This window comes from Microterricola viridarii (assembly GCF_900104895.1).
GTDB lineage: Bacteria > Actinomycetota > Actinomycetes > Actinomycetales > Microbacteriaceae > Microterricola > Microterricola viridarii.
Genome location: NZ_LT629742.1, coordinates 283,125 through 395,673 on the forward strand (window position 1 = coordinate 283,125; position 112,549 = coordinate 395,673).

The 112,549-nt window shown below is 70.0% G+C and carries 112 protein-coding genes and 1 tRNA gene (2 of these 113 only partly in view); 69 read left to right on the forward strand and 44 right to left on the reverse strand.

Translation table 11 applies throughout. The features are described from left to right. Positions 1-923: the 5' portion of a chromosomal replication initiator protein DnaA gene (dnaA, locus tag BLT62_RS01275; protein WP_083362433.1), read on the reverse strand. It extends 562 nt beyond the left edge of the window; only the first 923 of its 1,485 coding nucleotides appear in the window; the start codon lies at positions 921-923; its stop codon lies off the left edge, out of view. Between the two features lie 426 nt (positions 924-1,349). Between dnaA and rpmH the strand changes: the two genes are divergently transcribed. The 8 genes from rpmH (at position 1,350) to BLT62_RS01315 (ending at position 6,884) form a co-directional block, all read left to right on the forward strand. Continuing rightward, positions 1,350-1,487, forward strand: a complete 138-nt coding sequence (rpmH, locus tag BLT62_RS01280; RefSeq protein WP_047408363.1) for a 50S ribosomal protein L34 — start codon at positions 1,350-1,352, stop codon at positions 1,485-1,487. Positions 1,488-1,511: 24 nt separating this feature from the next. Next, positions 1,512-1,895 (forward strand): ribonuclease P protein component, encoded by a 384-nt coding sequence (rnpA, locus tag BLT62_RS01285; RefSeq protein ID WP_083362434.1) that lies wholly within the window; start codon positions 1,512-1,514, stop codon positions 1,893-1,895. After that, complete coding sequence (gene yidD, locus BLT62_RS01290) at positions 1,892-2,200, forward strand: membrane protein insertion efficiency factor YidD (RefSeq protein WP_083362435.1); 309 nt, start codon at positions 1,892-1,894, stop codon at positions 2,198-2,200. The genes rnpA and yidD overlap by 4 nt, the downstream gene beginning before the upstream one ends. A gap of 8 nt (positions 2,201-2,208) precedes the next feature. Then, the gene (yidC, locus tag BLT62_RS01295) at positions 2,209-3,192 is read left to right on the forward strand and encodes a membrane protein insertase YidC (protein WP_083362436.1); all 984 of its coding nucleotides are present in this window, start codon (positions 2,209-2,211) and stop codon (positions 3,190-3,192) included. 7 nt (positions 3,193-3,199) lie between these two features. After that, the gene (locus BLT62_RS01300) at positions 3,200-3,778 is read left to right on the forward strand and encodes a Jag family protein (protein ID WP_083362437.1); all 579 of its coding nucleotides are present in this window, start codon (positions 3,200-3,202) and stop codon (positions 3,776-3,778) included. Positions 3,779-3,792: 14 nt separating this feature from the next. Continuing rightward, positions 3,793-4,422 carry a 16S rRNA (guanine(527)-N(7))-methyltransferase RsmG gene (rsmG, locus tag BLT62_RS01305; protein WP_083362438.1) on the forward strand — a complete coding sequence of 210 codons (630 nt, stop codon included), beginning with the start codon at positions 3,793-3,795 and terminating at the stop codon, positions 4,420-4,422. 561 nt (positions 4,423-4,983) lie between these two features. After that, a complete protein-coding gene (locus BLT62_RS01310; protein WP_083365240.1) occupies positions 4,984-5,925 on the forward strand; it encodes a ParA family protein in 942 nt (313 codons plus the stop codon). Between the two features lie 2 nt (positions 5,926-5,927). Then, a complete protein-coding gene (locus BLT62_RS01315; RefSeq protein ID WP_083362439.1) occupies positions 5,928-6,884 on the forward strand; it encodes a ParB/RepB/Spo0J family partition protein in 957 nt (318 codons plus the stop codon). A 3,255-nt stretch (positions 6,885-10,139) separates the two neighbouring features. Here BLT62_RS01315 and BLT62_RS01320 read toward each other — a convergent pair. The 7 genes from BLT62_RS01320 to BLT62_RS01350 form a co-directional block, all read right to left on the reverse strand. After that, positions 10,140-11,138, reverse strand: coding sequence for a D-alanine--D-alanine ligase family protein (locus tag BLT62_RS01320; protein WP_083362440.1), 999 nt, complete (start codon positions 11,136-11,138; stop codon positions 10,140-10,142). Between the two features lie 73 nt (positions 11,139-11,211). Beyond that, complete coding sequence (locus tag BLT62_RS01325) at positions 11,212-12,525, reverse strand: aminotransferase-like domain-containing protein (protein ID WP_083362441.1); 1,314 nt, start codon at positions 12,523-12,525, stop codon at positions 11,212-11,214. 116 nt (positions 12,526-12,641) lie between these two features. Continuing rightward, positions 12,642-12,965, reverse strand: coding sequence for a thioredoxin (gene trxA, locus BLT62_RS01330; protein ID WP_047408337.1), 324 nt, complete (start codon positions 12,963-12,965; stop codon positions 12,642-12,644). Between the two features lie 78 nt (positions 12,966-13,043). Continuing rightward, positions 13,044-14,015 (reverse strand): thioredoxin-disulfide reductase, encoded by a 972-nt coding sequence (gene trxB / locus BLT62_RS01335; RefSeq protein ID WP_083362443.1) that lies wholly within the window; start codon positions 14,013-14,015, stop codon positions 13,044-13,046. A gap of 166 nt (positions 14,016-14,181) precedes the next feature. Further along, positions 14,182-14,697, reverse strand: a complete 516-nt coding sequence (locus BLT62_RS01340; RefSeq protein ID WP_083362444.1) for a hypothetical protein — start codon at positions 14,695-14,697, stop codon at positions 14,182-14,184. Positions 14,698-14,798: 101 nt separating this feature from the next. Then, complete coding sequence (gene murJ, locus BLT62_RS01345; protein ID WP_231919298.1) at positions 14,799-16,421, reverse strand: murein biosynthesis integral membrane protein MurJ; 1,623 nt, start codon at positions 16,419-16,421, stop codon at positions 14,799-14,801. Next, complete coding sequence (locus tag BLT62_RS01350) at positions 16,414-18,828, reverse strand: DUF6049 family protein (protein ID WP_083362446.1); 2,415 nt, start codon at positions 18,826-18,828, stop codon at positions 16,414-16,416. The genes murJ and BLT62_RS01350 overlap by 8 nt, the downstream gene beginning before the upstream one ends. A gap of 68 nt (positions 18,829-18,896) precedes the next feature. Here BLT62_RS01350 and BLT62_RS01355 point away from each other — a divergent pair, with 68 nt between their 5' ends. The 7 genes from BLT62_RS01355 to dnaB all read left to right on the forward strand — a co-directional run bounded on the left by BLT62_RS01355 (position 18,897) and on the right by dnaB (position 25,487). After that, positions 18,897-20,324, forward strand: coding sequence for a CCA tRNA nucleotidyltransferase (locus BLT62_RS01355; protein ID WP_083365241.1), 1,428 nt, complete (start codon positions 18,897-18,899; stop codon positions 20,322-20,324). 98 nt (positions 20,325-20,422) lie between these two features. Next, positions 20,423-21,769, forward strand: a complete 1,347-nt coding sequence (locus BLT62_RS01360) for an ABC transporter substrate-binding protein (protein ID WP_156786211.1) — start codon at positions 20,423-20,425, stop codon at positions 21,767-21,769. A gap of 155 nt (positions 21,770-21,924) precedes the next feature. After that, the gene (gene rpsF / locus BLT62_RS01365) at positions 21,925-22,302 is read left to right on the forward strand and encodes a 30S ribosomal protein S6 (RefSeq protein WP_083362447.1); all 378 of its coding nucleotides are present in this window, start codon (positions 21,925-21,927) and stop codon (positions 22,300-22,302) included. A gap of 5 nt (positions 22,303-22,307) precedes the next feature. After that, positions 22,308-22,820: a single-stranded DNA-binding protein gene (locus BLT62_RS01370; RefSeq protein ID WP_055841345.1), complete on the forward strand. Its 513-nt coding sequence runs from the start codon at positions 22,308-22,310 to the stop codon at positions 22,818-22,820. Between the two features lie 73 nt (positions 22,821-22,893). Next, complete coding sequence (rpsR, locus tag BLT62_RS01375) at positions 22,894-23,157, forward strand: 30S ribosomal protein S18 (RefSeq protein WP_012039648.1); 264 nt, start codon at positions 22,894-22,896, stop codon at positions 23,155-23,157. Positions 23,158-23,168: 11 nt separating this feature from the next. Next, positions 23,169-23,618, forward strand: coding sequence for a 50S ribosomal protein L9 (gene rplI / locus BLT62_RS01380; protein ID WP_083362448.1), 450 nt, complete (start codon positions 23,169-23,171; stop codon positions 23,616-23,618). Positions 23,619-24,113: 495 nt separating this feature from the next. Next, positions 24,114-25,487, forward strand: coding sequence for a replicative DNA helicase (gene dnaB, locus BLT62_RS01385; protein ID WP_083362449.1), 1,374 nt, complete (start codon positions 24,114-24,116; stop codon positions 25,485-25,487). A gap of 82 nt (positions 25,488-25,569) precedes the next feature. On the opposite strand, the gene hrpB is transcribed toward dnaB, so the two are convergent. Then, positions 25,570-28,170: an ATP-dependent helicase HrpB gene (hrpB, locus tag BLT62_RS01390; RefSeq protein ID WP_083362450.1), complete on the reverse strand. Its 2,601-nt coding sequence runs from the start codon at positions 28,168-28,170 to the stop codon at positions 25,570-25,572. A gap of 253 nt (positions 28,171-28,423) precedes the next feature. On the opposite strand from hrpB, the gene BLT62_RS01395 reads away from it, so the two are divergent. Continuing rightward, entirely contained in the window at positions 28,424-28,816 is a 393-nt protein-coding gene (locus tag BLT62_RS01395) for a dihydrofolate reductase family protein (protein WP_197675155.1), read from the forward strand. A gap of 20 nt (positions 28,817-28,836) precedes the next feature. On the opposite strand, the gene BLT62_RS01400 is transcribed toward BLT62_RS01395, so the two are convergent. Continuing rightward, a complete protein-coding gene (locus tag BLT62_RS01400; protein ID WP_231919299.1) occupies positions 28,837-29,211 on the reverse strand; it encodes a winged helix-turn-helix transcriptional regulator in 375 nt (124 codons plus the stop codon). Between the two features lie 92 nt (positions 29,212-29,303). Here BLT62_RS01400 and BLT62_RS01405 point away from each other — a divergent pair, with 92 nt between their 5' ends. The 8 genes from BLT62_RS01405 (at position 29,304) to BLT62_RS01440 (ending at position 36,375) form a co-directional block, all read left to right on the forward strand. Then, positions 29,304-30,362, forward strand: a complete 1,059-nt coding sequence (locus tag BLT62_RS01405) for an LLM class flavin-dependent oxidoreductase (protein ID WP_083362451.1) — start codon at positions 29,304-29,306, stop codon at positions 30,360-30,362. A 2-nt stretch (positions 30,363-30,364) separates the two neighbouring features. After that, on the forward strand, positions 30,365-31,015 hold the full coding sequence (locus tag BLT62_RS01410; protein WP_083362452.1) for an NADPH-dependent F420 reductase: 651 nt from the start codon (positions 30,365-30,367) through the stop codon (positions 31,013-31,015). 162 nt (positions 31,016-31,177) lie between these two features. Beyond that, positions 31,178-32,110 (forward strand): threonine/serine dehydratase, encoded by a 933-nt coding sequence (locus tag BLT62_RS01415; protein ID WP_083365244.1) that lies wholly within the window; start codon positions 31,178-31,180, stop codon positions 32,108-32,110. 210 nt (positions 32,111-32,320) lie between these two features. Continuing rightward, a complete protein-coding gene (locus BLT62_RS01420) occupies positions 32,321-33,523 on the forward strand; it encodes a Re/Si-specific NAD(P)(+) transhydrogenase subunit alpha (RefSeq protein ID WP_083362453.1) in 1,203 nt (400 codons plus the stop codon). After that, positions 33,523-33,837: an NAD(P) transhydrogenase subunit alpha gene (locus BLT62_RS01425; RefSeq protein WP_083362454.1), complete on the forward strand. Its 315-nt coding sequence runs from the start codon at positions 33,523-33,525 to the stop codon at positions 33,835-33,837. Before BLT62_RS01420 ends, BLT62_RS01425 begins: the two co-directional genes overlap by 1 nt. Then, complete coding sequence (locus BLT62_RS01430) at positions 33,834-35,207, forward strand: NAD(P)(+) transhydrogenase (Re/Si-specific) subunit beta (protein WP_083362455.1); 1,374 nt, start codon at positions 33,834-33,836, stop codon at positions 35,205-35,207. Before BLT62_RS01425 ends, BLT62_RS01430 begins: the two co-directional genes overlap by 4 nt. Before the next feature lie 224 nt (positions 35,208-35,431). Next, on the forward strand, positions 35,432-36,082 hold the full coding sequence (locus BLT62_RS01435; RefSeq protein WP_083362456.1) for a hypothetical protein: 651 nt from the start codon (positions 35,432-35,434) through the stop codon (positions 36,080-36,082). Continuing rightward, positions 36,079-36,375: a hypothetical protein gene (locus tag BLT62_RS01440; protein WP_083362457.1), complete on the forward strand. Its 297-nt coding sequence runs from the start codon at positions 36,079-36,081 to the stop codon at positions 36,373-36,375. The genes BLT62_RS01435 and BLT62_RS01440 overlap by 4 nt, the downstream gene beginning before the upstream one ends. Positions 36,376-36,469: 94 nt before the next feature. On the opposite strand, the gene purB is transcribed toward BLT62_RS01440, so the two are convergent. Continuing rightward, a complete protein-coding gene (gene purB, locus BLT62_RS01445) occupies positions 36,470-37,858 on the reverse strand; it encodes an adenylosuccinate lyase (protein ID WP_083362458.1) in 1,389 nt (462 codons plus the stop codon). Then, positions 37,855-38,382: a low molecular weight protein-tyrosine-phosphatase gene (locus BLT62_RS01450; protein WP_083362459.1), complete on the reverse strand. Its 528-nt coding sequence runs from the start codon at positions 38,380-38,382 to the stop codon at positions 37,855-37,857. The genes purB and BLT62_RS01450 overlap by 4 nt, the downstream gene beginning before the upstream one ends. Before the next feature lie 182 nt (positions 38,383-38,564). On the opposite strand from BLT62_RS01450, the gene BLT62_RS01455 reads away from it, so the two are divergent. Then, positions 38,565-38,951: a hypothetical protein gene (locus BLT62_RS01455; RefSeq protein WP_083362460.1), complete on the forward strand. Its 387-nt coding sequence runs from the start codon at positions 38,565-38,567 to the stop codon at positions 38,949-38,951. Then, positions 38,944-40,479, forward strand: coding sequence for an alpha/beta hydrolase family protein (locus BLT62_RS01460; protein WP_083362461.1), 1,536 nt, complete (start codon positions 38,944-38,946; stop codon positions 40,477-40,479). The genes BLT62_RS01455 and BLT62_RS01460 overlap by 8 nt, the downstream gene beginning before the upstream one ends. A gap of 20 nt (positions 40,480-40,499) precedes the next feature. Here BLT62_RS01460 and BLT62_RS01465 read toward each other — a convergent pair whose 3' ends face one another. Further along, positions 40,500-40,895, reverse strand: coding sequence for a phage holin family protein (locus BLT62_RS01465; protein ID WP_083362462.1), 396 nt, complete (start codon positions 40,893-40,895; stop codon positions 40,500-40,502). 93 nt (positions 40,896-40,988) lie between these two features. Between BLT62_RS01465 and BLT62_RS01470 the strand changes: the two genes are divergently transcribed. From BLT62_RS01470 to BLT62_RS01500, 7 genes are all read left to right on the forward strand, one after another. Beyond that, the gene (locus tag BLT62_RS01470) at positions 40,989-42,161 is read left to right on the forward strand and encodes a histidinol-phosphate transaminase (RefSeq protein WP_083362463.1); all 1,173 of its coding nucleotides are present in this window, start codon (positions 40,989-40,991) and stop codon (positions 42,159-42,161) included. Between the two features lie 98 nt (positions 42,162-42,259). Next, positions 42,260-43,360: a thiamine pyrophosphate-dependent dehydrogenase E1 component subunit alpha gene (locus tag BLT62_RS01475; RefSeq protein WP_083365245.1), complete on the forward strand. Its 1,101-nt coding sequence runs from the start codon at positions 42,260-42,262 to the stop codon at positions 43,358-43,360. A 20-nt stretch (positions 43,361-43,380) separates the two neighbouring features. Further along, entirely contained in the window at positions 43,381-44,388 is a 1,008-nt protein-coding gene (locus BLT62_RS01480; RefSeq protein WP_083362464.1) for an alpha-ketoacid dehydrogenase subunit beta, read from the forward strand. Positions 44,389-44,448: 60 nt separating this feature from the next. Further along, positions 44,449-45,876 carry a dihydrolipoamide acetyltransferase family protein gene (locus BLT62_RS01485; protein ID WP_083362465.1) on the forward strand — a complete coding sequence of 476 codons (1,428 nt, stop codon included), beginning with the start codon at positions 44,449-44,451 and terminating at the stop codon, positions 45,874-45,876. Positions 45,877-46,409: 533 nt separating this feature from the next. Continuing rightward, positions 46,410-47,750: a quaternary amine ABC transporter ATP-binding protein gene (locus BLT62_RS01490; RefSeq protein ID WP_231919300.1), complete on the forward strand. Its 1,341-nt coding sequence runs from the start codon at positions 46,410-46,412 to the stop codon at positions 47,748-47,750. Further along, a complete protein-coding gene (locus BLT62_RS01495; protein WP_083362466.1) occupies positions 47,747-48,682 on the forward strand; it encodes an ABC transporter permease in 936 nt (311 codons plus the stop codon). The genes BLT62_RS01490 and BLT62_RS01495 overlap by 4 nt, the downstream gene beginning before the upstream one ends. Before the next feature lie 71 nt (positions 48,683-48,753). Continuing rightward, positions 48,754-49,647: a glycine betaine ABC transporter substrate-binding protein gene (locus BLT62_RS01500; RefSeq protein ID WP_083362467.1), complete on the forward strand. Its 894-nt coding sequence runs from the start codon at positions 48,754-48,756 to the stop codon at positions 49,645-49,647. A gap of 226 nt (positions 49,648-49,873) precedes the next feature. On the opposite strand, the gene BLT62_RS01505 is transcribed toward BLT62_RS01500, so the two are convergent. Beyond that, positions 49,874-50,368: a GNAT family N-acetyltransferase gene (locus tag BLT62_RS01505; RefSeq protein WP_172829601.1), complete on the reverse strand. Its 495-nt coding sequence runs from the start codon at positions 50,366-50,368 to the stop codon at positions 49,874-49,876. A 97-nt stretch (positions 50,369-50,465) separates the two neighbouring features. On the opposite strand from BLT62_RS01505, the gene BLT62_RS01510 reads away from it, so the two are divergent. The 9 genes from BLT62_RS01510 (at position 50,466) to BLT62_RS01550 (ending at position 57,237) form a co-directional block, all read left to right on the forward strand. After that, the gene (locus BLT62_RS01510; RefSeq protein WP_083362469.1) at positions 50,466-51,485 is read left to right on the forward strand and encodes a metal ABC transporter solute-binding protein, Zn/Mn family; all 1,020 of its coding nucleotides are present in this window, start codon (positions 50,466-50,468) and stop codon (positions 51,483-51,485) included. Next, the gene (locus BLT62_RS01515; protein WP_083362470.1) at positions 51,482-52,285 is read left to right on the forward strand and encodes a metal ABC transporter ATP-binding protein; all 804 of its coding nucleotides are present in this window, start codon (positions 51,482-51,484) and stop codon (positions 52,283-52,285) included. The genes BLT62_RS01510 and BLT62_RS01515 overlap by 4 nt, the downstream gene beginning before the upstream one ends. A gap of 53 nt (positions 52,286-52,338) precedes the next feature. Next, positions 52,339-53,184, forward strand: a complete 846-nt coding sequence (locus tag BLT62_RS01520) for a metal ABC transporter permease (RefSeq protein ID WP_231919467.1) — start codon at positions 52,339-52,341, stop codon at positions 53,182-53,184. Positions 53,185-53,208: 24 nt separating this feature from the next. Beyond that, positions 53,209-53,613 (forward strand): Fur family transcriptional regulator, encoded by a 405-nt coding sequence (locus tag BLT62_RS01525; protein WP_083365247.1) that lies wholly within the window; start codon positions 53,209-53,211, stop codon positions 53,611-53,613. A 198-nt stretch (positions 53,614-53,811) separates the two neighbouring features. Then, the gene (gene rpmB, locus BLT62_RS01530) at positions 53,812-54,048 is read left to right on the forward strand and encodes a 50S ribosomal protein L28 (protein ID WP_055841436.1); all 237 of its coding nucleotides are present in this window, start codon (positions 53,812-53,814) and stop codon (positions 54,046-54,048) included. Continuing rightward, entirely contained in the window at positions 54,048-54,215 is a 168-nt protein-coding gene (gene rpmG, locus BLT62_RS01535) for a 50S ribosomal protein L33 (RefSeq protein ID WP_011187086.1), read from the forward strand. The genes rpmB and rpmG overlap by 1 nt, the downstream gene beginning before the upstream one ends. A gap of 2 nt (positions 54,216-54,217) precedes the next feature. Beyond that, on the forward strand, positions 54,218-54,523 hold the full coding sequence (gene rpsN / locus BLT62_RS01540; RefSeq protein ID WP_047408199.1) for a 30S ribosomal protein S14: 306 nt from the start codon (positions 54,218-54,220) through the stop codon (positions 54,521-54,523). 311 nt (positions 54,524-54,834) lie between these two features. Beyond that, positions 54,835-55,125 (forward strand): HU family DNA-binding protein, encoded by a 291-nt coding sequence (locus BLT62_RS01545; protein WP_083362472.1) that lies wholly within the window; start codon positions 54,835-54,837, stop codon positions 55,123-55,125. Between the two features lie 135 nt (positions 55,126-55,260). Beyond that, positions 55,261-57,237, forward strand: coding sequence for a cytochrome c oxidase assembly protein (locus BLT62_RS01550; RefSeq protein WP_083365248.1), 1,977 nt, complete (start codon positions 55,261-55,263; stop codon positions 57,235-57,237). A 371-nt stretch (positions 57,238-57,608) separates the two neighbouring features. Here BLT62_RS01550 and BLT62_RS01555 read toward each other — a convergent pair whose 3' ends face one another. Further along, a complete protein-coding gene (locus BLT62_RS01555) occupies positions 57,609-58,871 on the reverse strand; it encodes a hypothetical protein (protein ID WP_083362473.1) in 1,263 nt (420 codons plus the stop codon). Between the two features lie 133 nt (positions 58,872-59,004). Here BLT62_RS01555 and BLT62_RS01560 point away from each other — a divergent pair, with 133 nt between their 5' ends. Both BLT62_RS01560 and BLT62_RS01565 read left to right on the forward strand, forming a co-directional pair. Further along, positions 59,005-60,312, forward strand: a complete 1,308-nt coding sequence (locus BLT62_RS01560) for an ATP-dependent DNA helicase (RefSeq protein ID WP_083362474.1) — start codon at positions 59,005-59,007, stop codon at positions 60,310-60,312. A 280-nt stretch (positions 60,313-60,592) separates the two neighbouring features. Continuing rightward, positions 60,593-61,753 (forward strand): serine hydrolase domain-containing protein, encoded by a 1,161-nt coding sequence (locus BLT62_RS01565; protein ID WP_156786212.1) that lies wholly within the window; start codon positions 60,593-60,595, stop codon positions 61,751-61,753. A 93-nt stretch (positions 61,754-61,846) separates the two neighbouring features. Here the strand turns inward: BLT62_RS01565 and BLT62_RS01570 are convergent, their stop codons facing one another. After that, a complete protein-coding gene (locus tag BLT62_RS01570; protein WP_172829602.1) occupies positions 61,847-63,697 on the reverse strand; it encodes a flotillin family protein in 1,851 nt (616 codons plus the stop codon). Positions 63,698-63,874: 177 nt separating this feature from the next. Between BLT62_RS01570 and BLT62_RS17575 the strand changes: the two genes are divergently transcribed. Continuing rightward, a complete protein-coding gene (locus BLT62_RS17575) occupies positions 63,875-64,087 on the forward strand; it encodes a hypothetical protein (RefSeq protein ID WP_172829603.1) in 213 nt (70 codons plus the stop codon). Positions 64,088-64,140: 53 nt separating this feature from the next. Beyond that, positions 64,141-64,482 carry a DUF7882 family protein gene (locus tag BLT62_RS01575; RefSeq protein WP_083362477.1) on the forward strand — a complete coding sequence of 114 codons (342 nt, stop codon included), beginning with the start codon at positions 64,141-64,143 and terminating at the stop codon, positions 64,480-64,482. 9 nt (positions 64,483-64,491) lie between these two features. Here BLT62_RS01575 and BLT62_RS01580 read toward each other — a convergent pair whose 3' ends face one another. The 3 genes from BLT62_RS01580 to BLT62_RS01590 form a co-directional block, all read right to left on the reverse strand. After that, positions 64,492-64,830 (reverse strand): DUF7882 family protein, encoded by a 339-nt coding sequence (locus BLT62_RS01580; protein ID WP_083362478.1) that lies wholly within the window; start codon positions 64,828-64,830, stop codon positions 64,492-64,494. Between the two features lie 108 nt (positions 64,831-64,938). Beyond that, positions 64,939-65,202, reverse strand: coding sequence for a hypothetical protein (locus BLT62_RS01585; protein ID WP_083362479.1), 264 nt, complete (start codon positions 65,200-65,202; stop codon positions 64,939-64,941). Between the two features lie 288 nt (positions 65,203-65,490). Beyond that, the gene (locus tag BLT62_RS01590; protein WP_231919302.1) at positions 65,491-66,216 is read right to left on the reverse strand and encodes a GNAT family N-acetyltransferase; all 726 of its coding nucleotides are present in this window, start codon (positions 66,214-66,216) and stop codon (positions 65,491-65,493) included. 140 nt (positions 66,217-66,356) lie between these two features. Here BLT62_RS01590 and BLT62_RS01595 point away from each other — a divergent pair, with 140 nt between their 5' ends. Both BLT62_RS01595 and BLT62_RS01600 read left to right on the forward strand, forming a co-directional pair. Further along, the gene (locus BLT62_RS01595) at positions 66,357-67,109 is read left to right on the forward strand and encodes a response regulator transcription factor (RefSeq protein ID WP_083362481.1); all 753 of its coding nucleotides are present in this window, start codon (positions 66,357-66,359) and stop codon (positions 67,107-67,109) included. Next, complete coding sequence (locus tag BLT62_RS01600; protein WP_083362482.1) at positions 67,106-68,620, forward strand: sensor histidine kinase; 1,515 nt, start codon at positions 67,106-67,108, stop codon at positions 68,618-68,620. Before BLT62_RS01595 ends, BLT62_RS01600 begins: the two co-directional genes overlap by 4 nt. Here BLT62_RS01600 and BLT62_RS01605 read toward each other — a convergent pair. From BLT62_RS01605 to BLT62_RS01625, 5 genes are all read right to left on the reverse strand, one after another. Next, the gene (locus BLT62_RS01605; RefSeq protein WP_083362483.1) at positions 68,617-68,997 is read right to left on the reverse strand and encodes a YtxH domain-containing protein; all 381 of its coding nucleotides are present in this window, start codon (positions 68,995-68,997) and stop codon (positions 68,617-68,619) included. The genes BLT62_RS01600 and BLT62_RS01605 overlap by 4 nt on opposite strands. Positions 68,998-69,099: 102 nt before the next feature. Then, complete coding sequence (locus tag BLT62_RS01610; RefSeq protein WP_083362484.1) at positions 69,100-69,396, reverse strand: Dabb family protein; 297 nt, start codon at positions 69,394-69,396, stop codon at positions 69,100-69,102. A 153-nt stretch (positions 69,397-69,549) separates the two neighbouring features. Then, complete coding sequence (locus tag BLT62_RS01615; RefSeq protein ID WP_083362485.1) at positions 69,550-70,218, reverse strand: GAP family protein; 669 nt, start codon at positions 70,216-70,218, stop codon at positions 69,550-69,552. 9 nt (positions 70,219-70,227) lie between these two features. Continuing rightward, positions 70,228-71,349, reverse strand: coding sequence for a glycerate kinase (locus tag BLT62_RS01620; RefSeq protein ID WP_083362486.1), 1,122 nt, complete (start codon positions 71,347-71,349; stop codon positions 70,228-70,230). A 23-nt stretch (positions 71,350-71,372) separates the two neighbouring features. Beyond that, positions 71,373-72,209, reverse strand: coding sequence for a siderophore-interacting protein (locus tag BLT62_RS01625; RefSeq protein ID WP_083362487.1), 837 nt, complete (start codon positions 72,207-72,209; stop codon positions 71,373-71,375). A 252-nt stretch (positions 72,210-72,461) separates the two neighbouring features. Between BLT62_RS01625 and BLT62_RS01630 the strand changes: the two genes are divergently transcribed. Then, positions 72,462-73,946, forward strand: coding sequence for an MFS transporter (locus BLT62_RS01630; RefSeq protein WP_231919303.1), 1,485 nt, complete (start codon positions 72,462-72,464; stop codon positions 73,944-73,946). Here the strand turns inward: BLT62_RS01630 and BLT62_RS01635 are convergent. The 7 genes from BLT62_RS01635 to BLT62_RS01665 all read right to left on the reverse strand — a co-directional run bounded on the left by BLT62_RS01635 (position 73,943) and on the right by BLT62_RS01665 (position 81,133). Next, positions 73,943-74,386 carry a DUF2871 domain-containing protein gene (locus tag BLT62_RS01635; protein ID WP_083362489.1) on the reverse strand — a complete coding sequence of 148 codons (444 nt, stop codon included), beginning with the start codon at positions 74,384-74,386 and terminating at the stop codon, positions 73,943-73,945. The two genes, BLT62_RS01630 and BLT62_RS01635, sit on opposite strands and share 4 nt — an antisense overlap. Positions 74,387-74,430: 44 nt before the next feature. Continuing rightward, complete coding sequence (locus BLT62_RS01640; RefSeq protein WP_083362490.1) at positions 74,431-75,051, reverse strand: response regulator; 621 nt, start codon at positions 75,049-75,051, stop codon at positions 74,431-74,433. Between the two features lie 2 nt (positions 75,052-75,053). Then, on the reverse strand, positions 75,054-76,349 hold the full coding sequence (locus tag BLT62_RS01645) for a sensor histidine kinase (protein ID WP_083362491.1): 1,296 nt from the start codon (positions 76,347-76,349) through the stop codon (positions 75,054-75,056). Further along, positions 76,312-78,495: an MMPL family transporter gene (locus BLT62_RS01650; RefSeq protein ID WP_083362492.1), complete on the reverse strand. Its 2,184-nt coding sequence runs from the start codon at positions 78,493-78,495 to the stop codon at positions 76,312-76,314. The genes BLT62_RS01645 and BLT62_RS01650 overlap by 38 nt, the downstream gene beginning before the upstream one ends. Before the next feature lie 182 nt (positions 78,496-78,677). Then, a complete protein-coding gene (locus BLT62_RS01655) occupies positions 78,678-79,169 on the reverse strand; it encodes a 2'-5' RNA ligase family protein (protein ID WP_083362493.1) in 492 nt (163 codons plus the stop codon). Between the two features lie 9 nt (positions 79,170-79,178). Continuing rightward, positions 79,179-80,054 carry an aldo/keto reductase gene (locus BLT62_RS01660; protein WP_083362494.1) on the reverse strand — a complete coding sequence of 292 codons (876 nt, stop codon included), beginning with the start codon at positions 80,052-80,054 and terminating at the stop codon, positions 79,179-79,181. Next, on the reverse strand, positions 80,051-81,133 hold the full coding sequence (locus BLT62_RS01665; RefSeq protein WP_083362495.1) for a LacI family DNA-binding transcriptional regulator: 1,083 nt from the start codon (positions 81,131-81,133) through the stop codon (positions 80,051-80,053). Before BLT62_RS01665 ends, BLT62_RS01660 begins: the two co-directional genes overlap by 4 nt. A 180-nt stretch (positions 81,134-81,313) precedes the next feature. Here BLT62_RS01665 and BLT62_RS01670 point away from each other — a divergent pair, with 180 nt between their 5' ends. From BLT62_RS01670 to BLT62_RS01685, 4 genes are all read left to right on the forward strand, one after another. Then, a complete protein-coding gene (locus BLT62_RS01670; protein WP_083362496.1) occupies positions 81,314-82,618 on the forward strand; it encodes an ABC transporter substrate-binding protein in 1,305 nt (434 codons plus the stop codon). Positions 82,619-82,703: 85 nt separating this feature from the next. Further along, positions 82,704-83,588 carry a carbohydrate ABC transporter permease gene (locus tag BLT62_RS01675; protein ID WP_083362497.1) on the forward strand — a complete coding sequence of 295 codons (885 nt, stop codon included), beginning with the start codon at positions 82,704-82,706 and terminating at the stop codon, positions 83,586-83,588. A 4-nt stretch (positions 83,589-83,592) separates the two neighbouring features. Continuing rightward, the gene (locus BLT62_RS01680) at positions 83,593-84,531 is read left to right on the forward strand and encodes a carbohydrate ABC transporter permease (RefSeq protein WP_083362498.1); all 939 of its coding nucleotides are present in this window, start codon (positions 83,593-83,595) and stop codon (positions 84,529-84,531) included. A gap of 76 nt (positions 84,532-84,607) precedes the next feature. After that, a complete protein-coding gene (locus tag BLT62_RS01685; RefSeq protein ID WP_083362499.1) occupies positions 84,608-87,259 on the forward strand; it encodes an alpha-L-rhamnosidase in 2,652 nt (883 codons plus the stop codon). Between the two features lie 190 nt (positions 87,260-87,449). Here BLT62_RS01685 and BLT62_RS01690 read toward each other — a convergent pair whose 3' ends face one another. Beyond that, a complete protein-coding gene (locus BLT62_RS01690; RefSeq protein ID WP_083362500.1) occupies positions 87,450-87,866 on the reverse strand; it encodes an arsenate reductase ArsC in 417 nt (138 codons plus the stop codon). Between the two features lie 100 nt (positions 87,867-87,966). On the opposite strand from BLT62_RS01690, the gene BLT62_RS01695 reads away from it, so the two are divergent. Then, positions 87,967-88,317, forward strand: coding sequence for an ArsR/SmtB family transcription factor (locus BLT62_RS01695; protein WP_083362501.1), 351 nt, complete (start codon positions 87,967-87,969; stop codon positions 88,315-88,317). A 43-nt stretch (positions 88,318-88,360) separates the two neighbouring features. Continuing rightward, positions 88,361-89,743 carry an FAD-dependent oxidoreductase gene (locus BLT62_RS01700; RefSeq protein WP_083362502.1) on the forward strand — a complete coding sequence of 461 codons (1,383 nt, stop codon included), beginning with the start codon at positions 88,361-88,363 and terminating at the stop codon, positions 89,741-89,743. An 84-nt stretch (positions 89,744-89,827) separates the two neighbouring features. On the opposite strand, the gene BLT62_RS01705 is transcribed toward BLT62_RS01700, so the two are convergent. Further along, positions 89,828-90,613, reverse strand: coding sequence for an SDR family NAD(P)-dependent oxidoreductase (locus tag BLT62_RS01705; RefSeq protein ID WP_083362503.1), 786 nt, complete (start codon positions 90,611-90,613; stop codon positions 89,828-89,830). A 112-nt stretch (positions 90,614-90,725) separates the two neighbouring features. Here BLT62_RS01705 and BLT62_RS01710 point away from each other — a divergent pair, with 112 nt between their 5' ends. The 3 genes from BLT62_RS01710 (at position 90,726) to BLT62_RS01720 (ending at position 92,784) form a co-directional block, all read left to right on the forward strand. Continuing rightward, positions 90,726-91,367, forward strand: coding sequence for a TetR family transcriptional regulator (locus tag BLT62_RS01710; protein WP_083362504.1), 642 nt, complete (start codon positions 90,726-90,728; stop codon positions 91,365-91,367). Positions 91,368-91,477: 110 nt separating this feature from the next. After that, on the forward strand, positions 91,478-92,572 hold the full coding sequence (locus tag BLT62_RS01715) for an iron-containing redox enzyme family protein (RefSeq protein WP_083362505.1): 1,095 nt from the start codon (positions 91,478-91,480) through the stop codon (positions 92,570-92,572). Further along, positions 92,569-92,784, forward strand: a complete 216-nt coding sequence (locus BLT62_RS01720; protein WP_083362506.1) for a CDGSH iron-sulfur domain-containing protein — start codon at positions 92,569-92,571, stop codon at positions 92,782-92,784. The genes BLT62_RS01715 and BLT62_RS01720 overlap by 4 nt, the downstream gene beginning before the upstream one ends. Before the next feature lie 27 nt (positions 92,785-92,811). On the opposite strand, the gene BLT62_RS01725 is transcribed toward BLT62_RS01720, so the two are convergent. Further along, positions 92,812-93,924 carry a carboxylate-amine ligase gene (locus BLT62_RS01725; RefSeq protein ID WP_172829604.1) on the reverse strand — a complete coding sequence of 371 codons (1,113 nt, stop codon included), beginning with the start codon at positions 93,922-93,924 and terminating at the stop codon, positions 92,812-92,814. Between the two features lie 214 nt (positions 93,925-94,138). On the opposite strand from BLT62_RS01725, the gene BLT62_RS01730 reads away from it, so the two are divergent. Both BLT62_RS01730 and BLT62_RS01735 read left to right on the forward strand, forming a co-directional pair. Further along, complete coding sequence (locus tag BLT62_RS01730) at positions 94,139-94,603, forward strand: MarR family winged helix-turn-helix transcriptional regulator (protein ID WP_172829605.1); 465 nt, start codon at positions 94,139-94,141, stop codon at positions 94,601-94,603. Between the two features lie 80 nt (positions 94,604-94,683). Continuing rightward, positions 94,684-95,949 (forward strand): flavin-dependent oxidoreductase, encoded by a 1,266-nt coding sequence (locus BLT62_RS01735; RefSeq protein WP_083362509.1) that lies wholly within the window; start codon positions 94,684-94,686, stop codon positions 95,947-95,949. Positions 95,950-96,021: 72 nt separating this feature from the next. Here BLT62_RS01735 and BLT62_RS01740 read toward each other — a convergent pair whose 3' ends face one another. Genes BLT62_RS01740 through BLT62_RS01755 form a run of 4 tightly spaced genes read right to left on the reverse strand, consistent with a single transcriptional unit; the run spans position 96,022 to position 98,395 of the window. Further along, the gene (locus BLT62_RS01740) at positions 96,022-96,786 is read right to left on the reverse strand and encodes an ABC transporter permease (RefSeq protein ID WP_083362510.1); all 765 of its coding nucleotides are present in this window, start codon (positions 96,784-96,786) and stop codon (positions 96,022-96,024) included. Continuing rightward, a complete protein-coding gene (locus BLT62_RS01745) occupies positions 96,786-97,646 on the reverse strand; it encodes an ABC transporter ATP-binding protein (RefSeq protein WP_083362511.1) in 861 nt (286 codons plus the stop codon). The genes BLT62_RS01740 and BLT62_RS01745 overlap by 1 nt, the downstream gene beginning before the upstream one ends. A 24-nt stretch (positions 97,647-97,670) precedes the next feature. Then, a complete protein-coding gene (locus BLT62_RS01750; protein WP_083362512.1) occupies positions 97,671-98,036 on the reverse strand; it encodes a DUF1048 domain-containing protein in 366 nt (121 codons plus the stop codon). A gap of 2 nt (positions 98,037-98,038) precedes the next feature. Continuing rightward, entirely contained in the window at positions 98,039-98,395 is a 357-nt protein-coding gene (locus BLT62_RS01755) for a PadR family transcriptional regulator (protein WP_083362513.1), read from the reverse strand. A 181-nt stretch (positions 98,396-98,576) separates the two neighbouring features. Between BLT62_RS01755 and BLT62_RS01760 the strand changes: the two genes are divergently transcribed. After that, the gene (locus tag BLT62_RS01760; protein ID WP_083362514.1) at positions 98,577-99,014 is read left to right on the forward strand and encodes an SRPBCC family protein; all 438 of its coding nucleotides are present in this window, start codon (positions 98,577-98,579) and stop codon (positions 99,012-99,014) included. Between the two features lie 43 nt (positions 99,015-99,057). On the opposite strand, the gene BLT62_RS01765 is transcribed toward BLT62_RS01760, so the two are convergent. Further along, the gene (locus tag BLT62_RS01765) at positions 99,058-101,952 is read right to left on the reverse strand and encodes an HAD-IC family P-type ATPase (protein WP_231919304.1); all 2,895 of its coding nucleotides are present in this window, start codon (positions 101,950-101,952) and stop codon (positions 99,058-99,060) included. A 165-nt stretch (positions 101,953-102,117) separates the two neighbouring features. On the opposite strand from BLT62_RS01765, the gene cmtR reads away from it, so the two are divergent. Both cmtR and BLT62_RS01775 read left to right on the forward strand, forming a co-directional pair. Then, a complete protein-coding gene (gene cmtR / locus BLT62_RS01770; protein WP_083365250.1) occupies positions 102,118-102,471 on the forward strand; it encodes a Cd(II)/Pb(II)-sensing metalloregulatory transcriptional regulator CmtR in 354 nt (117 codons plus the stop codon). Beyond that, the gene (locus tag BLT62_RS01775) at positions 102,468-103,145 is read left to right on the forward strand and encodes a cation diffusion facilitator family transporter (RefSeq protein ID WP_083362515.1); all 678 of its coding nucleotides are present in this window, start codon (positions 102,468-102,470) and stop codon (positions 103,143-103,145) included. Before cmtR ends, BLT62_RS01775 begins: the two co-directional genes overlap by 4 nt. Positions 103,146-103,189: 44 nt before the next feature. Here the strand turns inward: BLT62_RS01775 and BLT62_RS01780 are convergent. Continuing rightward, a tRNA-Gly gene (locus BLT62_RS01780) sits at positions 103,190-103,263 on the reverse strand. A 182-nt stretch (positions 103,264-103,445) separates the two neighbouring features. Here BLT62_RS01780 and BLT62_RS01785 point away from each other — a divergent pair. From BLT62_RS01785 to dcd, 3 genes are all read left to right on the forward strand, one after another. Then, on the forward strand, positions 103,446-104,828 hold the full coding sequence (locus BLT62_RS01785; protein ID WP_083362516.1) for a glutamate decarboxylase: 1,383 nt from the start codon (positions 103,446-103,448) through the stop codon (positions 104,826-104,828). Between the two features lie 70 nt (positions 104,829-104,898). Further along, positions 104,899-105,468, forward strand: coding sequence for a hypothetical protein (locus tag BLT62_RS01790; protein ID WP_231919305.1), 570 nt, complete (start codon positions 104,899-104,901; stop codon positions 105,466-105,468). Positions 105,469-105,477: 9 nt separating this feature from the next. Next, positions 105,478-106,083, forward strand: a complete 606-nt coding sequence (gene dcd, locus BLT62_RS01795) for a dCTP deaminase (RefSeq protein ID WP_083362517.1) — start codon at positions 105,478-105,480, stop codon at positions 106,081-106,083. Positions 106,084-106,286: 203 nt separating this feature from the next. Here dcd and BLT62_RS01800 read toward each other — a convergent pair whose 3' ends face one another. Further along, positions 106,287-107,039 (reverse strand): SDR family NAD(P)-dependent oxidoreductase, encoded by a 753-nt coding sequence (locus BLT62_RS01800; protein ID WP_083362518.1) that lies wholly within the window; start codon positions 107,037-107,039, stop codon positions 106,287-106,289. Then, positions 107,039-107,899 (reverse strand): fumarylacetoacetate hydrolase family protein, encoded by an 861-nt coding sequence (locus tag BLT62_RS01805; protein WP_083362519.1) that lies wholly within the window; start codon positions 107,897-107,899, stop codon positions 107,039-107,041. The genes BLT62_RS01800 and BLT62_RS01805 overlap by 1 nt, the downstream gene beginning before the upstream one ends. 189 nt (positions 107,900-108,088) lie before the next feature. On the opposite strand from BLT62_RS01805, the gene BLT62_RS01810 reads away from it, so the two are divergent. After that, entirely contained in the window at positions 108,089-108,412 is a 324-nt protein-coding gene (locus BLT62_RS01810) for an L-rhamnose mutarotase (RefSeq protein ID WP_083362520.1), read from the forward strand. A gap of 38 nt (positions 108,413-108,450) precedes the next feature. Next, positions 108,451-109,434, forward strand: coding sequence for an aldo/keto reductase (locus BLT62_RS01815; RefSeq protein WP_083365252.1), 984 nt, complete (start codon positions 108,451-108,453; stop codon positions 109,432-109,434). Positions 109,435-109,505: 71 nt separating this feature from the next. Here the strand turns inward: BLT62_RS01815 and BLT62_RS01820 are convergent, their stop codons facing one another. Further along, positions 109,506-110,279 carry a GntR family transcriptional regulator gene (locus tag BLT62_RS01820; RefSeq protein ID WP_083362521.1) on the reverse strand — a complete coding sequence of 258 codons (774 nt, stop codon included), beginning with the start codon at positions 110,277-110,279 and terminating at the stop codon, positions 109,506-109,508. Positions 110,280-110,380: 101 nt separating this feature from the next. On the opposite strand from BLT62_RS01820, the gene BLT62_RS01825 reads away from it, so the two are divergent. Beyond that, a complete protein-coding gene (locus BLT62_RS01825) occupies positions 110,381-111,244 on the forward strand; it encodes an amidohydrolase family protein (protein WP_083362522.1) in 864 nt (287 codons plus the stop codon). Between the two features lie 121 nt (positions 111,245-111,365). On the opposite strand, the gene BLT62_RS01830 is transcribed toward BLT62_RS01825, so the two are convergent. Continuing rightward, on the reverse strand, positions 111,366-112,549 hold the 3' portion of the coding sequence (locus tag BLT62_RS01830; RefSeq protein ID WP_083362523.1) for an MFS transporter. Its footprint extends 229 nt past the window's final position; 1,184 of the gene's 1,413 nt are visible here — the last part of the coding sequence; its start codon lies beyond the right edge, outside the window; it ends in the stop codon at positions 111,366-111,368.

A 112,549-nucleotide genomic window follows, 5' to 3' on the forward strand; every position in this document is an offset into this window, starting at 1 on the left:
TCGAAGCGGCTGCGCATGCGGTCCTCGAAGCCGGTGAGCGCCTTGGGCGGCAGGTCGCTGGTGATGACCACCTGCTTGTTGTGGTCGTGCAGTGTGTTGAAGGTGTGGAAGAAGGCCTCCTGGGTCTCGGCCTTCCCCTGCAGGAACTGGATGTCGTCGATCAGCAGGATGTCGATGTTGCGGTAGCGGGACTGGAAGACGGCGCCGCGGTTGTTGGCGATCGAGTTGATGAAGTCGTTCGTGAACTCCTCGGAGCTGACGTAGCGCACGCGCACACCCGGGTACAGGCTCATCGCGTAGTGGCCGATGGCGTGCAGGAGGTGGGTCTTGCCCAGCCCGGAGTCCCCATAGATGAAGAGCGGGTTGTACGCCTTCGCGGGAGCCTCGGCGACGGCGACGGCCGCGGCGTGGGCGAAACGGTTGGACTGCCCGATGACGAAGTTGTCGAAGCTGTACTTCGGGTTCAGCCGGGTGTCATTGGACTGCTCCGGCGAGCTGTGTTCGAACACGGACTGCGGCGCCGCCGGCGTCTCGACGACATTCGCCTGCGGCTGCACCAGCGGAGGTGCGGCCAGGTGGGCCGGCATCGCGGCCGCGGCGAGGGTTCCTGCCTCCTGCGTCTCGAAAGCCTGCTGGGTAGCCACCTCGCTCTCGAGCTCGGGGTTGACGACCACGTAGAAGTTGGCGATCGCCGGCGTGCCGATGGCGCTCATCGCGGCGAGCAACGAGGTGCGCATGCGCTGGTTCAGCATGCTCGCGGTGAAGTCGTTGGGCACCTCCAGATAGAAGGTGCCCGCGGCGATGCCCTTGGGCTCGACCAGATTGAGGAATCCGTAGAGCATGGGCGTGATTGTGCTGTCGGCGGAGAGACCCGCGAGTACCGCGGCCCAGGTGTTCTCGATCGGCTGTTCGACGTCGGCCATTGTTTCTCCACACTTGCTCGGTGACTCTTCGGCGCTAGATGCCCCTCTCGGTGTCGCAGTGCAGTGGTGCACTGCGGGATGCCGCAGGCGGCGCATCCGAGAAAGTGAAAAGTACTCACAGAGTTATCCACCCCTGTGTGTAACCCCGACAAAACTACCGGAATTACGCGCATCTTGTTGGGGATAACTCGGTGCTTTACGCTAATCTCTTGGACGACTTGCTCCAAATCGTCCACCGAGCGGCGCTCCCAGGCGCTCCCGCAAGCTGGGAATACCGTAGAGAATCCGGCGTCGGACGGGCTTCCGGTTTGACCACAGCCTGCGCAGGCCGTAGTTTTAATAGGTTGACCCCAGCCTTCTGGCTGCCCAAATTTCTTTCCCGGCCACTCCAAGGCTCGTGGAGATCCAACACGTGGAGTACACACAATGAGCAAGAGAACGTTCCAGCCGAACAACCGTCGTCGCGCCAAGGTGCACGGTTTCCGCCTGCGCATGCGTACCCGCGCCGGCCGCGCCATCCTGGGCGCTCGTCGCCGCAAGGGTCGCGTCGAGCTTTCCGCTTAAGCACCCAGGCTTCATTCAAGCCCAGTGCTTGCCAAGGCGAACCGCATCACAACGGCCGACGACTATAAAGGCGTCGTTCGGAGGGGGCGGAGATACGTCACACCTCATCTTGTGACGTACGTGCGTTCCGGCTCCGAAGTGCAGACTTCTGGCGCCCGGGGCGCTCGTTTTGGCTTTATCGTCGCCAAGACAGTCGGCGGGGCCGTGCAGCGTAACCGCGTGCGGCGCCGACTGAAGGCGGCGAGCTTTGAGCTGCTTGACCAGGTTCACCCAGGCATCGACGTCGTCATTCGCGCCCTGCCTGGGAGTTCCGACGCTTCCTGGGAGACCATGAGAAGCGAACTTGCCACCTCGCTGGCGCGTTCGGCGAACCCTGGCGCCGCGCGGCGCCGAGAAAACGTATCGTGAACAGATTTCTGGCCACGATCCTTCTCGTCCCGCGCAACATCGCATTTTTGTTGCTGCGCGGCTATCGCGCGGTGATTTCTCCGCTGTACGGGGATGTCTGTCGCTATTACCCCTCGTGTTCGCACTACGCGCTCACGGCGGTGCAGGATCGCGGCGTCATCGTGGGCGGGGCCCTTGCGGTCAGACGCCTGGTGCGTTGCCACCCCTGGGCAGAGGGCGGGATCGATGATGTTCCCCTCAAGCGCGTTCAGCGTTATCGCGTGAATGCATTCGGCTTTGTCGTTGCAGGCCAAGGAAAGGGCTAACCCCAACAATGGACTTGATCTCGATCATTCTCTGGCCTCTGAAGTGGGCCGTTGAGCTCCTTCTGGTCGGCTGGCACTGGGTGTTGGGCGTCGCCGGAATGGACCCGGCAGCCGGTCTCACCTGGGTGCTCTCCATCGTGGGCCTCGTGCTCGTCGTGCGCGCCGCCCTGATCCCGATCTTCGTCAAGCAGATCAAGAACCAGCGCCGCATGCTGGAGGTTGCCCCGCAGCTGAAGAAGATCCAGGAGAAGTACAAGGGCAAGAAGGACCAGTTCTCTCGCGAGGCGATGTCTCGCGAGACGATGGAGCTCTACAAGAAGACGGGCACCAACCCGCTGAGCTCGTGCCTGCCGCTGCTGCTGCAGATGCCGATCTTCTTCGCCCTGTTCTCCGTGCTCAACGACGCACAGCACGGCAAGTCCGGCGTCGGCCCTCTCAACGAGACGCTCGCGAAGCAGTTCGGTGACGCCTCGCTCTTCGGCGTCGCCCCGCTGCACAGCTCGTTCGCCTCGCAGTGGACCCTCATGATCGCCGGCCAGCCGTTCGACGCGGCCGTCATGGTCATCGCAGCCATCATGGTCATCCTGATGACCGCCTCGCAGTTCATCACGCAACTCCAGATCGTCTCCAAGAACATGTCGCCGGAGACCAAGGCGAGCCCGATGTTCAAGCAGCAGCGCATCATGCTCTACCTGCTCCCCCTGGTGTTCGCCTTCTCCGGTGTCGCGTTCCCGCTCGGCGTCATGTTCTACTGGCTCACCTCGAACGTCTGGACGATGGTCCAGCAGTTCATCGTCATCCGGAACATGCCCACCCCCGGCAGCGAGGCCGCCAAGGCCCGCGAGGAGCGTCTCGCCCGCAAGGGAAAGCTCATCGCCACCGACGGAACCGTTATCGTCGTAGACGAAGAAGCGGCCAAGAAGACCCAGCGGCAGCAGCCGATCAGCAAGAACCGGGCCAAGAAGCAAATCAAGCCCGGCGAACAGAAGTAGGACGAAGATGACCGACGTTCAGAACATCCCGACCGCTGATGACGCGGTCGTCGAGGCACCGGCCACCGCAGCATTCGACGCCGGCTTCGAGTCGGCCGCTCCGGAGCGCTCGGCTGCGCCCTCCCAGGCCCAGCTCGAGCAGGAGGGCGACATCGCCGCGGACTACATCGAGGAGTTCCTCGACATCTGCGATCTCGATGGCGACATCGACATCGATGCCCGCAACGGCCGCGCCTACCTCTCGGTGAACGCCGGCGAGGGCGCGAACATCTCGGTGCTCTCCCGCCCCGACACCGTGAACGCCCTGCAGGAGCTGACCCGCCTGGCCGTGCAGAGCAAGACCGGCGTGTTCTCCCGCCTGATCCTCGACATCGGGGGCTCGCGTGAGGCCCGTGAGGAAGAGCTCACCGCCCTCGTCACCCGCGCCATCGAGCGCATCGAGGCCGGCGCCTCGTCCGCGGCACTTCCCGCCATGTCGTCCTACGAGCGCAAGCTCGTGCACGACATCGTGGGCGAGCGCGGCTACACCTCGGAATCCGACGGTGAGGGCCGCGACCGCCACACCGTGATCAGCCGCCGCGCCTAGTTTCACGTGAAACGATGATCGACACGCTCGAAGAAGAACCCTCGGCCGCCGCAACGGTGTTCGGGGAGCAGCTGGAACTGGGCCGCGCGTTCACCACCAACCTGGCGACACACGGCGAGGAGCTCGGCCTGATCGGGCCGCTGGAACTCCCCCGGCTGTGGACCAGGCACGTGTTGAACTGCGCGATCGTCGCCCCGCTGCTCCGCCCCGGGCTCGTCGGCGATGTGGGCAGCGGTGCTGGCCTGCCCGGACTGGTGCTCGCCATCGCCCGTCCCGACGTCAACTTCGTGTTGATCGAGCCGATGGAGCGACGCGTCGCCTGGCTGAACTCCCAGGTGCAGGAGCTCGGCCTGCAGAACGTCGAGGTTCTGCGCTCGCGCGCCGAGGAGACTAAGCGTGAGGGCTCCTTCGACCAGGTGACGGCCCGTGCGGTGAGCGCCCTGCGCACGCTGTTGCCGTTGACCGCTCCCCTGCTCAAGCAGGGCGGCGAGCTCGTGCTCATGAAGGGCGCAGGCGCCCCGGCCGAGATCGGCGCGGCCGAGAAGGCCATTCGCAAGTACAAGCTCAGCTCCGTGGAGGTTCTTGTACTTGGCGAGGGCATCCTGAGCGAAGAAACTCGCGTCATTCGGGCTACAGTGGGTTAGTCGCCGTCTCGGCTTTTCATCTCGTGGTCGGCGTATGCTGTGCTGCTCGCTCAGTACTGGGCGGGCTCGCATCGGCAAATTCTGAAGACGCCGACCGCAGGGAATGGATTACAGATGGCGAGTGCCGCGAGCCGTGGATGGTTCCACAAGAAGGGACGTGAGGATTCCGTCTCGGATCCAGCGGTCGGCACCCCTGCGGAGCAGGAATCCCACTCCCCCAGCGTTTCCCTCGCCGCATTCGACGCGATTGTCGATGCGCAGCTGAACTCAAGTGCACCGGAGGATCCCTCCCACAGCACTGAAAATGACCCACCCACAACGACGCCGAGCGTTGACGAGACCGACGACCTCGGTTTCACTGACGCTGACTCGGGCGACGACCAGGAAGAAGCACCGTTTCACGTGAAACAATCCATCGAGAATCCCGTTCCTGCGGACGCTCACGGCCCCGAGTCCGCGCCCGCCGCGCCCGAGGCCACCTCCCCCGCCCGCGCCTCGGCCCGCGTCTCGGTGCCCGCCGTCAGCGCCGCCATCGATTGGGATGCCGCCACGCACGCGGCCATGGCCGAGGATGCGGCGTCCGCCACGGTGGGCGCCCCCTCCCCCAGCGCCAAGGCACCGCTCGCCGAGGAGGTCGCGAGCCTCACCCGCCGCCGGCAGGCAATCGCCGAGCTCGTGCTGCCGCTCCCCGAGAAGACGCGCGTCCTGACGATCTCGAACCAGAAGGGCGGCGTCGGAAAGACGACCACCGCCGTGAACCTCGCCGCCGCTCTCGCGCGCCTCGGCGCCAAGGTGCTCGTCATCGACCTCGACCCGCAGGGCAACGCCTCGACCGCGTTGGGCGTGGAGCACCGCGCAGACGTTCCGAGCATCTACAACGTCATCATCGAGGACCTCCCGCTCGAATCGGTGGTTCAGAAGAGCCCCGAAGAGGGCGAGCTGTACTGCGTTCCTGCAAATATTCACCTGGCTGGAGCGGAAATCGAGCTGGTTTCCCTTGTTGCCCGTGAGCAGCGCCTGCGGCGAGCACTCGACGTGCACCTCGGTGAGATGGACGAGCCGTACCACTACGTGTTCATTGACTGCCCTCCTTCCCTCGGCCTCCTGACGATCAACGCCTTCGTCGCGGCCAGCGAGGTGCTCATCCCCATCCAGTGCGAGTACTACGCGCTCGAGGGGCTCAGCCAGCTGCTGAAGAACATCGAGATGATCGAGAAGCACCTCAACCCCGTGCTGAGGGTCTCGACCATTCTGCTCACGATGTACGACGCCCGGACCAACCTGGCCAACCAGGTGGCACAGGACGTTCGGGACCACTTCCCCCAGCAGGTTTTGAGCACGATCATCCCCCGCTCCGTGCGCGTCTCCGAGGCGCCCAGCTACGGCCAGAGCGTGGTGAGCTACGACACGAACTCGTCGGGATCGCTGTCGTACCAAGAAGCGGCCGCCGAGATGGCGCGTCGTGGAGCACCTCAGGTTTCAGCACGCACTGGAGGGAAGTAAGTATGGCAAAGCGAACCGGCCTCGGCCGCGGTATCGGCGCACTCATCCCCATGGTTGACGAGGTGAGAGAGCGTCCCGTCGACGTCTTCTTCCCCGACACCGTCGGCGCGGCGAGGACGGTCGAGGTGAGCCGCGAGGAGCTGGTCGTCGTTCCGGGTGCGCGTCTGGCGCATCTGAACCCCGCCGACATCGTGCCCAACGCCGTGCAGCCCCGCACGGTCTTCAACGAGCAGGACCTCGCTGAGCTCGTGCACAGCGTCCGCGAGATTGGCGTACTGCAGCCAATCGTCGTCCGCCCGCACGCGACGCTGCCCGGCAAGTATGAACTCGTCATGGGCGAGCGCCGTCTGCGCGCGACGCGTGAGGTCGGCCTGGACACGATCCCGGCCGTCATCCGTGACACAGCCGACAACGACATGCTGCGCGACGCCCTGCTCGAGAACCTGCACCGCTCGGAGCTCAACCCGCTCGAGGAGGCCTCGGCCTACCAGCAGCTGCTCAGCGACTTCGGGATCACCCAGGAGGAGCTCGGAAACCGCATCGGCCGTTCGCGTCCGCAGATCAGCAACACGCTCCGCCTCCTGAAGCTCCCCTCCCCCGTGCAGATGCGCGTGGCTGCCGGCGTGCTCTCTGCCGGTCACGCGCGAGCCATCCTCTCGATGGGCGAGCCCGAGGCCATGCAGCGCCTCGCAGACAAGATCGTCAACGAAGACCTTTCAGTGCGGAGCGCCGAGGCTGTCGCCAGCAAGGCACCGAAGCCCGCCCCGGCGGTCAAGCCCAACGCCGGAAAGAAGCAGGCCCACCTCGATGAGATCGCCGAGCGCCTGGGTGACCGTCTGAACACCCGAGTGAAGATGCACCTGGGTGCCCGCAAGGGTCAGATCACGATCGACTTCGCGACGGTTGGCGACCTCAACCGCATCCTCGGCGAGATCGGCGAGCCGGGCTTCACCAAGTAACGCCAGTGCCTTCTCGAGTGCCCCATGTTTCACGTGAAACATGGGGCACTCGCGTTTGCACGCGTCGCGCACCCGCGCGATGTTTCACGTGAAACATCGCTGGCCTCGGGTGCTCGGCACCCCGTCCCTGCGGTCGGCTCGGCGTCAGGAGGGACCGCTGCCGCCGCGCCCCGCGAGCAGCTCGCCTGCGTGCCCGCTGCCCGTCTCCGGCGTCCGCGCTCGCGCCCTCGCAGGCGCCCCCCTCCCGGTGTCTGGCTCCGCTCTGTCCCGGTGGTTCGAGGGAGCTTGCGACCGAAGCCACCCCGCCCCCGCACGCGCGCAGAACGACACTCGGGCCGCCACGGTTCACTCGGCTGGCACTCCGTACTGGAGGGAGTCTCGAGCGTAGCTCTGTGCGCTCCCTGGAGACCGCGCCCGGTGTCTGGCGCCGCTCCCCTCCCGGTGGCTCGAGGGAGCTTGCGACCGAAGCCACCTCTCCTCCATGGAGCAACTCTCGCCTGGCCCGCCTCCCGCCGCCACGCTGCGTGCAGTCGGCATTCCAACTAGCGCCTCGAGCGCATCTCTCCGCGCGCACTGGACGCTGCGCACGGTGTCTGGCGCCGCCCCCTCCCGTTGACTCAAGGGAGCGTGCAACCGAAGCCGCCTCCCCCGCAGAACGACGCTCCCCCGGCCACCGTCGCGCCTCCACGGCACGCGCCGTCGGCGCCTTCGTCTGCTGCCTCGGGCACAGCCCTCCCCGCTCGTCTGGAGACCGCGCACGGTGTCTGGCGCCGCTCCGTCCCGGTGGCTCGAGGGAGCGTGCGACCGGAGCCGCCTCCCCCGCAGAACGACGCTCCCCCGGCCACCGTCGCGCCTCCACGGCACGCGCCGTCGGCGCCTTCGTCTGCTGCCTCGGGCACAGCCCTCCCCGCTCTGCTGGAGACTGCTCACTGAGTCCGGAGTGACTCCCTCCCGGTGGCTCGAGGGAGCTTGCGACCGAAGCCACAGGTCTACGCCAAGACGACGCTCCTGCCCCCGCCGAGCTTCACTCTGTCAGCGCTCCATCTGGCCGCCTCCAGCGCATCTCTCCGCCCGGCCCGGACACCGCTCACTGTGCCCGGAGTCGCTCCCTCCCGGTGGGCTAGAGGGAACACACGACCGAAGCCACCTCCCCACAGCGCGACGCTCCTGTGGCCATCCCTTGCGCCTCCACGCTGCGTGGAGCGAGTGCTTCGTATGCTGCATCGCACACCGCCTTCGCCGCTCTGCTGGAGACCTGCTCGCTGCGTCTGGCGCCACTCCCCTCCCGGTGGCTTGAGGGAGCTTGCGACCGAAGCCACCTTCCCACAGCGCGACGCTCTCCGGGCCACTGCTGCCGGTCGCGGCCTGCGCGCAGCTCGAAGGCAGCTGGCGCTCTTCGCGGGGCCGCGTCACCCGTCGCGGCCGACCTCCAACCCGCCGTTGAGAGCTGCCCTCATGCTGCTCGACGGGTGCTCTCACCGCTTTGGCCAGTGCTCTTCCCGGTGGCTCGAAGGAGCTTGCGACCGAAGCCACCTCCGCGCCATGGCGACGCTCCCCTCCCCCCTCCGCACCTCCACGCTTCGCGCGGCCGGCGCTCCGTCCCGGTGGCTCGAGGGAGCTTGCGACCGAAGCCACCTCCGCGCCATGGCGACGCTCCCCTCCCCCCTCCGCACCTCCAAGCTTCGCGCAGCCGGTGCTCCGTCCCGGTGGCTCGAGGGAGCTTGCGACCGAAGCCACTACCCCACAGCGGCACTCCAACACAGGCCTTCCCACTGCCCAAAAGAAGGTCCGCGGTGTCCGTCAGATCCGTCTCCCCGCAGTTCGAGGACGCCCGCGGCCGGAGTCGCCTCCGCGGCAGAGCGACGCCCCTGCCGCCATCTCTAGCGCGCGCAGTCGGCACTCCCACTGGCTGCTTTCAGCGCAGCTCTCCGCGCTCCCCGGACACCGCTCACTGCGTCCGGAGTCGCTCCCTCCCGGTGGCTCGAGGGAGCGTGCGACCGAAGCCACCACCCGCGCCAGAACGACGCTCCCCTGGCCACCTCGCGCCTCCAGGTTGCGCGCAGCCGGCAGTCCGCCTGCTGCCACGGATACAGCCTTCCCCTCTCTACTGGCGACCGCTCACTGTGTCCGGAGTTGCTCCCTCCCGGTGGCTCGAGGGAGCATGCGACCAAAGCCACACGCCTGCGCCAACACAAAGCTCTTGCCGCAATCTCTCCCGCCGCCACGCTTCACTCTGCCAGCACTCCAATTGGTTGAGTCGAGCGCAGCTCTCCGTGGTCCCAGGAGATCGCGCACGGTGTCCGGAGTCACTCCCTCCCGGTGGCTCGAGGGAGCGTGCGACGGAAGCCACCTCCCCCACTTCGAGACCTCCTGTGGCCACCCCTCGCGCATCCACGCGTCACACAATCGGCGCCTCCAGCGGGCGCCTCGGGCGCAGCTCTCCACGCACCACGAGACGGCGCACCTGTCTACTGGCGCTCCCTCTCGGTGGCTCGAGGGAGCGTGCGACCGAAGCCACCTCCGTCGCCCAATTGGGTCGCCCGAGCGCTTCTCTCGGGCCACACACCATGTGGGTCGACCGCGACTGGTGCGCCTCGCAAGTGACAACTCATCTCGATGCTGGCGCCCCGCCTACAGCGTTGGGCTGTCCTCCGGATGCCCGATAGTTTCGAGCGAGTTGGGCGAGCGCTGGCCGAGCGTTGGCCGAGCCCGACCCACATCGCGAGCGAGCAACTCGATCACGCTGGATGCCGGGCTTCGGGAGCTGCGCTGCTCCTTCGTCGCGGCGCGGCTCCCTCGAGCCGACGCAGAGTGACGTGGGCAGACGCGGGCAGACTTCGGCTAGATCGGTCTGCTCTCCCCTGCGTGGCGGTGCGCTGGCGCCGCAGACGAAGCCTGCGGGGAGTGAAATGTCTGCCTGCTCGAACCAGACAATGTGGTGATCTCGACAGCCGCAATCAACGGGAGCAATAGCCACTCCCCTGGGTCGCGGCAGGCTCGCTGCCGAAGCCGTCATGGGCGGGGAGCCGCCGCCGCATCACGCAGGCTCGCGCGGCTCGGGAGCCGCATCGCGCCTTCGCCTTGGCGCGGCTCCCTCGAGCCGGCGGGACCGACAAGCTCAGCGCAGCGTGGGGTTCGCCAGGGGCATGCAGCGGGTGGGGCGGCTCGAGCGTTTCACGTGAAACATTTGGGCGGAGACAGCGAAAGGGCGCCCATCGGGCGCCCTTTCGTGTGTGTCCTGTGTCGACTGCGGCGCTAGTGCCGCGCAGCGGCCGCCAGAGCCCCGTAGACGGCTCCAAGCTCCTGGCCCGAGGCCTCGATCGCCTGGGGCAGCAACGACGTCTCTGTGAGGCCGGGGAGGACGTTTGCCTCCAGGAACCAGAGAGTTCCGTCCGCGTCGAGGATGAAGTCGATGCGGGAGACGTGGCGCAGGCCGAGCAGCTCGTGCACGGCGACGGCGGTCTCGGCGACCAACTCGGCGGCCTCCTCCGAGATCCGCGCGGGGGCGAAGAAGGTGGTCTCCCCCGCGTTGTAGCGAGCGTCGAAGCTGTAGACGCCGCTGCTGGCCTGGATCTCGACGGCGGGAAGGGCCTCCGGCCCGTCGCCGGTGTCGATGACGCCGACAGCCAACTCGACGCCACTGACGCGCTGCTCGATGAGGGCGACATCCGAGTAGGTGTACGCCTCGACGACGGCGCGGGGAAGCTCGGCAGCCTCCGAGACGATCGAGACGCCCTGCGCCGATCCCCCGGCGGACGGCTTCACGACGAGGTCGGTGCCGAGGCGCTCGATGACGCGGCTCAGCACGTTGGCGGCGCCGAGGTCGCGGAACGTCTCCTTGGCCAGCGTGATGGAGGCCGGGGTCGCGATGCCCGCGCGGGCGACGAGAGTCTTCGCGGTGGGCTTGGACCAGGCCAGTGCCGCGTCGTCGCCGCGGGACCCGACGAAGGACAGGCCGGCTGCCTCGAGCAGGCTGAGCAGCGCGCCGTCCTCTCCGCTGGCTCCGTGCAGTGCCGGCCAGACGACGTCCGGCTTGTGCGCCGCGAGGGCGTCGAGCAGGCCGGCGTCGGGGTCGAGCACGGTCACGCGGTGCCCGGCACCGGTGAGCGCGTCGGCCACGCGGCGACCCGAGCGCAGCGAAACATCGCGCTCGTGCGAAATTCCACCGGCGAGGACGACGATGTCCAGCGGGGCCACCGTTGTGGCGGCATCCGTGGCTGCAGGCGTGTTCTCTGCTGCAATGTTTTCAGTCATTATCAGGACTTTCTTAGATTTCAGTTGTGCAGAACGCGTTCTCTGATGGGTGTTGGTTCAGAGTGACTGGACACTACGAAACATTGGGCGGCGGCGAGGTGAATTGCGTCGTTCCGAGAGCTGCCCCGAGCTTGCCGGTGCCGGCGAAGGTCTCGAGCAGGTCGAGCTCCCCGTCGATGACGGTTGCGAGCCGGCGGATGCCGAGGCGAATCTGGTCCGGCGTCGGATAGCAGAAAGACAGCCGAATGTTCTGGCGCCCGTTGCCGTCACCGTAGAACGCGGTGCCGGGGGTGTACGCGACGAGCTCCTTGACGGCGCGCGGGAGCATCGCCTTCGAGTCGAGCGGTTCGGGCAGGGTGACCCAGACGTAGAAGCCGCCGTTCGGGTTCGTCCACTCGAGCTGGGGCAGGTGCTCCCCCAGTGCTGAGAGCATCGCCTCTTTGCGCTCCCGGTAGACGCCGCGGAAGGTGTTGATCTGTTCCTTCCAATCGGCGGTCGCCAGGTACTCGGAGATGACCAGCTGGCTGAAGGAACTCGGCGAGAGCACGGCAGCCTCGTTGGCCAGCACGAGCTTCTCGCGGATCGCGTGCGGGGCGAGCGCCCAGCCGGTGCGGAACCCGGGGGCGAGGGTCTTGGAAAAGGTGCCCAGGTAGATGACGCCGTCCTCCTCGACCGAGCGCATGGCATCCGGTGCCGGCTTGTCGAAGTAGAGCAGCCCGTAGGGGTTGTCCTCGAGGACGAGGATGTCGTGCTCCTTGGCGATCGCCAGGATCTCGAGCCGGCGCTCCCAGCTCAGCGTGACGCCGGCCGGGTTGTGGAAGCTCGGGATCGTGTAGAGCAGCTTGATGGTGCGCCCGGCGGCCTTCAGGCGGGTGATGTGCTCGCGCAGCGCCTCGGGGATCATGCCGTGCTCGTCCATCGGCACGTGGTCGACGTCTGCCTGGTAGGAGCGGAAGATCACCATGGCCGTGACGTAGCTCGGGCCCTCGGAGATGACGACATCACCCGGGTCGAGGAAGAGCTTGCTGACCAGCTCAAGGGCGTGCTGGGAGCCGGTCGTGACGACGACGTCGTCGGCGTTGGCCTGGATTCCCTCCAGTGCCATGACCTCGAGAATCTGCTCGCGGAGCGCAGGAACACCCTGACCAGAGCCGTATTGCAGAGCCGTGGGGCCCTGCTTGACCATGACCTGGTCCATGGCGTTGATCACCAGATCCTGCGGCAGGGCCGACACGAATGGCATACCGCCGGCGAGGCTGACCACCTCCGGTCGGGAGGCCACCGCGAACAGCGCGCGCACCTCGGAGGCTCGGAGGCCCGCGGCTCGCTCGGCATAGTGCGAGTACCACGGGTCGAGGTTGTTGCCGGGCTGGTTATTTTCAGTCACTCGTCATCCATTCTCGTGCGCTTCAATGCTATCGAATTGGGGTATCGCGAATTTCGGCCCGTTAATGCACGAAACCCCCGGCCAGAAGGCCGAGGGTTCAGTGGAGGACCGGTCGGCTACGCGAGGTAGGCGGCCAGGTCGGCTTCGAGGGCGGGCTTCGGCTTGGCGCCGATGACGGTCTTGACGACCTCTCCGCCCTGGTACACCTTCATCGCCGGGATGCTGGTGATCTGGTACTTCATCGCCAGCTGCGGGTTCTCGTCGACGTTCACCTTGACGATGTCCAGCTTCTCGGAGTGCTCGGTGGCGATCTGGTCGAGGATGGGGCTGACGGCACGGCAGGGGCCACACCATTCGGCCCAGAAGTCGACCAGAACGGTCTTCTCGTTGTTGAGAACCTCAGCTTCAAAGGTGGCTTCGGTCACTGCACGTGCGGTCATTGCGTTCTCCTTCGGTGAAAGCGGTCTGTGGTGGGGTGCGGATGCCGGCGCTGCCGGCATCCGCGAGCCAGCCGGCCCTTAGACGGACGCCGTGGCGGGCTCACCGGCGGCTGCGGCGGCCAGGTCGGCCGGCAGCGAGGCCAGGTAGTGCTCGGCGTCCAGCGCGGCGACGCAGCCGGAACCGGCGGCCGTGATGGCCTGGCGGTAGCTCGGGTCGATGACGTCGCCCGCGGCGAAGACACCGGTCTGGGACGTCTTGGAGGAGCGGCCGGCGACGGCGATGGTGCCCTCGGAGGTCAGGTCCAGCTGGCCGTGGATGAGGTGGGTGCGCGGGTCGTTGCCGATCGCGATGAACAGGCCGTCGAGGGCGAGCTCAGAGGCCTCACCGGTGACGGTGTCGCGCAGGCTCACGCCGGCCAGGGCGCTCTCGCCGTTGATCGCGGTGACCTCGGAGTTCCAGATGAACTCGATCTTCGGGTCGTTGAACGCGCGCTCCTGCATGATCTTGGAGGCGCGCAGGCTGTCCTTGCGGTGGATGACGTAGACCTTGGAAGCGAAGCGGGTGAGGAAGGTGGCCTCCTCCATGGCGGAGTCGCCACCGCCGACAACGGCGATCGTCTTCTCGCGGAAGAAGAAGCCGTCGCAGGTCGCGCACCAAGAGACGCCGTGGCCGGAGAGCTTCTCCTCGCCCTCGACGCCCAGCTTGCGGTAGGCGGAGCCCGTCGCGAAGATCACGGAGAGGGCCTCGTGGGTCTCACCGGAGCCGAGCGTGACGGTCTTGATGTCGCCGCTGAGGTCGAGGCTGGTGACGTCGTCGTAGACGACCTCGGTGCCGAAGCGCTCGGCCTGCTGCTGCATCTGCGTCATGAGCTCCGGGCCCTGGATGCCCTCGGGGAAGCCGGGGAAGTTCTCGACATCCGTCGTGTTCATCAGCTCGCCGCCGGCCTCGACGGAGCTGGCGATCAGCAGCGGCTGGAGGTTGGCGCGGGCGGCGTAGATGGCAGCGGTGTAGCCCGAGGGGCCGGAGCCGATGATGATGACCTGACGCACGAATACTCCCTGAATGGTGTGGCGGTTGTGGTGCCTGAGTGTTGAGGCCCTGTGGGGCCTGCTCAGTGTGAAACACAGTCTAGGTGAGGAGTATTCCGAGGCAGCTGGGCACGCAGTAACCGGTCAGACAGGTTAGCGCCTCGGGCGGCGCAGCGGAGGCGCCCTCTCACCCGCCGGTCGTGGCGAAGACGTAGATCTCCGAGCCGTTCTCCTCGCAGGCCAGCCGGATCGGCTCGAGGAGCGCGCGGAACTCCGCCGAGTTCGGATCGAACGGGGCGAGCGAGTCGGTCGGCGTCGCCGCGTCGAGGTAGCTCGCGACCGCGTTGATCTCCGATCGGAGCCCGCGCTGGCTGGCCGGAACGACCTGCAGGGACCGATACGTGACGACGACCGAGTCGAGGAGCGCGTTGTGCTGCTCGCTCGTGATGCTGCCGAGTTCGAGGTCGGTTCGAGCGTTGTGCAGCAGTGTGCCGGTGGTCGCGACGGCGGCGCAGCTCGCTGCGATCGCCGCGTCGATGGGGCTGCCCTCGGGTGCGGCCTCCGGCTTCGCTGTGCTTGCCTGGCTCTCCGCGGGGCCGGGCGGTGGCGCAGAGGCCGCCGTGCAGCCGCTCAATGCGACCGCGGCCAGACTGGTCGCGAGCAACGCGGCCCCGAGCCGCCTGATCGCGGCGGGTGAGCCCACTGCTCTGTACCGTCCAGAAACCCTCATGCGTATCCCCCGTCCCAGCCGTGCGCCCCCTGCGCCGCCCTCATTGGCTTGGCCACAGCATAGGGCGCGCGGGGCTAGCGGCGACGGATGCGGGCCACGAACGGGTCGAGCACGACCTTCAGTTCGGGGGTGCGCAGCAGGGCGAGCACGCCGACGTAGGTGAGTGCCATGACGGTGCCGATGATGGCCATCGAGATCATGGCGCTCCACTTGTCCGCAACCGCGAAGCCACCCTCGTCGACGCCGCCCAGCAGCATCAGCACGGCGTATCCCAGCGCGGCTGCCGGGATGACGGCGACCGCGTAGCGCAGCTGGCTCGCCAGTACCCGGAGGCCGTCGATGCGCCCGAGCTTGTGCCGGAGCAGCACGGCCGCGAGGACGGTCTGCGCGATTCCGGCAACTGTGACGATGAGTGCGACAGCCGGGGCGAGCCACTCCAGCGGCACACCGGCGATGGACAGTACGCCAGCGATCACGAGGGACACCTGGAACAGCGTGAAGAAGAAGGGTGTGCGGGTGTCTCCGAGCGCGTAGAAGGTGCGCTGGAGGACGAACAGGATGCAGAACGCGACGAGCCCGAGCGCGTACGCGATGATCACATTGCCGGTGCCCTGGATCTGCACCGGCGAGTCCACGAAGACGGCGGCGAAGGGGTAGGCACAGATGATGAGCACGGCCGTGGCGAGCACGATGAGCAGGGTTGTTCCGCGCATGGCGGATGACGCGTCATCCCGCACCTTGTCGAGGTCGTCGATCGCGGCATGCTCGCTCATCCGGGTGAAGTAGGCCGTGGCGATCGACACGGTGATCACCGAGTGCGGCAGCATGAAGATCAGCCAGGCGGTGTTGAGCACCTGAATGGAGGGGGCGTCATCGCTGCCGGCCGCCTGGGTCACGACCTGCGATTCGACGATGCCGGCGATCGTGGTCAGGAGCAGCATGCCGAATGTCCAGCTGGCCATCCGTCCGGCCGCGCCGAGGCCCACGCCGCGCCAGCGGAAGTCGGGGCGGTAGCGCAGCCCGATTCGGCGCCAGGAGACGAAGAGGATGAGCGCCTGCATGGCGACGCCGAGCGTGGCCGTGCCGGCGAGCACGGCGATCATCGCGGGCGTGAAGTCCGAGGCAACCCGCATGCCGCCGCTCGGGTCCGCCCCGAACTGGGCGGCGAAGAACAGGAGGCCGGCGATGGCGACGACGTTGTTGACCACCGGCGCCCAGGTGAACGGGCCGAAGACCTTGCGGGCGTTCAGCACTTCGCCGAGAACCGTGTACAGGCCGTAGAAGAAGATCTGCGGCAGGCACCAGTAGGCGAAGGCGATGGCGAGGGCCATCGTGTCCGGGTCCAGCTTCGGCCCCCAGATGGGCACGATGAGCGGCGCGAGCAAAGTCGCCGCCACGGTCGAGACGCCCAGGATGACGAGTGCGAGGGTGAGGAGCTTGTTGATGTAGCCCGAGCCGCCGTCGGCGTGCAGTGCGGAGCGGACGATCTGCGGCACGAGTACCGCGCTCAGGACGCCGCCGGCGATGATCACGTAGATGGTGTTCGGCAGCTGGTTGGCCAGCGCGAACGCGTTGGTGCTCTGCCCGAAGAGGCCGATGACCTGGGCGAGGACCCACAGCTTCACGAAGCCGAGGATGCGCGAAACGATGGTGCCGGACGCCAGCAGAGCGCTGGCCCGGCCAATTCCGCTAGCCACGCGGCTGCTCGCCCTCGCCGGCATCCGTCGCCGTAACCTCTTGTTCAGGTTTCACGGTGTCGTCACTCCCCTGTTCAGCGGCGGACCGCTCGCCCTCGGCCCGCTCGCGCCGCCGACGGCGGATGTTGCGGAACACGCCGAAGCCGAAGAATAGCAAGATCGCGCCGCCGAGCAAGGCTGCGCCGAGGCCCTCCCAGTCGGCCTGCACGTTGACCGGGATGGTCACGCTGGTGCCGAGCTGCACGCCGGCCGCCGTGGTGAGGGTGACCGTCACGTTGACCGGTCCGTTGCCGACGTGCGCGCTCACGGGCACCAGCACGGTGCTGCTCGAGCCGGCGTTGATCGTGACCTCGGCGGACTCGTCGACGACGAGGCGGCCGTTGGAGGGAAGCAGGTTGACCCGAAGCGTGACGGGCTCGGTGAAGGCGTTCTGCACCGTCACGGGGAACTGGGCGCTGCCGCCGACCACGAGAACGGACGGGCTCTGCACGACGCTGACGGATTCGAGGATCTGGCTGGTGCGGAGTCGATCCTCGCTGACGGCGTCGCGCCAGGCGCTGTCGTCGGCGATCCAGCCGACGCCGAGGAGGGACATCAGCGTCGCGCGCTCCGGCCCGGTGATGGTGGCCGGGTCCGCGACGGCGGTGCTGAAACCAGTCAAGGCGGTTTCACGTTCGAGCAGGCTGGAGATCGTCTCGAGCCGCTCGGGCGACGACGCGCCCTCGCTGAGTGCGACCTCGCCGGCGGGCGTGGCGCGAAGCGTGCTCAACGGGGTAATCGCGGCGATGGGCATCTGCTCCAGTGCGAGCAGGGTCGCGTTGACGTAGCCGGGGTTGCTGGGCCAGTCGCGGGGAAGTGCGGCCAGCAGGGGGCGGGGCGAGGCCTCCCCCGCGGCGACGGCGACGGCCGCGGCGGCGCGAGCCATGGCTGCCTGCCAGTCGATCTCGCGGTCGGCGGTCAGTGCCTCCTGCAGTGCGGTGTTCAACGCGGTGTCCGCCACCAGCAGCGTGGTGTCCCCGGCGCGGGTGGATGCCGGCGGCTGCACCGAGTCTTCGGAGAGGACGTCGGTGTTCGAGATGTTGGAGCCGCCCACGATCAGAGTGTCGAAGCCGTTGGCCGTGAAGGCAGGAAGCATGGCCGCGTTCGCGGCTCCCGGCGCGGGCCAGGCGATCCCGTCCATCGCGTACGGCCAGGCCAGCAATTGCTCCATGGTGGGAACCCCGGTGCCCGGAACGGCGTCGATGGGCGGCAGCGTGCTGGGCTGGGTGCTCGTGTCGGGGTCGGCGGGCACGACGCCCTCGGCCCCACCCTCGGTCCCGCCCGGGGTGGCCTGGTCGCTGGGGGACTCGGTGGGGCCAGGAGTCTCGGTGGGACCAGGCGTCTCGGTGGAGAAGTTGTTCGCGTCGATCGCGTAGTCGAAGGAGAGCGGCGCCAGGAACGGCTCGACGGCGAGCTGGGCCTGGGCGGCCAGATCGGCGTCGGCGTAGGGCAGTGCGAACACCTCGTTGGGGGCGGCGTCGAGGCGGGTCAGCCAGTCCACCGCGCTGCGCGGCGCACTGGACCCCAGCACTCGGATCGACACAAGGATCTTGGGGTCGAGCGCGATCGCCGCGGTGTGGTCCACGGCGACATCCAGGCTGCGGGTGAGCAAGCCGCCCGGTGCCGTGTACGCGGCGAGGAGGTCGCTCGGGATCAGCCCGAGGGAGTCCACCGGGGCGGTGATCGGCGTGGCGACGCTCAGCGGGCTGCGCGGCACGTCTCCGGCAAGCAACACGGTGGTGCTGCGCGAAGCCGCGATCACCACGTCATCGGCCAGGAGGCTGCCGACGATTCCCTGGGCGCCCCAGTCCGTGCCCTCGAGCTCCAGCGAGGCGGCGGGCACCGTGACCAGGATCGAGGCACTCGCGCCACCGGCAACGGACGGGCCGTCAACCAGGGCGACGAGGTGGCCGTCATCCGGAACGCCCGAGTTCAGCGAATCGGAATCGGCTGCCTCCTCGGCACCGGGCTGGAGCCAGGACGCGAGCTCGGCGGGCTCGCTCAGGGTGTCGTCGCTCAGGCCGATGGCGATCCGGGTCGTGCTGAGCGCCTCCCTGGTGCCGTTGCTCACCGTGACGGAGAGCTGCAGGTCCTCCCCCGGCCGCAGCACGGCGCCATGCGCCGGGGCGACGACGATGTCGACGACGTCGGACTGCGGAACGGCCTGCGTGACCGTGCCGGGCTGCACCGGTGCGGCGGACGCGGCCGAGACGGCGGCTTGACCGAGCAACGCCGGCGCGAGGAGAGCGGCGGCGAGGAGGGCAAGCGGGCGTTTCGGTGATCGTCGACGGGGTGCGCCGCCATGCATGCGGGCGCGGAAACCCTCGAAGAATGCAGGCCGACGCGTGTGCAAAGACTCGGCCACCATCCCCAGATTCTATGCTGGCGCCCTGTGTGGCCGCTGCACCGGGCCGCGCACCCTTTAATATGGTGTTCATGCAGAGTGTCGCGGCGGCCCTTGCCCGGCTGGGCGATCTTGCGGCGACGACCGCAGTTTCACGCCTGGCCTCGGCCTTCGAGAAGGCGGGCCACGAGCTCGCCCTGGTCGGCGGGCCGGTGCGCGACGCCTTCCTGGACCGGGGCACCAACGACCTCGACTTCACCACCAACGCCTCCCCCGACGAGATCCTGGCGATCGTGACGCCGATCAGCGAGGCGCAGTGGGACATCGGCCGCCAGTTCGGCACCATCGCAGCCAAGATCGCCGGTGAGACGGTCGAGATCACCACCTACCGCGCCGACAGCTACGTCGACGGCACCCGCAAGCCGGAGGTCGTCTTCGGAGACTCCCTCGACGACGACCTGCTGCGCCGCGACTTCACGGTCAACTCGATCGCGCTCCGGCTGCCGCAGATGACGCTGGTCGACCCGTCCGGCGGCATCGAGGACATGCTCGACGGCCGGCTGCGCACGCCGGCGGCCCCGGAGCAGTCCTTCGGCGACGACCCGCTGCGCATGATGCGCGCCGCCCGCTTCGCCTCCCAGCTCGGCTTCGACCTCGACGACGCGGCGTTCACGGCGATGAAGGCCGGGGCAGAGAGCATCCGCCGCATCTCGATCGAGCGCGTCAACGACGAGCTCTCCAAGCTGTTGAAGACGGATGCCCCGCGCGCCGGCCTCGAGCTGCTCGTCGATTCCGGCATCGCCGCCATCGTGCTGCCAGAGCTTCCCGCGCTGCGCCTGGAAATCGACGAGCACCATCACCACAAGGACGTCTACCAGCACAGCCTCACGGTGCTGGAGCAGGCCATCGGCTACGAGAAGTCCCGCGGCAATCTGGAGAGCCCCGACCTCGTGCTGCGCCTGGCCGCCCTGCTGCACGACATCGGCAAGCCGGCCACCCGACGGCTCGAGGCCGGCGGCGTGGTCAGCTTCCACCACCACGACCTCGTCGGGGCGAAGCTCGCCAAGAAGCGGCTGCGCGAGCTCCGCTACGACAACGACACGATCGCCGCCGTCGGCAAGCTGATCGAACTGCACCTCCGCTTCTTCGGCTACACCGAGGGCGCCTGGAGCGACTCGGCGGTGCGCCGCTACGCCCGCGACGCCGGCGACCAGCTGGAGCGCCTGCACATCCTCACCCGCGCCGACGTGACGACGCGCAACCGGCGCAAGGCCGACCGCCTGGGATTCGCCTACGACGACATCGAGGAGCGCATCGCCCAGCTGGCCGAGGAGGAGGAGCTGAACGCCGTCAGGCCGGAGCTCGACGGCGAGCAGATCATGCGCCTGCTCGGCATCCGCCCCGGCCGCGAGGTCGGCGAGGCGTACAAGTTCCTGCTCGAGCTGCGGCTGGACGAGGGCAAGATCGGCGAGGAGGCCGCCACCGAGCGGCTGCTCGCCTGGTGGGCCGCCCGCGCCTGAGCTGCACCGATTCGACCCGCGCCATGCCGAAATGCACCCGGATGGGGGCCGGACGCGGGGTGAGCGCCCACTGATAGCGTTCGACGCGGAGGTTTTCAGTGAAGAGTCTGCGCAGCAACACGCTCATGACCGTGGCGCTCGGCGCCCTCGTCACCGTGCTCGCCCTCGGTGGAGGCGTGCTGGCCGCGGGCGCGATCGCAGGCTCCGGCAAGACGATCGTCACCGTGCGCCTCTGGGACGACCGGGTCGCGGCAGCGTACAAATCCTCCTTCGCGGCGTTCGAGGCTGAGAACCCCGGCATCTCCGTCGATGTCACCGTCATCCCGTGGTCGCAGTACTGGGGCCAGCTCGACGCCGACGTGGCCAGCGGCCGGGCCGACGACATCTTCTGGGTGAACAACTCCTACCTCACCGATCTGGCCGACGGCGGCAAGCTGATGGACATCGATGCGGCTCTGGGCACGCGCGCGAAGAACGACTGGGACCGCGCGGTGGTGCGCGAGTTCACCAAGGACGGCACCCTCTGGGGCGTCCCCCAGCTCTCGGATGCCGGCATCGGCGTCTACTACAACAAGGCGATGCTGGCCGCGGCCGGCATTGACCCGGCGGCTCTCGAGGACGTGGCCTGGAGCACGGACCCGGCCGCGGACACCCTGCTGCCGGTGTTGCAGGCGCTGACCAGGGACAGCCGCGGCAAGGCCGTCACCGACCCGGAGTTCGACCGGTCGACGGTGGTCCAGTACGGCTACAACGCCGGAAACGACCTGCAGGCCATCCTGCTGCCGACGATCGGCTCCAACGGCGGGGCTTTCGACACCGATGGCGTCTTCACCTTCGCCGAGGAGTTGGCCGCGCAGGCGATCGGCTACCAGGTCGACCTCATCAACACACACAAGGTCGCGCCCCCCGCCGTCGGCAACACCGACCCCGACTCCGCCCGCGATGCCTTCGTCGAGGGCAAGCTGGCCCTGTTCCAGTCCGGGCTGTACAACCTCCCCTACGTGTTCGACGGCGCCGAGTTCGAGTGGGGCGCCGCCTCGATGCCGGCCGGCCCGGCCGGGCGGGTCTCGGTGACCAACGGCATCGTCGCCGCGGGCAACGCGCGCACCGCGCACCCGGAGGCGACGACGGCCGTGCTCAAGTGGCTCGGCTCGGCAGAGGGCAACCACTTCGTCGGCGCCAGCGGCGCTGCGGTGCCCGGCGTAGTCGCGGCCCAGCAGGCCTACTTCGACTTCTGGGGCGCCAAGGACGTCGACGTCAAGAAGTTCTTCGAGGTGCTCGCGAACGATGCGCCAACCGTGACGCCGCCGACGTCGGTGAACTTCGGCGAGGTCGAGGCCGCCTACTCCCCCATCCTCGACCAGGTGTTCTCCGCAGAGCTGCCCCTCGGCAGCGGCCTGCAGCAGGCACAGGATGCCGCCAACGCCGTGCTGGCGGGCGACTAGCGCCTCCGGTGCTGGCTCGCATTTGCCTCCGGCATCCGTTACAATCGGAAGGTTGCTCACGCGCCGGGATCTCTGGCCTCCGTGTCCAACACATGCACAACCCTCCTGCTGCAGAACGTCTGCAGCCGTTTTAGTCCGAAGGAGGTGGGTTAGTCATGAATCAGTACGAACTGATGGTTATCCTCGATCCCGAGATCGACGAGCGCACCGTAGCTCCCAGCCTTGACAAGTTCCTCAACGTTGTTCGCAACGATGGTGGCACGATCGACAAGGTTGACATCTGGGGTCGCCGCCGTCTCGCATACGAGATCAACAAGAAGACCGAAGGTATCTACGCCGTCGTCGACTTCACCGCAGAGCCCGCAACCACCACGGAGCTTGACCGCCAGCTGAAGCTCAGCGAAGCAGTCATGCGTACCAAGGTGCTGCGCGCAGAAGAGGGAATCGCTCAGGTTGCCGCTGCACAGAAGCTCGCCGAGGAGAAGGCCGCCCGCAAGGCAGCCGCTCCGGCCAAGGCTGCGAAGGACGCTTAGTCCCGATGGCCGGCGAGACCGTAATTACCGTGGTGGGCAACCTCACCTCAGACCCCGAGCTGCGTTACACGCAGAACGGACTGGCGGTTGCCAACTTCACCATTGCCTCCACTCCGCGCACGTTTGACCGCGCGAAGAACGAGTGGATCGATGGCGAAGCACTGTTCCTGCGCGCGAGCGTTTGGCGTGAATTCGCCGAGCACGTTGCCGGTTCACTGACCAAGGGTTCCCGCGTTATCGCTTCCGGGCGTCTCAAGCAGCGTTCCTACGAGACGAAGGAAGGCGAGAAGCGCACCAGCTATGAGCTGGATGTCGACGAGATCGGCCCCTCGCTTCGTTACGCAACTGCGTCTGTCACGCGTGCCCAGTCTTCTGGAGCCCCCCGCGGTGCTGCCCCTCAGGGCGGCAACTTCGGTGGAGCCGTCGAAGAGCCGTGGGCTCCCAGCGCCCCTGCCGCCTCCGGCGGCCAGGACGTCTGGAACACCCCGGGCAGCTACAGCGACGAGACCCCCTTCTAGGCCCTTGGGCCGGCTTCCGGATGCCGCATTGCGCGGCGCCCGGGTGTAAATACTTCAAGACAAAGGAAAGACCATGGCTGGAAAGAGCAGCGGCGACCGCCGCAAGCCACTCCGCGGAGCCAAGGGCGGCAAGAACGCCGCTCCCGCGAAGTCCATCCGCGTTGGTGTCATCGACTACAAGGATGTCGCGACGCTTCGCAAGTTCATCTCTGAGCGCGGAAAGATCCGCGCCCGCCGCATCACAGGCGTTTCCGTGCAGGAGCAGCGTCTGATCGCCCGTGCCGTCAAGAATGCCCGCGAAATGGCCCTGCTGCCATACGCCGGCAGCGGACGCTGAGGAGCAAAGACATGAAACTGATTCTGACGCACGAGGTCACTGGCCTCGGCACCCCCGGCGACGTCGTCGAGGTGAAGAACGGCTACGCCCGTAACTACCTGGTTCCGCAGGGCTTTGCCGTGCAGTGGAGCCGCGGTGGCGAGAAGCAGGTCGAGCAGATCAAGGCCGCTCGCGCGGCTCGTGAGCTCGCCACGCTCGAAGAGGCACAGGCCCTCAAGGCAGCCCTCGAGGCCGCCAAGGTCAAGCTGGTCGTCAAGACCGGCGCCGAAGGCCGCCTCTTCGGTTCGGTGAAGACCACCGATATCGCTGACGCTGTTGCTGCTGCCGGACTCGGCACCATCGACAAGCGCAAGGTCGAGATCCCCAACCCCATCAAGGTCGTTGGCACTCACCAGGTCACCGTTCGTCTCCGCGACGAGCTGTCGGCTGCGATCACCCTCCAGGTGGTCTCCGCCAAGTAGGCGTAAAACTCCGGCTGTCAAAGGCTGCGTTATGGCGGTGGGCTCAGGCCCACCGCCATAACTGTTTTAACTGGTTTCCGAGAACGCAATACCCCCATTCTGTGCACAGGTGAGTGTGGAAACGGACCCGCGTTAGGCGCTGTGGAAAACTACTTTTTTCTCACAGTTGTGAGTAGAAAATACCGCAGGTCAACGCATGTTTATGGGCGAAAGAAAGTTTGTTGTCCACAGGAGTTCCCACAGGCTTTGCACAACACTGGTGGCGTTTCGCGCAGATTATGCACAGCGTTATCCACAGGCTGGGTTGAGTTGCCCTTGTGCTATCCGTATGGTGGCTCCAGCGGTACTCGTCGGCGTGTTCTGGACTGGGTTTTTCCACCCGGCTAGCCGCACTGTCAGAGGTACCAGCTATCACTGGATATGGGTCCAGCTGTTCCCGTCCCACCCCCATTGACCGGCTTCGGCCGGTAGTCCAGTCTGCCGAGGAGGCACCGCGTGTCGATCGCACATCTTGGGCTCTCAGATTCACCAGAGCCCCAGCGCGCCGAGCGCGCCGACCGCACCCCGCCGCACGACCTGCTCGCCGAGCAGAGCGCGCTGGGCGGCATGCTGTTGTCCAAGGACGCCGTCGCCGACGTCGTCGAGACCCTCCGCGGCCCCGACTTCTACATCCCCAAGCACGAGCTGATCTTCGACGCCATCCTCGCGCTCTACTCGCACGGCGAGCCGACCGACGTCATCGCCGTCAGCGATGAGCTGACCAAGCAGGGCGAGCTGGCCCGCGCCGGCGGAGCCGACTACCTGCACTCGCTGACCAGCATGGTGCCGACCGCCGCCAACGCCGGCTACTACGGCTCCATCGTCGCCGAGCGCGCCCTGCTGCGCCGCCTGGTCGAGGCCGGCACCCGCATCGTGCAGATGGGGTACTCCGGTGAGGGCGAGGTGCTCGACCTCGTCAACAACGCCCAGGCCGAGATCTACTCCGTCACCGGCAGCACCGAGACCGAGGACTACGTTCCGCTGACCGACGCCGTCACGGCCGCGATGGACGAGATCGAGGCTGCGTCGCACAAAGACGGTTCGATGACGGGCGTTCCCACCGGTTTCATCGAACTTGACGAACTGACCAACGGTTTTCACCCCGGTCAGATGATCATTGTTGCGGCGCGACCCGCTGTGGGCAAGTCGACCCTCGCGCTGGACTTCGCCCGCTCCGCGGCGATCACCCACAACATGCCGGCCATCTTCTTCTCCCTCGAGATGGGGCGGTCCGAGATCGCCATGCGCTTGCTCTCCGCGGAGGCCGCCGTGCCCCTGCAGAGCATGCGAAAGGGCAAAATCGAATCCCGTGACTGGACAACAATCGCCCAGGTGCGCGGGCGCATCAACGACGCCCCGCTCTACATCGACGACTCCCCCAACATGACCCTCGTCGAGATCCGCGCCAAGTGCCGCCGGCTCAAGCAGCGCGTGGGCCTCAAGATGGTCGTCATCGACTACCTGCAGCTGATGACCTCCGGCAAGCGCGTCGAGAGCCGCCAGCAGGAGGTCTCGGAGTTCTCCCGTGCACTCAAGCTGATGGCCAAGGAGCTCCAGGTTCCGGTCATCGCCCTGTCGCAGCTGAACCGTGGTTCCGAACAGCGTGCGGACAAGATGCCCGCCATCAGCGACCTCCGCGAGTCGGGCTCGATCGAGCAGGATGCCGACATGGTGATCTTGCTGCACCGTGAAGCCGTCTACGACAAGGAGAGCCCGCGCGCCGGCGAGGCCGACCTGATCGTCGCCAAGCACCGCAACGGCCCCACGCGTACCGTTCCCGTGGCCTTCCACGGCCACTTCTCGCGCTTCGCGGACCTCGCCCCGAGCTAAGCCGGCGCCGCGGCATCCGCACCGGAGGCAGACACGAGCAAGGGAGGCCAGAATCTCAGATTCTGGCCTCCCTTGCTCGCTTTCACCTCCCGTGGGGGGCGTCTCCAGGGTGCTGCAGCGCGGCGCGGCGCGTGGTGTGCCGGGTGGGCGCGGTGGACCACGGGTCCTCTGGCCAGGGGTGCTTCGGGTAGCGGCCGCGCATCTCCGCGCGCACCTGCGCATACGGGCCGGCCCAGAACGACGCCAGGTCGTCCGTCACGGCGAGGGGGTGGCCGGCGGGCGACAGCAGGTGGAACAGCACCGGGACCCGCCCGCCGACGAGTCGCGGAGTCTCCGCCCAGCCGAAGCACTCCTGCAGCTTCACCGCCACGACAGGGCGGGCGTCGGTATCGTCGACCGGCGGGTAGCTGAGCCGGACGCGGGAGCCGCTGGGCACCTCGAGGCGTTCGGGGGCCAGGGCATCGAGGCCGGCCGCCTCCGGCCACGGCAGCAAACGCCGCAGCGCCGGGGCCAGGTCGATGCGCGCGGCCGGCGTGCCCGCGGCGAGGTCGGACAGCTCGGGGCCGAGCCAGGAACTGAGGGTGTCGAGCAGCGCGGCATCCGAGACATCGGGCCAGGGGGCGCCGAGCTCGCGGTGCAGCAGGGCGAGGCGCCGGCGCAGGCCATCGGCGGCCTCCGACCACGTGAACACCCCGAGCCCCTGCGCCTCGAGGGCACGCCGGGCGGCATCCCGCCCGCCCTCGTCGGCCCGGACGCGCACCGGCACGGAGGAGCGGGTGATCGCCCCGATCCGCCGCTCGCGGCGCGCGACGACGCGCCCGTCCACGAACTGCGCCTCGACCCGGTCGGTGATCAGGTGGGCCGCCGCCTGCTCGGCGTCACTCTCAGTGATGACCGCGGCGGAGCGGATGATCGCCCCGGTTCCGGCGGCCGCCCGGCCGTGCGACCGGGTGACGTCTGCCACCGCCAGCCAGTCGGCAGCCGCGAGCGGGCCGGTGATCCCGGCCCGGGTGCCGGAGGCGAGGAGGAAGGTCGCGCCCTGCGCCGAGTGGTCGACCCGGCGGGCGATCCACTGCGGGAAGGCGAGCGCGATGACGAGCCCGGTCTGGTCGAGGACTCCCCGTGCCGGGCCCTCCCCGGTCGATCCGGACTGACCGGTGAAACGTTCAAATCGTCGCACCTCCTGCTGCCAGCGCCGGGCATCCGGGCTGCGGCCGCTGCGGAGCGCGGCGAGCGTGCTCGAGGCGTCCCCGTCGGCCACGCGCAGGTCGCCGCCGATCAGGGCGATGACCTCGGCCGCGGTGCGTGCGCCGACGAGGGTGCTGCCGGCGCGCAGCGCGCGAGCGAGGCGGGGATCGGTCGGGATGCGGGCCAGCTGCCGCCCCTCCTCGGTGGCGCGGCCGTCGGCGTCGATCGCGCCGAGTCCGCGCAGCACGGCGAGGGCATCGCCGAGGCTGCCGGCCGGGAGCGGGTCCACGAGCCGGAGCCCGGCGCCGCCGGGCGCACCCCAGCAGGCCAGGAGCAGGGCGGCGTCGGTGAGATCCGCCACGGCGATCTCCGGGGCCGGGTGCGTCGGCGCGGCGGCGAACGTGCGCTCGTCGACGCAGCGGACGACCACGCCCGGCCCCTGCCGGGTGGCGCGGCCGGCGCGCTGGACGGCGGATGCCCGGGGTGTCGGGCCGGTGACGAGGCCGCTCATGCCGCGCATCGCGTCGCGCTGCGGCGCGCGGGACAGGCAGCTGTCGACTACGAGGCGCACGCCGGGGACGGTCAGCGAGGATTCGGCGAGCGATGTCGTGACAATGATCCGCGGCCGACTGTCGGGGCCCCGCCCGCCGATCACGGCATCCTGCTCGGCGGCGGGGACCTGACCGTGCAGCTCGCGGACGTCGAGCTCCCCGGCGAGCCCGCGGATGCGCCTCGCGATCTCGGAGACCTCCCGCGCACCCGGCGCGAAGACGAGGGCGTCGGCGGCCGGATCGGTGCGCGCGAGGTCGCGGTGCGCCGCAACCGCGGTGCTCGCGACGTGGTCGAGGAAGGCCCAGGTCACCCCGCGCTCGTCCAGCCGGGGGGTGGGGCAGGGCGCCCAGCGCACCTCGAGCGGATGGGCGGGGACGGTCTGGGTCACGATCGGAGCCGGGGCGGCATCCGTGCCGAGGATGGCGGCGAACCGCTCGGCGTCGAGGGTGGCGGACATCGCGACGAGGACGAGGTCGTCCCGCAGCTCGCGGACCTCGCCGAGCAGCCCGATCAACAGGTCAGTCTCCAGGGCGCGCTCGTGCACCTCGTCGATGATGACCGCGCCGACGCCGTCGAGGCCGGGGTCGGTGAGCAGGCGGCGCAGGAGCACACCGGCGGTGACGAACTCGATGCGGGTGTCTGGGCTCACCTGGCGTTCGCCGCGGACCGTGAATCCCACCCGGGAGCCGAGGGGCGAACCGTCCAGGTGCGCGAGCCGTCGGGCGGCGGCGCGGGCGGCGACCCGGCGAGGCTGCGTGACGATCACCCGGCCCGCGACGCGGTCGGCGACGATCGGCGGGACCAGCGTGGTCTTGCCCGTTCCGGGTGGCGCGCTGACGACGACGGAGGTGCTGTGGTCGAGTGCGGCGCCCAGATCGGTGATCGCGGCGGCGAACGCGAGTCCGCGACCGAGCTTCGACGGGTCGAACGGCGCAGTGGTCACTCCCCCAGTCTCTCGCGTTCCACGGGGGTGCGCGCACGGCGCCGACTCGCTAGCCTCGAGCCAGCACGCGCCGGCGCCGCTCAGTCGAGGAGGATGCGATGGGACTCGTTTCGTATGGAATGCTCGTCTCGATCGACGGGTACATCGCGGATGCGGACGGGGAGATCACGCTCCCCGTGCCGGGACCGGAGCTGCACCGGCACTTCAACCACCACCAGCGCGAGCTCTCGCTCTCCGTCTACGGCCGCCGGATGTGGCAGATGATGAGCTACTGGGGGAGCCGGATCCGGAGCGCGACGAGGTGGCGGAGGAATTCGCCCGGGAGTGGAGGCGGACGCCGAAGGTCGTCTTCTCGGCCTCGCTGGGCGAGGTGCCCGACGGCGTCTCACTGATCGCCACCGATGCCGTGGCCGCGATGCGCCGGATCAAGGCCGACACCGCGGGTGAGATCGAGGTGAGCGGCGCGAGCCTGGCGGCCTCGCTGGGCGCTGCCGGCCTGATCGACGAGTACCGCCTGTACACGCAGCCGGTCGTGCTCGGCAGCGGGATCCCGTACTTCACGGCCGGCTATCGGCCCACGCTGCGCCTGCTCGGCGCCGAGTCGCTGCCCGACGACGTGGTGCTCACGCGCTACGTGCCGCGCTGAGCCGCGCGCCGCTCAGGACCCTACCCGATGCGCCACTTGGTGCCCCAGCGCACCAGCGGGTGCAGCACGCTGATCAGCTCGCGGCCCGCCTCGCTCAGCCGGTAGCGCACCTGCACCGGCGTGCTCGGGGTGACCTCGCGCAGCATGAGGCCCTCCTGCTCGAGCTCCTTGAGGCGCACGGAGAGCATCCGGTCGGAGATGCCGTCGACGAGCGCGCGGTACTCCGAGAAGCGCTCGGCGCCGCGGGCGCCGGCCAACAGGATCGACGCCGTCCACTTGCGGCCGGCGACCTCGGCCGCCATCTGGAAGCGGCGGCACTCCGCCTCGTCAATGTGCTCGCCGTAGAGCGAGGTCAGTTCATCGGTCTGGGCCGCAGCCGTTCCATCGGAAGTCACTTACTCATCGTAAGTGACTAACCATCACTTCGCCAATTCCGCGGGGACGGACAACGATGGAAGGACAGCGACACCCGCGAAAGGATTTCACGATGGAACTCGGCGTCTACAGCTTCGGCAGCCTCGCCCGCGACCCGCAGAGCGGGGAGCTCGTCAGCAGCGCGCAGGCCACGCGCAACCTGCTCGAGGCGATCCGCGTCGCCGACGAGGTGGGCTTGGACTACTTCGGCATCGGCGAGCACCACACCCCCGAGATGCCGGCCTCGGCCGCCGCCACGATCCTGGCCGCCGCGGCATCCGTCACCGAGAACATCACCCTCGCCAGCGCCGTCACGGTGCTGAGCACCGACGACCCCGTGCGCGTGTTCCAGCAGTTCGCCACGGTCGACGCGCTCAGCAACGGCCGGGCCGAGATCACCGCCGGGCGCGGTTCGTCGACCGAGTCGTTCCCGCTCTTCGGCTACAGCCTGGGCGACTACGACAAGCTCTACGCCGAGAAGCTCGACCTGCTGCTCGCGATCAATGCGAACCAGAACGTCACGTGGAGCGGCAGCACGCGGCCGGCCCTCCAGGACGCCCCTGTCGTTCCCCGGCCGGATGCCGGCAGCCTGCCGATCTGGCTCGGCACCGGCGGCAACCCCTCCTCCTCGGTGCGCGCCGGCCTGCTCGGCCTGCCCGTCTCCTATGGCATCATCGGCGGCGCGCCGGCCCGCTTCGCACCGCTCACCGAGCTCTACCGCAACACCGCCAGGGCCAACGGCATGGCCGAGGCCGACATCAAGGTGTCGGTCGGCAGCCCTGGCTTCATCGGCGAGGTCGGCAAGACGGCGCGCGACGACTTCTGGCCGCACTGGCACAACACGATGGGCGTGATCGGCTCGCAGCGCGGATTCGCCGCCCCGGCCCGGCTCTCCTACGACCGCGACGCCTCCCGCATGGGCGCCCTGTTCGTCGGCTCGCCGGAGGAGATCGCCGAGCGGATCGTCGCCCTGCACGGCGCGCTCGGGCACATGCGGCACTTCTTCCAGATGGACTTCGGCGACATGCCGCAGGCGCAGCTGCTGCGCTCCATCGAGCTGCTCGGCACCCGGGTGAAGCCCCTCGTGGACGAGGCGGTGGCGGAAACGGCCGGCCAGCCGGCGGGAGCGTAGCCGTGGCGACCATCGGGATCATCGGGGCGGGCAAGGTGGGCACGGCGATCGCCCGGCTGGCCATCGCCGCGGGTGACGAGGTGCTGTTGGTGGCCTCGCCCGGCGCCCAGTACTTCGAGCAGATCGTGGCGCTGACGGTGCCGGGGGCCCGGGCGGCGACGCTCGACGAGGTGGCGGATGCCGCCGAGCTCACGATCCTCGCGGTGCCGTTCGGCAAGGTCGACACCGTGCCGATGAATCGATTCAATGGCGCCGTCGTCGTCGACGCCAGCAACCACTGGGAGCCGGTCGACGGCATCCCGGCGATCCTGCACGGCGCGGACGCCGGCCTCTCCAGCAGCGAGCTGGTGCAGCGGCTGCACCCCGGCGTGCGCCTGGTGAAGTCGCTCAACCACCTCGGCTACCACGACATGGACACCGACGGCGCCCCGGCCGGGGCGGCGAACCGCCGTGCCGTGGCCGTCGCGGGCGACCACGCGGCCGCCAACGCCACGGTCGCGGCCTTCCTCGACCGCATCGGGTTCGACGCCGTGGACCTCGGCGCTCTGGCAGCCGGGGCGGTGCTGCAACCGGGCGAGCAGATCTTCGGGCGCTTCGTGCAGCGGGAGGAGCTGGCCGCGTTGGCACTGCAAGAGCACGAGGTCGCCGCCTAGGGCGGCCGCGTCCGGAGCTCGTCGGGAGGCGAACGCGAGATCGGGAGGCCGGAACCGGCCCGAAACCGCCTCCCGATCGCGCGAGTGCCTCCCGATCCGGCGCCGGCTCGCCGCCTAGAGTTGTCTCAGCCCGCGCACAACCGCCGCCGATTGGACCCGCTCATGACGCTCACCAGACTCGACGTCCAGGCCGCCGAGGCGCGCACGCGCGACTATGTGCGGCGCACGCCGACGTTCCGCGCCAGCCCGACCCTCTCCGTCAAGCTGGAGTTCCTGCAGCGCACCGGCACGTTCAAGGCGCGCGGGGCGTTCAACCGACAGCTCGCCGCCCGGGAGCGGGGCGAGCTGGATGCCGGGATCGGCATCGTCGTGGCGTCCGGCGGCAACGCGGGCATCGCGCACGCCTACGCGGCCTCCGTGCTCGGGGTGCCCAGCACGGTGTTCGTGCCGGAGACGGCGCCCGCCGTCAAGGTGGCGCTGCTGCGCACCCTCGGGGCGACCGTGGTGCAGGCCGGCAGCGAGTACGTCGAGGCGTACGCGGCGGCGACCGTGTTCGCCGCCGAGCGCGGCGCGCTGTTCTGCCACGCCTACGACCAGCCGGAGATCGCGGCCGGCGCCGGGGTCCTGGCCACGGAGCTGCTCGAGGACGACCCCGGCATCGACACCATCGTGGTGGCCGTCGGCGGCGCCGGGCTGCTGGCCGGCGTGCTCGCCGCGGTGGACGGCCGCGCCCACGTCGTGGCCGTCGAGCCTGAGGCGGCGCCCACCCTGCACGCCGCGCTGGCGGCCGGCGCCCCGGTCGACGTGCCGGTCGGCGGAGTCGCGGCCGACTCCCTCGGCGCCCGGCGCGTCGGGCAGATCGGCTTCGACCTGGCCCAGCCCGCGCACGCCCGGGGCTCCCTGAGCAGCGTGCTGGTCGCCGACTCCGACATCGTGGCTGCGCGCTCCGCGCTCTGGCGCGACTACCGGATCCCCAGCGAGCACGGCGCGGCCACGGCGGCGGCCGCCCTGGCATCCGATGCCTACAGTCCACGGCCGGGCGAGCGCGTCGCGGTGGTCATCTGCGGGGCGAACACGGACGCCGGCACCTTCTAGCGCCGCCGCTCGCCCGCCGGCGCGTTGGGCATTCCGGCAGAACCGCTCGGAATTGACGCGGAACTAAAGAATCTCGGATCTTCGCGCCACGATCGCTGGATGATCGCCCTGAGCGACCCGTACTGTCAGACTCGTCGTGTGCTGCAGAGTTGCCGCAGCGGTCCTGACCGCAGACCGGCTTGCCGCACCCCTTCGAGACGGGAGTATGGCTTGAGAGTCGGCATTGCGCGAGAGCGCCGAGACGGGGAGAGGCGCGTCGCCGCCACTCCGGACACCGTGCGTCAACTGACGGGGCTGGGCCTCGAGGTCCTCATCGAGAGCGGCGCGGGCATCGCCGCCGGGCACAGCGACCAGAGCTACGCGGATGCCGGCGCGACCGTCGTCCCCGCGCTCGAGCTCGCCGAGCTGGGCGTCTTCGCCCACGTGCGGCCGCTCACCCCGGAGACCGTTGGCCTGCTGCGCCGCGGCGCGGTCACCATCGGCCTCGCCTCCCCGGCCAGCGAGCTGCCCACCGTGCGGGCCCTCGCCGGGGCCGGCATCACGGCGTTCGCGCTCGAGCTGGTGCCGCGCATCTCGCGCGCCCAGTCGATGGACGCCCTCACCTCGCAGGCCCTCATCGCCGGCTACCGCTGCGTGCTGGAGGCAGCCACGCGCCTGCCCCGCTTCTTCCCGCTGTACATGACCGCGGCCGGCACGATCCCGCCCGCCAGCGTGCTGGTGCTCGGCGCCGGCGTCGCCGGACTCCAGGCGATCGGCACGGCCAAGCGGCTCGGCGCCCGGGTCTCGGCGAACGACGTGCGGCCGGCATCCGCCGACGAGGTCGCCTCGATGGGGGCGAAGTTCATCAACCTGGACCTCGAGACCGCCGAGGCCAGCGGCGGCTACGCGAAGGAGCTCGGCGACGACAAGGCGGCCAGGCAGCGCGCGCTGCTGGCCCCGCACGTCGCGGCAGCCGACGTGCTGATCACCACCGCGGCCATCCCCGGGCGCCCCGCGCCGCTGCTCGTCACCCGCGCGATGGTGCAGGCGATGAAGCCCGGCTCGGTCGTGGTCGACCTGGCCGCCGAGAGCGGCGGCAACGTCGAGGGCGCCGTGGCCGGCGCCGACGTGCTCGTGCCCACCGCCGACGGTTCCGGCGAGGTCACCATCGTCGGCATGAAGGATGCCGCATCGGCGATGGCCTCCGACGCCTCCCGGCTCTACGCCAAGAACGTCGCCAACCTGCTCGAGCTGATGACGGCCGACGGCGTCGTCGCCCCCGATTTCGGCGACGAGGTCGTCGCCGGCGCCTGCCTGACCGCCGACGGGGTGGTGCGGCACGCGCCGACCGCTGAGGCGCTCGGGCTGCCGCCGGCCGCCGCTGCGGACGCAGCGGCCCCCGATGCGAAGGCAACCGAAGGAGGAGTGGCCTGATGGACGGAATTGCCCTGTTGACGATCACCGTGCTCGCGGTGTTCGTCGGTTTCGAGGTCGTCTCGAAGGTGTCGAGCACGCTGCACACGCCGCTGATGTCGGGCGCGAACGCGATCCACGGCATCATCCTCGTCGGCGCGATCATCGTCGCGGGCCAGGCGCACGAGCCGCTCGTACTCGCCGTCGCCCTGCTCGCGGTGGTGCTCGCCACCGCCAACCTCGTCGGCGGATTCGTCGTGACCGACCGCATGCTCGAAATGTTCCGCGGGCGCAAGGCGCCGGCATCCGCTGATCAGAAGGAGACCGGCCGATGACGCTGCTCGACCCCACCTGGGCCGCCCTGCTCTACCTCGTCGCCGCCGTCTGCTTCATCCTGGCCCTGCGCGGCCTGGCGGCGCCGAAGACCGCCCGGCGCGGCAACCTGATCGGCGCCTTCGGCGCGCTCGTGGCCGTCGTGACCGTGTTCCTCTCGACGGAGCTCGACAACGTCCCCTGGATCCTCGGGGCCATCGCGGTCGGCGCGCTCGTCGCGGCGCCCGTCTCGCGCCGGGTGAAGATGACCCAGATGCCGCAGCTCGTCGCCGTCTTCAACGGCGTCGGCGGCGGGGCGGCCGCACTGGTCGCCCTGCTCGAGCTCGCCCACAACGACGACCCGTGGGTGCGCCTGGCCATCGTCTTCGCGCTGCTCGTCGGCGCCATCTCCTTCGCCGGCTCGGCGATCACCTTCGCCAAGCTGCAGGAGCTGATGACGACGCGGCCCGTGCTCTTCCCCGGGCTCCCAGTGGTGATGGGGCTCGTCGTCGTGCTGGCGATCGCCGGCGCCGCCGTCACGATTGCAACTGGTTCAACCGGTTACGCCCTCGTGCTGCTCGCGATCGGCCTCGCCGCCGGCGTGCTGCTCGTGCTGCCGGTCGGCGGCGCCGACGTGCCCATCGTGATCTCGCTGTTGAATGCCTTCACCGGCCTGGCCGTCGCGGCATCCGGCCTCGTGCTCGACAACGTGCTGCTCGTCGTGGCCGGCACCCTCGTCGGCGCCAGCGGCACGATCCTCACCCAGGCGATGGCGGCCGCGATGGGGCGCGGCGTCACCGGCATCCTGTTCGGCGCCTTCCGCGGCGGATCGACCGCCGGCTCCACCACGCAGAGCGAGCGCCCGGTGCGCTCCTCCAGCCCCGAGGACGTCGCCGTGCTGCTCGGCTACGCCCAGCGGGTCATCGTGGTTCCCGGCTACGGTCTCGCGGTCGCCCAGGGCCAGCACACCCTGGTCGAGCTGGCCACGACCCTCGAGGCGCGCGGCACCGAGGTCGTCTACGCCATCCACCCGGTGGCCGGGCGCATGCCGGGCCACATGAACGTGCTGCTCGCCGAGGCCAACGTGCCCTACGAGTCGCTCAAGGAGATGGCCGACGTGAACCCCGAGTTCAAGACGACGGATGTCGTGCTCGTCGTCGGCGCGAACGACGTCGTCAACCCGGCGGCGAAGACCTCGCCCGGCTCGCCGATCTACGGCATGCCGATCCTCGAGGCCGGAGACGCGCGCCAGGTCGTGTTCCTCAAGCGCTCGATGCGCCCCGGCTTCGCCGGCATCGAGAACGAGCTGCTGTACGAGCCGCAGACCACCCTGCTGTTCGGCGACGCCAAGGACTCCCTCGGCAAGGTGCTCGCGGCGGTGAAGGCGCTTTAGGCGGTGGCGGTGCCGCTCGCGGCCCCCGTTCCGTCTCGCGGCACTGGGTATACCCAGTGCCGCGAGACGTTTCGCGTGCCGCGAGACGCCCGCCGCGGTGCGGATTCTGCGACCCGCGGGGGCGGGCCGGCGCCTCAGGCGAGGCTGCTGCGCCGCGCCCAGCTTGCGACACGCGGCGGCGACGTAGACTGGAGCAGTTCCCCAGCCATGAAAGAGGTCGCAGCGTGACTCAGAACCGGGTTGCCGCAGCGCACACCTCGACCGAGTGGATTGTGCCGCTCAGTCGGGCGATCCTGCTCGCCATTCCAGCCATCGCCATCACCTTCTCCGAGGACCACGGGCCGCGCTTCGGCCTCATCGTGTTCGGCATCTGGGCAGTGGCCAGCGGGCTCATCCTGGGCGCGCTCAGCCTGCGGCTGCTCACCGATCCGCTCAGCCGACGCCTGTTCGCGACGAACGGCGTGCTCACCGTGGCCGCCGGCCTGGTCGCGCTCGGCCTGCTCGGCAGCCTCGACGCGCAGGGCGGGCTCGGATCGTTCCTGTTCATCGTCACGGTCTGGGCCGCCTGCACCGGCGTGCTCGAGTTCTACGCCGGCTGGCGCACCCGCACGGCGCTGGCCGCCTCCCGTGACTGGCGCACGGCCGGCGGGCTCACCGTGATCCTCGCCCTCGTCCTGATGATCCTGCCGCCGCACGCCGTCGTCTCCGTCGGCCTGCTCGGCGCCTACTTCGCGGTCCTCACCGTGTTCCTCGGCATCGCCGCGTTCTCGCTGAAGTGGGACTCGGCGCCGAAGCGCGCGAGCGCGCAGCCCGCGGCATCCGCGCCCCCCGCATCTTCTCTCCCCACCCCCACTTCTGAATCGGACGTACCGTGAGCACGCAGCCAGACCCCAAGAAGCGCCCAGAGCCACTCGGCGCCGAGTTCCAGCCCAGCCGGCGCGACCGGCTGCGACCGGTCGAGCTGGTCGGCGGCTCCGGCATCGGCGCTGTCTTCGTCGGCCTCATCGTGCTGATGACCACGCAGCAGCTCGTGCTGACGCTGGTCTCGACCGGCATCACCTTCATCGTCATCCTGATGGTGCTCGCGCTCTTCGCGATGGGCGCCAAGCAGGATGCAGAGGAGACGGCCGACCTCGAGCGGCAGAACAACCCGGACGGCGAGAAGTAGCCCCCAGAAGCAGCGCAACGACGCAACAACGCAGAACGCCCGGCAGCTCCAGTTGCCGGGCGTTCTGCGTTGCCAGGGGGCGTGCTGCCAGGGCTCAGGCGCGGGGCAGGCGGTCCACCAGCTCGTTGGCGAGGCCGATGTAGCCGGACGGGGTCAGCGCGAGCAGGCGCTCCTTGGCGGCGTCACCGATGTCGAGTCCGCTCACGAAGGCGACGAGCTCGGCCTGGCCGATGCGCTTGCCGCGGGTCAGCTCCTTGAGCATTGCGTACGGGTCCTCGATGTTCGAGCGGCCAGCGGCAACCTCGGCGCGGATGACGGTCTGGATCGCCTCGCCGAGGATCTCCCAGTTCGCGTCGAGGTCGGCCAGCAGCACCTCGCGGGCCAGGTCGATCTCGCCGAGGCCGCGCTGGATGTTGTCCAGGGCGAGCATCGAGTGGCCGAAGCCGACGCCGATGTTGCGCTGGGCGCTGGAGTCGGTGAGGTCGCGCTGCAGGCGGCTGGTGACCAGCGTCGCGGCGAGCGAGTCGAGGATCGCACAGGAGAGCTCGAGGTTCGCCTCGGCGTTCTCGAAGCGGATCGGGTTGATCTTGTGCGGCATCGTCGAGGAGCCGGTCGCGCCCGCCTGCGGGATCTGGCGGAAGTAGCCCATCGAGATGTAGGTCCAGATGTCGGTGGCCAGGTTGTGCAGCACGCGGTTGGCGTGGGAGACGCGGTTGTAGAGCTCCGCCTGCCAGTCGTGCGACTCGATCTGGGTGGTGAGCGGGTTCCAGCTGAGCCCCAGGCCCTCGACGAACTCCTGCGAGATGGTGGGCCAGGCGGCATCCGGGTCGGCGACGACGTGCGCGGCGAAGGTGCCCGTGGCACCGGAGAACTTGCCCAGGTACTCGGTGCCCTCGAGCTGGCCCACGATGCGGCCGAGGCGGTAGACGAAGACCGCGAGCTCCTTGCCCATGGTCGACGGCGTCGCCGGCTGGCCGTGGGTGTGGCAGAGCATGGCGGCGTCGCGGTGCTGCTCGGCCAGCTCGGCCAGCTTGGCGATCACGCCGCGCAGCTTCGGCAGCCACACGGTGGTGACGGCGGACTGCACGGTGAGCGCGTAGCTCAGGTTGTTGATGTCCTCGCTGGTGCAGGCGAAGTGGGTGAGCTCGGCGATGGAGTCGAGGCCGAGGGAGGCCAGTCGGCGGCGCACCAGGTACTCGACGGCCTTCACGTCGTGGCGGGTGACGGCCTCGAGCTCGGCCAGCTCGTCGATCTCGGCCTGGCCGAAGTCGGTGACGAGGGCGCGCAGGGAGGCCTGCTGCTCGGCGGTCAGCGGCGCGGAGCCGAACATCGAGTGGTCGGTCAGGTAGATCAGCCACTCCACCTCGACCTGCACGCGGGCCCGGTTGAGGCCGGCCTCGGAGAGGAACTCCCCGAGACCCGAGACGGCGGCCTGGTAGCGGCCATCAAGCGGGCTGAGCGGTTGTGTGGGGAGGGGACTCATCGGACTCCTTGTCGGATTGCGGGGGCAATTTGCCGGAACAGTGCCTGGGAAGACCTCTCAATCATCCCAAGAACTGCGTCAAACATCGCATCGTCCGAGTAGTAGGGGTCTGGGATATCGCGCAGATGCGCCTGCTCCGCGTCGAAGCTGAGCATCATGCGCACCTTGTCGCGCTCGACCTCGTTGGGGGCCCAGCCGCGCAGGATCCGCTCGTGGCTGCGGTCGAAGGCGACGATCAGGTCGAAGGAGGCGAAGGAATCCGTGTCGAACTGCCGCGCCCTGTGCATGCTTCCGTCGTAGCCGCGCCGGGCCAGCGCCTCGATCGTGCGCTGGTCGGCCCGCTCCCCCACGTGCCAGTCGCCCGTGCCGGAGGAGGTGGTGGTGATGTATCCGGCGAGGCCCGCGCGCGCGACGTGCTCGCGCAGCACGACCTCTGCCATCGGAGATCGGCAGATGTTGCCGGTGCACACGAAACTGATGCGGAAGGGCTGCGCGTCTTCGCTCGGCGAGTGGGCGCGCGTCATGGTCCCATTGTGGGCTAAAAATGGGCCGCGTAGGCATCGAATTTATGTTCTATTTTCGGATGTCGCGGCGCGGCGTGTCGACTGTTCGCACAATTGCGTGCTCACAGCCCGGGGATCCGGTGGGCCGTCCCCAGATTCGGCGCGGCTCTCCGCGGCGCCCCGGCGGCGTTCAGGGTGGGGTCATGGGCGACTCTGCTGCGGGCGGGATTCCGGGCTCGACCGGTGCCTCGGGCTCGGGCGGCGCGACGCTGCTCGAGCTGGCCTGGGAGCTGCGGAGCGCCGAGGCGGCCGTTCTGGCCGCGGAGGCGCGCCTGCGCGGCATCCGCGCGGTGCTCGCCGCCGTCGAGCCCGAGGCGCAGGTGCTGCCGCATGCCGTGGACGGGTGGCGCTCCCCCGCCGCCACCGCCTACGCCGAGCAATTGCAGGGCCTGCGCGGCGAGTTCGCGGGGGCGGTCGCCGCGCTGCACGCCGCTGAGGCGAGCGCCTGGCGGGAGCTGGCCGGCTGGCAGGGCGAGTGCGAGCGGCTGGGCCGGCTGCTGCGGCAGGCGGCGGGGCCGGCCGGTGGCTGACACTCTGACGCTCTCCGGGGGTGGCAGCAGCGCGGTCGCCACCGACGAGATGTTCGCCCATGCAGCGCAGCTGGGCGCCTGCCAGGCGCGCGCGGAGGACTGGCTCGCGCGGCTCCGCGCGGTGCTGGCCGCGGACACCGCCGGAGCGGCCGGTGCCGCCGGGGTGGGCTGGGGCGTCGGCGCGGGCAGGGCGGCCGAGCCGGGATCGACCGAGCTGCTCGGCGAGGCGCTGCGCCAGCTGCAGGCCTTCCGAGCCACGGCGGAGCGGCTGCGCGCCGGCCTGACTCGGGCGGCCGAGGGCTACGGCCACGCGGAGCGCACGATCACGGCGCTGTGGGGCGCCGGGGCCCAGTTCTCCGCCTGGACGGCGGGGAGGGCGCTGCCGCTGCTGCTCGCCTCTGCCGCGCTCACGCTCCTCCCGCTGGCGGCGCTCGGAGTGCTGCTCAGCACGGCGTTCGGCGTCGACCCCGCCCGGCTGCCCGCCCGGCTGTCCACGCTCGTCGCCGGCTGGGTGCGGGTCGACCCGTGGCTGCTGAACAGCCCCGGCTTCGTGAAGCTGGTGCGGGCGGCGATCGGGTCCGGCGACGAGTTCGCCGCCGGCCTGCTGCGCCTCCCGGCCGCGGCCGCCCTGCCCATCGGCGCGGCGGTCGGGGCAGAGGAGGGCGCCGCCGCCGTCACCGCGCTGGCCCTGTTCGCGGCGGCCGCGGGCGGCCAGGCCCTCCGGGAGACCCCGCAGCGGGTGCACCGGGCCAGCCAGACCCTGGCCGTCTCGCCCCCGCGCGGCATCGGCGACCTGGCCGCCCGGGTGCCGAACTCGGCGGCCGGATCGCCGCAGATCCGGATCGAGCGTTACGGCGGGAGCGCGCCGCGCTGGGTGGTCTACCTGGCCGGCACGGCCGACTTCGCCGTCATCCCGGCCGCCGAGCCCTTCGACCTGACCGCAAACGTGCACGCGACGGCCGGCGGCGACGCGGCCAGCCAGCGGGCCGTGCGGGCAGCGCTGGCGGAGGCGGGCGCCGAACCGGACGACCCGCTGCTGCTCGTAGGGCACTCGCAGGGCGGCCTGGTTGCGGCCCGACTGGCCGAGTCCGGCGACCTCAACGTCGCCGGCTACGTCAACCTCGGCGGTCCGCTCGGGGCGGTGCAGGCGAGCGGGGTGCCCGGGCTCTCCCTCGAGCACTCCGACGACATCGTGCCCGCCCTCGGCGGCAGCGGGCACGCCCCGGACGAGCTGCTGACGGTGGGCCGCACGGCGCTGGGCAGCGGGGACGCCGGGGCACCGGCATCCGCGGGCCCGGACTCGGGCCCAGGGTCAGCCGGCCGGCCCGACGACGGGCCGCACTCCAATCCGGCCCAGCGCCCCTTCGCCGCGCACGGCCTGGAGCACTACCGCCGCACGGCCCGGCTGGTCGACGCGTCGGCCGAGCCACGCCTGCAGGGTTTCGAGCGCCTCGTGCAGGGCTTCACCGGGGCCGAGCCGGGCCGCATGACCCGTTGGCGTTCCGAGCGGGTGCCCGGCACCGAATAGCGGCGCCGCCCCCGCGGGCCCTAGTCGTCCTTGCGGGTCAGTGGGCGCATGATCAGGCCGAGGATGCCGCCGATGATGCTGAGCACGAGGGCGCCGAGCACGCCCCACCAGAAGTTCTCCACGACGAGTCCGAAGCCGAACAGCGAGGTCACCCAGGCGGCGAGCATGAGCAGCAGCGCGTTGACGACGAGCGAGAGCAGGCCCAGGGTCAGGATGTAGAGCGGGAACGCGACGACGCGCACCGCGGTGCCGATGATGCTGTTCACCAGGCCGAACACGAGCGCCACGATCAGGTAGGTGATCACGGTGGCCAGCTGGGTGTCCTCGTAGGGCTGCACACTCACCCCGGCCACGATGAGGGTCGTGAGCCAGAGGGCGACGGCGTTGACGATGAGTCGAATGATGAAGGTACCCATGGCACCACTATTCCACGGTCGGTCCCGTGTGCGTGGGGAATTCTCAGCGGATGCATGCCGGTCGGGGCATACCCGCCGAATAGACTCGGCAGGATGAGTGAGACGACCCCCGACGCCGCCGAATCGCACAACGCTCTGCGCCTGCGCCCCGAAATCGTGGCGCTGCCCGCCTACCGGCAGGGCAAGCCCGCAGCGGCCGACGCCTTCAAACTCTCCAGCAACGAGAACCCGTTCGACCCGCTGCCCGGCGTGATCGAGGCGGTCGCCGCCGAGACCCACTTCAACCGCTACCCGGATGCCACGGCCCTGGCCCTGCGCACCGAGCTCGCCGCGCGGCACCACGTCACCCCGGACCAGGTGCACATCGGCTCCGGCTCGGTCGCGCTGCTCGCCCAGCTGATCCTCGCCACCTCCGCCCCCGGCACCGAGGTCGTCTACTCCTGGCGCTCCTTCGAGGCCTACCCCGGCCTCGTCACCGTCTCCGGCGCGACGAGCGTGCAGGTGCCGAACACGCCGGAGCACGGCCACGACCTGCCCGCCATCGCCGCGGCCATCGGCCCGCAGACCAGCCTCGTCATCATCTGCAGCCCGAACAACCCCACCGGCACCGTCGTCGGCGCCGAGGAGTTCGCCTCCTTCATGGCGACCGTGCAGGAGGACGTCATCGTCGTGCTCGACGAGGCCTACGCCGAGTTCGTGAACGCCGGGGCGGCCGCGGACGAGCCGGCCGTCAACGGCCTGCCGCGCGGCGCCGCGCCGCTCACCGCGCGCTATCCCAACCTCGTGATCCTGCGCACCTTCTCCAAGGCGTACGGCCTGGCCGGCCTGCGCGTCGGCTTCGCCATCGGCTCCGAGGCGATCCTGGACGCGGCCCGCGCCACGGCGATCCCGCTCTCGGTCACCGCCCAGGCCGCATCCGCGGCCCAGGCCTCGCTGGCCGCCGAGAAGCAGCTGCTCGAGCGGGTCAAGGTCATCGCGGCCCGGCGCGACGCCCTCCACGACGCCCTCACCGCCCAGGGCTGGGCGCTCCCCCGCTCCTTCGCGAACTTCCTCTGGCTGCCGCTCGGCGCCGAGACGGCCGCCGCCGCCGCGACGCTGTTGGAGGCCGGGCTCGTCGTGCGCGCCTTCCCCACTCCCGAGAACCCGGCGGATGCCGGCATCCGCGTCTCGATCGGCGAGGAGGAGGCGGTCCCCCGCCTGCTCGCCGCCGCCCAGGGCATCCTCGACTCCCTCTCCCCCGGCCACCCGGCCCGCACAGAACGGTGACAGCCCCAGTGAACGCTGACCAAACCGTGAATGCTGACAAGACTGTGATTGGTGACTCAACTGTGAACGGCAGCTCCCCCACCCCGCACGGCGTGCCCATGGTGCAGATGCTTGCCGCCGACGGCACCTTCGCCCCGAACGCGGCCGCCGAGGAGTACCTGCCGTACTTCGAGCGGCTCGGCGACGGCGACTTCCGCCAGTTCTACCGCGACATGGTCGTGGTGCGCCGCTTCGACAAGGACGCCGCCAACCTGCAGCGCCAGGGCCAGCTCGCCCTCTGGGTGCCCAGCCACGGCCAGGAGGCCGCCCAGGTCGGCTCCGCGCACGCCGCCCGCCCGCAGGACCACATCTTCCCGAGCTATCGCGAGCACGTCGTCGGCCTGGTCCGCGGGCTCGACCTCGTCGACATCCTGCGCGTGCTCAAGGGCGTCACGATGGGCGGCTGGGACCCGGCCGAGGTCGGCAACTTCCACCTGTACAGCTTCGTGCTGGCCTCGCAGACCCTGCACGCCACCGGCTACGCCATGGGCATGCAGTTCGACGGCACCACGGCGACCGGTAACCCGGAGACCGACGAGGCCGTCATGGTCTACTACGGCGACGGTGCCTCCTCGCAGGGCGACGTCAACGAGGCGCTCGTCTTCGCCTCCAGCTACCAGACCCCGCAGGTGTTCTTCCTGCAGAACAACGGCTGGGCCATCTCGGTGCCGGTCGAGCGCCAGTCGCGCGTGCCGCTGGCCCTGCGCGGCCCCGGCTTCGGCATGCCCGGCATCCAGATCGACGGCAACGACGTCTTCGCCAGCTACGCGGTCACCGCCAAGCACCTCGACGACGCCCGCGCCGGCCACGGCCCGGCCCTGATCGAGGCGATGACGTACCGGATCGGCGCGCACACCACGGCCGACGACCCCACCAAGTACCGCCGCGACGCCGAGACCGAGGCCTGGCTGCCGCGCGACCCGATCGTGCGCCTGCGCGCCTTCCTCGAGGGCCGCGGCACGGAGCAGGGCTTCTTCGACGAGGTGGATGCCGAGGCGGCCGACTTCTCCGCCGACGCGCGCCGGCGCACCCTGGAGGTCACGGCACCCGGCGACGAGGTGATCTTCGACAATGTCTATGCGGAACCGCATCCGCTGATCACAGAGCAGAAAGCGTGGCTCGAGGCATTCGAGGCTTCGTTTGAGGACGGCACGGCATGAACGCGACGACAAGCAACGCGATGACCAGCAACGAGGGCGCCCCGAGCGCGAACCTGCCGCTCGGCAAGGCGATCAACGCCGGTCTCCGCGCCGCGATGAGCGGCAACGACAAGGTGCTGCTGATGGGCGAGGACATCGGCCCCCTCGGCGGCGTCTTCCGGGTCACAGAGGGGCTGCACGCCGAGTTCGGCGACAAGCGGGTGCTCGACACCCCGCTGGCGGAGTCCGGCATCATCGGCACCGCGATCGGCCTGGCCATGCGCGGCTACCGCCCGGTCTGCGAGATCCAGTTCGACGGCTTCATCTTCCCCGGCTTCGACCAGATCACCACCCAGCTCTCCCGCATGCGCGCCCGCCACGGCGGTCGGATCAGCATGCCCGTCGTCATCCGCGTGCCCTACGGCGGGCACATCGGCTCGATCGAGCACCACCAGGAGAGCCCGGAGGCGTACTTCGCGCACACGCCGGGCCTGCGCGTGGTCAGCCCGTCCAACCCAAATGACGCCTACTGGATGATCCAGCAGGCGATCGCCTCCGACGACCCCGTGCTGTTCTTCGAGCCGAAGAGCCGCTACTGGCCGAAGGGAACCGTCGAGTTCGGCGCCGAAGCCTCGGCGATCACCCCGCTGCACTCCAGCCGGGTCGTGCGCGCGGGCACCGACGTCACCGTCGTCGGCCACGGCGCCATGATCAGCGTGCTGCTCGAGGCCGCAGAGCTGGCCGCAGAGGAGGGCATCAGCATCGAGGTCGTCGACCTCCGCTCGATCTCCCCGATCGACTACGCCCCGATCCTGGAGTCGGTCGCCAAGACCACCCGCCTGGTCGTGGCGCAGGAGGCATCCGGCTTCGTCAGCGTCGGCTCCGAGATCGCCGCGACGGTCATGGAGAAGGCGTTCTACCTGCTCGAGGCCCCCGTTCTGCGGGTCTCCGGCTTCGACACGCCGTTCCCGCCTGCCGCCGTCGAGACGCAGTTCCTGCCCAGCCCCGACCGGGTGCTCGAGGCCGTCGACCGCGCGCTCGCCTACTAGCGACATTCTCTTCTTGGCCGAGCCCACCTACACTTTGACCATCCGCACGGAAGGCACCCCATGAGCGAACTCACCTTCAACCTCCCCGACGTCGGCGAAGGTCTCACCGAGGCCGAGATCGTGCAGTGGAAGGTCGCCGTCGGCGACACCGTCGCGATCAACGACGTCCTGGTCGAGATCGAGACGGCGAAGTCGCTCGTCGAGCTGCCCTCGCCCTTCGCCGGAATCGTCGGCGCCATCCTGGTTGAGGAGGGCACCACCGTCGACGTCGGCACGGCGATCATCACCGTCGGCTCCGCGGATGCCGCAGCGCCCGCCCCGGCCGTCCAGGGCAGCGGCGCCGCGGCGTCGGTGGCCGCGGATGCCGCCGCCACCGTGTCCGTCGAGAGCGACGCCGCCGCGGCAGACAGCGCCGACGACAAGCCCGGCGCCGTGCTGGTCGGCCACGGCAGCTCCGCCACGAGCGGCAGCCGCCGCCGGCGCGCCCGCTCGCACGCCGCCGCACACGAGACACTGGCGCCCCCGGCCGCGCACCCCGCTCCGGCCGCCCCCGCCGCTCCGGCCGCTCCGGCCGCGGCTGCCGTGCGGCCCAGCACGCCGCGCATCGCGGTGCCCGCGGCATCCGCCGGCCCGGTCATCGCCAAGCCCCCCGTGCGCAAGCTCGCCAAGGACCTCGACGTCGACCTCGGCACGGTCACGCCGACCGGCCCGATCGGCGACATCACCCGCGACGACGTGATCCGCGCCGCCTCGCAGGTGAGCGTGTTCCGCAACATCGAGACGCCGGAGTGGCCGGAGGGTCGCGAGGACAAGATCCCCGTCAAGGGCGTGCGCAAGGCCATCGCCAACGCCATGGTGTCCAGCGCCTTCTCCGCGCCGCACGTCAGCCTCTTCGTCGACGTGGACGCGACCCGCACCATGGAGTTCGTGAAACGTCTCAAGAGCTCCACCGACTTCGCCGGCGTGAAGGTGTCGCCGCTGCTGATCATGGCCAAGGCGATGATCTGGGCGGTGCGCCGCAACCCCACCGTGAACGCGGCCTGGGGCGACGAGGAGATCGTCGTCAAGCACTACGTGAACCTCGGCATCGCCGCGGCCACCCCGCGCGGCCTGATCGTGCCCAACGTCAAGGAGGCGCAGGCGATGAGCCTGCTCCAGCTGGCCGGCGCGCTCGAGCAGCTGACCATCACCGCCCGCGACGGCAAGACCAGCCCGGCCGAGATGAGCGGCGGCACGATCACGATCACCAACATCGGCGTCTTCGGCATGGACACCGGCACGCCGATCCTCAACCCGGGCGAGGTCGCCATCGTCGCCCTCGGCACGATCAAGCAGAAGCCGTGGGTCGTCGACGGCGAGGTGCGCGCCCGCTACGTCACGACGATCGGCGCGAGCTTCGACCACCGTGTCGTCGACGGGGATGTGGCCAGCCGCTTCCTGGCCGACGTCGCCTCGATCATCGAGGAGCCGGCGCTGCTGCTCGACTGACGCCCGTGACGCGCGGCGTCACGCGCACTCGCGGCTCCGCTCCCCCGACCGGCGCGGCGTCCCGGCGGTCAGCACGCACCACCTTCCGCGTGCTACGCGCACGCGAGCCGCGGTCGGAGCGTCCAGGCGGCGGTGGAGAGCGCTGCGAAAGGTAACGAACGTATAACGCTCAGAGTGGGTGCCCTGCCCAGCAACGGCGGGGATCCTCCGCATCGATCGCTGGTTATCCACAGGCGATCGGCGGTTCTCGATTGGTCTTGACCGGCCTCGGTTGATAGCTTCGATGAGGCCGAAGTTGGCCACAATCCAGTCCGCGGTCGGCGTGATTTCTGCCTGTGCAGAATCGAGCCGGGCGTATGGTCGGATGATGTCGGCGGCGGCCCCGTGGCCCCGTCAGCGGGCCGTGTGATTCGCCGCAAACACCGTGTTTGCCGCTTGAGGCCACACGCCCAGCATTCGTCTCCGACCCGGCCGCAATAAGCGAAAGCGCACGCCGAGGAAGCGTTATTCGGCGTGCGCGCGGAGTACAACACGTGTCCGACAATCCCTACCCCGCCGTGCCCACCGGGCCCGCCGTTCGAGCCACATCGCTCTACAAGGCATTCGGCAGAAAACCGCTCGACACCGTCGCCAGGCTCCGGGCCGGCGCCGAGCGTGGCAGCCTTCCCGCCGAGCAGACCGCCGCGGTGATCGACGCCTCCTTCGAGGTCAAGCGCGGCGAGATCTTCGTCGTCATGGGGCTCTCCGGCTCCGGCAAGTCCACCCTCATCCGCATGCTCAACGGCCTGCTCGCCCCCACCAGCGGCACCGTCGAGGTGGCCGGGACGACCATCACCGGGCTGGCCCCGAAGCAGCTGCGCGCCGTGCGCCGGCAGAGCATCTCGATGGTCTTCCAGCACTTCGCCCTGCTGCCGCACCGCACCGTGATCGACAACGTCGCCTACGGGCTTGAGGTGCAGGGTGTTCCGCTCGAGGAACGCCGGGCCCGGGCGAACACCATCATCGGCATCGTCGGCCTGGCCGGCTGGGAGGACAAGCTTCCCGCGCAGCTCTCCGGCGGCATGCAGCAGCGCGTCGGCCTGGCCCGCGCCCTCGCCGCAGACACCGACATCCTGCTCATGGACGAGGCGTTCTCGGCCCTGGACCCGCTGATCCGCCGCGAGATGCAGGAGCAGCTCGTCGAGCTGCAGGCCGAGCTCGGCAAGACGATCATCTTCATCACCCACGACCTCAACGAGGCCATGTTCCTCGGCGACCGCATCGCCGTGATGCGCGACGGCCGCATCGTGCAGATCGGCACGCCGGAGGAGATCCTGACCGACCCGGCCAACGACTATGTCGCCCAGTTCGTGCAGGACGTTGACCGGGCCAGAGTGCTGACGGCCTCCAGCGTGATGGAGCCGGCACGGGCGATCGTCTCGCTCTCTGCCGGCCCGCGCGCGGCTCTCCGCACAATGCGCGACCTGCAGACGTCTGCCGCCTACGTGCTCGGCAACGGCCGCACGCTGCTCGGCGTCGTGCGCGACCGCGACGTCATCCGCCAGGTGAGGAACCGCGAGACCGACCTCTCTCTGATCGTGCGGCACGACCTCTCAGCGGTCGACGCCGACACCAACCTCAGCGACCTCGTCGAGGCCTCCGTCGAGAGCGATCTGCCGCTGGCCGTCGTCGACTCCCGCACGCGCCTGCTCGGCGTCATCCCGCGCGTCACCCTGCTGGCCGCCCTCGGCAACGTGTCGAGCCACACCGGCGAGGTGCCGGTGATGATCGACCCGCCGGCCACCATCCCCGTCGACGTCGTCACCGAGACGCTGCTCGCCACGGGCGGCCCGACAGAGCCGGCGGATGCCGCGCTCGAAGGGAGCCTGCGATGATCCCCGCCCTGCTGCCCAGCGCCCCGCCCACCAGCCCGGTCATCCCGCTCGGCCCCTGGGTCGAGGCCTTCATCGAGTTCCTGACCGAGACCCTCGGCTGGTTCTTCGGCGCCCTGCGCGCCGCCTTCGGCGGGCTCTACGACGTGGTCGACCTGGCCCTGGCCGCCCCGCCGTTCTGGGCCGTCATCGCGGTTGTCACCCTGCTCGGCCTGTACCTGCGCGGCTGGCTGTTCGCCGCGGGCTCGGCCCTCGGACTCGTGCTCATCGTGCTGCTCGGCCAGTGGGGCAACGCGATGGACACCCTCGCCCTGGTGCTGGTGGCCAGCGCCATCGCCATCATCGTGAGCGTGCCGCTCGGCATCCTCGCCGCCCGCTCTGGCACGGCATCCGCCGTGATCAAGCCGATCCTCGACTTCATGCAGACGATGCCCGCGTTCGTCTACCTGATTCCCGCGCTGATCCTGTTCCGCGTCGGCGTCGTGCCCGGCATCGTGGCGACCATCATCTTCGCGATGGCCCCCGGCGTGCGCATGACCGAGCTCGGCATCCGCGGCGTCGACAAGGAGGTCGTCGAGGCCGCCCACGCCTTCGGCTCCTCCCCCGCCCGGATCCTGCGCCAGATCCAGCTGCCGCTGGCCATGCCGACGATCCTCGCCGGCATCAACCAGGTCATCATGCTCTCGCTCTCGATGGTCGTCATCGCCGGCATGGTCGGCGCCGGCGGCCTCGGCGGCCAGGTCGTGGCGAGCCTCAACCGCATCGACGTCGCGCTCGGCTTCGAGGCCGGCCTCTCCGTGGTGATCCTCGCCATCATCCTCGACCGGATGACGGCCGCACTCGGCCGGCCGCGCACGAAGCTCTTCCGGCGCACACCGGCACCGGACGCCGCGGCCGACGCCCCGGCGCGCGCCGCCGAACCCGTCGCCGCCTGACACCCGACTTCACTCCCTCCGTACCAATCCCCGACCGGGCCCGCGTGGCACGGCGGAACGAAAGGAACACCATGAAAACGCGCTCAGCGCTCACCCTGACGGCCCTCGGAGCCGCAACCCTGCTCGCCCTCACCGGCTGCGCCGCACCGGAAGCGGAAGTTCTCGACAACGGCGACCAGAAGGACCTGACGATCGCCGTCTTCAACGGCTGGGACGAGGGCGTCGCCGCCTCGGAGCTGTGGAAGGCCATTCTCGACGAGAAGGGCTACAACGTCACCCTCGAGTACGCCGACGTCGCCCCGGTCTACACCGGCCTGACCACCGACGACTACGACGTCGTGCTCGACACCTGGCTGCCGATCACGCACGCCAGCTACATCGAGAAGTACGGCGACGATCTCGTCGACCTCGGCGCCTGGAACACCGAGGCCAAGCTCACCATCGCGGTGAACGAGGACGCCCCGATCGACTCGCTCGAGGAGCTCGCCGACAACGCGGAGCTGTTCGGCAACCGCCTCGTCGGCATCGAGCCGGGCGCCGGGCTCACCGAGGTCACCACCGACGCCGTCATCCCCGGCTACAAGCTCGAGGGCATGGAGTACCTGACCAGCTCGACGCCGGCCATGCTCAGCGAGCTCAAGGCGGCCACGAAGGCCGGCGAGAACATCGCCGTCACGCTGTGGCAGCCGCACTGGGCCTACGACGCCTTCCCGGTCAAGGACCTCGCCGACCCGCAGGGCCTGCTCGGCGCGGCCGAGGGCGTGCACTCCTTCGGCGGCAAGAGCTTCGAGACCAACTTCCCGACCCTCTCCGGGTGGCTGAAGGACTTCACGCTCGACTCGAAGCAGCTCGCCTCGCTGGAGAACGCCATGTTCAACTCGGGCGGATCGGGCAGCGACTACGCCCCGGCCGTGGCGGACTGGATCAGCGCGAACCATGACTACGTGGACTCGCTGACGAAGTAGCGACGGCGCCGCTCGCGGCGCGAGGGCCCGTGCGGGAGACCGCGCGGGCCCCTTGCCGTTCTGCGGGTCGGCCAGAGGGGCCGCGCTCCCTCGAGCCACCGAGGGATCCTCGCCGGATGCGGAGGCAACCGGGGCATCGGGAGGCAACTTTCGACCGGTAGTGGCCTCCCGATCCGCCGTCGGCCTCCCGACCAGCTGGATCGTGCAGCCCTGCGAGTCGCGAGGCTCAGGCGGCGGGGAGGGTGATCTCGAACAGCACCGTCTCGGCGTCGCGGGAGATCTCGCTCATCCCGGCCTTCCGCAGCACATGCTGGGCGGGCTCGTTGTCCGGCGTGGTGTCGGCCCTGGCCGCCCTGGCGCCGTTCTGCGCCGCGATGGTGAGGGCGCCGCGCACCGCCTCCGTGGCGAAGCCGTGGCCGCGCACGCCAGGGACGAGCCCGAAGCCGAACTCGACCAGCCCGTCGGCATCCGGAGCGCCGAAGAAGCCGATGCCGCCGATGGCCGCGCCATCGTCGATGCGGCGCACGATGTACGGCCCGAACGGGGCCGGGTCGCCCTGCTCCTCGACGATGCTGAGGAACATGCGCACCACGTCGAGCTCGTCGGCGAAGGGGTATCCGCCCTCCCACCTGTCCTCCTCGCCGGGCGTGCCGGCGAGCACGCGCTCGGCCTCCTCCACCGTGAAGGGGTGCAGGATGAGTCGTTCGGTGAGGGTGTCCACGACACCACTCTGCCACGCCGGGTCGACATCGAGGTCCCCCATTGGCGGGACGCAATTGGTTTTGACAATCATTATCAATAAGGCGTAGCGTGGTCACATGATCAAGCGGAACCGAGCCATCAAGCCCCTCGCCACCATGGCGGGAGCGCTCGGCCTGACCCTCGGGCTCGTCGCCTGCAGCGGCGCGAGCAGCGCCGAGACCGACTCGACCGCCGCGGCGGGGGCAGAGCTGGGCATCGTGGCCTCGACGAGCGTGTACGGCCAGATTGCCTCCGAGATCGCCGGCGACGCGGCATCCGTGACCAGCATCATCGACAGCTCGGTCAACGACCCGCACTCCTATGAGGCCTCGGCGCGCGACCGGCTCGAGGTCAGCCGCGCCGACATCGTCATCGAGAACGGCGCCGGCTACGACAGCTTCATGACGGCCCTGCTGGCGGATGACGGCCGCCCCGGCCGCACCGTGCTGAATGTCTCCGAGCTCTCCGGCCTGCTGCCGGCGGACGCGGAGGCCGAGGACGAGCATGCCGAGGACGAGCACGCCGAGGACGAGCATGCGGAGGCGGACGCGCACGCCGACCACGACCACGTCACCGGCTTCAACGAGCACCTCTGGTACAACTTCGACACCATGCGCCACCTGGCCGAGGCGCTCGAGGCCGAGCTCGCTTCGCGCGCACCGGACAAGGCGGCAGAATTCGCCGCGAACGCCGCCGCATTCGACGCCCAGCTCGCCGAGCTCGAGGCGCGCACCAGCGCTCTGGCCGCGGCCCACGCCGGAATCCCCGTCGCGATCACCGAGCCGGTGCCGCTCTACCTGCTCGAGGCCGCCGGCCTGCACAACGAGACCCCGGCGTCCTTCAGCAACGCGATCGAGGAGGGCGACGATGTCGCCCCGCGCGCGCTGCAGCAGATGATCGAGCTGGTGTCTGGCCACGTGGCGCTGCTCGCATACAACGAGCAGACGGCCAGCCCGCAGACCGAGCTCGTGCGCGACGCCGCGGTGGCGGCAGCCGTGCCCGTCGTCGACTTCGCCGAGACCCTGCCGGACGGCAGCACCTACGTCTCCTGGATGGGCGACAACGTGACGGCCCTCGAGAAGGCGCTCAGCGCGTGAGCGCGGTGCTCAGCCTCGAGAACGCCGCACTCGGCTTCGGCGACCGCACCCTCTGGAACGGGCTGAACCTCGACATCGCGCCGGGCGAGTTCATCGCGGTGCTCGGCCCGAACGGCTCCGGCAAGACCAGCATGCTGAAGACCGTGCTCGGCCAGCAGCCGCTCGACTCGGGCAGCATCCGCTTCGCCGGCGGCCCGGTGCGCCGCGGCGACCGCCGCATCGGCTACATCCCGCAGCAGAAGCTCATCGGCCCCGGCACCCCGCTCCGCGGCCGCGACCTCGTCACCCTCGGCGTCAACGGGCACCGCTTCGGCCTGCCCTTCACGCGCCGCGCCGAGCGCGAGCACGTCGACGCGCTGCTCGAGGCGGTCGGCGCCACCCGGTACGGCAACGAGCCCGTCGGCAACCTGAGCGGCGGCGAGCAGCAGCGGCTCCGCGTGGGGCAGGCCCTCGCCGGCGACCCGTTGCTGCTGCTCTGCGACGAGCCGCTGCTCAGCCTCGACCTCCAGCACCAGCGCGGCGTCAGCGAGCTCATCGACCAGCGCCGGCGCGAGCACAACACCGCCGTGCTCTTCGTCACCCACGACGTCAATCCAATCCTCGGCATGGTCGACCGCATCCTCTACCTGGCCGGCGGCCAGTTCCGCATCGGAACCCCCGACGAGGTGCTGCAGTCCGCCGTGCTCACCGAGCTCTACGGCACCCCCGTCGAGTGCATCCGCATCGGCGGGCGCGTGATCGTCGTCGGCGACCCGGACACCGAAGTCCACCACCACCACGCCGGGGAGCTGCCCGCATGAGCCCCGTACTGATCCGCCTGGCCGAGGGTGACGCCGGCGACCTCTGGTCGCGGATGTTCGACTTCAGCGACTACGGCGCCCTGCTCGGGCTCGTCTCCAACTCGATCATCGCCGCAGCCGTTCTCGGCATCGTCGGCGGCCTCGTCGGCGTGTTCGTGATGCAGCGCGACATGGCCTTCGCCGTGCACGGCATCAGCGAACTCTCCTTCGCCGGGGCCGCAGCAGCCCTCCTTTTCGGGGTGAACGTCGTCGCCGGCTCCGTCGCCGGCGCCCTGATCGCCGCCCTCGTCATCGGTGTGCTCGGCGCCAAGGCGCGCGACCGCAACTCAATCGTCGGCGTGCTGATGCCATTCGGCCTCGGTCTCGGCATCCTCTTCCTCGCCCTCTACCCCGGCCGCAGCGCCAACAAGTTCGGCCTGCTGACCGGCCAGATCGTCTCGGTCGACGACCCGCAGCTCGGCTGGCTGATCGGCATGAGCCTCGTGGTTCTGATCGGGATGCTGCTGATCTGGCGCCCGCTCAGCTTCGACAGCCTGGACAGCGACGTGGCGGCCGCCCGCGGCGTGCCCACCCGCTTCCTCTCCTTCGCGTTCATGCTGCTGCTCGGGCTCATCGTCGCGGTCTCGGTGCAGATCATCGGCGCGCTGCTCGTGCTCGCCCTGCTCGTGACGCCGGCCGCCGCCGCGATGCGGGTGAGCTCCTCCCCCGTGCTCGTGCCCGTGCTCAGCGTGCTGTTCGGCCTGACCGCTGCCGTCGGCGGCATCCTGCTCGCCATCGGCGGCTCCCTGCCGATCAGCCCGTACATCACCACGATCTCCTTCGCGATCTACGTCGGCTGCCGGCTGATCGCCTGGGGACGCGGCCGACGGCGTGTCGTGCCGGGGTACGCTGGAAGTTAGCGAGAACGAGGTGGAGACGCCATGGTGGTAAGGCGCAATACGTGGCAGCGTGAGGCTGTGCGCGAGGCTCTCGCGCTGACCGACGGTTTCATCAGCGCGCAGTCGCTGCACCAGACGCTGCACGCGACCGGCTCCCCCATCGGGCTGGCCACGGTCTACCGGGCGCTGTCCGACCTGGCCGGCGAGGGCGAGGCCGACATGCTGCAGTCCCCGGAGGGCGAGAGCATCTACCGCGCCTGCAGCAGCACCGGCCACCACCACCACCTGATCTGCCGCAAGTGCGGCCTGACGGTCGAGATCGCCGCGGATGCCGTCGAGACCTGGGCCCAGGCGATGGCGGCGGAGCACGGCTTCACCCAGCCGGCGCACGTCGTGGACGTCTTCGGCTTCTGCGCCAACTGCACGCGCGAGCTCGCCGACCGCGCCTAGCCCGCGGCTCCCCTGCAGCGGGCCACGCCGCCCGGTTTGCGCGACACGCCCGAGCCACGTAGACTTTCCCCTTGGCCGGGTGAACCTAACACCCGGTTTCGCACGACTACTCCCCCACCTTCGTGAAGATGTTGGGAGGACCCGTGCCGACAAGGGATCTTGGGAGAGGCAATTCGTCTCTCGGTATTGGAGGAAACCATGGCAGCAACCTGCCAGGTGACCGGAGCTGTTCCCGGCTTCGGACACAACATTTCGCACTCGCACCGTCGTACGAAGCGCCGCTTCGACCCGAACGTGCAGAAGAAGACCTACTACGTGCCGTCGCTTCGCCGCAACGTCACGCTGCAGCTGTCGGCCAAGGGCATCAAGGTCATTGACGCTCGCGGCATTGAGTCCGTCGTCAAGGACATCCTTGCTCGTGGGGAGAAGATCTAGTGGCAAAGCAGCAGGACGTTCGTCCGATCATCAAGCTTCGTTCGACCGCAGGCACGGGTTACACCTACGTCACGCGCAAGAACCGTCGCAACAACCCCGACCGCCTCGTGCTGAAGAAGTACGACCCTGTAGTGCGCAAGCACGTCGACTTCCGTGAGGAGCGCTAAAAATGGCTAAGAAGAGCAAGATTGCCCGCAACGAGCAGCGCAAGGTGATCGTTGAGCGCTACGCCGCTAAGCGTCTCGAGCTGAAAAAGGCCCTCGTCGACCCGAACGGCACCGACGAGTCCCGCGAGGCCGCACGCGTCGGCCTGCAGAAGCTCCCCCGCAACGCATCGCCGATCCGTGTTCGCTCGCGCGACGCGATCGACGGCCGCCCCCGCGGTGTCCTCACCAAGTTCGGTGTCAGCCGTGTTCGCTTCCGCGACATGGCCCACCGCGGTGAGCTCCCGGGCATCACCAAGTCCAGCTGGTAAGTACCAGTCGGGCCGGTAACGGTTTGAGAAGGGCGTCGACTTCGGTCGGCGCCCTTCTTCTTTTGTGCCCGCACTCTCTGGCCGCGCTCTCGCCCGAAAACTGCGGCCGGATGCCGCAAAATGCCCTTTTCGCTCCGCCGAGGGCGAACACGCCGTAAATATGTGCCAAAAGGCGTCGAAATCCGCGTGAATCCGCGGATCTCTGTTACGTTCAAAGCGGTCAACCGACCACGGGGAGCGGCTTTTCGAGCCGTACGCCCCCAGATTCGATTAGCTGTTTCTGACAGATAACGGTCCGAGGAGGACACTCAATGGCTGACAAGTCGCTTAACAAGACCGAGCTCGTCGCGAAGATCGCCGCTTCGACCAACCAGAGCCAGGCAACTGTCGACGCCGTTCTCGGCGGCCTGTTCGACGAGCTCGCCTCGGCCGTCAGCGCCGGCGTCAAGGTTTCGATCCCGGGCTGGCTCGCCGTCGAGCGCACCCACCGTGCAGCTCGCACCGGCCGCAACCCGCAGACCGGCGCCACCATCGAGATCGCCGCTGGCTACTCCGTCAAGGTCAGCGCCGGCAGCAAGCTGAAGGCTGCAGCCAAGGCGTAAGTCTCGACTCAACGCGTTCGCAGGGGATCTCGCCAGATGGCGGGATCCCCTGCGCCGTTAAAGCCCTCAGTCTGCAGAGCGTAGGCTGGTGGGGTGCTTCGCCTGACCCGTGTTCTCGGCCCAGCCGTGCTTCTGATGCTCGCGCTCGCGGCCCTCGTCGCCGGCCTCACCTTTGGCGGCGGCGCCGCCCCCCAACTGCTGCAGGATCCGGGCGCCGTCGTGCGCTGGGGCCTGCCCATCAGCAAGCTGCTGGTGAACCTCGGCGCGGCCGGCATGATCGGTGCGCTGGTGCTCGCCTGCTACGCCTTCAGCCCGAAGAAGCCCGAGTTCAACGCCGCCCTTGATGTGGCCGCGGCATCCGCGGCCCTGTTCACCGTGGCGTCGGCCGTCACCGGCTTCTTCACCTACCTCTCGGTGACCGGCGCGAGCTTCTCCCCCGACAGCCAGTTCGGCGCCTCACTCAGCCAGTTCCTGACCCAGATCGAGCTCGGACAGTCCTGGCTGATCACGACGCTCGTCGGCGCCGCCGTCACCGTGCTCTGCTTCGCCGTGCGCAACCACACGCTGCTCGTCTTCGTCACCGTGCTGGCCGTCGCCGGACTCGTGCCGATGGCCCAGCAGGGGCACGCGGCGGGCGCCTCCGGCCACAATGCCGCCGTCACCGGCCTGGGGCTGCACCTCGTCTCGGCTGCTGTCTGGCTCGGCGGGCTCATCACCATCGTGCTGCTGCGCAAGCAGCTGGACGGGCGCCGGCTGATCACCGTGCTGGCGCGCTACTCGACGATCGCGCTGCTCTGCTTCATCGTGTTGGCGATCTCCGGCGTCGTCAGCGCCTGGCTGCGCCTGGGCGACGTCGAGGCGCTGCTGACCGGCTATGGCGTGCTCGTGCTCGTCAAGGTCGCGGCCCTGCTGATCCTCGGCGTGTTCGGCGTCGTGCAGCGACAGTTCTTCATCGGGCGGATGCAGCGCGCCGCCGACTCGGTCGCGGCGGGCTCAGCGGCCGCCGTTGCCGCGGCATCCGCCGGCGCACGCTGGTTCTGGGCCTTCGTCATCGCCGAGCTCGCCTTCATGGGCGTCGCCTCCGGCGTCGCCGTGGCCCTGGGCAGCACCGCCCCGCCCGTCTCCGAGGCCCTCGCCAGCACCCGCTCGGCGGCCGAGCTGCTCACCGGCGAGCCGCTGCCGCCCGAGCTCACCTTCGCCCGCTACTTCACCGAGTGGAACGTCGACCTGATCTGGCTGCTGGCCTGCGTCTTCGGCATCTTCTTCTACCTGGCCGGCGTCTGGCGCCTGCGCGAGCGCGGCGACAAGTGGCCGATCTACCGCACCGTGCTCTGGATCTCCGGCCTGGTGGCGCTGTTCTACGTCACCAGCGGCGGCGTCGCCGTGTACGGCAAGTACCTCTTCAGCACGCACATGCTGGCACACATGGCGCTGACCATGGCGATCCCGGTCTTGCTGGTGCCCGGTGCGCCGGTGACGCTCGCCATGCGCGCCATCCGCCCGCGCAAGGACGGCAGCCGGGGCCCGCGCGAGTGGATCCTGCTCGCCGTGCACTCCAAGTTCGCCATGGTCATCGCCAACCCGATCGTGGCCGCCGTGCTGTTCGTCAGCTCGCTCTGGGTGTTCTACTTCAGCCCGCTGTTCAGCTGGGCCACGAGCGACCACATCGGCCACCAGTGGATGACGGTGCACTTCCTCATCACGGGCTACCTGTTCGTGCAGTCGCTGATCGGCATCGACCCGGTGCCGTACCGCCTCCCCTACCCGTTCCGCCTGCTGCTGCTGCTCGGCACGATGGCGTTCCACGCCTTCTTCGGCCTGGCGATCATGACGGGCACGGGCCTGCTGCTGGCCGACTGGTACGGCGCGATGGGCCGCGACTGGGGTCTCAGCGCCATCGCCGACCAACAGATGGGCGGCGGCATCGCCTGGAGCGTCGGCGAGATCCCGACGCTGGCGCTGGCGATCGCCGTGGCGATCCAGTGGAGCCGCTCGGATGCCAAGGAGACCAAGCGCAGCGATCGCAACGCGGAGCGCACGAACGACGCCGAGCTGAACGCGTACAACGAGAACCTCGCCCGGATCGCCCAGCGCGACGACGCCAGGCGCTAGGCGGGTCGACCCAGCGGTCCCCCCTCCCCCGGTTCCACGGCTTTGGCCGTATTGAATCGTTCCAAAGTGCAGGAATCGTCCAGTTTTGGCGCCGCCCTCCGCAAAAACTGCACTCTCGGGGCGTTGGCTTCGGTCGCTGGCGCTCCCTCGAGCCAACGGGAGGCGGCAGCGCCCGCTTGACGCGGCCGCGCCGCGCCCACGTCGGCTGGAGGGCGCCGCGCCGCGACGAAGGAGCAGCGCAGCGCCCGAAGCCCGGGAGCCAACGGGAGACGGCAGCACCCAAAGCCCGGGAGCCACGGGGGAGTGGCCGGGGTGCGGGCCAGGCGCTGAGGCCGGCAGAGCGGCGCCCCAGTGCCCCCGTGGTGCCGCGACTAGTGCAGCTTGATGTCGAGGCTGCCGCTGGGTGTGATCGTCACGGAGAGCGCCATGGAGAAGGGCTCGTCCTGGTCGAGCATCTCCACGTCGCCGTCGAAGAGCGACTGCACCTCGACCTGCACGTGGGCGACGGCGGGGGTCTGCGGCATCTCGAAGGCGCTCTCGCCCGGCGTGAGCGTCACGGCCGGGTACTCGATGATGCTCCACGTGGGCCCGCTGATGACGCGGTCATCGATGTTCACACCGAACGGGCAGCCGGTCGGCTGCAGCACCGTCTGCGTGGCGCAGGACTCGTCGAGCCACTTGTTGAGCTCCTCCTGCACGTCGTTCACGAAGTCGGCCGTTGGCTGCACGTCGACGGTCGCCTCGGTCACGTCGCTCGTGGTGACGGGCAGGGTGATGGGGGCGGCCGCGAGCAGCCGGGAGTCCTTGCCGAGCTCGTAGGTGGAGGGGGAGAAGGCCAGGTAAGAGGCTGAGTTTGAGAACGTGGGCTCCGCATCGGCGTCGTGGTGCGCGCGGGTGTCGAGGGTGAGCCCGTTGATCGAGAACTCGGCGTCGTGCAGCACGGTCACGGTCAGCACGGCGAGGGGGCTGGAGGCGAAGCGCCAGTCGTTGAACACGCCGAAGTTGGTTCCGGTGCGCTCGACCTCGAAGACGCTCTGTGCCTTCTGGCCGGCCAGCGTGTATTCGACGCTCACGCGGTGCACGCCGTTCTTGCCCCGCTCGTCGCCGATCACCCGGACGTCCTGGGGTGCGCGCAGCACGGTGTCGCGCAGCAGCGTGCGGGGGAGCGTGGTCGGCAGGCCGGCGGCGGCGAGCTCGGTGGCCTGCGGTTCGACGCCGGGGAAGCTCAGCGCCGCCTCGGCATCGCCGGCGGCCAGCGCGCCGAGGTATTGCTGCACGAAGCCGGACGGGCTGTACAACTGCTGGTTGAGGGCGCCGACGCCGGCCGTTGCGGCCAGCAGCAGGAGGCCGAGCAGCCCGGCCCAGAGGGCGCCGATGCGCAGCAATGTTCCGGGGGTGGCCGGCTTCCGCTGCGGCGGAGGAGCCCACATGACCGTCGCGCCGGTGTCGGTGTCGATCGTCACCCCGTGGGTGAGTGGCGCGCCGGCGGCGTGTGCGCCCGGGCGGCCGATGCCGAGATCGCGGTCGGGGATCACCTGAACCGGGACGGTGATGCCGAAGGGGCTGGTGGCGGGCAGGCTCGTCGGAGCGGCGGACGGCTCGCGCCCGCTCTCGTCCCCCTGCCCCGTGCTCACACGCCCAGTCTATTGAGCCTGCGGCTGTGCGGAGACTGTGCAGCACCGAGGCGGGAAGCCAGTGAATCTCAGGGTGGAGCGGATACAGTTGAATGCTGCATCCGCAGCCAGAATTTCGTCAGGAAGGCGCACCGTGTCGCTTGCGTTGTCGCCAGAACAAGCCGCCATCTTCGAGGCGATCGAAGGCACGCGCGACAACGTCTTCGTCACCGGCCGGGCCGGAACGGGAAAGTCGACGCTGCTGAACCACGTCAACTGGAACACCGAGAAGCAGATCGCGATCGCCGCGCCGACCGGGGTTGCAGCGCTGAACGTCGGCGGCCAGACGATCCACTCGCTGTTCCGGCTGCCGATCGGCATCATTGCCGACCACGAGATCGACCAGAACGACCAGACCAAGAAGCTCCTCAACAGCATCGACACCCTCGTCATCGACGAAGTCAGCATGGTCAGCGCCGATCTGATGGATGCCATCGACCGCAGCCTCCGGCAGGCGCGGGTGAAGCCGTTCACCCCGTTCGGCGGGGTGCAGCTCGTGCTCTTCGGCGACCCGCACCAGCTCTCCCCGGTGCCGGGCGACCCGGAGGAGCGGGCCTACTACGCCGACCACTACCGCTCGATGTGGTTCTTCGACGCGAAGGTGTGGCAGGAGGCTGGGCTGCGCATCTTCGAGCTCACCGAGATCCACCGGCAGAGCGACAGCGCCTTCAAGGGCATGCTGAACGCCGTGCGCCACGGCCGGGTCACCGCCGAGATCGCGGGCGCCCTGAACGGGATGGGTGCCAGGCGCCCGCTGCCGGAGGAGGGGGCCATCACGCTGGCCACCCGCAACGACGCCGTCAACCGCATCAACGCCAGCGCGCTGGCCAAGCTGCCCGGCAAGTCCCGGATGGCGGAGGCCGACATCATGGGCGACTTCGGTGGCCGGGCGTACCCGGCCGACGCGAAGCTGGAGCTCAAGCTCGGCGCTCAGGTGATGTTCCTCCGCAACGACAGCGCCATCGACGGCGGCCCGCGCTGGGTGAACGGAACGATCGGCACCGTCGTCGAGCTCAGCGACACCGTGGTGGTCGACATCGACGGCGAGCAGCACGAGGTGGAGCCGGCCAGCTGGGAGAAGTTCAAGTACAGCTACAACCCGGTCACCAAGAAGCTGGTGAAGGACGTCGTGGCCGAGTTCTCGCAGTTCCCACTGCGCCTGGCCTGGGCGGTCACCATCCACAAGTCCCAGGGCGCCAGCTACGACAAGGCGATCGTCGACCTCGGCGCCCGGGTGTTCAGTCCCGGTCAGACGTACGTCGCGCTCAGCCGGCTGACCAGCCTCGAGGGCCTCTACCTGACCCGGCCGCTTCGGCCGAGCGACATCATCGTCGACGAGAACGTGCGCCGGTTCATGTCGGAGGCCGAGCGCGAGCGCCCGGTCACCGCCCGCGGGCGGTAGGAGGCCGCCGCCGGCGCCGATATCGGTGCTCCCGATAACGGAGCCATCACTTTCTGCGGGCGTCGGTGGCCCCAGAGGTTAGACTCCCCTGTTAGGGGGTAATTTTTTGCGTAACGATGGGGATCGATTGAACGCACAGTGGGAAAGACGTCGGCTTGGCCGCGTGTTGGCGGCCGGAACGGTCGTGGTGCTTGCGCTGGGCTTGGCGGGGTGCTCTGGAGAAGTCGGCGCGGTGCCGTCGAAGCTTCCGGCGCAGCACGGGGGTTCGCTGCCCGCAGCCGTGAGCGAGCAGCTCGATGCCGCGCTCGCCCAGGCGATGCAGTGGTCGGCGGCATCCGGTGCCGTCGCCGGTGTGTGGGCTCCGTGGGCCGGCGAGTGGACGAGTGCGCAGGGCGTGACGATGGCAGACGGCAAGGTGCCCGTCTCCACCGACATGCACTTCCGCAGCGCTGCCAGCGAGCGCTCGATGGCCTGCACGGTGATGCTGCGCCTGGCGGATGCCGGCCAGCTCGAGGTCAGCGACCTCGTCGCCGACCTCTTGCCAGGACTGCCCGGCATCGACGGCATCACCCTCGGCCAGCTCTGCCAGGGCACGGCGGGTCTCGCCGACTACACGACGCAGTTCGGCAGCATCTTCGTGAACAACCCGAAGCGCAACTGGTCGGACATGGAGCTCGTCTCGGCCGGCCTCGCGTCGACCGCGACGGCGCCGGGCGCCATCTGGCAGGACTCGGCGACGGCGACTGCCTTGCTCGGCATGGCGCTGTCCGCGCACACCGGCATGGGCTGGGCGGAGCTGTACCAGCAGTACGTGTTCGGCCCGCTCGGGCTCGCCCAGACGAGCCTGCCAGACAACGGCAGGCTCGACATCCGCGCCCCCTCGCCGCACGGCTACGCGGCCGCGGTGAATCCGGACGGCACCCGCGACTGCTCCGTTGTGCTCGACGAGACGCGGCTCTCGCCCTCGCAGGGCGGGGCGGCCGGCGGCGTCGTCTCGAATCTGGAAGACCTGAAGACCTGGTCGCAGGCGCTCGCGGACGGCCGGCTGTTGAGCGGCCGGTCGACGAAGGCCCAGCTGGCCACGATCCCGCTCGGCGGCGACGCGCCCTCCTGGCAGGGCTACGGCCTCGGCGTGCAGAAGATCGGCCCCCTGCTCGGGCAGGACGGCGAGGTGCCCGGGTTCCTGACCGCGGCGTACAGCGACCCGAGCACGGGTCTCACCGTGGTCGTCATGCTCAACAACTCCACCGCGGGCAAGGGATTCGCCCAGCAGCTCGCGATGCAGCTGGCGTCGATCGGGTCGAAGGCGCCGGCCCCCGGCAACGCCAGCACGCCGCTGATCGAGCTGCCCTGGTCGGTCGAACAGACTGCCGCCGCGCTGCAGTCCGGCGCTGTCTGCCAGGCGCCAGCCGAAGCGCCGGCGGAGGCCCCCGCCGAGTAGGCCGCCGCGTCGGCGCCCGGCAGTCGGCTGCCGCCAGAACGAGAGGAGGCGGCGCTCCCGGTGGGAGCGCCGCCTCCTGCGTTCCGGTGGCCGCTACTTCGCGCGGCCGGCCTTGAATTTGGCGCTCACCCGGTTGAGGATCTGGCCGGCCAGAACCGGGTCGATGCCGTGCTCGGCGGCGAAGGCGTCCAGCGTCGCACGGGTCGGCGCCGGGGCGCTGCCGGTCGCCTGCACCTGCTGGGCCACGACGGTCTCGGCCGCGGCGATCGCCTGCGCAACCACGGGGTCGACGGGAGCCGATGCGGGCGCGGATGTCGGCGCGACGGGCGCCGCAAAGGGCGCCGCGGCCGCAACCGGCGTGGCCACCGGGGCCGGAGCCGCTGCCGGAGCCGCGGCGGGGGCCTGCGCCGGGGTCGCTGCCTGAGCCGGGGCCGCCTTCGGGGCGGCGGGGGTGCGCGGCTGTGTGACCAGCTCGGGCGCGACCAGCTCGGGTTCTGCGCGGGCGGGCGCCGGGGCAGCCGGAGCCTGCTTCTTCGCGGTGACCGTGCCGACGGACTCGGCCCGGCCGCGCCCGGCGGTGAGGGCGCCGCCCGCCGCGCCGCCGACGGCGCCGCTGACCACGGAGCTCAGCAGGTCGCGCACGCCGACACCCATCGTGGACTTGAGCACGGCGTCGACCTCGCTGAAGCCGCTCGCCACGTTCTTGGACAGCTGCGATGCGCCGTCGTTGGAGATGACGGTGAGCTGGTCGATGTTGCCCATCGGGGCGGCCAGCTCGTGGGCGATCAGCGGCAGCGACTCGATCATGCGCAGCTGGATCAGTGCATCGGACTGCTGGGCGAGGGCCTCGGCCGACAGGCGCGTCGCCTCGGCCTCTGCCTTTCCGCGAGCCAGGATGGCGCCGGCCTCCGCCTCGCCCTCCACGCGCACGGCCTCGGCCGCGGCGACTCGGGAGTCACGCGAGGAGTTGGCGGCGGCGACCGCCGCGGCGGCCTCGGCCTCGGCGGTGACCCGGATCCGGTAGCTCTCGGCATCCGCCACCGCGTTCACCTCGGACTCCAGCTCGGCCTTCTTCAGCTGCGCGCGCTTCTGCGCGGTGAGCTCCTGCTGCTGGATGATGTTCTGCTGCGCGGTCGCCTCGGCCAGCGGGCGGGCCGCCTCGGACTCGGCGGCGGCGCGGTCGGTGTCGAGCTTGAGCGCGGCCCGGCGCAGGGCCAGCGTGGCCTCCGCCTCTGCGACGGCCTGCTCGGCGGCGATGGCGGCCTGGCGGGCCTCGCGCTGCGAGGCGGCCTCGGCCACCTCGGCGGCGGCGCGCACCTTGGCCTGCTCCGCGCGACCGATGTCGTTGATGTAGTTGTTGTCGTCGGTGATGCCCTTGATCTCGAAGGAGTCGACGTCCAGGCCCTGATTGGCGAGCGACTCGCGGGCGGTGGAGAGCACCGTCGCGCCGAGCTCGTCGCGACGCTGGATGATCGTCATCACGTCGGTGGCGCCGATCGAGGCGCGCAGCGAGCCGGAGAGCACCTCCTGGGCGAAGGAGTCGATGTTCTTGTCCTGGCCGAGGAAGCGCTGGGCGGCGGCCAGGATCGAGCCGTGCTCCTCGCCGACCTTGACGATGGCGACCGCGTCCACGGTGATCGTGACACCGTTGCGGTCCTGGGCGAGGGCCGTCACCTCGATGGCGCGCGAGCGCAGCTCGAGCTTGTGCACCTTCTGGAAGAACGGGGTGATGAAGACGCCCTGGCCAACGACGATGCGCTGGCCGGATGTCTCGCGCGCCTGCCCGTCGACGATGGTCTTCTTCGACCGCTTACCGGTGATGATCAGGGCTTCGTCTGGGCCGGCATTCTTGTACAGGGTCTTGCTGTAGATAAGGGCGATGATCAGCACGAAGACGACGGCGCCGATGATGCCCGGAATGGGGCCGAACCAGAAGTCGAACACGGGGGTCCTTTCGGTGGGAGAGGGCCGGGACGACGGCGAGCGTGGCCCCCGGCACGTTCCCTCGCATCTTCTCAGCAAAAACCGCCGGGCGCGAGCTGCCCGGAGGGGCTGTCGCTCGCCGGAGGGACGTGACAGCCTTGGTGTGGGGGAGTGTGATGCGGGGGAGGAGGTGGCGAGATGAGTGAGCGGATAGTGGCGATCGAGCGCTGGTGGCCCCTGTTGGACGCGGACTGCAAGCATGAGATCCAGGCTGACCTCGATGCCGCGCTGGGTGCCAGGACGAGGGCCCAGATCGGCGAGATCGTCGGGCAGGAGATCGCAGAGGTGGAGTGGCTGTTGACCGCGGCAGAGAAGGAGTTCATCAGGACGCAGGGCGAAGCGGTCGACTGAGCTGCCCGGCGGCGTGCCTCGCCTTTTCGGGCGGCAGGACGCATGCTGTACTCATGGGATCCCTGGTGTACGGCGCGGGAACGAAATACGAGATGGACGATCGCACGCTCGCCCATGTCAAGATCGCCGTCGGCGGAAAACTCCGCCGCCAGGAGTCGTTCTACCTGAGCTGGGTGATTCCGTCCTCGGCCGGGTCCGGGCGCGTCAGCATCTGGCTGTCGCCCGCGATCCCGCTGCAGTTCCACTTCTCGACCCCGACGGCCCCACAACTGAACCGCGTCTGGGTGAAGGCGCTGGAGATGACCGCGATGAGCGACCGCGGCATGGTGGTGCTGCCGGAGAACGAGGCCGACGACTACATCCGCGACCACCCGCCGACCCTGCTGACCCCCTGAGGGCAGCGCCTAGATCACCTCTGGACGCCGGCGGGAGGCGAGATACGCCTCGGCGTCCTGCTCGTCGAGCACGAACATGCCGCCATCGCCGGTCGCCGACAGCTCCATGGCCCGCAGCCAGGAGGGGTTGAGGGTGGGGGTGCGGCTGCCGAGATAGTGGAACTGCAGGGCAATCGAGGGCGCGAGCCAGAGGCTGACCCGCTGCTCCGGGGTGCCGTCTGGCTGCCGCCAGCTCAGATAGAAGGCCTCCTGCCGGCGCAGCTTCGCCCCGACCGCCTCCTGGACATGGGCCAGCGCGCGGTCATCGAACTCATAGCTCTCGCCGGCTCCGTAGATGATCTCGCCCACCCGCCCAGCATGAACCCTGCGGCGGCCGATATCCAGCACATGAGGAAAAATCGCGTCGGCACGAGCGCAGCGCCCCGGAGCAGGGGCGGGCCGGTCGTGCCGGGCGACTCAGTCGTCGATGGTGTCGCGCAGGCGCGGAGCGTTGGAGATGTCGTGCGCCACGCGGCGGGCCTCGACGAGTGAGAAGTCGAGCCCGGCGCTGCTGAAGCGCGCCACCAGCTCGGCCTCGACAACCGCCTCGGGGCGACCGGTGAGATCGGCGCTGGTCTGGGCGATGATGCTCGCCACCTGCTCGGCCTCCGTCGGGGAATCCGGGTCGGCTGCGGCGAAACCCGGGGCAGGCGTGACGGCTGCTGCGGCTGGATCGGACACGATACTCAACTCCTCGCGCTGTGCGTCTTTCGCGACTTCTACGCTAGGCGAGTCGGCGGAGATTGGATAGGGTCCTGCCGAATTCCGGCGCGAGCCGATCCCGGCCGGAATCCTAGGTTTTTCGTAGTTTCCTCCAATCCACAGCCTGTGGACAACCCTGTGGAATTGGGTACGAAAACCCGGGAACTGTGAGGCGCTGCATGTGGAATGGGTTGTGGAGAAGGAGTTTGAACAGGGTGTGAGTGATTCGTCTCAATTCGCGCGATCGTCGAGAGATTCAGCTGAGATTCACCTGTGTGTTATCGAAATTTCATTCGGATTTCGTTGCGCATCCTCGCGTCGAGTGGCTCGAACGTGGCCTCGCCGGTTCGCGAGCGCGCGCTGCAGCATGGGCTCCGTGACGACGAGGCGCCAGCGGCCATCTCGCCGGGACCACCGCTCGAAGCCGAGCCGCTCGGCCAGCGCCAGAGAGCGGACGTTGTGCTCGTGGATGACGGCTGAGGCGCGCCGCGCCCGCACCTCCGTGAACGCGAAGCTGAGCAGGGCGCCGGCCGCCTCGAAGGCGTAGCCGCGGCCGGCCTGGTGCCGGTCAAGCAGCCAGCCCGCCTCCACCTCGCGCTCCGCGGCCGCCACCACCCGCAGGTGCATCGAGACGTCGCCGATCAGCACGCCGTCACGCTCCACCGCCAGCGCGAGGAAGTCGTCGGCGTGCTCGAGCACGGTGTGCGTGGTGCGCTTGGCCAAATGCGTGCGCGACTCCTCGCGGCTGCGCGGCGGCCAGGCGAGGTAGCGCACCGTCTCCGGGTCCGACTGGATGCGGAACCAGGCCTCGGCGTCGCGCGGGCTGTGGGGGCGCAGCAGCAGGCGATCCGTGCTGATCCACGGCGCGAGCGCCACCGGCATCCGCCGAGGAGCAAGCACGTCGCGCTCCGAGAGCTGCAGGCTGGGCAGGGTGGCGCCCCACGGCCGGCTGTCGGGGGGTGCGCCGGCGCTCCGGGGCGGGCTGAGTGTCATGGCGCACACGCTAGACGGTGTCGCTATGGCCCGGACATGGCTTTATTTGAAGCTTCTATGAATCGAATGTCTGCGCCGTCGTGCAGCCGGGGCTGTGCGGATAATGAGACGTGGATGAAGCAGGCAGCAGCTCGTCGCCGGTGACGGCGACGGCCCGCCGACGCGCCGTCTTGGCGCGCCTGCCGCGCCTGCACCGCGCCGACGGCAGCCCGATTCGGGTGCTGCTCGTCGACGACGAGCCCTCCCTGACCAGCCTCGTCAGCCTGGCCCTCGGCTATGAGGGCTGGCTGGTGGACGTGGCCGAGAACGGCCAAGACGCCCTGGCGCGCTACCGCGGCAATGTGCCGGACGTGGTCGTGCTCGACATCATGCTGCCGGACACCGACGGGCTCGAGGTGCTCCGCCGCATCCGCGAACTCGGCCACGGCACGCCGACCCTCTTCCTCACGGCCCGGGACTCCATCGACGACCGGATCATCGGCCTGACCGCCGGCGGCGACGACTACATGACCAAGCCGTTCAGCCTCGAGGAGCTGGTGGCCCGCCTGCGCGGCCTGCTCAGGCGGGCGGCCGAGGCGGTCTCGGCCGACGGGGAGGTGCTGGTGGTCGGTACCCTCGTGCTCGACGAGCGCAGCTACGAGGTGACCCGCGATGACCGGCCGATCGCTCTGACCACGACCGAGTTCGAGCTGCTGCGATTCTTCATGCGCAACCCGCGGCGGGCGCTCACCCGCACCCAGATCCTCGAGAACGTCTGGAACTACGACTTCTCCGGTCGCGCCAGCATCGTCGACCTCTACGTCTCGTACCTGCGCAAGAAGCTCGACGCCGGCCGGCCCGCCATGCTGCACACGGTGCGCGGTGTCGGCTACCTGCTCAGGCCGACCGAATGAGCGCGCCCAGCCGCCGGCGGTGGAGCCTGCGCGCCCAGCTCGTGGCCGGCACTGCCGCGGTGCTCGGCGCCGCACTGCTGGCCGTGATCGTGGTCGCCAGCATCTCGCTGGGCAACACGGTGCAGGCGGTTGTCGGCGCCCAGCTCACGGCCTCGATGTCGGCGCTGGAGCACTCCGTCGACAAATACCGCGGCAATGACACGCGCGGGCCGGAACTGGAGACCCCGCAGGAGGTGGCCAAGGGCTTCGGCAAGCCGCTGACCGACTTCGTCGGGCAGTCCACCAACACGCTCATCGCCATCGTGCAGGACGGCGAGGTCATCGATGCCAGCCGCTTCGGCGATTCCGGCGGCGAGGCGCTCTCCACCGAGCAGACGCAGGCGGTGGCGGCTGCCGCGGCCGCCGGGGAGGGCACCAGAGAGATCGACATCCCCTCGCTCGGGCACTACCGGGTGGCCGTGGCATCCAGCGCGCCGGGGGAGTACCTCGTCGCGGCCGTGCCGCTGGCCTTCTCCGACGCGGCCGAGGCCGGCCAGGTGGCCACGAACGTGCTCGTGGCGCTGCTCGCGCTCGCCGCGGCGGTGGCCAGCGCCGCCATCCTCGGCAAGCTGCTGTTCCGCTCGATGGAGCGGGTCGTCGAGGTAGCCGAGACGGTGAGCAGAACCCCGCTGGCCTCCGGCGACGGCGGCATCGCGGTGCGGGTTGACGCCGCAGATGCCGACCCGCGCAGCGACATCGGGCAGCTGGGTGCGGCGATGAACAGCCTGCTCGACCACGTCGACGACGCCCTCGTCGCCCGCGCGGCGGCCGACCGGCGCATGCGCCGCTTCGTCACCGATGCCAGCCACGAGCTGCGCACCCCGCTGGCGGCGATCCAGGGCTACGCGGAGCTCACCCGGCAGGAGAGCGAGCTGCTGCCGGAGACCACGGAGTACTCGCTGGCGCGCATCGAGTCGGAGGCGAAGCGGATGAGCTCGCTGGTGTCGCAGCTGCTGCTGCTGGCCCGGCTGGACGAGGGGCACGACCTGCAGATCGAGGAGGTCGACCTGGCCGACCTCGTGGACACGGCGGTGAACGACGCCCGCGCCAGCAGCCCGGAGCACGCGTGGCGCAGTGAGGTGCCGGAGTACCCGGTCATCGTCCTCGGCGACAGGGAGCGCCTGCACCAGCTGGTGGTCAACCTGCTCTCCAACGCCGCGCTGCACACGCCGGCCGGCACGACGGTCACGGCCGGGATCCGGGCGGACGGGGCATCCGCCATCCTGCTCACGGTGCGTGACACGGGCCCGGGCATCGACAGCGCCCTCATCCCAGTGCTCTTCGAGCGGTTCGCGCGCGCCGACACGGCGCGGACGCGCGCGGCGGGCGGGACCGGCCTGGGGCTGGCGATCGCCCACTCCATCGTCGAGGCGCACGGCGGCGTGATCACGGCATCGTCCAGCGCGGCCGGGGCCGTGTTCTCGGTGCGGTTGCCGGGGGCCGGCGATCCGGCCGCCCCGGCTCGCGCCTAGTCCTTGCCCTTGCCGGCCACCGAGACGCCCAAGGCGAAGGCGACCAGTGCCGCCGCCCCGACGACGACCCACGGGCGGTCCCGCATCTGACGGCGGAGGAACCCGGCCGTGTCGTCGATCACGTCGTTGCCGCCCGCGCCGCCGACGGTCTTCCTGACCTGGTCGTACACGTCATCGGCCTTGCGCTTGGCGCTGTCGGCGAGGTCGTCGGCTTTGCGCTTGGCGCTGTCGGCCAGGTCGTCGGCTTTGCGCTTGGCGCTGTCTGCCAAGTCGCCGGCCTTGTCCTTGGCGGCGTCCACGGCGTCCTCGGCCTTGTCCGAGGCCTTGCCAACCGCGTCGGAGAGGGCATTGCTGAAGTCATCGCTTGGCGAACTCATGGTTCCTCCTTGTGCGTCCGATGCCCGCGTCGGTCGAAACGGCCATGCGAAACACGCTAACCCCGATCTGCGGATTCCGGCAGGGGGTTTCTGACCCGGGGGTCAGAGGAGTGGCGCGAGATCCAGCTCTTGAAACGACTCAACCTCGGGGACCCAGCGCGTCGCGACGAACGCGGTGTGGGCGGGGTGGGCGTTGTAGGCGGCGTAGGCGGGCTCGTCGGCGAAGTCCATCGAGAACTGGAAGCGATGCGGACTGGCCGGGCTCAGCTGACGGGAGACCCGGAACCCGGTGACGCCGGGAATCGCGGCCAGGGTCGTGGCGGCATCCGCGAGGAATGCGCGTTCCTCGGCGGACCCGGCGGGGTGGCGCAGGGCAAAGCTCACGGTGTGTTGGATCACAGCGCTCTCGTCTCCTCTGATGTCGGCGCGGGCGCCCGCGCGCAGCTCGAGACTAGCGCGTGCTCGGCGAGTGAGGCCCGAGCGGGCCGGTGGCCGGGCCGGTGACCGGGGATCAGTGACCGGGGATCAGTGACCGGTGATCGGTGGCCGGGCTCAGCCCAGGCCGGAGAGGCCGCTGCCGATCAGCATGGCGCCGAGCACCAACAGCACGATCGCCAAGACGGCGGCGTTGTTGCGCACCAGCCAGCTGCGCGCCTCGGCCAGCGCCGGCGCGGTGCGCGCGCCGCCGATCGCCACGGTGAGCACCGGCGCCGCGACGCTCGCGCAGGCCAGCACCACGAACACCGCGCCGGCGAGCACCATCTCGCCGGCGCCGAGGAAGGCCCCGCCGATCGTGAAGCCGGCGCCGGCGGCGAAGGCGATCTCCTTCGGGTTGACCACGGTCAGCAGGAGCCCGAGGCGGAAGGCCGCGCCGGCCGCCATCCCGTCAATCGAGGCCATCCAGCCGGGCAGCTTCCCTTCCGCGTCGCCGCGCGGCCGCCCGCGCCACTTGAGCACCGCCCAGACGAGGAGCGCGGCGCCGAGCAGCAGGCGCGCGATCGCCGCGGGCACGGTGGAGCCGGCGGCGTCATCGACGAGGTCGGAGGCCCAGGCGAACACCGCGGTCAGCGCCGCGAAGGCCAGCAGCCTGGCCGCGAGGAACGCGAGCCCGCCGCGGGCCCCGACCGGGGCCATCACGAGCAGCAGGGCCGCGATGACGGGGAGCGGGCTCAGGGCGACGCCCACCGCGAACGGGATGATGTCACCCAAGACTTCGTACATGGTCGCAGGCTACTGCCTGCCGGCCCGCTCGTCCGTGAGCGACTGGGCCAGGCGCCGGCCGGCCTCGCGCAGCCAGTGGGCCGGCTCGGCCAGAGCCGCGGCGGGGGAGCCGGCCAGCTCGGTGAGCGAGAGGGCGCCGGCGAAGCCACCGCTCTGGGCCTCGATCGCGCCCGCGACGAGGAGGGCGGGGATGCCGGCATCCGCCGCGAGCCCGGCCAGGTGAGCGGGCACCTTGCCCGCCGCCGATTGGCTGTCGAAGCGGCCCTCGCCGGTGATGACGACGGAGGCCGCGGCCACGGCATCGGGCAGCCGCATCGCCTGCCCGACCGCCGCCGCGCCCGGCAGGATCGTCGCGCCCCAGTGCAGCAGGCCGAAGCCGGTTCCGCCCGCAGCGCCCGCGCCGGGGGTGTCGGTCCGGCCGGGCAGCAGCCGGGCCAGTCGGCGCAGCCCGGACTCGATGCCCTCGACCTGGTCGGGGTTCGCGCCCTTCTGCGGGCCGAACACGGCGGCCGCGCCGCGCGGCCCGAGCAGCGGGTTGTCGACGTCGGAGAGGATCTGCGCCCCGCCGGGCGGCAGCGGGCGCAGCCCGTCCAGGCGGGCCCGCGCCAGCTGGCCGAGGCCGCGGTTGCCGAGCCGGATCGGACGCCCGGTGGCATCCGTGAAGAAGGCGCCGAGGGCGGTGAGCGCGCCGGCACCGCCGTCGCTGGAGGAGCTGCCGCCGAGCGCCAGCAGCAGGCGGTGCACGCCGTGGTCGAGGGCGGCCGCGATCGCCTGGCCGAAGCCGAGGGTGTGCGCGTCCAGCGGGCGCAGCGGGTCGAGCAGGGTGAGCCCGCTCGTGTTGGCGAGCTCGACGACGCCGGTGCCGCCGTTCTCACCCGGCAGCAGCAGCCACTCCGCCTGCACCGGAAGGTTGTCTGGCCCCTGCACGGTGACGGGCATGCGGATGCCGCCCGGCACCGCCATCGCGAAGGCGTCGAGCGTGCCCTCCCCGCCGTCGGCCATCGGCATCAGCCGTAGCTCGTCGCCCGGGCGCACGGAGTCCCAGCCATCGGCGAGGGCGCGCGCGGCATCCGCGGCCGACAGGGTGCCCTTGAACGAGTCGGGGGCGATCACGACAGTCTCAGCGGTCACGGCACCCTCCTCCTGCTCCGACCCTACCGGCCTCCGCGGGGCCGGCCGCCGCGCTCGCGCGGCTCGCCGTCCTCCTCGGCGAGGGCGGCCTTCCACTCGCGGAAGCCGTCCTCGCTGCGGCCGCGGCGCCAGTAGCCAGAGATCGAGAGCTGCTCGCGGGCCAGACCGCGCTCCGTGCGCAGGTAGGGGCGCAGGCCGCGCATGACCTCCTCGGCCTCGCCGTGCACGAAGGCGTGCACGCGGCCGTCCAGCCACTCCACGCCGCGCACCGCGGCCTCGAGCAGGCCCTCCGCGGTGTCGCCGTCGCGGTGCACGAAGGTGACCGTCGCGTTCGCGGGCAGCGGCAGCTCCGGCTCGTGGGCGGCCGACTCGACGAGCACCACCACCCGGGCCACGGCGCCCTGGGGCAGCGCCTCCAGCGCGGCGGAGACGGCCGGCACGGCCGACTCGTCGCCGACGAGCAGGTGCCAGTCCGCCTCCGGGTTCGGCCGGTAGGCGCCGCCCGGCCCGTTGGCGATCAGGGTGTCGCCGACCTCGGCCCGCGCCGCCCACGGGCCGGCGATGCCCTCGTCGCCGTGCACGACGAAGTCGATGGCCATCGTGCCGGCCTCGACATCGGGGTACAGCGCCGTGTAGGTGCGGACGTCGGGCAGGAGCTCCGGGGCGACGGTGCCGCGCAGCGCGCGCACATCGACCTGGTCGCCGTAGTCGACGCCGGGCTTCGGGAAGACGAGCTTCACATAACGGTCGGCGAAGCCGCTCTCCGCGAAGGCGGAGAGGTCGGCGCTGTGCAGGTGCACGCGCCGGAGCGAGGGGGTGATCCACGACGTCCCGGTGACGGTGAAATGGGTGGTCGGCACGGCGGCTTCCTTCCAAGGGGTGTTCTCTCAATGTGGCACAGTTGCGGCGGCCGGGTGAACGGCCGCCCGGCCGGGGCGGGTCGGCCGGTGCGGGCAGCGCGGCCGCCCCGTGGCAGCCGTGCTGGTAAACTCGATCATCTGTTCGACCGCAGCTCTGGTCGAAGTGGTCACGTGCCCGCCCTCGTGCGGCCCGTGGTCCGAGGCTTGAAACCTCCGGCACCCCTCGTTCATCGAAGCCCGGAGGTTTCTCCCTTGTATCGTTCTTCCTCGCCCGCGACCGCGCCCGTGCCCACGGTCGACGCCCAGCACGCGAAGCGCTGGTGGGCGCTGGCCGTGCTCTCGCTCACCCAGCTCGTCGTCGTGCTCGACGGCACCATCGTCAACATCGCCCTCCCGCAGGCGCAGCTGGAGCTCGGCCTCTCCGACGGCCAGCGCCAGTGGGTGGTCACCGCCTACGCCCTGGCGTTCGGCGCCCTGCTGCTGCTCGGCGGGCGCATCGCCGACTACTGGGGCCGCAAGCGCACCTTCATGGTCGGCATGCTCGGCTTCGGCGCGGCATCCGTCTTCGGCGGCGTCGCCCAGAGCGGTATGGAGCTGATCATCGCCCGCGGTCTCCAGGGCGCCTTCGCCGCCCTGCTCGCCCCGGCGGCCCTCGCGCTGCTGACGGTCACCTTCACCCACGGCAAGGAGCGCAACACCGCCTTCGCGATCTTCGGAACCGTCGCCGGCACGGGCGCAGCGATCGGCCTGCTGCTCGGCGGCGTGCTCACCGAGTTCGCCGACTGGCGCTGGTGCCTGCTCGTCAACGTCTTCTTCGTCCTCGCCGGGCTGATCGGCGGCCTGCTGTTCGTCACCGAGTCCAAGGCGCCGGGCGAGAACCGCTACGACTGGGCCGGCGCGGTCACCGTGACGCTGGGCCTCGGCGCCCTCGTCTACGGCTTCACCCTGGCCGAGCACGGCTGGGCCGAGCTCGACACCATCGGCTTCCTCGCCCTCGGCGTGCTGCTGCTCGCGGCGTTCGTCGTGATCGAGTCGCGGGTGGCGCAGCCGCTGCTGCCGCTCCGCGTCGTGCTCCACCGCGTGCGCGGCGGGGCCTACCTGATCCAGGCGGTGATCGGCAGCGCCATGATCGGCGGCACCGTCTACCTCGCCTTCCACCTGCAGATCGTGCTCGGCTTCTCGCCGCTCACCGCCGGGGTCGCCTCCCTGCCGATGACCGTCGTCATCATGTTCTGCGTGCCCTTCATCACCAAGCTGCTGCCTGTGATCGGCCCGCGCCCGATGATGATCGTCGGGCCGCTCATCGCCGCCGTCGGACTGTTCTGGCTGAGCGGGATCACGGCAGACGGCAACTACTTCACGCAGGTGCTTCCCGGACTGGTGATCCTCGGCGTCGGCATGGCGAACCTCTTCGTGCCGGTGCAGAACCTCGCCCTGATCGGCGTTGCGCCCGAGGATGCCGGCGCGGCATCCGCCATGGCCAACTCCGCCAGCCAGATCGGCGGCTCGATCGGGCTCGCGGTGTTCACCGCCCTCTACTCCACGGCGGCCTCGGCGCAGGCGGAGCTGGACCCCACCGCGCCGCTCGCGGCCTTCACCGCCGGTTACTCGGTCGTGTTCGCCTCGGCTGCGGTCGCGATGCTCGCCGGTGCCGTGATCGCCGCGGTGTTCATCCGCGGGCGCAAGGAAGAGCTGATGCCGTTCGGCGAGGCATCGGCCGCCGTGCACGTCGGCTAGGAGCCGGCCGGGACGGCCTTCTTCGCGGCCTGCTGGGCCAGGACGCCGGGGCGGAGCGCCAGGAAGAGCAGCACCATGCCCACGGTGAGCAGGATGTGGCCGATCCCGGCGATGCCGGCGATCATCGCCGTTGACTCCTGGCCGAGCACGGTCAGCGAGCCGTGCCAGACCATCATGGCCGAGGTGATGACCACGCCGGCGTTGTAGGTCCAGAAGAACCATGGGAACAGCTTGCTCTCCGACATCCCGAACAGCTTCTCCAGCGCCAGCACGATCAGCAGCACGATGAAGCCGAGGGCGAGCAGGTGCGTGTGCACCAGGCCGAGCTGGGTGAACTGGCCGTCGGGGAAGTCGTTGGCCTTGGTGAACTCCCGGTAGAACAGGCCCGACGCAACGCCGAGCCCCATGTAGACGAATGCGGCGTAGAAGAGCTTGGTCATGGTGTTCCATCCATTCTGTCGGTGCAGCACTTCGGGGCGTGGGGTCAGAGCAGGCCGGTCTCCCGGGCGACGGAGACCGCCTTGGCGCGGCTCTCGACGTTGAGCTTGCTGAACAGGTGCACGAGGTGCGTCTTCACGGTCGCCTCGGTGACGAACAGCTCGCGGGCGATCTCGCGGTTGGAGGCGCCGGTGCCGAGCAGCCGCAGCACCTCCATCTCGCGCTCGGTGAGCCGGGGGCGGGGGTGCCGCATGCCGTCGACGACGCGCTTGGCCATCTCCGGGGCGAGCACCATGCCGCCGCGGGCGGCCTCCTTGAGCGAGGAGACGATGGTGGCCGGCGAGACATCCTTGAGCAGGTAGCCGGCGGCCCCCGCCTCGATGGCGCGCAGGATCTCCACGTCGCGGTCGAAGGTGGTGAGGATGATGACCGCCGGCGCCGGCTGCTGGGCGCGCAGCGCCGCGGTGGTCTCGACGCCGTCGATGCCGTCGCCGAGCCGCAGGTCGCAGAGCACGACATCGGGGTGCAGGTGCTCGGCCAGGGCGATGGCCTCCTCGCCGGATGCCGCCTCGCCGACGACCTGCACGTCGTCGCTGTTGTCGAACAGCGCGCGCAGGCCGGTGCGCACCACCGGGTGGTCATCCACCAGCAGAACCGTGATCGCCATCCCTAGCCCTCCGCCTTCAGGCCGCGCGCGAGCGGCACGTGGGCCGAGAGCGCGGCGCCCTCTCCCGGGGCGCTCTCCACGTCGAGCCCGCCGCCCAGCTCGCGGAGCCTGGCCCGCATCGAGTGCAGGCCGTAGCCGCCGCCCGCGGAGGTGCCGGCCCCCGCGTCCCAGGCGCGGGCGTCGAAGCCGCGGCCGTCGTCGACGATGTCCAGGCGCACCGAGTCGCCGGCATCCGCCAGGTTCACCACCACGCGGCTGGCCTCGGCGTGCTGGCGCACATTGGCCAGCGCCGACTGCGCCGTGCGCAGCAGGGCGACCTCCACGGTGGTGGGCAGCGCCGGCAGGCCGTCGTCGACGCGCAGCTCCGTCACGATCCCGCTCTCCTCGGTGAGCCGGTCGAGCATGCGCCGGAGCGCCCCGGCCAGGGCGACCTCCTCGAGCTCGGACGGCGCCAGGGCGGCGACGATGCGGCGCACGTCGACGAGGTTGTCGCGGGCGATGGCGTCGATCTGGGCCAGCGTGCGCGGCATCCGCTCGCCCTGCCCGTTCTCGTTCTGTGCGCTCTCGAGGGCGCCCGTCGCCAGCAGCGAGATGGAGGAGAAGCCCTGGGCGATGGTGTCGTGGATGTCGCGCGAGATGCGGGTGCGCTCGGCCTTGGCGCCAGCGAGCCGCTGGGTCTGGGCGAGCTCCTCCTGCAGCGCGGCCATCTCCTGCTGCGCCTGCACGAGCGAGGCCACCAGGCGCTGGCGCTCGCGCAGGTCGTTGACCAGCTCGACATAGCCGCGGGAGATGCTGAGCGCGAAGGTGCCGCCGAGCAGCGGCCCGATGATGGTGGCGTAGTTGGTGCTGCCGAACTGCAGGATCGGCGCCACCGTCACCACCGCGAAGATCGCGACGGAGAACGGGATCGCCCAGCGCAGGCGCAGCACGTAGCCCGCGAGCAGCCAGAGCGGGAACGCCAGCCAGATGAACTCGGCGGACGCCGCGACGGCCCCCACCCAGATGAGGGCGAGCCCGGCCAGCCACCAGCCGCCGACGTGGCGGCCCTGCACGCGGCCGGCCAGCAGGATGCCGCCGGCGTACCAGCCGGCGAAGGCGAGCGCCCCGGTCAGCACCGGCGCGAGCGGCACGGCGTCGACGGCGGCCCGCGTCGCCGCCACGACGATGAGCGCCGCCGTGATCAGGTGCAGGCCGATCTGCATCGAGCGGATGGTGGTGCTCAGGGCGCGCGGCGTGCGCTGCGCGTCCTGAGCACCCGCGCTACCGGGTGAGGACTGCGTCAGCGGAGTGCGTGCCATGCTCCGATTCTCCCCCGTCGGGTGCGTCGGCGGGGGCGTTGTCGACACCCCGGCGTGCCTGCGGCGGGCGGGACGGCCACCAGATGCGATCGCCGACCAGGCTGAAGATCGCGGGAACGATCACGGTGCGCACCACCAGGGTGTCGACGATCACGCCGAGCCCGACGATCAGGCCGAGCTGGCCGAGCGTGACCAGCGGCAGCATGCCGAGGGCCGCGAAGACACCGGCCAGCACGATGCCGGCGCTGGTGATCACGCCTCCGGTGCGCCCGACGGCGCGCACCATGCCCTGCTTGGTGCCGTGCAGTGCGGCCTCGCTCCGAGCCCGGTGCACCAGGAAGATCGTGTAGTCGATGCCCAGCGCGACGAGGAAGAGGAAGGAGAGCAACGGAACCTGCAGGTCGAGCGCGTCCTGGCCGAACAGCACCCGGCTGAGCCAGGCTCCGAGGCCGATGGCGGCGACGGCGCTGAACACGTTGACGACGAGCAGCAGCAGCGGCGCGACGAGCGAGCGCAGCAGCAGGAGCAGCACGAGGAAGCTCACCGCGAGCACCAGCGGGGCGATCAGCAGGAGGTCCTGCACGTTGCCGGCGCGGGCGTCGAAGTCCTCGGCCACGGCGCCGCCGACGAGGGCGTCCGCCCCGTCGACGCCGTGCACGGCCGTGCGCAGGTCCTCGACGAGGGCGAGGCTCTCCGGCGTGCCAGGGCCGGGCTCGCCGGTGACCATCAGCTTGCCGAGCGTGCCGTCCTCAGACTCGCCGAGCGGGGTGACCCGCACGACGCCGGGGATGTCTGCGGCTGCGCGCACCTCGTCGATCGCCCCGCTGTTGGCGATCACGATCATCGGCTGCGACTCCCCGGCGGGGAAGTGCTCGGAAAGGGTCTCGAGGCCGGCGGCGGACTCGGACGCGACCCGGAACTTCTCGGTCTGGTTCAGGCCGATCGAGGTGCCGAACAGGCCGGTGGCCATGATGGCCAGCAGGGCGCCGCCGGCGACGAGCGACACGACGGGGCGGGCGACGACGCGGGTGGCGACCGCGCCCCAGAAGCCCGGGCGGGTGCTGCCCGTGGCGGTGCCGCTCGTGCCCGCGGTGCTCTGCCCCGCGGTGGCTGCGCTGGGGCGCGGGACGAAGGGCCAGAACACGCGGCGTCCGCACACGGCGAGCAGCGGCGGCAGCGCGAAGAGCACGGCGGCGAGGGCGATCAGCAGGCCGACGGCCGAGGAGATGCCGAGGCCGCGGGTGCCGGGGATGACGGCGAAGACGAGGGTCAGCAGGGCCAGCACGACGGTGACGTTGGAGGCGAGGATGGCCGGGGCGGTTCCGCGCCAGGCCGCGGCGAGGGCGCGGCGGTGGTCGTCGGTCTTCAGCAGCTCCTCGCGGTAGCGCGAGATGAGCAGCAGGGCGTAGTTCGTGCCGGCGCCGAACACGAGCACGCTGATGATGCCGGCGTCGAACTCGAGGCCGAGCGCGGTGCCGACGGCGTTCGTGGCGAGGCTGGCGCCGCGGTCGGCGATCGCCACGACCGTGAGCGGGATCAGCCACAGAACGGGGGAGCGGTAGGTGAGGATCAGCAGCAGGGCGACGATGCCGATGGTCACGAGCAGCAGGGTGAAGTCGGCGCCCTCGAAGGAGGCGGCGATGTCGGCGCCGAACGCCGAGCCGCCGGTCACCTGCGCGGTGATGCCGTGGATCGGGTTGTCGGCGAGCTCGGCGCGCAGCGCCTTCACGGTCTGGGCGGTCGCCGTGTTGTCCTCGCCGAGCGTGATCGAGGTCTGGATGACGGCCGCCTGGCCGTCCTCGCTCGTGAACGGGCGGGAGGCCTCGTGGCCGGTGACGGCGTCGATGCCGGGCACCTGCGCGGTCAGCGCCGCCATGTCGGCATCCGTCAGGGCGCCGCCGTCATCGCGGGTCGCGACGATCAGCACCGAGCCCTCGTCGCTGCCGGCGAACTGATCTGCGAGGGCCTTCACCTGGGCCGACTCGGAGTTCGCGGGCGACGCGGACACGCCCGCCGGGGCCTCGGCCCCGCTGAGCATGCCGAACAGGGCCACGATCGCGAGCAGCACGAGGGTGAGTGAGACCCAGGCGCCGCGGCGTGAGGTCAGGCGCTCGGGAAGAGAGGAACGGACACGCGAATCAGACATGCTTCCAGTGCACCAGCCGGCCGCATTTCGCGAATCGCGCGGCCGGTTGAACTCCTCCTCAACCCTTTGGTTGAGACGGATGCCGGGTCGCCCCGCTCAGGCACCATCGACTCCCCAGAAAACGTGCCAAAACTCCCGGTTTGGCGCGTTTTCTTGCTTCTCGATTGGGTGGGCGGGGTGGGTCAGCTGCCGGCGGGTGTGCCGAGGTCCAGCGTGGCCAGCACGGTGCGGCCGGCTGGGTGCGCGCGCGGGGCCATGTCGACGACGGCCAGCTGGCCGAGCGTCAGCAGTTGGCCGGGCTCCACCCGGCGGTCCTGCTTGACGGTGACGTGCGGGCGGTAGCCCGGCCCGGTGAACGCGGGTTCGTCCGGCTCGGTGGCGAAGGGGAGCACGGCGGCGCGCAGGGCGCGGTGCAGCGCGGTCAGCTCGGGGTTCTCCTCCAGCACCGTGACCGGCACGTTGTGCCGCCGGCCGAACAGCTCGTCGGCCCCGGCGGTGGCGGTGATCGCCGGCAGCCCGACAGAGGCGTCCGCGAGCGCGCGGGCGATCTGCTCCGGCTCCGCCGTGGTGAGGAACGGAGGCAGCACGGTCACGTGCAGCGGCCAGCTGTGCACGGCGAAGCTCTCGCCCACCGCGAGCGGGGCAAGCGGCAGCACGATGACGAGGCGGGACATGCGCCGATTCTAGGCGTCAGGCCGAGCCGGATGACGGCTGAGTGCGGCCCCGAGCGCGGCGAGTTCCCCGGGCGAGAGCACAAGCCCGCCGGCATCCGCGGCAGACCTGATCGTCGTCGGCCTGCTCGCGCCGCTCACGGCGATGAAGCTGGGGCTCCGCGCGAGCAACCACGCGATCACGAGCTGCTGTGGGTCGGCGCCGTGCTGCGCCGCGATCGCTGAGACCTCTGGCCGTGCGGCGAAGAGGGGCCACTCCCGGACGGTTCCCAGGGGGGAGTAGCCGAGGTAGGCGATGCCAGCGGCCTCGGCGGCGAGGAGGATCTCGTCCTGGGTTCCGTCGAGCGCGAACTTGTTCTCCACCGCGGCGATCGGCGCGACGGAGCGCGCCCGCTGCAGCTGCTCGAGGCTCACATTGGAGACGCCGATGTCTCGGATGAGTCCGCTGCGCTGCAGCTCGAGCATCGCGCCGACCGATTCCTCGATCGGAACCTCGGGGTCTGGCCAATGCAGCAGGTACAGGTCGATCACCCCCACCCCGAGGGCGGCAAGGCTCCCGCGGCAGTGGGAATGGATGCTCTCCGGGCGCCCGTCGATGGGGAAGGAGTCGCCGCTGCGAGAGTGGCCGCCCTTGGTGATCACTTCGACCGATCCCAGAACGCCGGCGGCCCGGAGCCGGTCACCCAGCATGCGCTCGCCGGAGTGCGGTTCCCCGGCGGACGAGTACGCCGCCGCGGTGTCGAAGGCCGTGATGCCGGCGTCGATCGCCGCGCCGATCGCCGCAGCCCGAGATGCGGCGCTGTGCGAATTGTCGAAGACGAGCCCGGCCGTTCCGAGCGCGATCGACGAGACGTCGACATCGCCGATGCGGCGCGGTGACGACCTCACCTGGCGGTCTCCGGCGCGTCGGCGATTGCCGGAACGGCGCTGGCCACGGTGCTCTTTCGCACGAGGAGCGACGGCTTGAGGATGACGGTGCGGTGGGTGTGGCCTGGCAGGCCGCCGACCTCTTCAGCGAGGAGCCCCGCCGCGATCACGCCCATCTCGTGGCCGGGCTGCGCGATGGTGGTCACGGGAACGGCGCTCTCCGCTCCGTAGTGGTTGTTGTCGTAGCCCGTCACCGCGATGTCCTCCGGCACACGGATGCCGGCCCCGACGAGCTGCTCGATGCAGCCGATGGCCAGCGAGTCCGCCGCGCAGACCACCCCGTCCGGCTGCCGGGCGGGCGGACGGATCGCGAGCTCGTGGCCGAGGACACGGCCGGCCCTGGTCGTGAGGCTGTGCGTCTCGAGCACCTCGAGGGTGACTCCCGGGGCCTCGTCGATCGCCCGACGGACGCCATTCAGCCTGTCGGCCACCGCGTGCAGGGTGAGTGGCCCGCCGGCGAAGAGGAGTTTGGTCCTGCCCAGCTCAATCAGGTGCCGCGCCGCCAGGTAGCCGCCATGCTCCTCGTCGACGATCACCCCGCAGGAGGCGTCGTCCTCCCCGGGCCAGTTGACGAACACGACCGGGCGCCCGTGGCTGCGCACGCGCGCCGCACCGTCCTGCTCTCCGTCCAGCGGCGCCAGGATGATGCCGCGCACGCGCGTCTCGTCGAAGAGCTCGAGGTAGTCGTCCTGCTTCTGTGCGTTGACGTCGCTGTTGGCGAGCAGGAGCTTGTGCGCGGACTCGGCGGCTGCGGCCTCGACGCCGCGGGCGATGTCGACGAAGAAGGAGTTGCCGATGTCGACGAGCACGACCCCGATGGTGTTGCCCGTGCCCTTGGCGAGAGTGCGCGCGGCGTCGTTGGGCACGAACGCCAGATCAGCGACGGCCTGAGCCACCTTCTCCCGGGTTGCCTCGCTCAGCAGCTGAGGGCGGTTGAAGAAGTTGGACACGGTGCCGTGCGAGACTCCGGCGCGCAGCGCGACGTCCATCATCCGGGAGTCGCCCGTTTGAGCGCCCCGCGCTTTTGATACTGACGTCATCGTCCACTCCTGACCGGCATTGGTGCCGGTGCCCTCCGCCGCTCACGGCATTGAATCGTTACATCGCTCAGCTTGCAAATCGAGTCTAGTGGACATATCGTCGTCATTTGATGCGCATCAATTGACGCGCATCAACTGCACCGGGCCCACATCGGCGCCTGCATTCAAGGAGGAATTGCAATGTCACGACACATGAGTCGGAACGCCGCTCTGGCGCCGATCTTGGCGGGCGCGGGCGCTCTTGCCCTGGTACTCACCGGCTGCGCCGGCGGCGCGGGCAACGCGGCAGCCCCGACCGCGTTCACCTACCTGATCAACTCGGAGAACACGATGATCCCGGGTCAGATCACGGCGCTCAGCGAAGACCAGTGCAAGGCGGAGAACACCGCACTGCCGCTCAAGGTTGAGACCGTTCCGCAGACCAACCTGGACCAGAAGCTGCAGCTGCTCGCCGGGCAGAACGCACTGCCGGCGATGTACGCCGCGGGCAACGCACCCGCCCTCACCAAGACCCTCGATGAGTCGGGCAACGTCGTCGACTTCGAGGTGGCGCTCGCCGAGATCGGCGCGCTGGACGACATCGAGCCGGCCGCCATCTCCACCATCAAGTCGCTGTACGGCGGCAAGTTCAACGTGCTTCCCTACCAGTACAACATCGAGGGCATCTGGTACAACAAGCAGGTCTTCGCCGACGCCGGCGTGGATGTCCCCGCCACCTGGAGCGAGCTGGTAGCTGCCTCGGCGGCCATCGCAAAGACCGGGGTCACCCCGTTCTCCGCGTCGGGCGAGCAGGGCTGGCCGCTGACCCGCCTGGTCGGCGACTACCTCTTCCGTGACCTCGGAGCCGACGCGCTCCAGAAGGTCGCCGACGGCGACGCCAAGCTCACCGACCCCGAGTACGTGGCGGCGGCGCAGGCCATCGCAGATCTCGGAACCGCCGGGTACTTCGGCCAGGGCGTCGGATCGATCGACTACGACACCGCTGCCTCGCAGTTCCTCAACGGCAAGGCCGCCATGTTCTACATGGGCAGCTGGATCCTCGAGTCGATGAACGACCCGGAGCGCAACAAGATCGGCGCCGACAACGTCGGCTTCATGCCCTTCCCCGCCGTCGAGGGCGGCAAGGGATCCATCGACGAGTACCCGGCCAATGTGGGGCTGCCCAGCACCATGAGCGCCAAGGTCTACGACGACAAGGTCGCCGACTGGCTCGGCTGCATCGCCGAGAACTACGGCAGCGCCGCGCTCAAGGACCAGGGCACGATCTCCGGCTTCAAGGCCAACAGCGAGGTGAGCGGCATCGACCCGCTCACTCAGGTTGTGCAGACCACCATCAGTGAATCCACCTCGAGTGTGCTCTGGTTCGAGGCGCTGTTCTCGACCAAGGCCACCACGACGAGCCAGACCAACGCGGCGCAGCTCGTGAGCGGCGCGATCAGCGCCGAGGAGTTCATGAAGCTCGTGCAGGCGGATCTCGACAGCTAGCAAGAGCGGGTGGCGGCCGGCATCCGGCCGCCACCCCCGCCTTCATCATCAATGGACGTCGTCGTCCGGAACAAGTGAGTGAACCATGAAACATGTCCTCGGAGACAAGAGGGCGATCGCGATCCTCCTGGGTCCCGCCCTCCTCGTCTACACGGCCGTGATGCTCGTGCCCGTGTTGTGGTCTCTCGGCTACACGGTCTTCGAGGGCAACACCATCATCGGGTTCACCTTCGTCGGCTTCGACAACTTCACGAGGCTGGCAGGCGATCCCAAGGTCTGGGATGCCGTTCTCTTCACCCTCAAGTACGCGCTCGTCGTGACGGTCGGGCAGGTCTTCATCGGCTACCTGATGTCGCTTCTCTACGTGTTCGTGCTGAAGAAGTCCTCGAACATCGTGCGCACCCTCGTGTTCTTCCCCGTCGTCCTGCCGACGGTCGCCGTCGCGCTGCTGTTCCAGAAGCTGTTTGAGGTCGCGCCGCAGACGGGCGTCGTGAACAGCATCATCAACGCCTTCGGCGGTGAGTCCGTTGACTGGTTCGGCAGCGGAGCGAACGCCTTCCTCGTGATCGCCATCATGGACATCTGGCGCTCCATCGGCTTCTACGGGGTGCTGCTCTACGCAGGCATCGTGGAGATCCCGGAGGACACGCTGGAGTCGGCCCGGCTCGACGGCGCAACAGGCTGGGGCCTCGTGCGGCACATCGTCCTGCCGCTCTCGCTGCCCGTGCTGCTCTCGGCCGTCATCTTCAGCATCAACGGCACGCTCAAGGTGTTCGACACCATCATCGCCCTCACGAACGGCGGGCCGGGCAACGCCACCAGCCCGCTCACGCTGTACATGTTCCAGACGTCCTTCTCGTACGGCGAGTACGGCTACGGCAGCACGATCGCACTGCTGCTCACGATCGTCTGCCTGCTCGTGACCGTGTTCATTTTCCGCTCCTCGCGCCGCGACCTCACGAAAGCCTGAGCCGATGACCACCAGCACGCTGGCCGAACACGCCACCCCGCCCGCTCCGCCCCTCCCGCCCTCCGGCCGCCGTCGGCCCAACAGCCGGCCCAGCGGCCGCCGGCCCGGCCGCATCCGCGCCAAGCTCGCGAAGATCCCGCTCAACCTCGCCGTGGTGTTCATCCTCGTGATCACCGTCTACCCCCTGATCTGGCTCCTGCTCAGCTCGTTCAAGACCAACGATGAGTTCGTCAACGGCTCGGTCTTCGCACTGCCGGAGACGATCAACTGGCAGAACTACATCGATGCCTGGACCACGGGCAACATGGGGCAGTACCTGAGCAACAGCGTCCTGGCCGTGTTCCCGGCCCTCGCGCTCATCATCCTCCTGGGCACGGCCGCCGGGTTCGCGCTCGAGGTCATGGTGTGGAAGGGGCGCAACGGCGTCCTCCTGGCCTTCCTCGTCGGCATCATGGTGCCCGGGCAGATGATCCTCCTGCCGCTGTTCACCGTCTACTTCCAGACGGGGCTCTCTGGCTCGCTGTGGCCGCTGATCATCACCTACACCGGCATCGGGCTGCCGCTGACGGTCTTCATGATGGCGACCTTCTTCCGCTCCATCCCCCGCGAGGTCTTCGAGGCGTCGACGCTCGACGGCGCCGGCATCATCCGCTCCTTCTTCACCATCGGATTCCCCATGGTGCGAAACGGCATCTTCACGATCGCCCTGGTCCAGTTCTTCTTCATCTGGAACGACCTGCTCATCGCGCTGACATTCACGAACAGCTCGTCGTTGCGCACGATCCAGGTCGGATTGTTGAACTTCACCGGTGAGTACGGGGCGATGCAATACGGCCCGCTGTTCGCCGCGATCTGCATCAACGTGTTTGGAACGCTCGTCATCTATCTCGCCCTCAACCAGAGAGTGATGAAGGGCCTCACGGCCGGATCCGTCAAGGGCTGATTCCGCCCGCAGTGCACCGACTCTGAACTGTTACACCGGGCTCCACGACGGAGCCGGGAGAAAGGCGAGCCTCGCCATGTCCACACCCCGCACATCCGACCCGATCGACCGCAGCATCGTGGTGGCCGCGCCGCGCTTCGAGCAGCTCACCGAGCCGCTCGGCATCGGTGTCGCCGCGCCGCGTGTCTCCTGGAAGACACGGATCGAACCGGGCGATGCGGATGCCGCGCCCTTCACCCAGACCGGCTACCAGCTCGAGACGACCAGGGCCGGCGTCGTCACCCTCGGCGAGGTCATCGACTCCGCCGAGCAGGTGCTGGTGCCGTGGCAGTTCCCCGCGCTCAGCTCGCGCGAGAGCGCCAGTGTGCGCGTGCGGGTGCGCAACGGGGGTGGTCTGTGGACCGACTGGAGTGAGGCGGCATCCGTTGAGGCTGGCCTGCTCGATCCGGCTGACTGGGTTGCCGTGCCGGTCGGCCCGGCCTGGGCGGAAGACCTGGAGGCCGAGCGCCGCCCTCCGCTCGTGCGCCGAGAGTTCAGCTTGCCCGATGACATCGCCGCGGCGCGTCTCTACGTGACCGCCCACGGGCTCGCCGAGGTGGAGATCAACGGCATCCGCATCGGCCGCGACGCTCTCGCGCCCGACTGGACCGTCTACGGGCAGCGACTCACCTACCGCAGCTACGACGTGACCGAGGCGCTCACCGCCGGCGACAACGCGATCGGCGCATGGCTCGGCGACGGCTGGTACCGCGGCCGGATCGGCTTCCACGGCGGCTACCCGAACCTGTACGGCAGCGATATCTCGTTGATCGCCCAGCTCGAGGTGACGCATCACGACGGCCGGCGCACCGTGGTCGCCACCGACTCCGACTGGTCGGCGGGCTTCGGACCGATCCTGGCCTCCAACCTGTACTTCGGCGAGCACTACGACGCCCGCGAGGAGCGTGCCGGCTGGTCGGAGCCCGGCTTCGACGACGCCGGCTTCACCCCCGTCGCGATCGCCAAGCGCGACCCGGCGACGATCGTGGCGCCGCAGGGGCCTCCCGTGCGCTGCACCGAGACGCTGCGCCCGGTGAGCGTGTCGACCTCGCCGTCGGGGGCGACCGTGCTCGACTTCGGCCAGAACCTCGTCGGCCGCCTCCGCATCCGGGTCGCCGGGGAGCGCGGGGCAACCGTCACGCTGCGCCACGCCGAGGTGATGCAGGACGGCGAGATCTACACCAGGCCGCTCCGTGGCGCCCTCGCGACCGACCGCTACACGCTGGCAGGCGCCGACACCGAGATCTGGGAGCCGCGCTTCACGTTCCACGGCTTCCGCTACGCCGAGATCACCGGCTGGCCGGGGGAGTTCGACCCGTCGATGGTCGAAGCGCTGGTCTACCACTCCGACATGGAGCGCACCGGCTGGCTGGAGACCTCGGACCCGCTCATCAATCGCCTGCACGAGAACGTGGTGTGGGGCATGCGCGGCAACTTCGTCGGGCTCCCCACAGACTGCCCGCAGCGTGACGAGCGCCTCGGCTGGACGGGGGACATCCAGGTGTTCGCGCCGACCGCCTCCTTCCTCTACGACTGCTCCGGACTGCTCAGCTCCTGGTTGCGCGACGTCGAGGCCGAGCAGCTGGATGACGGAACCGTGCCGTGGTACGTGCCGGTGATCCCGGGCGGCGCCGAGTGGACGCCGATCCGCCCCGGCGCGGTGTGGGGCGACGTCGCGGTGCTCACGCCGTGGGTGCTGTTCGAGCGCTTCGCCGACCGGGGCGTCATCGCGACGCAGTACGGCAGCGCCAAGCGCTGGGTCGACCTGATCGACAAGCTGGCGGGCGAGGACCACCTGTGGAACGAGGGGTTCCAGCTGGGCGACTGGCTCGACCCCGCCGCACCCCCGCACGATCCGGCGGATGCGACGACGGATCGCTACCTGGTGGCGACGGCGTACTTCGCCGAGTCCGCGAAGCGCCTCGCAGAGACGGCCGCCGAGCTCGGCCTCGCCGACGATGCCGCCCACTACTTCGGCCTCGCTACTGCGGTGCGCGCGGCCTTCGTCGGCGAGTACGTGCTGCCGAGCGGAGCGCTCACGAGCGACGCGCAGACCGCCTACTCGCTGGCGATCGTGTTCGATCTGCTGCCGAGCGCCGAGCAGCGCAGCTTCGCCGGCGCGCGACTGGCCGAACTCGTGCGGGAGGCGGGCAACCGCATCGCAACCGGCTTCGCGGGCACCCCGGTGATCTCGGAGGCGCTCACCCTCACTGGCCACGTCGCCACGGCCTACGACCTCTTGTTCGAAGACAAGTGCCCCTCGTGGCTCTACACCGTCAAGCAGGGGGGCACCACGATCTGGGAGCGCTGGGACAGCCTCATGCCAGACGGCACGGTGAACCCCGGCGGGATGACGTCCTTCAACCACTACGCGCTGGGCGCCGTGGCCGACTGGATGCACACCACGATCGGCGGCATCCGCTCGACTGAGCCCGGATTCCGCCGCATCAGCGTGCGCCCGCTGCCGGACGCCAGGATCCACTCCGCCTCGGCCGCCCACGAGTCGCCCTACGGCCGCATCGAGGTCTCCTGGCAGGTGGACGGCGACTCGTTCTCCGCGCGCGTTGTCGTGCCGGTGGGCGTGACGGCCGACATCGAGCTGCTCGGGCAGGTCACGGAGACCGTCACGCACGGAGTGCACGAGTACCGGATCGCCGCACCGGCCGCGGCGGTGGCCGCGCTCGTGTGATCAGCGGCCGACCCGGGCGCTGCCCGGGTCGGCCGATTGCGCGTCCCCACTTCGACTCGTCGCACAAGGACATCGGACTGTTCGACTCTGAAAAGGTCGAGACGAGGCACCCCATCGGCGGCGCCGACGAGATCTACCAGTTTGCTGATCACATCCGGGGGCCCACCGCGTCCGCAGCGAAGGCGAGGCGTCAGCCCGCGTTCCCCTCCGGGGCGATCTCGGCAATCAGGGCCTCGACGCGGGCCCGGATGTCGTCGCGAATCGGGCGCACGGCCTCGATGCCCTGCCCGGCCGGGTCCTCCAGCTCCCAGTCCTCGTAGCGCTTCCCGGGGAAGATGGGGCAGGCGTCGCCGCAGCCCATGGTGATGACGACGTCCGAGTCGCGGACGGCCTCGGTCGTCAGCACCTTCGGTCGATTGTCGGCGATGTCGATGCCCAGCTCGGCCATCGCCTGGACCGCGACGGGGTTGATCGCGTCCTTTGGCTCCGAGCCGGCGGAAAGCACGTCGATGCGCCCGGCCGACAGCGCGCTGAGGAATCCGGCGGCCATCTGTGAGCGGCCGGCGTTGTGCACGCAGACGAAGAGGACGGAGGGCTTGTCTGGCATGGCGGGTGCGGCTTTCTGTGCGGGAATCCCGGCTGGGAGCGATGCTGGAATCGTAGATAACTATATTGACGTTTGTCAATGTAGTTGAGACGATGTTCACATGACGTTGACCGATTTGCTCCCCGCCACCGATGTGACCGCGTGCTGTGAACCGCTGACCCGTGAGTCCATCAGTGCGGAGAATGCCGGCGCCCTGGCAAGCACGCTCAAGGCGTTGGCCGACCCCACGCGGCTCCGCCTGCTCTCGATGGTCGCCGCCCACGTCGACGGCGAGGCCTGCGTCTGCGACCTGACCGAGCCCGTTGGGCTGTCGCAGCCGACCGTCTCACACCACTTGAAAATTCTGGTGGAGGCCGGCTTCCTGACTCGCTCCAAGCGCGGCCTCTGGGCGTACTACCGCCTGGTGCCCGGCGCCCTCGACTCGGTCAGCCGCCTGCTCGTCACCATCTGACGACGCGTACTCTTCTCGCCCTCGCTTCCCACGGAGACCCTGCATGAGCATCGCCGATCTGCCCCTCGCCACCAAGCCCTCCTTCGACCGCCTCGCCGGCCTCCCGGTGGCCGTCATCGGTGCGGGGCCCATCGGCCTGGCCGCCGCCGCCCAACTCCTGGAGCGCGGCATCGACGTTGTGGTCTACGAGGCCGGCGAGGCCGCCGGGGCCTCCGTGGCATCGTGGGGGCACACCCGCCTGTTCTCGCCGTGGGAGTACCTCGTCGACGAGGCCGCGGCACGCCTGCTGGACACGGCCGGCTGGGAGGCCCCCTCGGCCAAGCGCCTGCCCTACGGGCGCGACCTCGTCAACGACTACCTCCTGCCGCTCGCGGCCACCCCGGAGCTGGAGCCGCGCATCCGCTACGGCAGCATTGTCGTTGCCGTGTCCCGGCAGGGGATGGACCGCACGCGCACGAGCGGCCGGGCGAAGGCGCCCTTCCTGCTGCGCGTGCAGACCGCGGGCGGAACCACTGAGCAGCTGGCGCGCGCCGTCATCGACGCATCCGGCACGTATGCCAGCCCCAACGGCCTGCTCTCGAGCGGGCTGCAGCCCGCGGCATCCGAGGTGCAGGCGAACATCACCCACGCGCTGCCCGACGTGCTCGGCGTCGAGCGCGCCCGCTTCGCCGGCAAGCACGCGCTCGTCGTGGGCGCCGGGCACTCGGCCGCGAACACCCTGCTCAAGCTGGCCCAGCTCGCCGACGAGGCGCCGGGAACGAGCATCACCTGGGCGGTGCGCTCCGTGAGCCCGGTGCGGGTGTACGGTTCGGATGCCGACGAGCTCGAGGCCCGCGGCCAGCTCGGCTCGATGGTGCACGACCTCGTGCGCTCGGGCAGGGTCACCCTCGTCGACCGGTTCGAAATCGACGACCTGCGCCCGACCGCGGAGGGCCGCGTCGAAGCGATCGGGCGTCGGCGGCGCGAGGAGGCCGCGATTGAGGTCGACATCGTCGTGAACGCCACCGGGTTCCGCCCCAACCTGGACATGCTGCGCGAGGTGCGCCTGCACCTGGACGAGATCGTCGAGGCGCCCGCCCGCCTCGCCACGCTCATCGACCCGAACCTGCACAGCTGCGGCACCGTCTACCCGCACGGGGTCGACGAGCTCGCGCACCCGGAGCCCAACTTCTACATCGCCGGCATGAAGAGCTACGGCCGCGCGCCCACCTTCCTGCTGCTCACCGGGTACGAGCAGGTGCGCTCCATCGCCGATGAGCTCGCCGGCAACAGTGAGGCGGCGCGGCTCGTGCAGCTGACTCTGCCGGATACCGGTGTCTGCTCAACAGCGCTCCCGACCGCCGCGGGGACGCTCCCGCTGCTGGATGTCAGCGCGTCCGGCTCCTGCGGAACGACCCCAGCGGCATCCGCGAGTTGCTGCGGCTGAGGCCGGTGACGGCGCTCGCGCGCTGGCGACGAACAACGGCCCCTCCGCACACGCGGAGGGGCCGTCTCGACAGTGCGTGCTGGCTTAGAAGTGGGTGCCGCCGTCGATGCGCACCTCGGTGCCGGTGATGAAGGCGCCGTCCGAGCTGGCGAGCATGGCGACAACGCCCGCGACCGACTCGGGGCCGGCGAAGCCCTCGCCGATGGCGGGGGTGAGCTTCATGAACAGGCTGAAGTCGGCATCCTCCGGCAGGCCGGGGCCCTGGCTCTGCTTGCTCTCGCCACTGCCGTCGGTCATGCCGGAGGAGATCGAGCCGGGCTGCACCGAGTTGAAGCGAATGCCCTGTTTGGCGTACTCGGAGGCGAGGGCGTGCGTCATCGACTGCACGCCGCCCTTGCTGGCCGCGTAGGCCGCCATGTAGGGGTGCGCGAACATCGACGAGGTCGAGCTGAAGTTCACCACGGCCGAGCCGTCGCCGTCGAGCAGCGCGGGGATCGCCTCGCGGATCATCAGGAAGGTGCCGACCAGGTTCACGTTGATGACCTGCTGGAAGGCCTCGAGCGTGGTCGAGTGGGTGTGCGAGGAGCGCAGGATGCCGGCGGCGTTCACGAGCACGTCCAGGCCGCCGAGGGCCTCGACGGCGGTCGCGACCGCGGCCTTGACGGATGCCTCGTCGGCGATGTTGACGACGACGGTGCTGAGGCGCTCGGCGGCGTCGCCGGCCTTGGCCACGGTGTCGGCGAGGCCGCTCTCGCTCACGTCGGCGGCGACGACGCTGCCGCCCTCTGCGAGCATGCGCAGCACGGTGGCCTGGCCGATGCCCGAGCCACCGCCGGTGACGATGGCGCGGCGTCCGATGTAACGGTTCATGTCTAGCGACCTTTCACTCAAGGGATGTCCTGCTACACGTTACGCCAACTTGGCACAACGTGCCAGCAATGCAGGATACGCACAGGTGGCATGGGCGGCGTACGCTCTTCACATGGATTCCACTCCGCCGAGCCTCACCCAGCGCCGCAAGGCGGCGACCCAGCTGGAGATCGCGCGAGCCGCCGCCCGCCTGTTCGCCGACCGGGGCGCCGACGCGGTGACGGCCGAGGAGATCGCGCAGCAGGCCGGGATCGCGGTGCGCACCTTCTACCGCTACTTCCGCACCAAGGAGGACGCGGTCGCGCCGCTGCTGACGGTGGGCGCCGGCCACTGGCGCACCCTGCTGGCCGCCGCGAGCCCGCAGGAAGACCTGATCGACGCCCTGGAGCGCACCATCGTCGAGGTGCTCACCCCGCGCAGCGATGACGACCTCGAGATGCTGCGCTGGACGCTCGGCCTGCTGCACGCGGCGGCGGATGACGCTGCCCTGCGTCTGGTCTGGTACCGCGTCAACGGCGAATCAGAGGTGCAGCTGCGCGAGGTGATCGCGACGCTGGCCGGCCCGGGGGCCGACCCCTACGCGCTGCGGCTGATCGCGGCGGCCGCCACGGACGCGATGTGCATCGCCATCGAGGAGTGCGCGACGGTCGAGGACCCGCTGCTCGACCCCGGCGCGCCTGCTGCCCTCGCGCGTCGCGCGCTGCGCGATCTCACCCGCGGTGTGCAGCTGCATCCGCCGGCCGCAGGCGGCTGAGCGGGCCCGTCGCACGCCGGCGCAGGGACCACCGGGCCGGGCCGCTTAGACCACCGACGGCGAGAACTCAAGCCATTGCGCCTGCGCAGTGACCCACAAAGACTGGGTCTATGGAAAGACTCACCTCGGAAACTCCGGCGACGAAGAGAGCATTCCCCGCAGTGCAGCCTCGGGGCTCCCTCAGCCGCGCCGTGCTCAACCTCCTCGCCTCTGACGCGCCCAACCCGGAGCCGCTACTGGGCGAGTTGAGCGAGCTGACGAGCATCGCGCTCGCCGCAAGCAGCGATCTCGTCCGCGACGAGGACATCCAGCTGTGCCTGTTCGTGCTCTACTCGCTGCACTACGGCGATGTCATCGAGCGCGGCGACGAATGGGAGTGGCATCCGGCACTCGTCGGCGCCCGGCTCGAGATCGAGAGCGCATTCGAGGCCGCCCTGCGTGCGCAGGTGGCCTGCCCGCCGGCGCCGGCCAGCGTGCAGGAGGATGTCGCCGCCGCACTGTTCGCGATGACCGCCCCAGACAGTGGGCCCAGCCTCTCCCGCTACATTGCGAAGCAGGCCACCGATGAGCAGCTGCGCGAGTTCCTGATTCAGCGCTCTGTGTACACGCTGAAAGAGGCCGACCCGCACTCCTGGGCCATCCCTCGGCTGACGGGGCGGGCCAAGGCCGCCCTCGTCGAGATTCAGGCGGATGAGTACGGCCAGGGCCGCGCGAACAATGTGCATGCGGCCGTCTACGCCGCCACCATGCGCTCGGTCGGGCTCGACGACAGCTATGGGGCATACCTCAACGATGTTCCGGCCATCACGCTCGCCTCGCTCAACCTGATGACGATGTTCGGCCTCAACCGCCGCCTGCGGGGAGCGATCGTCGGCCACCTCGCCGCCTTTGAGATGACGTCCTCCATCCCGAGCCGGCTCAATTCCAACGGATTCCGCCGGCTGGGCTACGGCGAGGCGACCACGCGGTACTTCGACATCCATGTCGAGGCAGACGCGATTCACGAGCAGATCGCCGGGCGGGATCTTGCCGGGGCCCTCGCCGAAGACGAGCCGGAGCTTCTCGGAGACATCCTGTTCGGTGCGGCGGCCTGCCTGGCCGTGGACGGCTGGGCCGGGCAGCACATTCTCGAGGCGTGGCAAGACGGTCGGAGCTCGCTGCGCGTGCGCGACGCCGAGAGCGAGCCCGCGGAGGTGCTGCTGTGACGCACCCCGAGCAGCCGGACGAGGAGACGCTCATCGTGGCATGCCCCAACGGGCCGCTGCTCGTGCGGGGGCCGATCGAGATCGTCGACCCAGAGGGTGGTCAGTCGATGCACACCAGCCGCACCGTGGCACTCTGCCGCTGCGGCGTCTCGACGATCAAGCCGTTCTGCGACGGGACGCACAAACTCGTGGACTTCCGCACCGCGACATAGAACCAGGCGATCCGGGCCTGGCGGCGCTCAGGGGGTGGGGAGCGGGGCCTGCACGAGCGAGTGGTGCAGCAGCGCTGAGAGCTTCACGGCGCCGCCCGCTCGGAACGCGGCGCGTTGGTGTTCGGCGCCGGTGCCCTCCCGCAGGCGCTGCGCGAGCGCCGCCTCCACGAAGCCGCCGTCGCCGTGCGCCTGCAGCGCCGGTTGCACGTGCTCCAGGAGCGCCCGCACCACCTCGGCCGCGGCATCCAGCTCCCCGCTCACCGGGTTGACCAGGCGACCGTGCAGGCCGTCGCGAGCCGCCAGCCACAGTTGCGCGGCGAGAAGCTCGCTCGGCGCTGGAGGAAGCGGAGCGGCGGTCAGGCTGGTGACGACGAGGGCGCGCGCGAGGATGGCCAGCAGCACGGACGATTCCGCGTCGAGCTGGGCGTCGAACACCCGCAATTCGAGCGTGGGGAAGCGCTCGGAGAGCCGCGCATCCCAGGCGATGCAAGCGAGGTCGACCGAGGCGCCCACGTCGACGATGCGGGCGGCGCGGGCGTCGTAGTCCGCCGCATCGCGGAAGTGGGGCGGGCAGCCGGATGTCGCCCAGCGGCGGGCCAGAAGCGCCCGCCAGCTCGCGAACCCGGTGTCGCGGCCATGCCAGAACGGCGAGTTCGACCCGAGTGCGAGCAGCACGGGAATCCACGGGCGGACCCCGTTCAGGGCGTGCACGCCGGCGTCGCGGGACGGCACGTTCACATGCACGTGCAGGGCATTCAGCTGGTGGTCATCGGCGACGGCGCGGACGCTTTCGCGGATTCGCTCGTAGCGCCGCCCCGGCGTCGGGGCGGGCCAGCCGTCGGTGTCGAAAGGCGCGCCCGTGCCGGCAGCGAGCACCCCCATCGACTCTGCGATGCGGCCGAGGCGCTCCCGAAACCCGTTCAGCGCCTCGAACGCCTGCTGCCGCGAGGCGAGCACCGGCGAGGAGTGCTCGAGCTGTGAGGCAAGGAACTCGGCGCCGACGTATCGGGCCACTGCCGGATCGCGCAACAGCTCGAGTCTGGCGGCCTCCGCCGCGGCCATGGGCCGGAGAAGGTCGGAACTCAAGAACATGAATTCCTCTTCGATGCCGAACGCCGTCTCGCTGGCCGCGGTGCTCATGACCCGCTCACTCCGAGTCTTCGGGCGGGTAGGGCGTTGGAGCGCAGCGCTCCCGCCAGGTGGGCGGCATTGCGGGCCAGGGTTGCGTTGATGGTGAGTACAGAGAGTGCTGAATCCGTCATGCCTCAGTTCTATGCGAGCGGGCGTGGGGGCGTAAAGGGCTTGACAAGCGCGCACCGAGGCCCGAAGCCCTCGGCTGGCTAAGCTCGGAACCGTGGACGCCCTCGACCCCTCCCGCCTCACCCGCGTGATCTCACCGCTCAAGCGCACGCTGCTGCGCGCCGCGCGGCAGGCCGACGGGCTCCCCGACATCCCGGACGCCCAGATCGAGGTGCTGCGCGCCCTGCCGGCCGGGTCCGCGCTGAGCCCCGGCGAGCTGGCCGCCCGGCTGCAACTGAAGCCCTCGACGATCAGCAACCTGCTGGGCGTCATGGCGGATGCCGGCCTCATCACCCGCACACCCACCGAGCATGATCGGCGCAGCAGCGAGGTGCGCGCGTCGAACGCCGCGCTCGAGCTGCTCCGCCGCTTCGACCAGTCCAGCGGCGCGATTCTGGGGCAGGCGCTGGCGCTGATCGACCCGGGCGAGCGCGCGGCGCTCGCCGCAGCGCTGCCCGCGCTGGAGCGGCTGCAGGGCGCCCTCGAACAGGTATCGGCCGCGGAGGGCGCGCACGCCTGACCCACCGGATCTCCCGATCGAGGTTGACGGCTTTTAGTTTTGTTGCAAAACTAACCGCACGAATCTCGAAGAGGAGAAGCATGAAGATCGTCATTGCCGGCGCAGGGATCGGTGGCCTGGTGAGCGCGCTCAGCCTGCACGCCGCCGGACACCGCGACATCGAGATCTACGAGCGGGTGAGCCAGATCCGCCCGCTCGGCGTCGGCATCAACCTGCTTCCTCATGCCGTGCGGGAGCTCACCGAGCTCGGCCTCGGCGAGCAGGCGGCCGCGATCGGCGTCGCCACGCGCGAGCTCTCCTACTTCAACCGCTTCGGCCAGCTCATCTGGAGCGAGCCGCGAGGCGTCGCCGCCGGCTACCGCTGGCCGCAGGTCTCGCTGCACCGCGGCGAGCTGCAGATGCTGCTGCTCGACGCCGTCATCGACCGGCTCGGCGCGGATGCCGTGCGACTCGGCCACAGCCTGCTCTCCGTCGAGCACGGAGCCGACACCGACACGGCGCGGTTCGGGCGCGACGGCGGCGAGGAACTGACCGTGGAGGCCGGGCTGATCGTCGGCGCCGACGGCATCCACTCGGCCCTGCGCAGGCAGCACTACCCGAACGAGGGCGAGCCGATCTGGAACGGGCTGACCCTCTGGCGCGGCACCGCGTCTGCTCCCGGCTACCTGGGTGGGCGCACCATGATCATGGCCGGCGACGGGCTGCAGAAGTTCGTGGCCTACCCGCTGAGCGAGGGCGACGCGGGCGCCGAGGCGCGGATCAATTTCATCGCCGAGCGTCGGGCCCCGGAGGGCGCCGTGGCGACGGCCGACTGGAACCGGGCGGTCGACCCCGCGCCCATCCTCGAGCTGTTCGCGGACTGGGATTTCGACTGGCTTGACGTGCCTGCGCTCATCGCGGCCTCCGAGGAGATCCTCGAGTACCCGATGGTCGACCGCGACCCGCTGCCGCAGTGGTCGTTCGGCCGCTCCACCCTCGTCGGCGACGCCGCCCACGCGATGTACCCGATCGGCTCGAACGGGGCCTCGCAGGCGATCCTGGACGCCCGCACGCTCGCCCACGAGCTCGCGACGAAGCCGACCGTCGCCGAGGCGCTCGCCGCGTACGAGGGCGCGCGCCGGCCGGCCACCGCCGGGCTGATCGAGAGCAACCGCAAGCTCGGCCCGGAGCGGGTCATGCAGATGGCGTTCGAGCGGGCGCCGGAGGGCTTCGCGCACATCCACGACGTGCTCTCGCAGGAGGAGCTGGAGGCGGTGGCGGCCGAGTACAAGCGGGCCGCGGGCTTCCACCCCGACCTGCTGAACCTCCGGCCGTCGCTGTCGGTGCCGGGCGCCGACTCCCGCTGACGACTCCAGCTGACGACGCCCGCGACGTGCGGGGCACGGCGCGGGCGGCGGGGTGTGTGCTGGGCTCGGGGTCTAGCTGATCTTGCGCCGGTAGATGGCGATCGCGCCGGCGTAGGCGACCACGAGGATGCCGACCAGCCAGGCCAGGGCCACCCAGATGTCGCTGCCGACCGGCTCCTGCGCGAACAGCGCGCGGAGGCTGTTCACGATGGAGGTCACCGGCTGGTTCTCGGCGAACCAGGCGACCGGGGCGGGCATCGACTCGGTGGGCACGAACGCCGAGCTGATGAACGGCAGGAAGATCAGCGGGTAGCTGAACGCGCTCGCGCCGTCGACGGTCTTCGCCGAGAGCCCGGCGATCACGGCGAGCCAGGTCAGCGCGAAGGTGAACAGCACCAGGATGCCGGCGACCGCAAGCCAGTCGCCGACAGACGCCCCGGTGCGGAACCCCATGAGCAGCGCCACCCCGATGACGACCGCCACCGAGACCAGGTTCGCGGCGAGGGAGGTGAGCACGTGCGCCCAGAGCACGCTCGAGCGGGCGATCGGCATCGACTGGAAGCGGTCGAAGATGCCGCCCTGCAGGTCGAGGAACAGCCGGTAGGCGGTGTAGGCGATGCCCGAGGCGATCGTGATGAGCAGGATGCCGGGCAGCATGTAGTTGACGTAGGACTCGCTGGAGCCGGTGTTGATGGCGCCGCCGAGCACGTAGACGAACAGCAGCAGCAGCGCGATCGGCGTGACGGTCGTGGTGATGATCGTGTCGGGGCTGCGGAGGATGTGGCGCAGCGAGCGGCCGGTCAGTGTGCCGGTGTCGCTCAGCACTTGGGTGGTCATCAGCGTTCCTTTCCTGCAGGCACCGATCCGTCGGTGCGTTCGGGGGCGTGCGTGGTGGCGTCGCCCGTGTCTGTGTCGCCCGTGTCTGTCTCGCCGGTGTCGCCGACGAGGGCGAGGAAGACGTCCTCGAGGGAGGGCTGCTTCTCGACGTACTCGACGGTCGCCGGCGGGAGCAGCCGCTTGAGCTCGGCCAGCGTGCCGTTCTGGATGATGGTGCCCTGGTGCAGGATGCCGATGCGGTCGGCCAGCTGCTCGGCCTCGTCGAGGTACTGCGTGGTCAGCAGCACGGTCGTGCCGCTGTCGGCGAGCCGCCGGATGGTCTGCCACACCTCGATGCGCGCCTGCGGGTCGAGACCGGTGGTGGGCTCGTCGAGGAAGATGACCGGCGGGCTGCCGATCAGGCTCATCGCGATGTCGAGCCGGCGGCGCATGCCGCCCGAGTAGGTCGCCGCCTTACGGTGGCCGGCATCGGTGAGCGCGAAGGCGGCGAGCAGCTCGTCTGCGATCGCACCCGGGTTCTTCAGGTGGCGCAGCCGCGCGATCAGCACGAGGTTCTCCCGGCCGGAGAGGATCTCGTCGACCGCGGCGAACTGTCCGGTCAGGCTGATCGACTCCCGCACCTCGGCGGGCTGCGCGGCGACGTCGAAGCCGTGCACGGTGGCGCTGCCGGCATCCGCCTTCAGCAGCGTCGAGAGGATGCGCACCAGCGTGGTCTTGCCTGCGCCGTTCGAGCCGAGCAGCGCGAAGATGCTGCCCGCCCTCACCTCGAAGTCGACGCCCCGCAGCACCTGCAGGTCCTTGAATGACTTCTCGATGCCCTGAACCCGGATGGCGGGTTCGAGGGCCTGGTTCGTGGTCATGTCACTTCTCCGTTCCCGGCGCCGCTACTTCTGCTGGGCGGTCGCCTGGTCGATGGCATCGGTCAGGCGCTTGCGCTCCTTGTCGATCCACTGCTTGCCGTCGTAGGCGCGGGCGAAGTCCTCGGCGAACCCGACGGGGTCATCGCCGACAATCTCGCGCACCGGGGTGCCGTCGACGGATGCCCGCTCCCACAGGTCGGCGAAGTCGCTGACCATGGTGATGAGGGTGTCGCCGTCGGTGACGCCGCCGTAGTACATGAAGTAGCGCTCGAACGCCTTCGCAGAGCCGCGGTAGGGCTCGGGCAGGGCTTCGATGCGCGCCTTGTACGCCTTGTACTGCTTCTTCTGGTCGAGCGAGCCCGTGAGGGTCTCGATCCACTTTGCGGCCATGGTCATTCTCCTTCGTGATCGTGCTGTGAGTTGTCGCTGTGCCGGTGCAGCTGTTCGATGCGTGCGGCCAAGAAGTCCCAGCTCTTCCAGAACTCGGCGAGGTACTCGCCGCCCTGTGCGTTGAGCGAGTAGACCTTGCGGGGCGGGCCCTTCTCGGACGGGACCTTCTCGACGTCGACGAGGCCGCGCTGCTCGATGCGGATCAGCAGGGCGTACACGGTGCCCTCGACGATGTCGGAGAATCCCTGATCGCGCAGCCGGGCCGTGATCTCGTAGCCGTACGCCGGCTGTGCGGCCAGCGTCGCCAGGACGATGCCCTCAAGCGTTCCCTTGAGCATCTCGGTCATCTGCTTGCCCATCGGGCTCACCCTCTATCTACTCTGTGTTGCTGACTACCGGTACATAGTAAGCACGAGTACCGGTAGATAGCAACACTGAATAGTGAACTTTTTTGGGCGGATGCCGGCGCGCGCGACGTGCCGGTGCTGCCCGCCCCGGCGGGCGCTGGTGGGGAGGGGCGGGGCGGTGTAAGACGGGGTCATGGTCCGGATCACGAACACCATCGACATCGAGGCGCCGGCGGAGCGGGTCTACTCCGTCCTCCGCGCGCTCGACGCCTATCCGAGCTGGCTGAAGCACTCCACGGTGTATCGCGGCACGAGGGCGCCGGTGGCGCGGTCCGGGCCGTCGCCGCGCTACGAGGACTCGACCATGGTCGGCCGGATGCGCGGCGAGGTCGTCGAGGACGTGCCCGCTCGTGCGCTGCAGTTCCACCAGCGCACGGCGTCCGGCAGCCTGGACGCGCGCATCCGCTACGAGCTGGGTGCGGCCGGGCAGGGCACACGTCTCACCCGCACCGGTGAGCTGACGACGCACGGCATCCTCCGCCTCGCGCAGCCGATGCTGGTGCGCATGGCCGCCGCCGAGAGCGAGCGGATGATGACCTCGCTGAAGGCCCACGTCGAGGCCGGTGGCTGACCGCCTCGGAGTGGCGGGCGCGGCGGGCGCCGGGTCGGGACGCCTACCCGGCGCGCGGCGGATCCGTCATCGAGGAGTGCCTGATCTGGCGAAAGCCGCGGGCAACCGGCGGCGTCCACAGCAGGACGATGAGGAGGGCGGCGCCCGCGGCGGTCGCCGTTGCGCCCCAGTCCCACTGGTCGCTGGATGCCACCACCACGGCGCTGAGCAGGGCCAGGATGCCGAGGAACACCGAGATGAGCAGGCGCGAGAGCCCGCTGCCGCGCCGGAGCCCGGCGGCGAGGGCGACGGTCAGCAGGCCGAACAGCGCGATCGCGGCGCCGACGATCGAGAGCGCCAGCCGTTCGTCGGCCTCGCCCTCGTAGCGGCTGAGCAGCACGAGGATCCCGATCCCCGTTGACAGGAACCCGGTGGTGTAGGCGAGGACGGCGACGGCGGTCGTGGCGATGCGCCCGGTTATCGACGCGGGTGTTCTCGCCGCCCGCGCCGGCGCGGGCGCCCCGCTCGGCGCACCGGCCGTGGCGAGCAGCCGGCGGTGAAACAGCCGCACGACCTCGATGCAGGAGATCATCACGATCGTGATGCCGGTGAGGGCGATGGCGAGTTCCTCACCCGGGTCGACGAGGGCGAAGAAGGCCCGGGAGGCGGGGAGCGTGAACACGAGCAGGAGGCCGACGAACATCGCGCCGACGACGAGCACCTTGTAGCGGTTGAGCGGGCGGGAGAGCACGGCGAGCACCCAGATCCCGACGATCGCCAGGATGATGGTCGCCCCGGTGCGGAGCTGGTCGGCGGACGCCCCGATGCCCTGCGCGACGAAGGTGTACCAGGTCAGCCCGAGCGCGATGACGATGCCCGCGGGGATCGCGAAGCTCAGGGAGCGCCGCAGGAATCCGGGCATGTAGCGCGCGGCGTTGGGCATGAGTGCGAGGAAGAACGCGGGGATGCCGATCGTGAGGCCGTCGGTGATTGAGAGCTGCCTCGGCAGGAACGGGAACTCGAGCACGAGCACCCCGAAGAGGATCGCGAGGAGCGTCGCGTAGGCCGTCTTGGTGAGGAACAGCATCGAGACCCGCTCGATGTTCGCGATCACCTGCCGCCCCTCCGCGACGACGTCGGGCAGGTGCGAGAACTGGCCGTCCAGCAGCACCAGCCGGGCGACGGCCTTGGTGGCGGGCGACCCCGAGTTCATCGCGATGCCGATGTCGGCGGTCTTGATCGCGAGCGCGTCGTTGACGCCGTCGCCGGTCATCGCCACGGTGTGCCCGCGGCTCTGCAGTGCCGTCACCACGCGCTTCTTCTGTTCGGGGGTGACCCGGCCGAAGACGGTGTGCTGCTCCAGCACCTCGGCGAGCTCCGCCTCGCCCTCGGGGAGGGCCCGGGCGTCGAAGCCCTCGGCGACGTCGATGCCGATCTCGCGGGCGATTGCGGCAACGGTGCGCGGGTTGTCTCCGGAGATGATGCGGATGCCGACGCCCTGCTGCCGGAAGTACTCGAGCGTCTGCGCGGCGTCGGGCCGCACCTGCTCGCGGAAGGTGAGCACCGCCGTCGGTGTCAGGTCCGCCGGCAGGCGCTCCGCCTGCACGTCCGCCTCCGACAGGGGTGCGCCGGAGCGGGCGAGCACCAGCGTGCGGCGGCCGGTCTCGGCCAGGCCGGTCACCGTGCGGCCGAGCTCGGTCGACGCCGAGCTCGCGGCATCCCCGAACATCATCTCCGGGGCGCCCATCACCCAGGTCTCTGCGGTGCCGTCGAAGGAGACGGCGCTCCACTTGCGGGCGGAGGAGAAGGGGATGTAGCCGGCGGCGTCGCGCGCGGACTCGACCGGGTACGCGGCGCGCAGGGAGCGGGCGGTGGCGTTCGCGTCGGGGGAGGCCGCGTACCAGGCGAGCGCGCCCTGCCAGTCGCCGGGCCAGTCTCCGGACCGGTCGTCGCTCCCGGCGCCGGGCTCCTGCGTGAGGGGGTGCGCCTCGTCGAAGGCGATTTCGCCGACCGTGAGCGTGCCCGTCTTGTCGAGGCAGATCATGTCGACGCGGGCGAGGCCCTCGACGGCGGGCAGCTCGTTGACGAGCACCTGGCGGCGGGCGAGCTTCGTCGCGCCGACCGCGAAGGCGATGCTCGTCATCAGCACGAGGCCGAGCGGGATCATCGCGGTCACCGACGCGATGGTGTTGACCACCGCCTGCACCCAGGCGCCGGTCGTGAACACGGTCGCGTAGCCCCCGGCGACCATGACCTGGGCGTTGAAGACGAGCAGGCTGATGGGGCCGATGCCCCAGCTCACCCACTTCAGCACCCGGTTGATCGAGCTGCGCAGCTCGCTGGAGACGAGCGAGAACCGCTTCGCCTCACCGGCGAAGCGGTTGGCGTAGGAGTCGGCGCCGACGCGCGTCACCCGGGCCGAGCCCTCACCCGCCACGACGACGGAGCCGGAGAGGGCCTCGGCGCCGGGGTGCTTGTCGACCGGGTCGGACTCCCCGGTGAGCATGGACTCGTCGATCTGCAGCCCGCGCGCACCGATGACCTCGGCATCGGCGGGCACCTGATCGCCGGCGCGGAGCACAAGCAGGTCGTCCAGCACGACCTCGCCCGGCGCGATCTCCGCCTCCGCGCCGGCGCGCAGCACGCGCGCGTGCGGCGCGCTCAGCAGTGCCAGCCGGTCGAGCGCCGCCTTCGCGCGGAACTCCTGGACGGAGCCGATGATCGCGTTCGCGAACGCCGCGAATCCGAACAGCGCGTCCTGCCAGCGCCCGACGAGGAAGAGCACGAAGAAGCAGGCGAACACGATGCCGTTGAACAGCGTGAACACGTTGGCGCGCACGATGTTCCACGCGCTGCGGCTCGAATCCGGCGTGAACGCGTTGGTCTTCCCCGCCGCGATGCGCTCCGCGACCTCCGCCGTGCTCAGGCCGCTCGAGGCCTCGGTGTGCGTTGTGTCCACGGATTCCCCATGCGCGCTCGATGACGGATGCTGCCACCCTGATTCTTGCGCCATCCGCGAGCCCACGCGCGCATTTGACGGGAAGTTGGCCCGCTTTCGCCACGAGCAGGGGGCGCGAAACCGATGCCGATTGCGACGATACAGCCTCCGCTGTACTGTTGGGGCATGCCCACCACGACCTCCCGTCTCGACGTCATGAACCGCCTCGGCCGCGCCATGGCCGACCCGACGCGGTCACGCATTCTGATGGCCCTGCTCAGCGGCCCCGGCTACCCGGCCGAGCTCGCTGACATGCTTGGGCTCAGCAGGCAGAACGTGTCGAACCACCTCACCTGCCTGCGCGACTGTGGCATCGTGACGGCGGAGCCCGAGGGCAGGCAGACGCGGTACGAGATCTCCGACCCGCACCTGACGCGCTCCCTCACCGCGCTCGTGGACGTCGTTCTCGCCGTCGACGAATCCGCCCCGTGTATCGACGCCAGCTGCCCGGTGCCCGGGTGCTGCGAGGGCGTTCGATGAGCACGGTGGGCCGTGCCGCACTCTCGCCGGAGCGGAAGGCCGTGCTGCACCGGCGCATCCGCTGGATCGTCGGCGTCACCATCGGCTACAACCTCATCGAGGCGGTCATCTCGGTCGCGGCCGGCTCGGCCGCGTCATCCGCCGCCCTGATCGCCTTCGGGCTGGACTCTCTCGTCGAGGTGCTCTCCGCCGCCGCGGTCGCCTGGCAGTTCTCGCGCGCCGACCCGGAGACGTACGAGAAGGCCACCCTGCGGGTCATCGCGTTCGCCTTCTTCCTGCTCGCCGCCTACGTCAGCGTCAACGCCGTGCTCTCCCTCACCGGGGCGGTGGAAGCCGAGCACAGCACCCTCGGAATCATCATCACGGCCGTCAGCGTCGTGGTCATGCCGTTCCTGTCCTGGTTCGAGCGCCGCACGGGCAGGGAGCTGGGCTCCGCCACGGCGGTCGCCGACTCCAAGCAGACCCTGCTCTGCACCTACCTCTCGGCGGCCGTGCTCATCGGGCTGCTGCTGAACTCCCTCTTCGGCTGGGCCTGGGCCGACCCGATCGCCGCCCTCGTCATCGCGGTCTTCGCCGTGCGCGAGGGAATCGAGGCGTGGAAGGGCGACACCTGTGCGACACCCGTCGGGATGCTCCTGGAGGATGCCGAGCACACTGCGAGGGCCGACCATTAGTCAGCAAGGCGGGAAGAGGCTCCTCTGGTTCGAGAAGCGACAAGTGGAGCGGATGACGGGAATCGAACCCGCGCTATCAGCTTGGGAAGCTGAAGTTCTGCCATTGAACTACATCCGCGTGGCACCCGTTGCCGAGTGCGTGATCATCATGTTAGCAAGCGATCGCGCCAGCTCACGCCGGAACACTCTGTACAGCCTCGGCGAATCGGTCTAGCGTGCCAAGGGAGCATTCGATCCCGCATCCGCGCTGACGGCATTCCTGCTTGCCGGCCCGGTGCGCTGCATGGCAAGGAGAAGTTCGTGCCCCAGAATGAGCCAAAGCCCCACGACTACGCGCCGGCCTACACCGACGGGCTCTCCCGGGAGGCGCACGCACTGCTGCGCCTGGCCGAGGATCCGGTCGACCCGGCGAGCGTGTACCGCTTCATCCACGACGAGCTGCTGCTCGACGGCAGCTCCCGGCTGAACCTGGCCACCTTCGTCACGACCTGGATGGACCCGGAGGCCGACAAGCTGATGGCCGAGTCCTTCGACAAGAACATGATCGACAAGGACGAGTACCCGGCGACGGCGGCGATCGAGGGCCGCTGCGTGTCGATCGTGGCCGACCTGTTCAACGCGCCGGGCCTGGACCAGGGCGACCCGCGCAGCGCGACGGGCGTCTCGACGATCGGCTCGAGCGAGGCGGTGATGCTGGCCGGGCTGGCCCTCAAGTGGCGCTGGCGGGCGGCGCGAACGGATGCCGGCGCCGACAGCACCCGGCCGAGGCTCATCCTGGGCAGCAATGTGCAGGTGGTGTGGGAGAAGTTCTGCCGCTACTTCGACGTCGAGCCGGTCTACCTGCCGATGGAGCCCGGTCGCTACGTGATCACGCCCGAGCAGGTCGTCGCGGCCGTCGACGAGAACACGATCGGCGTCGTGGCGATCCTCGGCACCACCTTCACAGGCGAGCTGGAGCCTGTCGCGGAGATCGCGGCCGCGCTCGACGCGCTCGCGGCATCCGGCGGGCCGGACGTGCCGATCCACGTCGACGGCGCCAGCGGGGCGTTCGTCGTGCCGTTCCTGCACCCGGAGCTCGAGTGGGACTTCCGGCTACCGCGGGTCGTCTCGATCAACGCCAGCGGGCACAAGTACGGCCTCACCTACCCCGGCATCGGCTTCGTGCTCTGGCGCTCGCCGGAGCACCTGCCCGAGGAGCTCGTCTTCCGAGTGAACTACCTCGGCGGCGACATGCCCACCTTCACGCTCAACTTCTCGCGGCCGGGCAACCAGGTCATCGGCCAGTACTACAACTTCCTCCGGCTGGGCCGCGGCGGCTACCGCGCGGTCATGGAGACGCTGCGCGACACCGCCGTCGAGATCTCCGGCCGACTCGCCCAGATCCCGCAGCTGCGCGTGATCACCGACGGCAGCGCCATCCCGGTGATCGCCTTCGAGGTGACGCCGGACGCCGGCTTCACCGTGTTCGAGGTGTCGCACGAACTGCGGGCGGCCGGCTGGCAGGTGCCCGCCTACACGATGCCGGCCGACGCCGAGAACGTGGCCGTGCTGCGCATCGTCGTGCGCGACGGCTTCAACACCGAGCTCGGCCGGATGCTGACGGATGCCGTCGTCACGGCCTGCGGCGAACTGAGTGGGCGTGAGGGCGGTGCCCGACCGCAGCGCAGCCACTTCGCCCACTAGCCGGTGGGGGCGTGGCGCCGGGCGCACTCTGCGCCTGCGCCGTGAGTCCTGGGGGTTCGCGATCGGCTCCGTGCTGTTCGCGGTCGGCGCTTGGCCCGGCTACGCCACCGCGGTCGGGGTGACGGCCGACAACCTCACCTACTTCATCGGTTCCCTGTTCTTCACTACGGCCGCCCTCATCCAGCTGCTGCTCACCGGGCGCCCGCTGCCGCACCGCGGCTCCGCCCGCGCCGAGCGGTTCGACTGGTTCGCGGCGGCGATCCAGTTTGTCGGCACGCTGCTCTTCAACGTCAGCACGCTCGCCGCCCTGCTGCAGAGCACCGGCGCCGAGGTCTCGGCGCGGATGGTGTGGCGCCCCGACGCCTACGGTTCGATCGCCTTCCTCATCGCGAGCATCCTCGCGGTCGTGGCCACGACCGACCGCGTGTCGCTGTGGGACCCGAACGCGCGCAGCTGGTGGTCGACCTGGTTCGGCATGGCCGGGTCGCTCGCCTTCGGCGCCTCGGCCGTCGGGGCCGCGGTGGACCCGGCATCCGGCGAGCTCAGGAACGCCGCCCTCGCCAATGCGGGCACCTTCCTCGGCGCGCTGTGCTTCCTGGCCGCGGCGTTGCTCGCCCTGCCGCCGCGGGCGGCGCGTTAAGCTGGCTGCGTGCTTCTCTCAGACCGTGACATCAAGGCCAGCCTCGAATCCGGGCGCATCGGCATGGACCCGCTTGCACCCGAGATGATCCAGCCGTCGAGTATCGACGTGCGCCTCGACCGCTACTTCCGGCTGTTCGACAACCACAAGTACCCCTTCATCGATCCGGCCGAGGATCAGCCCGAGCTCACCCACCTGATCGAGGTCGAGCCCGACGAGCCGTTCATCCTGCACCCGGGCGAGTTCGTGCTCGGCTCCACCTTCGAGTTGGTGACCCTGGCGGATGACATCGCCGCCCGCCTCGAGGGCAAGAGCTCGCTCGGCCGCCTCGGCCTGCTCACGCACTCCACGGCCGGCTTCATCGACCCCGGCTTCAGCGGCCACGTCACGCTGGAGCTCAGCAACGTCGCGACGCTGCCGATCAAGCTCTGGCCCGGCATGAAGATCGGCCAGATGTGCTTCTTCCAGCTCTCCTCGCCGTCGGAGAAGCCCTACGGCTCGGCCGAGTACAGCTCTCGCTACCAAGGCCAGCGCGGCCCGACCGCGTCGCGCTCGTTCCAGAACTTCCACCGCACCGAGGTCGGCGCGTCGACCGCGGGCAGCCTCGGCAACTAGCTCAGCGCAAAAAACAGGAGGAGCGTCCCGCCAGTGCTTCATGAAGCACCCGCGGGACTCTCCTCCTGTTTTTTTGTGCGCGCAGGGCCGCGCCTGCAGAATCCCGTCCGACGACGACGACGACAACGGCGCCGCCAGCTACAACGACAAACCGGAGGCACCCTGACGGGCGCCTCCGGTAAAGGTCTGATCTCTGTCCCGCGTTACTCGGGGCGGAGGCGCAGGTTCTGCATGCCGCCGTCGACGGCGATGGAGGCGCCGGTGGTCGAACCGGAGCGCGGGCTGGCCAGGTAGACCACGGCGTCGGCGACCTCGCTGGCGGCCACGAGGCGGCCGTGCGGCTGGCGGGCGTTGAGCGCGGCGCGCTCGGCCTCGGGGTCGGCCGCCTTGGTGAGCAGGCCGGTGACCCACGGGGTGTCGGCGGTGCCGGGGTTCACGCAGTTGACGCGGATGCCCTCGCGGAGGTGGTCGGCGGCCATCGCGCGGGTGAGCGAGAGCACGGCGCCCTTCGACGCGGTGTACAGCGCGCGCTCGGGGAGGCCGGCGGTCGCCGCGATCGAGGAGGTGTTCACGACGGCCGCCGCCGGCGACTCGCGCAGGAACGGCAGCGCCGCCCGGGTGACACGGGCGATGCCGGTGACGTTGATGCTGAGCACGCGGGCCCACTCGTCGTCGTCGTTGCTCTCGATGGTTCCCTGGGCGCCGATGCCGGCGTTGTTGATCACGATGTCGATGCGGCCGAACTTCTCGGCGACCGCGGCGATCGCGGCGCGCACCGAGGCGTCGTCGGCGATGTTGGCCTGCACGGCGAAGTGGGCGGCATCCGCACCCTCCGGGCGGAGGTCCAGCACGGCGACGGTGGCGCCGGCCTCGTGCAGGCGGGCCGCGATGGCGGCGCCGATGCCGGATGCGCCGCCGGTGACGACGGCGACGAGGTTCTCGAATTCCTGGGTCATCAGTTGCTCTTCTCGTGTGCGATGAACTGCTGGCGCTGGCGGCCGAGGCCCTCGATCTCGATCTCGCAGACGTCGCCCGCGGCGAGGTAGGGGAAGCGGCCGGAGAGGGCGACGCCCTCCGGGGTGCCGGTGAGCACCAGGTCGCCGGGCTCGAGCGCGAGGTACTGGCTGAGGTGCCAGATCACGTGCTTGACGTTGAAGATCTGGTCGGCGGTGTTCGAGTCCTGTCGGATCTCGCCGTTCACCCAGCTCTTCAGCTGCAGGTTCTGGTGGTCGACCTCATCGGGGGTGACGAGCCACGGGCCGGTCGGGTTGAAGCCGGGGGCGCACTTGCCCTTGGACCACTGGCCGCCGGAGACGGCCATCTGGAAGTCGCGCTCGGAGACGTCGTTCGCCGAGACGAAGCCGGCGATGTGGTCCATGCTCTCCTCGGGGGAGTCGAGGTAGGAGGCGCGCTTGCCGATCACGATGCCGAGCTCGACCTCCCAGTCGGTCTTCTCGCTGCCGCGCGGGATCTCAACGGTGTCGTTCGGGCCGACGACGGTGTTCGGCGTCTTGAGGAACATGATCGGGATCTCGGGGGGCAGCGAACCGGACTCGGCGGCGTGCGCCGCGTAGTTCATGCCGATGCAGATGACGGCGCTCGGGCGGGCGATCGGCGCGCCGATGCGCAGGGCGTCGGCGTTCTCCAACACGGGCAGCGCGTCGGCCTCGAAGGCGGCGCGCACGGCGGCGGGGCCGTCGGAGGAGAGGAAGGCGCCGTCGATGTCTGGCGTGACAGACGACACGTCGTAGTGGATGCCGTCAACCAGCAGCGTGGGGGTCTCGTGGCCGATGGCGCCGAGGCGTGCGAACTTCATGGGCTTACTCTCTTCTCTGGGAGCGGGGATCAGTACTCCCCGGCCAGGACTGCTGACGATGCATCGCGCGTGACCCGGCTGGTATCTTAATCATCGGATGTCTAGTGTACCCGGTGGTCGATTCAGCCCTTCCGAGGCCGCCGCAATACCCGTAGGATTTGATCCTATGTCCTATAGGAAAGGTTGTCCATGAAGCGCATGGCCTCTGTTATCGGTCTTCCTCCGGAGAACGTCGCACGCTACGAGGAGCTGCACGCGACCGTGTGGCCCGGCGTGCTGGCCCGGCTCCAGGCATCCAACGTCACCAATTACTCGATCTACCGCCACGGCGACCTCCTGTTCTCGTACTACGAGTACGTCGGCGACGACTATGAGGCCGACATGGCCGCGATGGCCGCCGACCCCGTCACGCAGGAGTGGTGGGCCGTGTGCGAGCCGCTGCAGCGGCCACTCGCCGACCGGGCCGAGGGCGAGTGGTGGAAGGAACTCCCCGAGGTCTTCCACCTCGACTAGGCCCCATGACCCTTCACGACACGGAGAACAGCCCCACCATGACACGACCACTCGGACGCGGCGGACTCATCGCCGGCCCGCACGCATACGGCGTCGCCGCACTCGGCAACCTCTACAGCGCACTCGAGGAGGACGCGGCGATCGACGCCGTGCACGCTGCGTGGGAGCGGGGCGTGCGCTACTTCGACACCGCGCCGCACTACGGCCTGGGGCTGTCGGAGGAGCGCCTGGGCGCCGGGCTCGCCGGGCGGGCGCGCAACGAGTTCGTGGTCTCGACGAAGGTCGGCAAGATCCTCGTCGACACCGACGAGTTCCCGGGCGAGCGGGACGACCAGGGCTTCGACGTGCCCAAGAACCGCGTGCGGCGCTGGGACTTCTCCCGCGACGGCGTGCTGCGCTCGATCGAGGGCTCGCTGGAACGCCTCGGCCTGGACCGCCTCGACGTCGTGCTGGTGCACGACCCGGACGACCACTACCGCGAGGCCCTCGACGGCGCGTTCCCGGCCCTCGAGGAGCTGCGCTCGCAGGGCGTCATCACCTCCTATGGCGCCGGCATGAACCAGTCCGAGATGCTCACCGACTTCGTCAGGAACACCGACCTCGACGTCGTCATGGTGGCCGGGCGCTACTCGCTGCTCGAACAGCCGGCGCTGGCCGACCTGCTGCCGGCCGCGGAGGCCCGCGGGGTGTCGATCGTCGCGGCCGGAGTGTTCAACTCCGGGTTGTTGGCCACCGATCGCCCCGGCGCCGACGCGAAGTACAACTACGAGGCGGCGCCGGCCGAGCTGCTCGCCCGCGTCAACCGCATCGCCGACGTCTGCGAGGCGCACGGCGTGACCCTGCCTGCCGTCGCGGCGCAGTTCCCGCTCGCCCACCCGGCCGTGGCCACCGTCTGCCTCGGCGCGCGCTCGCGCTCGCAGGTGGAGCGGAACGCCTCGCTCTTCGACGTGCAGATCCCCGCGGCCCTCTGGCCGGAACTCCGGGCCGCCGGCCTCTTGGCCGAGACGGCGCCGACCCCGTAGGGCCGGCCGCCGCCGGCGCTCCCCGCGTCGGCTCGAGGGGGCGACGGGTCGACTGCGGGTCGGCTGCGGGGCTAGCTGCCGCCGAGGCGCTGGGCGGCCGGGGCGTTGCGGCTCCGGGACTCCTCGATGTGGCTGAGCATGAGCTCACTCGCCCGCGCGGAATCGCCGCTCAGGACGGCATCCGCGATCGCCTCGTGCTCGCGGAGCGCCAGGAAGCCCGACGCTGGCTGGTAGTAGAGCCCGAAGAGGTTGTCGACGAAGCCGCCGTCCTTCTGCTGGGCGTCGGAGAGGCTCTTGCGCGCCTGGTAGAGCCGGAACAGGTGCAGGTGGCAGTGCGTGCGGGTGAAGGCCTCCAGCACGTACTCGCTGCCGGACATCCCCGCGATCAGCTCGTGAAAGCGGGCGTCGTGCTCCGACATCCGGGCGTAGGCGAGCTCGATGTCGTGCTCTGCGGCCTCCCGGCCGCGCTCGAGCTCGGCCCGGAGCGCCTCGGCGTCGGCGTCGGAGACGCGCGCGGCGGCCTGGCCGGCGGCCCACGGCTCGATGAGGGCCCGGAACTGGAACAGCTCGTCCACCTGGCTGGCGGTCAGCAGGGCGGTGGCGGTGTAGCCGCGCAGCGGCTGCTTGGCGACGAGGTTCTCCGACTCGAGCCGGGCGAGCGCCTCGCGCACCGGCGTCGGCGACACCTCGAGCTCCCGGGCCAGGGCGTCGATGTTGATGTGCGCGCCGGGCAGGATGTGGTGGTTGAGCAGCAGCCCCATGATCGCGTCGTGCGTCTCATCGGAGAGCACTGCCCGAGACGGCTTGCGCATCGGTCGGTCTGCGTCGCCCTGCGTCGGAGCCATTGCTTGCCATCCCTGCCCCCGAGGCCGCGGTGGGTCCCGAGAATCGCTGTGAATATAGGATATTAGCACCCGGCCTTTGAGTCGTTTCACGAAGGAGAGCCATGACGTCCGCGCTGTATGTGCCCGCCCAGATGATCGATGCCCACCAGCACCTGTGGAAGATCTCGGAGCGCCGCTACGACTGGATCACCCCGGATGCCGGCATCCTGAACGCCGACTACGGCCCAGAGGACGTCGAGGCCGATGCCCGCGCGGCCGGCGTCACGGGCACGGTGCTGGTGCAGGCCGCCGAGACGTACGACGACACCTTCTACTTGCTGAGCGTCGCCGCCAGCACTCCCACCGTGCGGGGCGTCGTCGGCTGGGTGCCGCTGGACCGCACCGCCGAGGCGCTGGCTGCCCTCGAACTGTATGCGCAGGCGCCGGCGCTCAAGGGCATCCGCGTGCTCTCGCACGACAAGGCCGATCCCAACTGGATGCTGCGGGACGACGTCACCGCGACGATCGCGGCAATGTCCCGGCTCGGCCTGACGCTCGACTACGTGACCGGGGGCCCGGAGCGGCTGGCGATCCTGCCGGAGCTGGCGAGGCGGCATCCGGAGCTGACCATCGTGCTCGACCACCTGGGCAAGCCCGACATCGCCGGCCACGGGTTCGAGGAGTGGGCCGAGGCGATCGCGCCGTGCGCGGCCGAGCCGAACGTCGTGGTGAAGCTCTCCGGCCTGAACACGGTCTCCGCCCCCGGGTGGACGGTGGCCGACTGGCAGCCCTACGTCGACCGCGCCGTCGCGCTGTTCGGCTCCGAGCGGTTGATGCTCGGCAGCGACTGGCCGATGTCGCTGCTGAACGGCGACTTCGGCGGAGTCTGGCGCGGTCTCCGCGAGAGCATCGCCGGCCTGCCGACGGACCAGCAGGACGACATCTACTACCGCACCGCCACACGCGTCTACTCGCTGGAGGGCTAGCGGGACCGCCCCGGCGGCGTCCGCCCACCCGCGCCCGCGGCGCTGCGCCACTTCCGCGGGATCTGCGCCACCTGAGCTGGCGCGGAACCGCACGAAGTGGCGCAGGTCGGCGGGAGGACGCCTAGCGCAGCTGTTCCTGCACGGCCTTCACGGGGATCAGCATGGCCAGGCCGATCGCGATCACCACGACGATGCCGAGGATGCCGAAGTACGGGGCGCCGAACCAGGTCACGAACAGGGCGAACATGGTCGGGGCCAGGAAGCTGACGGCGCGGCCGGTCGTGGCGTAGAGGCCGAACACCTCGCCCTCCCGGCCCGGCGGGATGAGCCGGGCGAGGAAGGTGCGGCTGGCCGACTGGGCCGGGCCGACGAACAGGCAGAGCGCGAGGCCGGCCGTCCAGAACACGATCTGGCCGCCGTCGTGCAGCAGGAAGATGAGCAGGCCGCTGATGATCAGGCCGATCAGCGCCGCCATGATCACCGGCTTGGCGCCGAGCTTGTCGTCGAGGGCGCCGACCGTGATGGTCGAGATGCCGGCCACGACGTTGGCGGCGATCGCGAAGATGATGACCTCGCCGGGCGAGAAGCCGAAGACGGATGCCGCGAGCACGCCGCCGAAGGTGAACACACCGGCCAGGCCGTCGCGGAACACGGCGCTCGCCAGCAGGAACCAGACCGTCTGCCTGCTCTCCTTCCACAGCTTCGCGATGTCGCGGCCGAGTCGCGCGTAGGAGGCGAAGAAGCCGACCTTGTCGCGCTTGACGCCGGCCGGCGCCTTGTACTCCGGCACGGCGAACAGCACGGGGAGGGCGAAGATGCCGAACCAGGCGGCGGCGATGAGCATCGTGACGCGGATGTCCATGCCGTTCTCGCCGGTGACCCCGAACAGGCCGACCTCGGGGCTGATGAAGCCGAAGTAGACGATGAGCAGAAGCACGATGCCGCCGATGTAGCCCATGCCCCAACCGAAACCGCTGACGCGGCCGATCGAGCGCGGGGTGGAGACCTGGGCGAGCATCGCGTTGTAGTTGACGCTGGCGAACTCGAAGAAGATGTTGCCGGTCGCCACCAGCACGAGGCCGAGCATCAGGAACTCGGGCGAGGGCTCGACGAAGAACATGGCGGCGGAGATGGCGACGACGAGGTACGTGTTGACGGCGAGCCAGAACTTGCGCCGGCCGGAGGAGTCGGAGCGCTGCCCGGTGATCGGCGCGAGCAGGGCGATCAGCAGGCCGGCAGCGGCCAGCGCCCAGCCGAGCTGGGCTTCGACAGTGCCGGAGGGGCCGAAGCTCGAGCTGGTCAGGT

Bases quoted from the DNA above. Each gene is read 5' to 3' on its own strand.
- rpmH (WP_047408363.1), top strand. From the start codon at position 1,350: ATGAGCAAGAGAACGTTCCAGCCGAACAACCGTCGTCGCGCCAAGGTG.
- yidC (WP_083362436.1), top strand. From the start codon at position 2,209: ATGGACTTGATCTCGATCATTCTCTGGCCTCTGAAGTGGGCCGTTGAG.
- BLT62_RS01300 (WP_083362437.1), top strand. From the start codon at position 3,200: ATGACCGACGTTCAGAACATCCCGACCGCTGATGACGCGGTCGTCGAG.
- rsmG (WP_083362438.1), top strand. From the start codon at position 3,793: ATGATCGACACGCTCGAAGAAGAACCCTCGGCCGCCGCAACGGTGTTC.
- BLT62_RS01310 (WP_083365240.1), top strand. From the start codon at position 4,984: ATGGCCGAGGATGCGGCGTCCGCCACGGTGGGCGCCCCCTCCCCCAGC.
- BLT62_RS01315 (WP_083362439.1), top strand. From the start codon at position 5,928: ATGGCAAAGCGAACCGGCCTCGGCCGCGGTATCGGCGCACTCATCCCC.
- BLT62_RS01320 (WP_083362440.1), bottom strand. From the start codon at position 11,138: ATGACTGAAAACATTGCAGCAGAGAACACGCCTGCAGCCACGGATGCC.
- trxA (WP_047408337.1), bottom strand. From the start codon at position 12,965: ATGACCGCACGTGCAGTGACCGAAGCCACCTTTGAAGCTGAGGTTCTC.
- BLT62_RS01350 (WP_083362446.1), bottom strand. From the start codon at position 18,828: ATGGTGGCCGAGTCTTTGCACACGCGTCGGCCTGCATTCTTCGAGGGT.
- BLT62_RS01355 (WP_083365241.1), top strand. From the start codon at position 18,897: ATGCAGAGTGTCGCGGCGGCCCTTGCCCGGCTGGGCGATCTTGCGGCG.
- rpsF (WP_083362447.1), top strand. From the start codon at position 21,925: ATGAATCAGTACGAACTGATGGTTATCCTCGATCCCGAGATCGACGAG.
- BLT62_RS01370 (WP_055841345.1), top strand. From the start codon at position 22,308: ATGGCCGGCGAGACCGTAATTACCGTGGTGGGCAACCTCACCTCAGAC.
- rpsR (WP_012039648.1), top strand. From the start codon at position 22,894: ATGGCTGGAAAGAGCAGCGGCGACCGCCGCAAGCCACTCCGCGGAGCC.
- rplI (WP_083362448.1), top strand. From the start codon at position 23,169: ATGAAACTGATTCTGACGCACGAGGTCACTGGCCTCGGCACCCCCGGC.
- BLT62_RS01405 (WP_083362451.1), top strand. From the start codon at position 29,304: ATGGAACTCGGCGTCTACAGCTTCGGCAGCCTCGCCCGCGACCCGCAG.
- BLT62_RS01415 (WP_083365244.1), top strand. From the start codon at position 31,178: ATGACGCTCACCAGACTCGACGTCCAGGCCGCCGAGGCGCGCACGCGC.
- BLT62_RS01425 (WP_083362454.1), top strand. From the start codon at position 33,523: ATGGACGGAATTGCCCTGTTGACGATCACCGTGCTCGCGGTGTTCGTC.
- BLT62_RS01430 (WP_083362455.1), top strand. From the start codon at position 33,834: ATGACGCTGCTCGACCCCACCTGGGCCGCCCTGCTCTACCTCGTCGCC.
- purB (WP_083362458.1), bottom strand. From the start codon at position 37,858: ATGAGTCCCCTCCCCACACAACCGCTCAGCCCGCTTGATGGCCGCTAC.
- BLT62_RS01450 (WP_083362459.1), bottom strand. From the start codon at position 38,382: ATGACGCGCGCCCACTCGCCGAGCGAAGACGCGCAGCCCTTCCGCATC.
- BLT62_RS01455 (WP_083362460.1), top strand. From the start codon at position 38,565: ATGGGCGACTCTGCTGCGGGCGGGATTCCGGGCTCGACCGGTGCCTCG.
- BLT62_RS01465 (WP_083362462.1), bottom strand. From the start codon at position 40,895: ATGGGTACCTTCATCATTCGACTCATCGTCAACGCCGTCGCCCTCTGG.
- BLT62_RS01470 (WP_083362463.1), top strand. From the start codon at position 40,989: ATGAGTGAGACGACCCCCGACGCCGCCGAATCGCACAACGCTCTGCGC.
- BLT62_RS01475 (WP_083365245.1), top strand. From the start codon at position 42,260: ATGGTGCAGATGCTTGCCGCCGACGGCACCTTCGCCCCGAACGCGGCC.
- BLT62_RS01480 (WP_083362464.1), top strand. From the start codon at position 43,381: ATGACCAGCAACGAGGGCGCCCCGAGCGCGAACCTGCCGCTCGGCAAG.
- BLT62_RS01485 (WP_083362465.1), top strand. From the start codon at position 44,449: ATGAGCGAACTCACCTTCAACCTCCCCGACGTCGGCGAAGGTCTCACC.
- BLT62_RS01495 (WP_083362466.1), top strand. From the start codon at position 47,747: ATGATCCCCGCCCTGCTGCCCAGCGCCCCGCCCACCAGCCCGGTCATC.
- BLT62_RS01500 (WP_083362467.1), top strand. From the start codon at position 48,754: ATGAAAACGCGCTCAGCGCTCACCCTGACGGCCCTCGGAGCCGCAACC.
- BLT62_RS01510 (WP_083362469.1), top strand. From the start codon at position 50,466: ATGATCAAGCGGAACCGAGCCATCAAGCCCCTCGCCACCATGGCGGGA.
- BLT62_RS01520 (WP_231919467.1), top strand. From the start codon at position 52,339: ATGTTCGACTTCAGCGACTACGGCGCCCTGCTCGGGCTCGTCTCCAAC.
- rpmB (WP_055841436.1), top strand. From the start codon at position 53,812: ATGGCAGCAACCTGCCAGGTGACCGGAGCTGTTCCCGGCTTCGGACAC.
- rpsN (WP_047408199.1), top strand. From the start codon at position 54,218: ATGGCTAAGAAGAGCAAGATTGCCCGCAACGAGCAGCGCAAGGTGATC.
- BLT62_RS01545 (WP_083362472.1), top strand. From the start codon at position 54,835: ATGGCTGACAAGTCGCTTAACAAGACCGAGCTCGTCGCGAAGATCGCC.
- BLT62_RS01550 (WP_083365248.1), top strand. From the start codon at position 55,261: ATGCTCGCGCTCGCGGCCCTCGTCGCCGGCCTCACCTTTGGCGGCGGC.
- BLT62_RS17575 (WP_172829603.1), top strand. From the start codon at position 63,875: ATGAGTGAGCGGATAGTGGCGATCGAGCGCTGGTGGCCCCTGTTGGAC.
- BLT62_RS01575 (WP_083362477.1), top strand. From the start codon at position 64,141: ATGGGATCCCTGGTGTACGGCGCGGGAACGAAATACGAGATGGACGAT.
- BLT62_RS01590 (WP_231919302.1), bottom strand. From the start codon at position 66,216: ATGACACTCAGCCCGCCCCGGAGCGCCGGCGCACCCCCCGACAGCCGG.
- BLT62_RS01600 (WP_083362482.1), top strand. From the start codon at position 67,106: ATGAGCGCGCCCAGCCGCCGGCGGTGGAGCCTGCGCGCCCAGCTCGTG.
- BLT62_RS01605 (WP_083362483.1), bottom strand. From the start codon at position 68,997: ATGAGTTCGCCAAGCGATGACTTCAGCAATGCCCTCTCCGACGCGGTT.
- BLT62_RS01615 (WP_083362485.1), bottom strand. From the start codon at position 70,218: ATGTACGAAGTCTTGGGTGACATCATCCCGTTCGCGGTGGGCGTCGCC.
- BLT62_RS01635 (WP_083362489.1), bottom strand. From the start codon at position 74,386: ATGACCAAGCTCTTCTACGCCGCATTCGTCTACATGGGGCTCGGCGTT.
- BLT62_RS01640 (WP_083362490.1), bottom strand. From the start codon at position 75,051: ATGGCGATCACGGTTCTGCTGGTGGATGACCACCCGGTGGTGCGCACC.
- BLT62_RS01645 (WP_083362491.1), bottom strand. From the start codon at position 76,349: ATGGCACGCACTCCGCTGACGCAGTCCTCACCCGGTAGCGCGGGTGCT.
- BLT62_RS01650 (WP_083362492.1), bottom strand. From the start codon at position 78,495: ATGTCTGATTCGCGTGTCCGTTCCTCTCTTCCCGAGCGCCTGACCTCA.
- BLT62_RS01655 (WP_083362493.1), bottom strand. From the start codon at position 79,169: ATGTCCCGCCTCGTCATCGTGCTGCCGCTTGCCCCGCTCGCGGTGGGC.
- BLT62_RS01665 (WP_083362495.1), bottom strand. From the start codon at position 81,133: ATGACGTCAGTATCAAAAGCGCGGGGCGCTCAAACGGGCGACTCCCGG.
- BLT62_RS01670 (WP_083362496.1), top strand. From the start codon at position 81,314: ATGTCACGACACATGAGTCGGAACGCCGCTCTGGCGCCGATCTTGGCG.
- BLT62_RS01675 (WP_083362497.1), top strand. From the start codon at position 82,704: ATGAAACATGTCCTCGGAGACAAGAGGGCGATCGCGATCCTCCTGGGT.
- BLT62_RS01680 (WP_083362498.1), top strand. From the start codon at position 83,593: ATGACCACCAGCACGCTGGCCGAACACGCCACCCCGCCCGCTCCGCCC.
- BLT62_RS01685 (WP_083362499.1), top strand. From the start codon at position 84,608: ATGTCCACACCCCGCACATCCGACCCGATCGACCGCAGCATCGTGGTG.
- BLT62_RS01690 (WP_083362500.1), bottom strand. From the start codon at position 87,866: ATGCCAGACAAGCCCTCCGTCCTCTTCGTCTGCGTGCACAACGCCGGC.
- BLT62_RS01695 (WP_083362501.1), top strand. From the start codon at position 87,967: ATGACGTTGACCGATTTGCTCCCCGCCACCGATGTGACCGCGTGCTGT.
- BLT62_RS01700 (WP_083362502.1), top strand. From the start codon at position 88,361: ATGAGCATCGCCGATCTGCCCCTCGCCACCAAGCCCTCCTTCGACCGC.
- BLT62_RS01705 (WP_083362503.1), bottom strand. From the start codon at position 90,613: ATGAACCGTTACATCGGACGCCGCGCCATCGTCACCGGCGGTGGCTCG.
- BLT62_RS01710 (WP_083362504.1), top strand. From the start codon at position 90,726: ATGGATTCCACTCCGCCGAGCCTCACCCAGCGCCGCAAGGCGGCGACC.
- BLT62_RS01715 (WP_083362505.1), top strand. From the start codon at position 91,478: ATGGAAAGACTCACCTCGGAAACTCCGGCGACGAAGAGAGCATTCCCC.
- BLT62_RS01725 (WP_172829604.1), bottom strand. From the start codon at position 93,924: ATGAGCACCGCGGCCAGCGAGACGGCGTTCGGCATCGAAGAGGAATTC.
- BLT62_RS01735 (WP_083362509.1), top strand. From the start codon at position 94,684: ATGAAGATCGTCATTGCCGGCGCAGGGATCGGTGGCCTGGTGAGCGCG.
- BLT62_RS01740 (WP_083362510.1), bottom strand. From the start codon at position 96,786: ATGACCACCCAAGTGCTGAGCGACACCGGCACACTGACCGGCCGCTCG.
- BLT62_RS01745 (WP_083362511.1), bottom strand. From the start codon at position 97,646: ATGACCACGAACCAGGCCCTCGAACCCGCCATCCGGGTTCAGGGCATC.
- BLT62_RS01750 (WP_083362512.1), bottom strand. From the start codon at position 98,036: ATGGCCGCAAAGTGGATCGAGACCCTCACGGGCTCGCTCGACCAGAAG.
- BLT62_RS01755 (WP_083362513.1), bottom strand. From the start codon at position 98,395: ATGGGCAAGCAGATGACCGAGATGCTCAAGGGAACGCTTGAGGGCATC.
- BLT62_RS01760 (WP_083362514.1), top strand. From the start codon at position 98,577: ATGGTCCGGATCACGAACACCATCGACATCGAGGCGCCGGCGGAGCGG.
- cmtR (WP_083365250.1), top strand. From the start codon at position 102,118: ATGCCCACCACGACCTCCCGTCTCGACGTCATGAACCGCCTCGGCCGC.
- BLT62_RS01775 (WP_083362515.1), top strand. From the start codon at position 102,468: ATGAGCACGGTGGGCCGTGCCGCACTCTCGCCGGAGCGGAAGGCCGTG.
- BLT62_RS01800 (WP_083362518.1), bottom strand. From the start codon at position 107,039: ATGACCCAGGAATTCGAGAACCTCGTCGCCGTCGTCACCGGCGGCGCA.
- BLT62_RS01805 (WP_083362519.1), bottom strand. From the start codon at position 107,899: ATGAAGTTCGCACGCCTCGGCGCCATCGGCCACGAGACCCCCACGCTG.
- BLT62_RS01810 (WP_083362520.1), top strand. From the start codon at position 108,089: ATGAAGCGCATGGCCTCTGTTATCGGTCTTCCTCCGGAGAACGTCGCA.
- BLT62_RS01815 (WP_083365252.1), top strand. From the start codon at position 108,451: ATGACACGACCACTCGGACGCGGCGGACTCATCGCCGGCCCGCACGCA.
- BLT62_RS01820 (WP_083362521.1), bottom strand. From the start codon at position 110,279: ATGGCTCCGACGCAGGGCGACGCAGACCGACCGATGCGCAAGCCGTCT.
- BLT62_RS01825 (WP_083362522.1), top strand. From the start codon at position 110,381: ATGACGTCCGCGCTGTATGTGCCCGCCCAGATGATCGATGCCCACCAG.